At 60.3% G+C, this 84,787-nt stretch carries 77 protein-coding genes, 1 tRNA gene, 1 other RNA gene and 1 pseudogene; 48 read left to right on the top strand and 32 right to left on the bottom strand.

Features of this window, described 5'->3' with window-relative positions; translation table 11 throughout:
* Positions 1-755 (top strand): FAD-binding protein (locus JNB88_RS30265; RefSeq protein ID WP_223217392.1); only part of this gene is annotated, 755 nt, incomplete at its 5' end.
* 31 nt (positions 756-786) lie between these two features.
* Here the strand turns inward: JNB88_RS30265 and JNB88_RS30260 are convergent.
* From JNB88_RS30260 to JNB88_RS30250, 3 genes are all read right to left on the bottom strand, one after another.
* Positions 787-975, bottom strand: coding sequence for a YegP family protein (locus tag JNB88_RS30260; protein WP_007527415.1), 189 nt, complete (start codon positions 973-975; stop codon positions 787-789).
* A gap of 148 nt (positions 976-1,123) precedes the next feature.
* Positions 1,124-1,567, bottom strand: coding sequence for a hypothetical protein (locus JNB88_RS30255; RefSeq protein ID WP_156142632.1), 444 nt, complete (start codon positions 1,565-1,567; stop codon positions 1,124-1,126).
* A gap of 148 nt (positions 1,568-1,715) precedes the next feature.
* The gene (locus JNB88_RS30250) at positions 1,716-3,518 is read right to left on the bottom strand and encodes an ABC transporter transmembrane domain-containing protein (protein WP_220358664.1); all 1,803 of its coding nucleotides are present in this window, start codon (positions 3,516-3,518) and stop codon (positions 1,716-1,718) included.
* A 192-nt stretch (positions 3,519-3,710) separates the two neighbouring features.
* Between JNB88_RS30250 and rpmE the strand changes: the two genes are divergently transcribed.
* Positions 3,711-3,932: a 50S ribosomal protein L31 gene (rpmE, locus tag JNB88_RS30245; protein WP_007527409.1), complete on the top strand. Its 222-nt coding sequence runs from the start codon at positions 3,711-3,713 to the stop codon at positions 3,930-3,932.
* 592 nt (positions 3,933-4,524) lie between these two features.
* On the opposite strand, the pseudogene JNB88_RS30240 reads toward rpmE, so the two are convergent.
* From JNB88_RS30240 to JNB88_RS30225, 4 genes and pseudogenes are all read right to left on the bottom strand, one after another.
* A pseudogene (locus JNB88_RS30240) lies at positions 4,525-6,961 on the bottom strand (arylsulfatase).
* Positions 6,962-7,155: 194 nt separating this feature from the next.
* Positions 7,156-7,671 carry a protease adaptor protein RcdA gene (rcdA, locus tag JNB88_RS30235; protein WP_007802538.1) on the bottom strand — a complete coding sequence of 172 codons (516 nt, stop codon included), beginning with the start codon at positions 7,669-7,671 and terminating at the stop codon, positions 7,156-7,158.
* A gap of 377 nt (positions 7,672-8,048) precedes the next feature.
* On the bottom strand, positions 8,049-8,240 hold the full coding sequence (locus JNB88_RS30230) for a DUF1192 domain-containing protein (RefSeq protein ID WP_220358663.1): 192 nt from the start codon (positions 8,238-8,240) through the stop codon (positions 8,049-8,051).
* A 22-nt stretch (positions 8,241-8,262) separates the two neighbouring features.
* Positions 8,263-9,543 carry an MFS transporter gene (locus tag JNB88_RS30225; protein WP_220358662.1) on the bottom strand — a complete coding sequence of 427 codons (1,281 nt, stop codon included), beginning with the start codon at positions 9,541-9,543 and terminating at the stop codon, positions 8,263-8,265.
* 172 nt (positions 9,544-9,715) lie between these two features.
* Between JNB88_RS30225 and JNB88_RS30220 the strand changes: the two genes are divergently transcribed.
* Entirely contained in the window at positions 9,716-9,880 is a 165-nt protein-coding gene (locus tag JNB88_RS30220) for a hypothetical protein (protein WP_197066723.1), read from the top strand.
* Here JNB88_RS30220 and JNB88_RS30215 read toward each other — a convergent pair.
* From JNB88_RS30215 to tkt, 7 genes are all read right to left on the bottom strand, one after another.
* On the bottom strand, positions 9,877-10,794 hold the full coding sequence (locus JNB88_RS30215; protein WP_220358661.1) for a PhzF family phenazine biosynthesis protein: 918 nt from the start codon (positions 10,792-10,794) through the stop codon (positions 9,877-9,879). The two genes, JNB88_RS30220 and JNB88_RS30215, sit on opposite strands and share 4 nt — an antisense overlap.
* Before the next feature lie 135 nt (positions 10,795-10,929).
* Positions 10,930-11,955, bottom strand: a complete 1,026-nt coding sequence (locus JNB88_RS30210; protein ID WP_037136941.1) for a class I fructose-bisphosphate aldolase — start codon at positions 11,953-11,955, stop codon at positions 10,930-10,932.
* A gap of 223 nt (positions 11,956-12,178) precedes the next feature.
* Positions 12,179-13,381 carry a phosphoglycerate kinase gene (locus JNB88_RS30205; RefSeq protein ID WP_220358660.1) on the bottom strand — a complete coding sequence of 401 codons (1,203 nt, stop codon included), beginning with the start codon at positions 13,379-13,381 and terminating at the stop codon, positions 12,179-12,181.
* Positions 13,382-13,450: 69 nt separating this feature from the next.
* Positions 13,451-15,301, bottom strand: a complete 1,851-nt coding sequence (locus tag JNB88_RS30200) for a potassium/proton antiporter (RefSeq protein ID WP_037136938.1) — start codon at positions 15,299-15,301, stop codon at positions 13,451-13,453.
* A 337-nt stretch (positions 15,302-15,638) separates the two neighbouring features.
* Positions 15,639-15,959, bottom strand: coding sequence for a hypothetical protein (locus JNB88_RS30195; protein WP_220358659.1), 321 nt, complete (start codon positions 15,957-15,959; stop codon positions 15,639-15,641).
* A gap of 189 nt (positions 15,960-16,148) precedes the next feature.
* Positions 16,149-17,159, bottom strand: coding sequence for a type I glyceraldehyde-3-phosphate dehydrogenase (gene gap / locus JNB88_RS30190; protein WP_018858863.1), 1,011 nt, complete (start codon positions 17,157-17,159; stop codon positions 16,149-16,151).
* Positions 17,160-17,220: 61 nt separating this feature from the next.
* Positions 17,221-19,194 carry a transketolase gene (gene tkt, locus JNB88_RS30185; RefSeq protein ID WP_220358658.1) on the bottom strand — a complete coding sequence of 658 codons (1,974 nt, stop codon included), beginning with the start codon at positions 19,192-19,194 and terminating at the stop codon, positions 17,221-17,223.
* A 335-nt stretch (positions 19,195-19,529) separates the two neighbouring features.
* Between tkt and JNB88_RS30180 the strand changes: the two genes are divergently transcribed.
* From JNB88_RS30180 to JNB88_RS30150, 7 genes are all read left to right on the top strand, one after another.
* Positions 19,530-19,805 carry a DUF4164 domain-containing protein gene (locus JNB88_RS30180; protein ID WP_037136935.1) on the top strand — a complete coding sequence of 92 codons (276 nt, stop codon included), beginning with the start codon at positions 19,530-19,532 and terminating at the stop codon, positions 19,803-19,805.
* A 13-nt stretch (positions 19,806-19,818) separates the two neighbouring features.
* On the top strand, positions 19,819-20,196 hold the full coding sequence (locus tag JNB88_RS30175) for a cell division protein ZapA (protein ID WP_037136934.1): 378 nt from the start codon (positions 19,819-19,821) through the stop codon (positions 20,194-20,196).
* Between the two features lie 58 nt (positions 20,197-20,254).
* A non-coding RNA gene (gene ssrS / locus JNB88_RS30170) (6S RNA) lies at positions 20,255-20,413 on the top strand.
* 128 nt (positions 20,414-20,541) lie between these two features.
* Entirely contained in the window at positions 20,542-21,561 is a 1,020-nt protein-coding gene (gene gnd / locus JNB88_RS30165; RefSeq protein WP_220358657.1) for a phosphogluconate dehydrogenase (NAD(+)-dependent, decarboxylating), read from the top strand.
* A gap of 105 nt (positions 21,562-21,666) precedes the next feature.
* On the top strand, positions 21,667-23,802 hold the full coding sequence (locus JNB88_RS30160; protein ID WP_420832231.1) for a mechanosensitive ion channel family protein: 2,136 nt from the start codon (positions 21,667-21,669) through the stop codon (positions 23,800-23,802).
* Positions 23,803-24,027: 225 nt separating this feature from the next.
* Positions 24,028-26,631: a bifunctional lysylphosphatidylglycerol flippase/synthetase MprF gene (gene mprF, locus JNB88_RS30155; RefSeq protein WP_220358655.1), complete on the top strand. Its 2,604-nt coding sequence runs from the start codon at positions 24,028-24,030 to the stop codon at positions 26,629-26,631.
* Positions 26,628-28,010, top strand: coding sequence for a virulence factor family protein (locus JNB88_RS30150; RefSeq protein ID WP_220358654.1), 1,383 nt, complete (start codon positions 26,628-26,630; stop codon positions 28,008-28,010). The genes mprF and JNB88_RS30150 overlap by 4 nt, the downstream gene beginning before the upstream one ends.
* Positions 28,011-28,022: 12 nt before the next feature.
* Here JNB88_RS30150 and JNB88_RS30145 read toward each other — a convergent pair whose 3' ends face one another.
* From JNB88_RS30145 to ruvC, 4 genes are all read right to left on the bottom strand, one after another.
* The gene (locus JNB88_RS30145) at positions 28,023-28,586 is read right to left on the bottom strand and encodes a DinB family protein (RefSeq protein ID WP_220358653.1); all 564 of its coding nucleotides are present in this window, start codon (positions 28,584-28,586) and stop codon (positions 28,023-28,025) included.
* Positions 28,587-28,623: 37 nt separating this feature from the next.
* Entirely contained in the window at positions 28,624-29,664 is a 1,041-nt protein-coding gene (ruvB, locus tag JNB88_RS30140) for a Holliday junction branch migration DNA helicase RuvB (RefSeq protein WP_037136928.1), read from the bottom strand.
* A 79-nt stretch (positions 29,665-29,743) separates the two neighbouring features.
* The gene (ruvA, locus tag JNB88_RS30135; protein WP_220358652.1) at positions 29,744-30,361 is read right to left on the bottom strand and encodes a Holliday junction branch migration protein RuvA; all 618 of its coding nucleotides are present in this window, start codon (positions 30,359-30,361) and stop codon (positions 29,744-29,746) included.
* A gap of 33 nt (positions 30,362-30,394) precedes the next feature.
* Complete coding sequence (gene ruvC / locus JNB88_RS30130; protein ID WP_037136926.1) at positions 30,395-30,907, bottom strand: crossover junction endodeoxyribonuclease RuvC; 513 nt, start codon at positions 30,905-30,907, stop codon at positions 30,395-30,397.
* A gap of 243 nt (positions 30,908-31,150) precedes the next feature.
* Between ruvC and JNB88_RS30125 the strand changes: the two genes are divergently transcribed.
* From JNB88_RS30125 to JNB88_RS30075, 11 genes are all read left to right on the top strand, one after another.
* The gene (locus JNB88_RS30125) at positions 31,151-33,460 is read left to right on the top strand and encodes a methyl-accepting chemotaxis protein (RefSeq protein ID WP_220358651.1); all 2,310 of its coding nucleotides are present in this window, start codon (positions 31,151-31,153) and stop codon (positions 33,458-33,460) included.
* 398 nt (positions 33,461-33,858) lie between these two features.
* Positions 33,859-34,425 (top strand): TadE/TadG family type IV pilus assembly protein, encoded by a 567-nt coding sequence (locus JNB88_RS30120; protein ID WP_223217391.1) that lies wholly within the window; start codon positions 33,859-33,861, stop codon positions 34,423-34,425.
* Positions 34,412-35,014, top strand: coding sequence for a TadE/TadG family type IV pilus assembly protein (locus tag JNB88_RS30115; protein WP_223217390.1), 603 nt, complete (start codon positions 34,412-34,414; stop codon positions 35,012-35,014). Before JNB88_RS30120 ends, JNB88_RS30115 begins: the two co-directional genes overlap by 14 nt.
* A gap of 22 nt (positions 35,015-35,036) precedes the next feature.
* Entirely contained in the window at positions 35,037-36,410 is a 1,374-nt protein-coding gene (locus JNB88_RS30110) for a TadE/TadG family type IV pilus assembly protein (RefSeq protein WP_051977166.1), read from the top strand.
* Positions 36,411-36,570: 160 nt separating this feature from the next.
* Positions 36,571-37,572, top strand: a complete 1,002-nt coding sequence (locus tag JNB88_RS30105) for an LLM class flavin-dependent oxidoreductase (RefSeq protein WP_220358650.1) — start codon at positions 36,571-36,573, stop codon at positions 37,570-37,572.
* Between the two features lie 187 nt (positions 37,573-37,759).
* Positions 37,760-38,146 carry a c-type cytochrome gene (locus JNB88_RS30100; RefSeq protein WP_223217389.1) on the top strand — a complete coding sequence of 129 codons (387 nt, stop codon included), beginning with the start codon at positions 37,760-37,762 and terminating at the stop codon, positions 38,144-38,146.
* A gap of 145 nt (positions 38,147-38,291) precedes the next feature.
* The gene (locus JNB88_RS30095; RefSeq protein ID WP_220358648.1) at positions 38,292-39,101 is read left to right on the top strand and encodes a cytochrome c oxidase subunit II; all 810 of its coding nucleotides are present in this window, start codon (positions 38,292-38,294) and stop codon (positions 39,099-39,101) included.
* A 55-nt stretch (positions 39,102-39,156) separates the two neighbouring features.
* Positions 39,157-40,932 carry a cytochrome c oxidase subunit I gene (ctaD, locus tag JNB88_RS30090; RefSeq protein WP_220358647.1) on the top strand — a complete coding sequence of 592 codons (1,776 nt, stop codon included), beginning with the start codon at positions 39,157-39,159 and terminating at the stop codon, positions 40,930-40,932.
* On the top strand, positions 40,929-41,639 hold the full coding sequence (locus tag JNB88_RS30085) for a cytochrome c oxidase subunit 3 (RefSeq protein WP_220358646.1): 711 nt from the start codon (positions 40,929-40,931) through the stop codon (positions 41,637-41,639). The genes ctaD and JNB88_RS30085 overlap by 4 nt, the downstream gene beginning before the upstream one ends.
* A 10-nt stretch (positions 41,640-41,649) precedes the next feature.
* Positions 41,650-42,375 carry a heme-copper oxidase subunit III family protein gene (locus JNB88_RS30080; protein WP_037136910.1) on the top strand — a complete coding sequence of 242 codons (726 nt, stop codon included), beginning with the start codon at positions 41,650-41,652 and terminating at the stop codon, positions 42,373-42,375.
* 9 nt (positions 42,376-42,384) lie between these two features.
* A complete protein-coding gene (locus tag JNB88_RS30075) occupies positions 42,385-42,720 on the top strand; it encodes a cytochrome C oxidase subunit IV family protein (RefSeq protein WP_037136907.1) in 336 nt (111 codons plus the stop codon).
* Positions 42,721-42,740: 20 nt separating this feature from the next.
* On the opposite strand, the gene JNB88_RS30070 is transcribed toward JNB88_RS30075, so the two are convergent.
* The 3 genes from JNB88_RS30070 to JNB88_RS30060 all read right to left on the bottom strand — a co-directional run bounded on the left by JNB88_RS30070 (position 42,741) and on the right by JNB88_RS30060 (position 44,772).
* Positions 42,741-43,313, bottom strand: a complete 573-nt coding sequence (locus JNB88_RS30070) for an SH3 domain-containing protein (protein ID WP_220358645.1) — start codon at positions 43,311-43,313, stop codon at positions 42,741-42,743.
* Positions 43,314-43,316: 3 nt separating this feature from the next.
* Entirely contained in the window at positions 43,317-43,805 is a 489-nt protein-coding gene (locus JNB88_RS30065) for an invasion associated locus B family protein (protein WP_220358644.1), read from the bottom strand.
* Positions 43,806-44,025: 220 nt separating this feature from the next.
* The gene (locus tag JNB88_RS30060) at positions 44,026-44,772 is read right to left on the bottom strand and encodes a YebC/PmpR family DNA-binding transcriptional regulator (RefSeq protein WP_037136904.1); all 747 of its coding nucleotides are present in this window, start codon (positions 44,770-44,772) and stop codon (positions 44,026-44,028) included.
* A 174-nt stretch (positions 44,773-44,946) separates the two neighbouring features.
* On the opposite strand from JNB88_RS30060, the gene JNB88_RS30055 reads away from it, so the two are divergent.
* Positions 44,947-45,450: a pyridoxamine 5'-phosphate oxidase family protein gene (locus JNB88_RS30055; protein WP_220358643.1), complete on the top strand. Its 504-nt coding sequence runs from the start codon at positions 44,947-44,949 to the stop codon at positions 45,448-45,450.
* Positions 45,451-45,480: 30 nt separating this feature from the next.
* On the opposite strand, the gene JNB88_RS30050 is transcribed toward JNB88_RS30055, so the two are convergent.
* The 7 genes from JNB88_RS30050 to JNB88_RS30020 all read right to left on the bottom strand — a co-directional run bounded on the left by JNB88_RS30050 (position 45,481) and on the right by JNB88_RS30020 (position 51,681).
* Positions 45,481-46,317 (bottom strand): MBL fold metallo-hydrolase, encoded by an 837-nt coding sequence (locus JNB88_RS30050; RefSeq protein WP_220358642.1) that lies wholly within the window; start codon positions 46,315-46,317, stop codon positions 45,481-45,483.
* 119 nt (positions 46,318-46,436) lie between these two features.
* Positions 46,437-47,261, bottom strand: coding sequence for a TIGR00282 family metallophosphoesterase (locus tag JNB88_RS30045; protein ID WP_016557201.1), 825 nt, complete (start codon positions 47,259-47,261; stop codon positions 46,437-46,439).
* Positions 47,262-47,263: 2 nt separating this feature from the next.
* On the bottom strand, positions 47,264-47,851 hold the full coding sequence (locus tag JNB88_RS30040) for a 5-formyltetrahydrofolate cyclo-ligase (protein WP_220358667.1): 588 nt from the start codon (positions 47,849-47,851) through the stop codon (positions 47,264-47,266).
* Between the two features lie 94 nt (positions 47,852-47,945).
* A complete protein-coding gene (locus JNB88_RS30035; protein ID WP_220358641.1) occupies positions 47,946-48,677 on the bottom strand; it encodes a hypothetical protein in 732 nt (243 codons plus the stop codon).
* Between the two features lie 75 nt (positions 48,678-48,752).
* Positions 48,753-49,637: an NAD-dependent epimerase/dehydratase family protein gene (locus JNB88_RS30030; RefSeq protein WP_220358640.1), complete on the bottom strand. Its 885-nt coding sequence runs from the start codon at positions 49,635-49,637 to the stop codon at positions 48,753-48,755.
* Positions 49,634-50,464, bottom strand: a complete 831-nt coding sequence (locus JNB88_RS30025; RefSeq protein ID WP_220358639.1) for a glycosyltransferase — start codon at positions 50,462-50,464, stop codon at positions 49,634-49,636. Before JNB88_RS30025 ends, JNB88_RS30030 begins: the two co-directional genes overlap by 4 nt.
* Positions 50,461-51,681 (bottom strand): NAD-dependent epimerase/dehydratase family protein, encoded by a 1,221-nt coding sequence (locus JNB88_RS30020; RefSeq protein WP_220358638.1) that lies wholly within the window; start codon positions 51,679-51,681, stop codon positions 50,461-50,463. Before JNB88_RS30020 ends, JNB88_RS30025 begins: the two co-directional genes overlap by 4 nt.
* Before the next feature lie 119 nt (positions 51,682-51,800).
* Here JNB88_RS30020 and ybgC point away from each other — a divergent pair, with 119 nt between their 5' ends.
* From ybgC to JNB88_RS29935, 17 genes are all read left to right on the top strand, one after another.
* On the top strand, positions 51,801-52,256 hold the full coding sequence (gene ybgC, locus JNB88_RS30015; protein ID WP_220358637.1) for a tol-pal system-associated acyl-CoA thioesterase: 456 nt from the start codon (positions 51,801-51,803) through the stop codon (positions 52,254-52,256).
* Positions 52,257-52,691: 435 nt separating this feature from the next.
* Positions 52,692-53,411: a protein TolQ gene (gene tolQ / locus JNB88_RS30010; protein WP_037136891.1), complete on the top strand. Its 720-nt coding sequence runs from the start codon at positions 52,692-52,694 to the stop codon at positions 53,409-53,411.
* Positions 53,412-53,434: 23 nt separating this feature from the next.
* Positions 53,435-53,893: a protein TolR gene (gene tolR / locus JNB88_RS30005; RefSeq protein ID WP_037136890.1), complete on the top strand. Its 459-nt coding sequence runs from the start codon at positions 53,435-53,437 to the stop codon at positions 53,891-53,893.
* Positions 53,894-53,901: 8 nt separating this feature from the next.
* Positions 53,902-55,038: a hypothetical protein gene (locus tag JNB88_RS30000; RefSeq protein ID WP_220358636.1), complete on the top strand. Its 1,137-nt coding sequence runs from the start codon at positions 53,902-53,904 to the stop codon at positions 55,036-55,038.
* A gap of 22 nt (positions 55,039-55,060) precedes the next feature.
* A complete protein-coding gene (tolB, locus tag JNB88_RS29995; protein ID WP_037136962.1) occupies positions 55,061-56,371 on the top strand; it encodes a Tol-Pal system beta propeller repeat protein TolB in 1,311 nt (436 codons plus the stop codon).
* Positions 56,372-56,527: 156 nt separating this feature from the next.
* Positions 56,528-57,058, top strand: a complete 531-nt coding sequence (gene pal / locus JNB88_RS29990; protein WP_037136888.1) for a peptidoglycan-associated lipoprotein Pal — start codon at positions 56,528-56,530, stop codon at positions 57,056-57,058.
* Positions 57,059-57,236: 178 nt separating this feature from the next.
* Positions 57,237-58,229 carry a tol-pal system protein YbgF gene (gene ybgF / locus JNB88_RS29985; protein WP_220358635.1) on the top strand — a complete coding sequence of 331 codons (993 nt, stop codon included), beginning with the start codon at positions 57,237-57,239 and terminating at the stop codon, positions 58,227-58,229.
* A 12-nt stretch (positions 58,230-58,241) separates the two neighbouring features.
* Positions 58,242-59,567 (top strand): tRNA lysidine(34) synthetase TilS, encoded by a 1,326-nt coding sequence (gene tilS, locus JNB88_RS29980; RefSeq protein ID WP_220358634.1) that lies wholly within the window; start codon positions 58,242-58,244, stop codon positions 59,565-59,567.
* 98 nt (positions 59,568-59,665) lie between these two features.
* Entirely contained in the window at positions 59,666-61,597 is a 1,932-nt protein-coding gene (ftsH, locus tag JNB88_RS29975; RefSeq protein ID WP_037136883.1) for an ATP-dependent zinc metalloprotease FtsH, read from the top strand.
* 238 nt (positions 61,598-61,835) lie between these two features.
* The gene (gene glmM / locus JNB88_RS29970) at positions 61,836-63,188 is read left to right on the top strand and encodes a phosphoglucosamine mutase (RefSeq protein WP_220358633.1); all 1,353 of its coding nucleotides are present in this window, start codon (positions 61,836-61,838) and stop codon (positions 63,186-63,188) included.
* A gap of 184 nt (positions 63,189-63,372) precedes the next feature.
* Positions 63,373-64,143, top strand: coding sequence for an outer membrane protein (locus JNB88_RS29965; protein WP_220358632.1), 771 nt, complete (start codon positions 63,373-63,375; stop codon positions 64,141-64,143).
* Positions 64,144-64,324: 181 nt separating this feature from the next.
* Positions 64,325-65,122 (top strand): outer membrane protein, encoded by a 798-nt coding sequence (locus JNB88_RS29960; RefSeq protein WP_220358631.1) that lies wholly within the window; start codon positions 64,325-64,327, stop codon positions 65,120-65,122.
* 149 nt (positions 65,123-65,271) lie between these two features.
* On the top strand, positions 65,272-66,450 hold the full coding sequence (locus JNB88_RS29955) for a phosphoserine transaminase (RefSeq protein ID WP_220358630.1): 1,179 nt from the start codon (positions 65,272-65,274) through the stop codon (positions 66,448-66,450).
* A 94-nt stretch (positions 66,451-66,544) separates the two neighbouring features.
* Positions 66,545-68,140: a phosphoglycerate dehydrogenase gene (serA, locus tag JNB88_RS29950; protein WP_220358629.1), complete on the top strand. Its 1,596-nt coding sequence runs from the start codon at positions 66,545-66,547 to the stop codon at positions 68,138-68,140.
* Positions 68,141-68,283: 143 nt separating this feature from the next.
* The gene (locus tag JNB88_RS29945; protein WP_220358628.1) at positions 68,284-68,442 is read left to right on the top strand and encodes an entericidin; all 159 of its coding nucleotides are present in this window, start codon (positions 68,284-68,286) and stop codon (positions 68,440-68,442) included.
* Positions 68,443-68,466: 24 nt separating this feature from the next.
* Positions 68,467-68,751 (top strand): hypothetical protein, encoded by a 285-nt coding sequence (locus JNB88_RS29940; protein WP_220358627.1) that lies wholly within the window; start codon positions 68,467-68,469, stop codon positions 68,749-68,751.
* Between the two features lie 513 nt (positions 68,752-69,264).
* Entirely contained in the window at positions 69,265-70,299 is a 1,035-nt protein-coding gene (locus JNB88_RS29935; RefSeq protein WP_420832232.1) for a transporter substrate-binding domain-containing protein, read from the top strand.
* A 54-nt stretch (positions 70,300-70,353) separates the two neighbouring features.
* Here the strand turns inward: JNB88_RS29935 and JNB88_RS29930 are convergent, their stop codons facing one another.
* Complete coding sequence (locus JNB88_RS29930; RefSeq protein WP_220358626.1) at positions 70,354-72,585, bottom strand: heavy metal translocating P-type ATPase; 2,232 nt, start codon at positions 72,583-72,585, stop codon at positions 70,354-70,356.
* 72 nt (positions 72,586-72,657) lie between these two features.
* Here JNB88_RS29930 and JNB88_RS29925 point away from each other — a divergent pair, with 72 nt between their 5' ends.
* A complete protein-coding gene (locus tag JNB88_RS29925; RefSeq protein ID WP_220358625.1) occupies positions 72,658-73,080 on the top strand; it encodes a MerR family transcriptional regulator in 423 nt (140 codons plus the stop codon).
* 147 nt (positions 73,081-73,227) lie between these two features.
* Entirely contained in the window at positions 73,228-75,318 is a 2,091-nt protein-coding gene (locus JNB88_RS29915) for a putative bifunctional diguanylate cyclase/phosphodiesterase (RefSeq protein WP_220358624.1), read from the top strand.
* Positions 75,319-75,355: 37 nt separating this feature from the next.
* Here the strand turns inward: JNB88_RS29915 and JNB88_RS29910 are convergent, their stop codons facing one another.
* Complete coding sequence (locus JNB88_RS29910) at positions 75,356-75,970, bottom strand: O-methyltransferase (protein WP_220358623.1); 615 nt, start codon at positions 75,968-75,970, stop codon at positions 75,356-75,358.
* A 276-nt stretch (positions 75,971-76,246) separates the two neighbouring features.
* Here JNB88_RS29910 and JNB88_RS29905 point away from each other — a divergent pair, with 276 nt between their 5' ends.
* The 5 genes from JNB88_RS29905 (at position 76,247) to JNB88_RS29885 (ending at position 81,034) form a co-directional block, all read left to right on the top strand.
* Positions 76,247-77,017 (top strand): siderophore-interacting protein, encoded by a 771-nt coding sequence (locus JNB88_RS29905; protein ID WP_220358622.1) that lies wholly within the window; start codon positions 76,247-76,249, stop codon positions 77,015-77,017.
* A 198-nt stretch (positions 77,018-77,215) separates the two neighbouring features.
* Complete coding sequence (locus tag JNB88_RS29900) at positions 77,216-78,031, top strand: chromate resistance protein ChrB domain-containing protein (protein ID WP_220358621.1); 816 nt, start codon at positions 77,216-77,218, stop codon at positions 78,029-78,031.
* Between the two features lies 1 nt (position 78,032).
* Positions 78,033-79,445 carry a chromate efflux transporter gene (chrA, locus tag JNB88_RS29895; protein WP_220358620.1) on the top strand — a complete coding sequence of 471 codons (1,413 nt, stop codon included), beginning with the start codon at positions 78,033-78,035 and terminating at the stop codon, positions 79,443-79,445.
* 203 nt (positions 79,446-79,648) lie between these two features.
* Positions 79,649-80,848 carry a tRNA 2-thiouridine(34) synthase MnmA gene (gene mnmA, locus JNB88_RS29890; protein WP_220358619.1) on the top strand — a complete coding sequence of 400 codons (1,200 nt, stop codon included), beginning with the start codon at positions 79,649-79,651 and terminating at the stop codon, positions 80,846-80,848.
* A gap of 109 nt (positions 80,849-80,957) precedes the next feature.
* Positions 80,958-81,034, top strand: a tRNA-Met gene (locus tag JNB88_RS29885).
* Between the two features lie 136 nt (positions 81,035-81,170).
* Here JNB88_RS29885 and JNB88_RS29880 read toward each other — a convergent pair.
* A complete protein-coding gene (locus JNB88_RS29880) occupies positions 81,171-82,481 on the bottom strand; it encodes a hypothetical protein (protein WP_220358618.1) in 1,311 nt (436 codons plus the stop codon).
* Positions 82,482-82,770: 289 nt separating this feature from the next.
* Between JNB88_RS29880 and JNB88_RS29875 the strand changes: the two genes are divergently transcribed.
* A complete protein-coding gene (locus JNB88_RS29875; protein ID WP_220358617.1) occupies positions 82,771-83,031 on the top strand; it encodes a hypothetical protein in 261 nt (86 codons plus the stop codon).
* 54 nt (positions 83,032-83,085) lie between these two features.
* Here JNB88_RS29875 and JNB88_RS29870 read toward each other — a convergent pair whose 3' ends face one another.
* On the bottom strand, positions 83,086-83,673 hold the full coding sequence (locus tag JNB88_RS29870; protein WP_220358616.1) for a transglutaminase-like cysteine peptidase: 588 nt from the start codon (positions 83,671-83,673) through the stop codon (positions 83,086-83,088).
* Positions 83,674-83,873: 200 nt separating this feature from the next.
* Here JNB88_RS29870 and JNB88_RS29865 point away from each other — a divergent pair.
* Positions 83,874-84,787, top strand: a 914-nt coding sequence (locus tag JNB88_RS29865) for a hypothetical protein (RefSeq protein ID WP_220358615.1), incomplete at its 3' end; no start/stop codon positions are given.

Genomic DNA, 84,787 nt, shown 5'->3' with positions numbered 1-84,787 from the left:
CGCTACCACTCGCTCACGCAACTCAATTGGATGCGGCTTGCCCATGGTGGTCCCCCTTCCATGGCCAAGTGAATCATGATTCACGCATAAACGGAATCCTGAATCACGTAAGCTGCGACACGCATTACAGCTGGTTCATCCTCACAAAGGCAATCATCAAGAAGGAGTTTGCTCTTTCCGGCTCCGAGCAGAACCCTGACATTACGGGCAAGAATCTCAGCCTGCTTCTCAAGCGATTGGGCAAGGAGCCGCCAGGGCCTGTTCAGGCGTTCATGGACAAGGGCGAGGATTTCATCGTTCGCGATACGCTGGAGGCGCTTGTCGATGGCATGAACGGGTTGACGGGCGAAAGACGTGTGGACGCAAGCCGCCTCAGAACACAGATCGAGGCGCGCGACCGGGAGATCGGCAATGCATTTGCGAAGGATGCACAGGTCGTCGCCATCCGCGGGGCTCGTCGCTACCTTGGGGACCGCCTGATGCGGACGGCCAAGCCACATCCGCTGCTCGATCCCAAGGCGGGACCATTGATCGCAATACGGCTGCATGTCCTGACACGAAAGTCGCTCGGTGGTCTGGAGACGGATCTATCCGCCCGAGTTATCGGCCACAATGGAGATCCTGTGCCGGGGCTCTATGCCGCAGGCGAGGTGACCGGCTTTGGTGGTGGAGGAATGCACGGTTACAATGCGCTCGAGGGAACATTTCTCGGCGGCTGCATCTTTTCTGGCAGGGTTGCCGGTCGGGCAGTGTAGAGGCGGCGCCCTTGGCGCCGCCTGACCTGGATCAGGCCTCAGCCTTCGTCGTGTCGACGACTTCTGCGCCGGGAGAATTCTTCTTGATGGATTCGATGGCGCTCAGCGCCGATGCCTTGGCCTTATAGCCTTCGGAACCAAACATGGATTCGCCGTTCGGTGCCTTGAAACGGAAACGGAACTCGCCAGCCTTGTCCTTGTAAACTTCGAACTTATACATCGATTTTTCTCCCGGAATCAGGATGTTGTCCTATTTGCAACCGCAGCCTAAAACAAAAAACGCAACTATTCCATCGGGATATTTGCAGGCTCTGCAACCGGCGCGGTGGACGGGTGCCCAGAGAAGAATACTCCCGCGGCGCCGACTGCTACGGCTTGAAGATCGAGAACACCGATGAGAACTTGTTGATCAGGTACGGCGCGAAAAGCACCAGGCCGGAATAGAAGAAGTTGGCGGCCTTGGTCATGTCGGGGATCTCGTTGACACTTGCGAAACGATAAAGGCAGGCAAGGCCGAAGCCGACATAGAGCATCAGTATCGCAACGGTTCCGACAAGGGCGATGAAGCGGCTGGAACTCGCCTTCATCATCGTGATTGTGATGGGGAGTTGGCCTGCCGCGAGAGGCGCACCTGCGGCATCAATGGGCGTCCCTGCCGCGTCGGTTTTCGTCAACTCGACTTCCTCGGACAACGCGTCGGTGAGTGACCAGTCCCGGGCCTCCCGGAGCGAGCGGTAGCACAGCAGCATCGATATCACGACGGCGATGGCGACGAGCACGATCAACATATCGGCAAAGTTTATCAAACTCACCAGAGCCTCCCTCAAAGCGCGGCGACGCGCGATGCATCCATAAACCGAGTGTAATCTTTGCGTGTATTATGTCAATATGCACGCAAAGATTACACGCCGATGCAACCGTCGGAAAGTCGCGGCATAGAAGGAAGGTGTAGTTTGTCTGTCACTTTACGGCGGCGAGAAAGTCTCCGGCGCCTGTTTCGAACTGCAGCTTGGCGAGTTTGGCGTATATTCCGCCATCCCTGATGAGGGTCTGATGGGTTCCCTCTTCAACAATGCGCCCCTGATCCACGACGAGGATCCGGTCGGCCTTCAGCACAGTCGCAAGACGATGGGCGATGACGAGTGTCGTTCGGCCGGTCATGAGGCCGTCGAGGGCTTTTTGAACAAGGGTTTCGCTTTCGGCGTCCAATGCCGAGGTCGCTTCGTCGAGGAGTAGCACCGGCGCATCCTTCAGGATGGCACGCGCGATGGCAATACGCTGGCGCTGCCCGCCTGAGAGCGTGATGCCGCGTTCGCCGACCTGTGTGTCATATCCCTGGTCCAGCCGGGCAATAAATTCGTCGGCCTGTGCGGCGCTCGCGGCGGCGCGGACCTCTTCGCGGCTTGCCTCGGGACGGCCGAAGGCGATGTTGTCGTGAATGGACGCGGCAAAGATTGTGACATCCTGTGGTACGATCGCGAGGCGCTTGCGCAGTTCGTGAGGATCGGTGCTGCGGGCATCTATGCCGTCGACCTTCACGGCGCCCAGCTGCGGATCATAGAAGCGGAGGAGCAGCGAGAAGACCGTGCTCTTGCCGGCTCCGGAGGGGCCAACGATCGCGACAGTCTCGCCGGGAGCCACATCGAAGCTCAGGCCATGCAGAGCGGATCTTTCCGGTCGCGAGGGGTAGGCAAAATGCACGTCTGAAAACTGGACGCGGCCTTGCGATGGCGCGGGAAGTGCCATTGGTGCGGCAGGCGTCGCGATGGGGGAGACCTCATCTAGCAATTCGGTAAGCCGGTCGGCTGCGCCTGCCGCCTGAGAAAGCTCGCCCCAGACTTCGGACAGTGCGCCGAGCGAGCCGGCGGCGATGACCGAGTAGAGAAGGAACTGACCAAGCGTTCCAGGCGAAAGCGTGCCAGCCAGAACATTGTGCGCCCCCACCCAGAGAACGGCAACGACGCTGCCGAAGATCAGGGTGATGGCAATGCCGGTCAGAAGCGCGCGGGAGCGGATTGCCGCACTGGCGGCTTGGAAAGCAGTCTCGACCGCGGCTCCATAGTGGCCGCCGGCGGCATCCTCGCCGCCGAAGGCCTGAACGGTACGGGTAGCCGCGATCGTTTCATTGGCAAAAGCGGAGGCATCCGCCAGTGTGTCCTGGGCGGCGCGCGACCGCTTTCGCACCGACCGACCGAAGGCGACGAGCGGAAAGACAACAAGGGGAATGGCGCCGAGGGCCAGGCCGGCGAGTTTCGGCGAGGTGACGATCATCATACCCATGGCGCCAAAGCAGAGGATGAGGTTGCGGAGAGCGACGGAAGCGGTCGCGCCGACCGCCGACTTGATCTGCGTCGTGTCCGCTGTCAGGCGCGAGACAATCTCGCCCGACTGGTTGACGTCGAAGAAGGCTGGCGACAGCCGAGTCACGTGACTGAAAACATCGCGGCGCAGGTCGGCGACCACACGCTCGCCAAGTGTGATCACAAAGTAGTAGCGAAGGGCGCTCGCGACGGCGAGCACGATCGCCATGATCATCAGCATCAGGAAATAGCTGTTGATGAAACTGCCGTCGGCCTCAGTGAAGCCGTGGTCGATCATGCGACGGACGGCGAGGGGCAGCGTGAGGGAGGTTACGGCGGCAAGCGCAAGCGAAGCGAGCGCACCGGCGACCATGCCGCGGTAGCGCGCGACATAGGGTGTCAGCCGACCGAGCGGCTTCAGCGATCTCGACTTCTTTTCCCCGGCTTGTCCTGCGTATGCCAATTCGTCTCCGATCCCCTACAACACCGCCGATCCGCGGCTTATGGCTCTTGTTATCCTGCCGGCCTTCATGTATAGGCAGCCCATCCTAATGGGAAGCCGTAGCCTTTGCGTCTGCGGCTTCATTTATTCAATCGGTCCTCTTGTCGCAACGAATATGCGTCAAATTGGACGTTGCATGGCAGGAAGATTGTTATGAAGGCAGATATCCATCCCGACTATCACACGATCAAGGTAGTCATGACCGACGGCACCGAATACGAAACCCGCTCGACCTGGGGTTCTGAAGGCGCAGTCATGAACCTCGAAATCGACTCCAAGTCGCACCCGGCATGGACTGGTGGCAACCAGCAGCTCATGGACCGTGGCGGTCGTGTTTCCAAGTTCAACAAGCGTTTCGGCGGCCTCGGCCTCTAATCGCTCCCACTTGGTGGAATTCGAAAAGCCCCGCTTCGGCGGGGCTTTTTTGTGGAATTGCGTAGCAAACGCCACCAGGCCGATTTCCAACATCCACCAGGGCAGGTTCACGCCAACCGCGGCCGTCACGAGACGCGGCTGACTATCCCTTTGTGACCGGCTGCACCCCATCGATAATTTCGGTCTTTGGCGATGTCGCTAGGTCCAGGTCCATTGCCGCAAGAGCAAGGCCGACAGGACTACGTGCAGGCCTACCGCCGGCCACAAAAGTGGCCCTGCGAACCCGCCTGCTGCACCGAGATAGGCAAGATACAAAGCCACTGCTGTGCTGTATGCCAACATTCCAAGTAGAGGCGAGTTCCGCCAACAGCTAACACCCAAGGCGCATAACGCAATGCCAGCCACGCGAGCCGTGGGGATGGCAGCGCCCGCCAATGGCTCACCAAGCAGCACCTGCCCGACAAAGGACGGCACGACCAACAAGGCAACGCCTGTTGCGAATTCGGCCGCAGCCGCGAGGTCAAGTACCCTGATTGTCACTGCGCGTTGCCTTTCGTCGCCGACGCCTACTGTTCGCACCGCTCAAGCTATCTCAGGGCGTTGTGCTCGCCTCCGGCTTCAATTCGAAAGTCAGCTTGTCGATCTTGCCGGTAAATCTGAACGGCGGGTCGTAGCGATGCTCGACCAGCGCGACGCCGGTGCGGGTGTCGAGGCCGACGTCGAAGGTCTCATCCTCCGGGAAGGTGACGGGGATGCCGTGCTCAATGGAATTCCTGGCCACTTCCTTGCCGTCCACGGACAACACACCGGTGCCGCCCTTGCCGAGACCTGGCCCGTCGGACTTGAAGTCGAAGACGATCCTATGCTTGCCGGCTTCCAGTTCAGGCCCTTCCCATGTGGTGCGCTTGAGATCCAGGAGGTTGTAAAGGAACACCACCTTGCCATGCCCAACGCCGAAATCGCCTTTGCTGAGGAACAGACCGTAGCCACCGAAGCGTCCGCCCTCGGTGACGATCATGCCGTCCCCCGTCCGGAATATCGACGTCAGCGGTGATGGTGTACGACTTGTTCATGATGCTGGGTGCTGCACTTGCGGGCACGCCGCTCAGCTCTCCGGAGTAGGTGAACTCCGTTCGTCCCGCCGTCAGGTTCGGGCGCAGTGTATTCCAGCGGGCAAGCGTCGAGTTGTCGAGCGGCAGAACGTTGTACTTCTTCGCCTCGGCATAGAAGAGGTCCTGCAGTTCCTTCAGCTTGTCGGGCATCTGGGCCGCCAGGTCGGTTGCCTGGGTTGGATCCTCTCCGGTATTGTAGAGTTCCCAATTGTAGCCGGTGATGACATCGGGCGGCGTAGCGGTACTTAACTCCCATGGCAGCGTCGCAGGCGTCGTCGCCGCCACCCAGCCATCGTGGTATATGGCGCGGTTGCCGAGCATCTCGAAATACTGAGTGCCATGCCGGCTCGCCGCGGTCGCATTCGCCTTGTCCCACGCGTAGACCATGCTGACGCCTTCGATCGGGCGCTGCTGGATGCCGTTGATTGTATCGGGCGCGGGAATGCCGGCTGCTTCCAGGATCGTTGGCACGATGTCGATGACGTGGTGGAACTGGCTACGAATGCCACCTTGATCCGTGATATGGCCGGGCCACGACATGACAACGCCTTGCGCGGTACCGCCGAAATGCGAAGGCACCTGCTTCACCCACTTGAACGGCGTGCCCATCGCCCAGGCCCAGGCAGCCGCGTAGTGCGGGAAGGTCCGCTCGGAGCCCCAGAATGGATACCAGAGGAACTGATCCTTGACCGGCACCTGGATGCCATTGAAGGTCGTGAACTCGTTTGGCGTGCCGTTGATCATGCCTTCGGCGCTCGCGCCGTTGTCGCCGCCGATGTAGATGATCAGCGTGTTGTCGCGTTCGCCGAGGTCTTCCACCGCCTGGATGACGCGGCCGATTTCGTGATCGGCATAGGCGAGATAGGCTCCATAGATATCTGCCTGCCGGGTGAAGAGTTTCCTTTCCTCGAAGCTCAGGGAGTCCCATTTCGGCAGCCCGTCCGGCCAAGGCGTCAACTTGGCGTTTTCTGGCATTATGCCGAGCTTCTTCTGGTTGGCGAAGATCGTTTCACGCACCTTGTTCCAGCCCTCGTCGAAGAGGTGCATGTCGCTGATCTTCTTGATCCATTCCGCCGTCGGATGGTGGGGCGCATGCGTGGCGCCAGGCACGTAGTAGACGAACCAGGGCTTGCCGGGTGCGAGCTCCTTCAGCTGCTTCATGTACCCGATCGCCTCGTCGGCCATCGCGGTCTCGAGGTTCCAGGCGGGCTTGCCTTCGAAGGGGTAGATCGGCGTCGTGTTGCGGAACAGGTTCGGCTGCCATTGGCTGGCGTCGCCGCCGACGAAACCGTAGAAATAGTCAAAGCCCATTCCGGTCGGCCACTGGTTGAAGGGGCCTGCCTGGCTCGATTGATAGGAGGGTGTGTTGTGGTTCTTGCCGAACCATGAGGTGGCATAGCCATTTTCCTTCAGGATCGTGCCGATGGTGCCTTTCTCGATTGGAATGATCGAGTCGTATCCGGGATATCCGGTCGCGATCTCACCCACCACGCCGAAGCCGACCGAGTGGTGATTGCGCCCGGTGATCAGGGCCGCCCGCGTCGGCGAACACAGCGAGGTGGAATGGAAATTGGTGAACCTCAGCCCCTCCCTGGCGATGCGATCCATCGCCGGCGTCGGGATGACGCCGCCAAACGTGCTCGGCGCGCCGAAACCCTGGTCGTCCGTCATGATCAGCAAGACGTTTGGTGCGCCTTTCGGCGGCACGACGCGCGGTGCCCACCATGGCCGCGATTGGTCCGCCTTTTCACTGATCAAGCCGCCGAAGCCCGGAGGGGGCGGTGGAAGTTGCTTCCCGGTGATTGTCGTCGTCGCCCCGGGCGCGCCGAGCGTACCTGTCACCTGTTGGGCCAATGCTGACGTATAACCCAGAGCGAAAAACGCCGCACCCACAAGCATGTTCCGGCCAATGGTCATGGCGGACACCCCCCTGCTGCAGATAGACAAGGCCATTATATTGCAAAATACTCATATGTGCGACGTGCAGTCGCCAAAAAGACGGCATTTACCCGAGGGGATACGCACTTTCCGGACATCCGGGGAAGCTTGCGGGCACAACGAAAAACCGGCTGCACGGATGCAGCCGGTTTCACGAATTCCGATTAAGTGCTTCAGTTGTTGCCGAAGGCCGTCTGCAGCAAGCTCAGCTGAGCCTGAACGCTGTTCTGGTTATCGGGCACGATCGGCGCTTCGGCCGGACGATAGATTTCGCGATCGAGCAGGGCAACGCGGTTCTGCAGGCGCAGCGAGCGTTCGATCAGGTCACGGAAGGACTCCGGCAGATCGCCCCAGCCTGGCGCGTTGCGGTCGACGTTAAAGCCGTCGAGACGAACCTTGTTCTTCTCGGCGAGCACCTGATCGCGCGACATCTCGCCATTGTTGACGGCGCGCTGCAGCAGCAGCCAGGACGCCATCTGCATGAGGCGTGTTGTCAGGCGCATCGACTCCGCCGCGTAAAGAACGGACGCCATGCGCGGCAGAACCTTCGAGGCCGCACGGCCTTGACCGTCGAGGTAGGCGGCGGTTTCTTCAACCAGCGACATGCCTTCCGAGTACAGTGCTTTGAACTGCGAGGATGCGGCAGCGCGACCTGCAAAACTGATTGTGTTCAATCCAAGCTCTGACATTTAAATAGTCCCTGTTGCACGCATCTACTTATGGTCAGGTAACGCCAGCCGAAGGGAAAAAGTTTCTTCAGCCGTCCTTTATGCTTTTAAGATGGTAGCTTTAGCCGAATTGCGCAAGGCGTTTCTTAAGAAAGGGTTAACTTCCACAGTTTCATGGAAATGGTCCCCAGCGCAATGAAAAAAGAAGAGCCGCAAAAGCGGCTCTCAAGGTAAAACAGGGAGAAAAATCAGACCAATTCACCGCATGGAAAACTGTCTGAGATCCAGAGAAGATCTGGATGAGTACAGTAATACCTTATAAAGCTTAATGGCCGCTTAAACCTGTGCCGGTTTAGTGCTTCTCGCCGCCGGGATTTGCAGCTTCGGCGAGTAACAAATCAGGAGCGGAAGAGGCTTTCCGCAGCTGATCTTGTGGACGTCTTGCTGGCCGCTTCCGCCTCAAGTCTCGTAATCTCGGCCTTGAGCAGATCTATGCGCGCCTTTAGCTCGTCGACCGAGAGGGTGGAGAGATCGGCCCCGATCTCATGCGCAACTTTCTTCTGCGGCCGGTCGTCGTCGATGAAGCTCATGAGCAATCCTCCCTTGTCAGCCTCAGTTATATTTTAGGGCAGGATCACCGGTTTCGGGAGTCTTGCCGCCCCCGCGGTCGGCAAGCGACATGCTTTCGGGCGTCAGTGTCTGCGAGGTGGCCGTCGGGATGGTGGTAAAGGCATCACGGTCGCCGACAGGAACGGCAGGGCGCATACGGCTGCGAATGATCGCATAGGCGGTGATCAGAACATGGGCCACCGCCGTAACGAGGAAGAGGGCATGCGGGTTGATCATCGCCATAACGGGGCCGCCGATGGTCGGACCAATGATGGTGCCGATGCCGTAGAGCAGCAGCAAGCCGCCGGACACCTTCACGAAGTCCTCCGACGAGGCAAAGTCGTTGGCGTGGGCAACAGCGATCGGATAGAGCGTGTTGGCAACGGCGCCGTAGAGCACAACAAGTCCGATGATGAAAACCGGCGATGACGGATGCAGGACGGCGAGCAGCAGGCCTGCGAAAGCTGCGATGGCCGACATGGCCGCAAGGACATGGCGCCGGTCAATGCGGTCGGAAAGCCGCCCTGCCGGCAACTGCATCAGAGCGCCGGCAAAAATGGTGGCGCTCATCATGATGGCGATGCTGGTATCGGACAGGCCGGAGCCTGCGCCAAAGACAGCGCCGAGCGTTCCGTAGGCGCCGTTGGCGATGCCGACGAGGAGAATGCCGAGGCAGGACACCGGGGAGTTGCGGTAGAGGGCCGGGAGATCGAGCTTCACGGCTTTCAGCGGCTGCGGCGAGGCTGCGGTCGAGAGCGTCGTCGGCAACATCGCGATGCAGTAGAAGATGCCGCAGATCATGAAGAGAACAGGCGTGCGGACATCCTCGAGAGGGATCATCATCTGGCCCGCCACGACGCCGAAGAGCGTGATGGCGATGTAAAGCGAGAAGATCGCGCCTCGGCTCTCGTTCGTGGCGCGCTCGTTCAGCCAACTCTCGATAATCATCGAGGTGCCGGCGGTCGCAAAGCCGGTGACGGCGCGTAACAGCACCCACCAGACCGGATGGATGATGATGCCGCTCACAAGAGCGATGATTGCGATAATCGCAATGAAGCCGGAAAAGGCGCGGACGTGGCCGACGCGGCGCACCAGTTTCGGGGCAACGAGGCAGCCGATGACGAAGCCGGCGGCCCATGACGTCCCAAGCAGGCCGAGGGTCGTGGTCGCGTAGCCTTCCAGATTGCCGCGCACCGGAAGCAGAATACCCTGCAACCCGTTGCCCATGAAGAGAAAGAGCGTCCCGAAGAGAAGCGAGGCGACGGAAAGCAGATTTCTTTTCATATAGCCAGACTCTATGCGTTGAATGTCAAAGGACATATGGCGGCACGCAGTGTCGCCTAGCCTCGAGAAGATTGATTGTGCCCCCAAATGCCTTTACGGCATGAATAAATGCAGTCGTGACGCGAAAAAATGTCCGTCCTGTGACATTCCAAAGAGATGGAAAAATAAAGACATGACGAAGCTGATCGCCCTACTGCTCATTCTGGCGATGGCGATTCAGGTGATCAAACCGCTGGGTGTTCCCGGTTTGCGTCGACGTATGGATTTCTGGAAGATCGCGCTGATCGCTTTTGCGATCTGGGCGTTGGCGCTGGTCGGGCGCGACCTGTTCGTTTAGTACGCGACTTCGCCGCGCATGACCGGCGCGCAGGCGCCCGAGATTGTCACGTCGGAAACGATACCGCCCTTCTTGACAACATCGATACCGATGATGCTGCGGCGTCCCATCTCCACGCCTTGCTCGATGGTCAGCGAGACGTCCATGTCCGTCTCGGGTTCGAGGGAGACGAGATAAGCGCCAAGAGCTGCAGATGCGCTGCCGGTCGCGGGGTCTTCCGTCACGTTGTCGAGCGGCGCAAACATCCGCGCACGGATCGCCCATGGTTTCTCCGGCGAGCGGACGTAAACGAAAAGCGAGAAGTCGTGGTTGCCTTCGGCTGTCGGGCCGGCAGCGTCCTGAAAGTATGCAAGGTTCGGCCGCGCGCGACTGAGCGCCGCGAGATCTGCGAGTTCGGCAACAACGAAGCTCAAACCCACCGATGCGACGACCGGCTGATGCTTGGCTACACGGATCTCCTGCGGTTTGATGGCGATGCAGCGGGCAACGGTCTGCTCGGATATCGCGTTGCCGATGCTCAGAGGCTTCGGCGCACGAATGGATGCCGACAGCACCTCATCTGCTTCACGCTGCAATTTGACTTCCACCAGGCCCGCTTTCTCCTCGAAGCGTAGCTGATCGCCGACCGGCCGACCGAACACCTGTGACTGTTTGCCGAGGACATAGGCCGTTCCGACGTTCGGATGCCCTGCAAACGGGACCTCCATCGTCGGTGTGAAGATGCGGACGTGGGCGGTGTTGGCTGGATCCTCCGGCGGAAGCACGAAGGTAACCTCCGAATAGCCGAACTCGGCCGCGATGTTCTGCATGTCGGTATCGCTCAGCCCACGTGCATCCGTTATCACGGCCAATGGGTTGCCTTCGAAGCGGGTGGAGGTGAAGACATCGACGGTCGTGAAGGCAACGGTTCTCATGACTGCTCCGAACTGGCTGACGTCATGATCTCTACCGACGATCGGTCGGCCGCAGAAGCAAGAAGTTGTCGCCGTCACAATGAAAAAACCGGCCGCGCAGCGACCGGTTTTTTCTCTGCATCCTTGGAATTAGGCTTAAGCCGCCTTCTCCAGATCCTTCTTCCAGCTCCCCTTGGCGGCGAGGCTGTTCATCTCGGCGCGATGGGCAAAGGCACGCTGACCTGCGGCGACGTTTTCCGGCTTGCCACCCCAAGCCTTCAGAGCGGTGTCCTGAAGTGCGCGGCCGTAGGAGAAGGTGACAGCCCACGGCAGGTCATAGCCGGAGTTGATAGCGGAAAGATGCGCAGTCGCTTCTTCGCTGGATTGCCCGCCGGAGAGGAAGGCGATGCCGGGCACGGCTGACGGAACGGTGCGCTTCAGCACCTCGACGGTGCGCTCGGCGACTTCAGCCACCGAAGCCTTGCGGGCGTTCTTGCCGTCGATGACCATGTTCGGCTTGAGGATCATGCCTTCGAGGCTGACGCGGGCATCGGCCAGTTCTTCGAAGACGGTGCGCAGCGTCCATTCCGTCACCTCGGCGCAGCGGTCGATGTTGTGGTCACCCGGCTTGCCGTCCATCAGGCATTCGGGCTCGACGATCGGAACAATGTTCGCCTGCTGGCAAAGCGCTGCATACCGGGCGAGCGCATGGGCGTTGGCCTTCATGGAGCCCCAGGTGGGCAGGGTGGAGGAGATCGCGATGACGCCGCGCCACTTGGCGAAGCGGGCACCCGCTTCGTGATACTTGGCCAGGCGATCCGCGAGACCGTCGAGACCTTCCGTGATGGTTTCGCCGGGATAGGCCGCCATCGGCTTGGCGCCGATATCGACCTTGATGCCCGGAATGCTGTCGGCAGCGCGGATTATGTCGACGAAAGGCGTGCCGTCTGCTGCCTTCTGGTGGAGGGTTTCTTCGTAGAGGATCACGCCGGAAATATATTGACGCATCGCATCGTCCGTGCGGAACAGCATTTCGCGGTAGTCGCGACGGCTCGTTTCCGTCGATTCAAGTCCGATCGTATCGAACCGCTTACCGATCGTGGCTGTCGATTCATCTGCTGCAAGCAGCCCGCGGCCACCAGCTACCATACGCACGGCAATGTCTTCCAAACGTTCGCTCATATCGTTCTCTCCACAGCAAAGAAAAATCGTCAACCGGTGAATATAGGTCGCGGATAACAGAAGTTTATGGGCGGGAAAACGGCAGCAAAATTCTTTGAAACGTTTGAATTTTTTTTAATCGTTTGAAAGTTTGAACTTTTGTACTCGTTGCGAGCAAAAGACCGCGACGCTTGCGCGCCGCGGTCTATCTACATGTAAAATTTGTTGAATTCGGTTGGCCGAATCATTTGTCCTTGTTGAGGACAGCGACGCCGGGAAGGACTTTGCCTTCCATCCACTCAAGGAAGGCGCCGCCAGCCGTCGATACATAGCTGAAATCGTCGGCCACGCCGGCATGGTTCAGCGCCGAGACTGTGTCGCCGCCGCCGGCGACAGACGTAAGCTTGCCAGCCTTGGTGCGCTCGGCGGCGAATTTCGCCGCAGCGACTGTTGCCTTGTCGAAAGGTTCGATCTCGAAGGCGCCGAGCGGGCCGTTCCAGACGAGCGTGTTCGCACGTTCGATCCAGGCCTTGATCGCCTCGACAGACTTCGGGCCAACGTCGAGTACCATCGCGTCGCTGGGGATTGCATCGATCGCCACGGTCTCGTTGGCGGCGTTCGCCTTGAATTCGCGGGCGACGACGCCGTCCTCCGGCAGAATGATGGCGCAACCGGCTGTTGCCGCCTCGATCATGATCTGCTTCGCGGTATCCGCAAGATCATGCTCGCAGAGCGACTTGCCGACATTCGTGCCACGTGCGGCAATGAAGGTGTTTGCCATGCCGCCGCCAATCACCAGCGCATCGACCTTCTTCACCAGGTTCATCAGCAGGTCGATCTTGGTCGAGACCTTGGCGCCGCCGACGATGGCGACGACCGGGCGGGCCGGATTGCCGAGGCCGCTCTCCAGCGCCTCAAGTTCTGCCTGCATGGTGCGACCGGCGTGGGCAGGAAGATGGCGCGCGAGGCCTTCCGTCGAAGCGTGTGCGCGGTGAGCGGCAGAGAAGGCGTCGTTGACATAGATATCGCCGTTCGCGGCCAGCGCCTTGACGAAGTCAGGGTCGTTCTTTTCCTCGCCCTTGTGGAAGCGGGTGTTCTCGAGAAGCAGGATGTCGCCGTTTTTCATCGATGCAACTGCGGTGGCCGCAGCTTCGCCGATGACGTCACTTGCGGTCGAAACAGGGTGGTCAAGCACCTCCTCGACGGACGGGGCGATCAGAGACAGCGAGAGATCCGGTGACGGGCCGTCCTTCGGGCGACCGAAATGCGCGAGCAGGATGACCTTGGCACCCTTCTTCGAGAGTTCCAGGATGGTTGGGGCAACGCGCTCGATGCGGGTGGTGTCGGTCACTTTGCCGTCTTTGACCGGAACATTGAGGTCAACGCGAACGAGGACGCGCTTGCCGGCAATATCGTTGAGGTCGTCGAGGGTCTTGAAGGAAGGCATGGAAAAGTCCGTTCGTTATTGCCCAAAGATGCGGGGACCATAGCAAGGATGACCGCAGACGCAAGCAGGTCATTGCGGGTTTTCATCGCCCTTGCCGGACGTTGCCGCGGCGGCTGCTTCCCGCTTCCTGCGGCCCTTGAGACGGTCGCGGATGCGGTCGATGATATCGTGCAGATTGAGGAAGATCGGCAGGGCTGTAGCGGGCTCGAGAGCCTCCAGCGACATGCCGACGGATGTGATGTGATCCTGGTCGTCGAGGTCGCGGACGATGAGAATGATGGAGCCGAGGCGTACACGGTCGGCATAGTCCGCCTTGCCGCCCAAACGATGCTTCATCAGTTCGGCGATCGTCAGCCCTTTCTCGGATTCATTCAGCAGGCCCGGACCATAGGCGGCGTCGAGATCGGCGGCCGGTCGGGCCGGCGATAGCGCAAAGGCGCCAAAGAAATCGGCATCGTCTTCCTCGACAGGAGCACGGCTGGCAAAGAGCTTGTCGAGAAGCCGCGAATAGGACGGGACGACGAAGAGATAAACGAGGTCGTTCTCGCGCAGCCTGCCGGCATATTGATAGCGCATCGACTTGCCATCGCGGATGACCAATGACGGTGTTGCCCAGCGCGGGATCCGCTCGCCACGCAGTACGGGACTGTCCTTGATCACACGATAGGACAGAAGCTCGTGGTTCGCCGCGCCCGGCAGATCCACCTCCACCTTGTCGACGGCGCCCATCCGTGGCGGAATGATGAGCCCGAGTTTCTTGGCGACCGGCTTGATCGTCCATCCCTGTACGAGAAGCGAGACGAGCACGATGATGAAGGCGCAGTTGAAGTAGACCTGGCCATTTTCCAATCCGCCGAGAATGGGCATGATCGCGAGCAGGATCGAGACGGCTCCGCGAAGGCCGACCCAGGCGACAAAGCCGATCTCCTGCTGTGTGTAGTCATAGGGCAGCAGCGAGAGCCAGATGGCGAGCGGGCGGGCAATGAAGATCAGGAATAGGGCGAGCAGCACGGCAGGAATGGCGATCGCGGGAAACTGCGATGGTGTCGCAAGGAGCCCGAGGACCAAGAACATGATGATCTGGGCAAGCCAGGTCATGCCGTCCTGGAAACGTTTGATCGAAGCATAGCCCTGCAGCTTGCGATTGCCTGCGTAGATGCCGGCGACATAGACGGCGAGGAAGCCGCTGCCTCCGACCGCGCCGGTGGCCGAAAAGACGAGCAGTGCAAGCGCCAACACGAAGATCGGCGTGAGGCCGCGGTCGGTTTCCAGCTTGCTCACGATCAGAACGATCATCATGCCGCCAAGCAGACCGAGGATCACGCCGAGGCCCATCTGCTGCACGAACATGGCCAGCATGCTGATGTCGATGCCGTGGTAGCGCTCGCCGCTGGCGAGAATCTCGACGAGAGCGATGGTCAGGAAGATCGCCATCGGGTCGTTGGTTCCCGATTCTACTTCCAGCGTCGAGCGCACCTTGTCGCGAATGTTGATGCCGCCGATGCGAAGCAGGAAGAAGACGGCGGCGGCGTCGGTCGAGGCAACGATGGAGCCGAGCAGTAGGCCTTCCAGCCAGGTGAAGCTCAGTAGCCACATGGCCGCAACGCCAATGAGTGCCGCCGTCATAAGGACGCCGACCGATGCAAGCGTTATCGAGGGTACGGCGGCAAGCTTGAAGGCTTGCACTGGCGTTCCGAAGCCGGAGTCAAAAAGGATGATTGCCAGCGCAATCGAACCGAGGATGTAGGCTAGGTAGTTGTTGGTGAACTCGATCCCGAGGCCATCCGTTCCTGCAAGCAGGCCGATCGCCAGGAACAAAAGGAGGAGGGGAGCGCCGAAACGGAAGGCTAGCAGGCTTGAAAATGCAGCAAGAAGCACGAGCGTCGTCGATACGAGTACGACGATATAGAACGCTTCCATGCCTGTCCCCTTACCCGCAATCTAACGCAGACCGCCCCCGGTCCCGCAGCCCATTCCCTGTCGCCCTTTCGTGATCATTCCTAGCTCGTATGAGTAAACGGCAAAACACGTCGGAAGGGTAGGCCTTGCGGTCAAACCCAAGCGGTTTTGCGGCTTCATGCTGCTGTCTTGGCCTGTCGGATGGCAAAGCCGGGATGGATGCTCACGAAAGAGCATGAAATCGAGTGTATGAGCAAATCGGGCGATAGCAGGGCAGAAACCCCCGTGTCGCGCTTTTCCTCTCAATCAGCGAATGCTGGTTGAGCCAGTTGACATCGCCCGGGTGCGACGTGCGTGCTCAGGCGTTGTCGTCTTCTTCATCCTCGCCATCGGCGACGTCGGAAATCGGGATCAGAAAGACAACGAACTCATCGTCGATCGTACGTTCCGGATCGTCGTCGAACTCGTAGGCGTGTTCGACCTCACTCGCCTCTTCGCCAGTTGCCTTGCGCAGTGTGAGCGCGGCGATCCCGTCCCAGACCGGCTTGCCCTGCGATTGCAGTACCGTCAGATCCTCGCGGAAATCCTCGGCCTCGAAGAAGTGCTTGGCATCATCGGCATTCTCGGAGCGAAAACTTGCGATTGCTTGTCCGCCGATCTCGATCGTGAAGTAGTCCATCAAATTCTCTTTCGCTTCTGTGCGGTCTGCCGTCCATCGACAGTACGGCTATTGATGACGCGGCACCAGTCTTATCTAGCGAGGTCCCATGACGGCACTTTCTGCCGGCCGCGACGCTAGCCAGCTCGGCGCCAAAGGAAAAGCGGCCCGGTTGCCCGAGCCGCTTTCGAAGATTGTGGCGCGACGCTCTTAGATGAGCTTTGCGAAGGCAACGGCCGTGTCGGACATGCGGCTGGAGAAGCCCCACTCGTTGTCATACCAGGACAGGACGCGCACGAAGTTGCCTTCCATGACCTTGGTCTGGTCGGTGGCGAAGATCGACGAGTGGCTGTCGTGGTTGAAGTCGCGGGAAACCAGCGGCTCGTCGGTGTAGCCGAGGATGCCCTTCAGCTTGCCGTTTGCGGCAGCCTTGATCGCTTCGTTGATTTCGCCGACGGTGGTGGCCTTCTTGGCAACGAACTTGAAGTCGACGACCGAGACGTTCGGGGTCGGAACGCGGATCGACGTACCGTCGAGCTTGCCCTTCAGGTGCGGCAGAACCAGGCCGACGGCCTTGGCGGCGCCCGTCGACGTCGGGATCATGGACAGGGCTGCAGCGCGGGCGCGGTACAGGTCCTTGTGCATGGTGTCGAGGGTCGGCTGGTCGCCGGTGTAGGAGTGGATCGTGGTCATGAAGCCGTGGTCGATGCCGACGGCGTCATCGAGAACCTTCACAACCGGCACGAGGCAGTTCGTCGTGCAGGATGCGTTGGAGATGACCAGATGCTCCTTGGTGAGCTGGTCGTGGTTGACGCCGAAAACGACGGTCAGGTCGGCGCCATCGGCAGGAGCCGAGACGATGACGCGCTTGGCGCCGGCCGTCAGGTGGGCGGCAGCCTTGTCGCGAGCGGTGAAGATGCCGGTGCATTCCATCGCGATGTCGACGCCGAGTTCCTTGTGCGGCAGGGTCGCCGGATCCTTGATCGCGGTCACCTTGATCGGCTTGCCGCCGCCAACGGTGATCGTGTCGCCTTCGACCTTAACCTCGGCCGGGAACTTGCCGTGGATGGAGTCGTAGCGCAGCAGGTGGGCGTTGGTCTCGACCGGGCCGAGATCGTTGATCGCGACGACTTCGATGTCGGTGCGGCCGGATTCGACGATCGCGCGGAGAACATTGCGGCCGATGCGGCCGAAGCCGTTGATGGCAACCTTTACAGTCATGTGCATTCACTCCCTAGAGATGGGGCTTGCGGATTGAGTTGGAGAGCGCTGATGCGCTCTCTTACAGCTTTGCTTCTGCGGCAGCGACCACGGCGTCCGCGGTGATGCCGAAATGCTTGAAGACTTCCTTCGCCGGACCGGAGGCGCCAAAGCCCTTCATGCCGACAAAGGTACCCTCAGGACCGATGAACGCATCCCAGCCTTCGCGAACGGCGGCTTCGACGGCGATCTTGACCGGCGAGTTGCCGATGACGTCCTTGCGGTAGGCATCCGGCTGATCGAAGAACAGCTCCGTGCAGGGAACCGAGACGACACGAACGCTGACGCCCTTGGCCTCCAGCGTTGCGCGAGCCGCCACGGCGAGTTCGACTTCGGAGCCCGAAGCGAAGATCGTCACCTTGGCATCGGCTTTGCCTGCGAGCGTGTAGGCGCCGAGCTCGCAAAGGTTCTTTTCGCTGTACTCGGTACGCACTGGCGTCAGGTTCTGGCGGGTCAGCGCGAGCGCGGACGGGTGGGTCTTCGACTTGACGGCGATCTGCCAGCATTCGGCCGTTTCAGTCGGGTCGGCCGGGCGGAAGACACGCAGGTTCGGGACGGCACGCAGGCCGGCGATCTGTTCGACCGGCTGGTGCGTCGGGCCGTCTTCACCGACGCCGATCGAGTCGTGCGTCAGGACGTGGACAACGCGGATGCCCATGAGGGCGGCCAGGCGGATCGGCGGGCGGCAATAATCCGAGAAGATCAGGAAGCCGCCGCCATAAGGAAGAAGACCGCCATGCAGGGCGATCCCGTTCATGGCCGACGCCATGCCGTGCTCGCGGATGCCCCAGTGCATGTAGCGACCGGCGAAATCCGTCGGCGTGATCGAATGCATCTGGCTGGTCTTGGTGTTGTTCGATGGCGTCAGGTCAGCGGAACCGCCAAGGGTTTCCGGCAGGAAGCCGTTGATGACTTCGAGCGCGTCTTCCGAAGCCTTGCGGGTAGCGATGACAGGCTTGGTTTCGACGAGCTTCTTCTTGTAGGCGCTGATGGCTGCGTCGAAGCCTTCCGGCAGGTCACCGGCAAAGCGACGGCTGAACTCGGCCTTGTGTGTCGACTTAGCCAGGCCGTCTTCCCATGTCTTGACGAGGTCGACAGAGCGGCTGCCGGCTGCACGCCACGCATCGAGAACGTCCGAAGGAACGACGAAGGGCTCGTATTCCCAATTCAGCGCCTTGCGGGTTGCCGCGATTTCTTCAGCGCCGAGCGGGTTGCCGTGAACCTTGTGGGTGCCCTGCTTGTTCGGAGCGCCGAAGCCGATGATCGTCTTGCAGGCGATGAAGGTCGGGCGGTCAGATTTGTGGGCGGCTTCAATCGCGGCGGCAATAGCAGCCTGGTCGTGACCGTCGATCTCGATCGTGTTCCAGTGAACGGCCTTGAAGCGGGCGACCTGGTCAGTCGAGTCCGACAGGGAAACGGCGCCGTCGATGGTGATCGAGTTGTTGTCCCAGAAGAGAACGAGCTTGTTCAGCTTCAGGTGGCCGGCAAGCGCGATCGCCTCATGGCTGATGCCTTCCATCAGGCAGCCGTCGCCGCAGATGGCATAGGTGTAATGGTCCTGGAGCTCGGAGCCGAACTCGTCGCGCAGCTTGCGTTCGGCGATCGCCATGCCGACGGCATTTGCAATGCCCTGGCCGAGCGGGCCGGTCGTCGTTTCGATGCCGGTCGCGTGGCCGTATTCCGGATGGCCGGCGGTCTTCGAACCGAGCTGGCGGAACTGCTTCAGGTCCTCGACTGTCATGTCGGGGTAGCCGGTCAAATAGAGCAGCGAATAGAGCAGCATCGAGCCGTGGCCGGCGGACAGAACGAAGCGGTCGCGGTTCGGCCATTGCGGCTTCTTAGGGTCGAAGCGCAGATATTTTGTAAAGAGAATGGTCGCTACATCGGCCATGCCCATCGGCATGCCGGGGTGTCCGGAATTCGCCTTTTCGACTGCATCCATGGCGAGGAAACGGATCGCATTTGCCATCCGGTCGTTTTGTTCAGGAGAGGTCATGGCTATTCCACGGGTTCCGGGTGTCGGGGGATGGCCTCAAGCCTGTGGAGACCATCAATGAGAGCGGGGTGACACATAGCAGTTGGAACGGCCAAGTCAACAAACGGAAGGCCCTCTGGAGGCGTCTCCAATCGATTTTAGACATATGACCATCAATTTTTACAAAAGTTGAATGCCGCGTGCGGCGGCAGTTGATTTTCGTCATCCACAGGATAGGACGGCAGCGGCCATGCCGCCTTTATTGACGTGCCGTTGGCGAGGTGCGTATCTTTTTGAAAATACTGGATCGGTCTAGGGCGCCGATTCGCGGGTCTTGTGCGGGAACCGGAGAATACATGACGCCTACAGGCAAAATCATGGAAGCAGCACTCAACGAGCTTAGGCAAGCCATCGCTGGTCTCGAGAACGCCGTCGATATGCGTATCGAGCATCAGCGTGAGCAGGGCGAAGTCGAAGGCGAGGTTCGCCGCATTCACGCCGACCGCTCGAAGCTTGCACAGGAACTCGACCAGGCGGAGTTTCGTGCGAACCGCCTCGAGGAAGTCAACCGCGAGGTCTCGCGTCGGCTGGTGACGGCCATGGAGACGATCCGCGCGGTTCTGGACCGATAGAAAGGCGCGACACATGGCGCAGGTAACGGTAACGATCGACGGCAAGGCCTATCGCATGGCCTGCGAGGAAGGTCAGGAGGGACATCTGACGGACCTTGCGACGCGCTTTGACAACTATGTCGGCCATCTCAAGGGCCAGTTCGGTGAAATCGGCGACCTCAGGATTACCGTCATGGCGGGGATCATGGTCATGGACGAGATCTCGGAACTCAGTCGCCGCGTCGCTGATCTCGAATCCGAGTTGGAGACACTGCGCAATACCCGCGACACCGTCCTGACTGCAAATGCGCGGACCGAAGAGAGCCTTGCTGCGGCACTCGGTGAAGTCACGAGCAGAATCCGCGGCATAACCGACAAGCTGAACGGCAGGGCGTCGGCCGAACTCAATTAAATAGGCACGGTCTACCGGGCCCTCTGGCGCACCAAGGAATTCAGCCTTATATATCTGGTGCGATCTGCGCCTCTCGACAGGAACCACAATCCCTGGGGCCATACTCGATCCAAAGGGAGCTGTCCCTGACCAGGCTCGTGGGCCTGGACACACGGTGCCCACCTACGTTTGTAGGCACCCAGGATCGTAAACATCCATCGGTTGCCGTGGATCGCACTTCTCCTTTTACTCTGTTGCGTGCTGTGCTGCTGCTGCAATGCAGATGTGACGCACACTTCACTTGCTTGCAGCAATGCGAATGCTAGTTTCCGGAATTATATCGATTTAATTTCCAGGAGATTTCAGATGCAGCTTGGCATGGTGGGTTTGGGCCGTATGGGCAACTACATGGTCCAGCGATTGATGCGCGATGGCCATGAATGCGTCGTTTACGACGCCAAGCCGGAAAGCGTTGCCGATCTCGTTGGCAAGGGTGCGGTCGGCAGCGCCTCCCTCGAGGAGTTCGTCTCGAAGCTGTCGCGACCGCGCGCCGTCTGGCTGATGCTGCCGGCGGCCATCACCGACAAGGTTATTGCCCAGCTTCTGCCGCTGCTGCATGACGATGACATCATCATCGATGGCGGCAACTCATACTATCACGACGATATCCGGCGTGGGGCGGAGCTCATCACCAAAGGGATCCACTATGTCGATGTCGGCACCAGCGGAGGGGTCTTCGGCCTCGAGCGTGGCTATTGCCTGATGATCGGTGGCGAGAAGGGGATCGTGCAATCGCTGTCCCCGATCTTTGCGTCTCTGGCGCCGGGCCAGGGTGATGTCGCTCCTTCCGCCGGTCGCAGCGCGCGCCCGGAGAGCACGGCCGAGCTGGGCTACCTTCATTGCGGCCCGCACGGCGCCGGACACTTCGTCAAGATGGTTCACAATGGTATCGAGTACGGTCTGATGGCCGCCTATGCTGAAGGGCTGAACATCCTGAAGCATGCGAATGTCGGTGCGGCCACCCATGAGGTGGACGCAGAAACAGCACCTTTGGCGCATCCCGAATACTATCGCTATGACTTCAACCTGCCCGATGTTGCCGAAGTGTGGCGCCGCGGCAGCGTCATCACGTCGTGGCTGCTCGATCTGACTGCCGATGCACTGCACGCCGATCCCGTCCTCGGCAAGTTTGCTGGCCGCGTCTCCGATTCCGGCGAGGGTCGGTGGACGATCATGGCGGCGATAGACGAAAGCGTGCCGACGCCGGTGCTGAGTGCCGCGCTTCATGGCCGCTTTTCATCGCGCGACAATGACGAGTTCGCCAACAAGGTGCTTTCGGCGATGCGCGCTGGCTTCGGCGGTCACGTCGAGAAGCCGAAGGGATAAGGCACTCCACCCGTTACTATTTCCGGCCCGCGCACTCTCATATGCGCGGGCTTTTCTTTTACAAAGCACGATATATTGTTGGGGGATCGTTAGGGGGCAATGTTGATGGTTCTCGCAATTGGTGTGCGTGGTGTATTGCATCTGCTGATATCGGTGATGTTCCTTCTTGGGGTCGCAAGTACGGGCGCCGCCCAGACGGCACCTGCCTCAACTCCTTCTGCGGCAACCACTGCTCAACCGCCTGCTGAAGTGCGTCAGATTCTTGATTTGATGCAGACGCCGCAAGTGAAGGAGTGGATGGCGACGCAAACGCGGGCTCAGCCTCAGCCGACAACCACCCCGGCCGAAACCGGAGAGGTGTCGGCATTGTCCGAACTCGTCGATCATGCACGCCGTCATGTCGAGATGGTCTCCGATGCGGCAATGGCTATTCCCGAAGAGGTGGCGTCCGCCTCCGATATCGTCGAGCGCGAGGTCGCGCCGGCCGGTTGGGTGCTGATAACGACCGAGGTCTTGGTACTGTTTCTAGCCGGAGCGGTGGCTGAGCTGCTGTTTCGCATCGTCGTCCCGAAGCCGCGAGTTCGTCAGAGCGACGACGAGGTGATGACGGTTGCGCACCACGCGACGGCAAATCTCTTCTATCGCATAGTGCCGGCAGTGGTGTTCGCAGCGGCCACGCTGGTGCCCTTGCTTGCCTTCAACTGGCCGCCGATTACGCGGTCCATGGCGATCGCGATCGCAATTGCGCTGATCGTCGCTCGCGTCGCTGTCGCCTTGGGGCGGCTGCTGGTCGCACTTGTGACCCTGCCACGGGCGGATGGCGAGCGCCAGGTGTCGCGGGCTAAGGCCTTGTTCTGGTTTCGCCGCTGTGCCCTCTTCGTCATTTATTTCGCCTTCGGCTGGGCGGCGATCCAGCTCCTGGTCCCGCTTGGCTTTTCGGAAGGCGCCCGCTACTTCGTTGGTTACATCCTCGGCCTTGGATTGCTTGCCATTGCCGTCGAGGCCGTCTGGTCCCGCCCGGTGGAGGAAGGGGAGCATCGCAGCCTCACCCTGTCTTGGGGGCTGACGATCTATTTCGGATTGCTCTGGCTTCTCTGGGTCACGGGCTTCAATCTGTTGCTGTGGATTGGTATCTATGCGGTGCTGCTGCCACGGGCGCTTACGGTTGCCACGCTGGCGGTTCGCTCTCTGCATCAGGCGGAGGCAGGGTTGCTTGCGCAACGCAGGATCGCCACCGTGCTCCTTGATCGCGGCGTTCGGGCGATCATCATCGCCGCCGCAGCGTTCTGGTTTGGCCGTATGCTTGGCCTCGCCGCGGATCGAATGGCAGCCGGGGAGACGATGATCGATCGCATTGCGCGGGGCGCGATCGGTGGGATCGTCATTCTGCTTGCTGCCGACCTGCTCTGGCACCTAGCTCGTGCCTACATCAACGGCAAGCTGGACGAATCCCGTATCGATGGAGCCGCCACGGACGAGGAGAAGGCCAGGCGTGCGCGTCTGCAGACCTTGCTCCCGATCTTTCGCAACATTCTAGCCGTCATCATCGCCGTTATCGCGGTTCTCATGGTGCTGTCCGGTCTTGGAGTCCAGATTGCCCCTCTGATCGCAGGTGCTGGTGTTGTCGGCGTTGCCGTCGGCTTCGGTGCGCAGACCATCGTGAAGGATGTCATCAGCGGCATGTTCTATCTGTGGGACGATGCCTTCCGTGTCGGGGAGTACATCGAGAGTGGCAGCCACAAGGGCGTGGTTGAGGCTTTCAGCCTGCGTTCCGTCAAGCTGCGGCATCATCGGGGGCCGCTGACGACGGTGCCGTTCGGCGAACTCGGGGCGGTCAAGAACCTCAACCGCGACTGGACGATCGACAAGATCACCTTGAACGTGACCTATGACACCGATCTGGTGAAGGCCAAGAAGGTGATCAAGCAGATCGGACAGCAGCTCCTGGACAATCCCGACTACAGTCCGCACATCATCGAGACGCTGAAGATGAAAGGTGTGGAGCAGTTTGGCGAGTTCGCCATCGTTATCCGCCTTGCGATGATGACGAAACCGGGAGAGCAGTTCGTAATCCGGCGCAACGCGCTGGCCATGATCCGCAACGCCTTCAAGGAAAACGGCATCGAGTTTGCCGTTCCGACGGTGCAGGTCTCAGGTGAAGGGCACGAGGCTGAAGCGCGTGCCGCAGCCGCACGCCACACAGCGCAACGTTCCGCCGGCCCGGAGGAGCCTGCCATCTAGGCTTCCCCGGCGGCGGTAGGCGTGAAGCAAGCCTTTGAAACATTACGAAAATGCAATGTCCCGTAGCCATTCGTGCGCCAAATTTGCCCTAATTGGGGATGAAGGAGGCGAGAGTGGCGGGCGGGCTCGGTCAGCGCAGGCTATACGTTGATACAGCTTGCGACTTGCTTGTGTTACGTGTTTCGAACGCATTCCCGCTAAACTGGAATATGACGACGGTAGGAAATGTCGGGGCACGGCAAGTTGGAAGAAATCGAAAACGCCGACGAATCTTCGGTGCGTGGACTGTTCAGTCGCTACCGCGCACTTTTGACCGCATTGGCGACGCTTGCACTCTTCTGCCTTGTCGGCTTCGCGATCGTGAAGTTGACGAACGAAGTGCGCTACGACGACGTGGTGCAGGCGCTGGCCGACACCAAGGTCAGCTCGATCGTGCTGGCGTTGGTCTTTACTGGCCTGAGTTTCCTGGCCCTCGTTTTCTATGATGTGAATGCCATTGAATATGTTGGCCGCAAGCTGCCGTTTCCGCAGGTGGCGCTGACCGCGTTCAGCGCCTATGCGGTCGGAAATACCGCGGGTTTCGGGGCTCTGAGCGGCGGCGCAATTCGCTATCGCGCCTATTCGCGGCTCGGTCTGGCGCCTGAGGAAATCGGTCGGGTCATTGCATTCGTGACGCTATCGTTCGGTCTCGGGCTTGCGGGGGTCGCTGCCATTGCGCTCTTGATCATAGCCGATGAGATCGCGCCGTTGATCAATGTTGGCAGCCTTAGTCTGCGGCTGTTGGCTGGTGCAGTCATCGTCGGACTGGGCATCATGACCATCATCGGCCGTGACGGCCGTGCGATCCACATTGGTCCGGTCGAGGTCAGGCTGCCAGACTCTCGCACGTGGTCGCGACAGTTCCTTGTCACCGCCTTCGACATCGCAGCCTCGGCAACCGTGCTCTATGTCCTGCTGCCACAGGCGGCAATCAGCTGGCCAGTGTTCCTGGCGGTTTATGCGATTGCTGTCGGCCTCGGTGTCTTGAGCCATGTGCCAGCCGGGCTGGGCGTGTTCGAAACGGTTATCATCGCTTCGCTTGGCAGCGCCGTGAACATCGATGCAGTGCTCGGGTCGCTGGTGCTCTACCGCCTGATCTACCATGTGCTGCCGCTGCTGCTTGCCGTCCTCGCCGTGTCGGCAACGGAGCTTCGGCGGTTCGCGGATCACCCGGTGGCATCCGGAGTCCGAAAGATCGGTATCCGGCTGATGCCGCAGTTGCTCTCGGCCTTCTCTCTGATTCTCGGGGTGATGCTGGTCTTCTCAAGCGTGACGCCGACCCCGGACCAGAACCTTGAGTTCCTGGCTAACTACCTGCCGTTGCCGATTGTCGAAGGCGCACATTTTCTGTCGAGCCTGATGGGACTGGCACTCGTCGTTGCGGCGCGTGGGCTCGGCCAGAGGCTAGACGGTGCCTGGTGGGTGTCGATCATGTCCGCTGCGGCAGCATTGGCCTTGTCGCTGCTCAAGGCGATCGCGCTCGTTGAGGCATGTTTTCTTGGCTTCCTTATCTTCGGTCTCTTCGTCAGCCGCCGTCTGTTCCGGCGGCATGCGTCCCTTCTCAACCAGACGCTGACGGCCTCGTGGCTGACCGCCATCGCCGTCATCTGTGTCGGCGCGATTGTCATCCTGCTCTTCGTCTACCGCGACGTCGAGTACAGCCGCGAGCTCTGGTGGCAGTTCGAATTTGCCGACGAGGCCCCGCGTGGTCTGCGCGCCGTGCTCGGTATCTCCATCATTTCCTCGGCAATTGCGATCTTCAGCCTGCTTCGCCCGGTGGCGGTTAAGCCGGAGCCTGCGTCAACGGACGCGTTGCAGCGGGCGGTCGAGATCGTCGAAAGGCAGCGCTATGCCGACGCCAATCTGGTGCGGATGGGCGACAAGAGCATCATGTTCTCCGAGAAGGGCGACGCCTTCATCATGTACGGAAGGCAAGGCCGTTCCTGGATCGCGCTCTTCGACCCGATCGGCGAGCGCAGTGCTATCCCGGAACTCGTCTGGCGTTTCGTGGAGACTGCACGCGCGGCCGGCTGTCGCGCCGTGTTCTACCAGATCTCGCCGGCCCTGCTTTCCCATTGTGCCGATGCAGGGCTGCGCGCGTTCAAGCTGGGTGAGCTTGCTGTCGCCGACCTCAAGACCTTCGAAATGAAAGGCGGCAAGTGGGCCAACCTCAGGCAGACGGCGAGCCGCGCGCAGCGTGACGGCCTTGAGTTCGAGGTGATCGTGCCAGAAAACGTTCCTGGCGTGATGGACGAGCTTGCCGCGGTTTCGAGTGCCTGGCTCGAGGATCACAATGCCAAGGAGAAAGGCTTCTCGCTCGGGGCGTTCGATGCCGACTACATCGTTGCCCAGCCGGTTGGCATCCTGAAGCGGGAAGGCAAGATCGTCGCCTTCGCCAATATCTTGATAACGGCCGCGAAGGACGAGGGAACTATCGATCTGATGCGGTTCTCGCCGGATGCGCCGAAGGGATCGATGGACTTCCTCTTCGTCCAGATCATGGAGTACCTGCGCAGCGAAGGCTTCTCGCATTTCAATCTCGGCATGGCACCGCTTTCGGGCATGTCGAAGCGCGAGGTCGCTCCCGTCTGGGATCGCATCGGCAGCACCGTCTTCGAACACGGAGAGCGGTTCTATAACTTCAAGGGCCTCAGGGCCTTCAAATCAAAGTTTCATCCGCAGTGGCATCCGCGGTATCTTGCGGTTTCGGGTGGAGGCAATCCGATGCTTGCGCTGATGGACGCAACGTTCCTGATCGGCGGCGGATTGCGAGGGGTAGTGAGGAAATGATGAAAAGACACCTTCTTGCAGCCGTCTGCGCCCTGTTACTGTCCGTGCCGGTCGCAATGGCGGCAACCGAGACGACGCAGAGTTTTGAAACCGGGCTCATTCCTTCGCCGCATATCTTCCTGCCGGAAGGCGACGTGAAAGGGGCCGTCGTGCTGATATCGGATGGCGCCGGCTGGGGCGACAACGAGAAGGCGGAGGCCGATCGGCTTGTCGAGCAGGGGGCGGTCGTCATCGGTATCGATTTCGCATCCTACATGGATGCGCTCAGGAATTATGACCTCAGCCAGAATGACGGCTGCATCTACATGGTGTCGGATATCGAGTCGCTGAGCCAGCAGGTGCAGCGCGCGGCCGGTAACAGCGCCTATCATCTACCGATCATCGCCGGCGTCGGTGAGGGTGGAGCCTTGGCACTGGCAATCGCAGCGCAGACACCGGACGCCACCATAGGCGAGACGCTGGTGGTCGATCCGGCCGCGGGCATTCCGCTTACCAAGCAACTCTGCACACCGGCGAAGAAACAAACGGTCGGTGATCGCATGATCTATGGGCTCAGCGACACATCGCTGCCGGACCCGATCATCGCTTCGTTCACGGCGTCCGCAAGCAAAGACGGCCGAGCGCATGTCGAAGAGCTCAAGAAGCAGCACCCCGATATCGACATCCGCGATTCCGAGGGCGATGCGCAGACGACGCTGAGCGACACGCTCTCCGACCTGATCGACGCCTCCGGCAGTGCCGACAACCCGCTGGGGCTGCCCCTCACCATTCTGGATGCCAAGCCAGCCTTCGATACGATGGCGATTATTTATTCCGGAGACGGCGGTTGGCGCGACATTGACAAGGAGGTCGGCGCGGCGTTGCAGAAGCAGGGCGTTCCCGTGGTTGGTGTCGACTCGCTTCACTATTTCTGGTCGGAGCGCCAGCCGCAGCAGACTGCGGACGATCTTGGCAAAATCATCGAGTTTTACCGGAAGCAGTGGAAGGTGAAGCATGTTCTCCTCATCGGCTATTCCTTTGGCGCCGACGTCGTGCCTGCCGCCTTTACGCGATTGAAGCCGGCCGCCAAGGAGACTATTGCCCAGATGTCGCTGCTATCTCTCTCGCACGAGGTGGATTACCAGATCTCCGTCATGGGCTGGCTCGGCCAGAAGACGGAAGGTGCCGGTGGCGACCCGGTTGACGACCTGAAGAAGGTCGATCCAAAGATCGTCCAGTGCATCTACGGAAAGGAAGACGACGACGAGGTCGCATGTCCCGACCTGAAGGACAGCGGCGTCGATGTGATCGCGCTGGCCGGCGACCACCACTTCGATGAGAACTATGAGCTTCTGAGCAAGACGATCATCGACGGGCTGAAGGCCCGACTGCAAGACTGATTGCGTCGCGACCTAACGCATCAAGTATTCTTCACTCCAGCCGAGAGCGGCGATATCGCCGCTCCGGAAGCGGCCGTCGTCGGCGACGATGAATTCGTCGAGTTGCGGCGGTGGCACGCTCGTTCCCGCCAACATGGCGTGAACCTGCCCTCGGTGATGGGTCTGGTGTTGGAAGAGATGGTTCAGGACGTCTTCCATCCGCTCGCGCTGGAGACGCTCCGAACGATGGATTTCGATCGTCGATGCCAGCTTTTCCGGGGTGACGGCCTCGCAAAGCGCAACCAGCCGGCGATCGACCTTGGACTGCTCGGCAGCAAGCGTGGCGATATTGTCGAACGGCTCCTCGATGTTCCAGGCGGCGGGCCCAAGCGTTCCGCCTTCGAGCGCATCGACATAGAACCAGTCGACGGTCAGAATGTGATTGAGCGTTGCCTTGATCGAGGGAAAGAAACTCACCCGAACGCCTTCGAACTCGCCCGGCAGTAGCCGGCCGCAGGCCTCATGCAGTCTGTGGTTCGCGAGCGCATTGTTGTAGGCAAGCTTGCGGGCGGTCCTGGAGGGATCGAACGTCGACATCGGTAACTCCCTCTCCTGGCGGGGCACCCCGCAGGCGTCAGTCGTCTTCCTGAAACAAGCGAAATTGTGCCGCCTCGAGATCCTTGGGCGGCTGCATGCCGAGATGTTTCCAGGCCGTCGCGGTGAGAACGCGGCCGCGCGGGGTGCGCTGGATGAAACCCTGCTGGATCATGTAGGGCTCGATTATATCCTCGATCGCGTCGCGCGGTTCGGAAAGGCCTGCAGCGATGGTTTCGATGCCGACGGGGCCACCGCCGAAATTGACTGCGATCATGTTGAGGTAGCGCTTGTCGAGCTGGTCGAGGCCCATGTTGTCCACCAGCAACCGGGTCAGTGCCTCGTCGGCAATCTCGCGGGTGACCGCTTCGGCTTTGGCCACTTCCGCGAAATCGCGCACGCGGCGGAGCAGGCGACCGGCAATACGCGGCGTGCCGCGGGCTCGCCGAGCGATTTCCCGCGCACCATCGTCGGTCATGGGAAGGTTCATCAGTCGTGCGCCACGGCGAACGATCAGCTCCAATTCGTCAACGGTATAGAAACTCAGGCGCACTGGAATGCCAAAGCGGTCGCGCAGCGGCGTAGTCAGCAGGCCAAGGCGCGTCGTCGCCGCGACGAGGGTGAATTTCGACAGGTCGATCTTGACAGAGCGCGCCGCAGGACCTTCTCCGATGATGAGATCGAGCTGGAAATCCTCCATTGCGGGATAGAGGATTTCCTCGACGGCCGGGCTCAGCCGATGGATTTCGTCGATGAAGAGCACGTCACGCTCTTCGAGGTTGGTCAGAAGTGCGGCGAGATCGCCAGCCTTGGCGATCACCGGGCCGGAGGTCGAGCGGAAGTTGACGCCGAGTTCCTTCGCCATGATTTGCGCGAGCGTAGTCTTGCCGAGCCCGGGTGGGCCAACGAAAAGCACGTGGTCGAGTGCCTCGCCGCGGTTTTTCGCTGCTTCGATGAAGACTTTCAGGTTTGCGCGTGCTTCCGCCTGGCCTGTGAACTCGTCCAGCGATTGCGGCCGCAGCGTCACATCCAGGTCTTCGCCTCGTTTCTCGGCCGATATCAGGCGCGCGGCTTCACTCATGCTGGCATTTCCCAATCTTCAAACGCTCGTGACCAATACACCAAGCGAGCGGCTTTTGGCACCCGCTCGGGCAATCGGATCAGCGAGCCAGTTCCTTCAACCCGAGGCGGATGAGCTTGGCGCTGTCAGCGCCTTCACCGGCGGTCTTCATTGCGGCGGCAACGGCGTTGGCCGCCTGGTCGCGGGAATAGCCGAGGTTCGTCAACGCGGAAACAGCGTCGGCGACAGGTGCGGCGGCGACACCTTCCCCCAGTTCCTGCTTGAGGCCGATCGTGCCCGACGCTTCTCCGGCAAGGGCCGGCGCCTTGTTCTTCAGTTCGGTGACGATACGCACGGCAACCTTGGGACCAACGCCCTGGGCGCGTGCGACTGCAGTGCGATCCTGCAGTGCGATGGCGTTGGCCAGTTCGGCCGGAGGCAGGGTCGACAGCACGGCGAGAGCTACCTTTGCACCGACGCCCTGGACGCTCTGCAGGAGGATGAACCACTCCCTCTCAAGCGCGCTCATGAAGCCGAAGAGTTTCAACTGGTCTTCGCGAACATAGGTCTCGATGAAGAGCACGCAGGCCTCGCCGACCGAGCCGAGGCGGGACAGGGTGCGGGCCGAGCAGAAGGCGACGTAGCAGACGCCGTGGACATCAACGAGCACATAGTCGTCGCCGATTTCTTCGATGGTGCCTTTGAGCTTGCCGATCATGCGTATGGTCCGTTCGGTGGTTTTCAGTGGAGATTAGCCGGCAAGTGCAGCCTGCCGCATACGGTTGCTGCCGCGGTTGTGGGCGTGGCAGATGGCGATCGCCAGCGCGTCGGCGGCATCGTCGCCCTTGAACTCGACCTTCGGCATCAGGATTTTCAGCATCATGTGGATCTGCTTTTTCTCGCCGTGGCCGACGCCGATGACCGCCTTCTTGACGGCGTTCGGCGCGTATTCCGCGACCGGCAATCCGGCGCGAGCAGGGACCAGCATGGCAATGCCGCGGGCCTGGCCGAGTTTCAGTGTCGCAACAGCATCCTTGTTGACGAATGTCTGTTCGACGGCGGCCTCATCCGGCTTGTAGCTATGGACGACGTCGGCGAGGCCGTCGTGCAACTGGCAAAGGCGCGAAGCCAGGTCCATGTCGCCGTCCGATGTTACTGTGCCCGAAGCGACGAAGCGCAAGGAATTGCCGAGCGTCTCGATAATTCCCCAGCCCGTGCGACGTAGGCCGGGATCGACGCCGATGATGCGAATCGTATTTTGCATGCTTCACCCTATTTCACTTGTAAAATAACTGCCATCGATATGTGAACAAAACAAAAACATTCCTTGTTTTTCAGGCTGGCCGTTTACGGCAATTTAAGCTCCGTAGCCGACTTTTGACCGATAAAATGTCAGAGGAGCTCCCTTCGTGCGAAGGCAAGGCTCCCGTGTTTCTGTTTACAGGTTAGCCGGTCGGATGTTCTGGGTCCTGCCGGTAGGAGCCGTTCCGGAAGGGGTTCAGCGTTCATGGTTCAGAGATTTCAATCCCTGTCCTTTAAGGTCATTGCCACATTCATCCTGCTGACCGCATTGTCGATCGCGGTCATCAACGTCCTCGCCTACTTCGCCAGCAGTCGCATTTCCGGCGAGCAGGCGCTCAAAGCCAAAGAGAGCGTCCTCATCTTTCGCGGCGACATGCTGCAGGATCAGCTTGAGCAGCTGGAAAACCAGGCGAACTCGATCGCGCGCATCGAAGCGCTGCAAATGTCGATCACCAGCCTCAAGAGCGGCTGGAAGACCATCGAGAAGACGTCAGGCGATGCACGTGCCGAATTGAAGAAGGTGTTCATCACCAACAATCCGAACCCGGCCGACCAGCGCGAGAAGCTGATGAAGCCGGAGGCACCGAGCGGTTTCTATTATTCCAACCATGAGACGACGCAAAGCGAGGTTGCCCGCGACCTTGAGAACACGGCGTTCAGCGACCTGCTGATTACCGATCTCGATGGCAACGTCCTCTACTCCTACAAGAAGAACGACGAGTTCGCCGAGAACCTGAAGAGCGATGCATGGAAGTCGACCGGTGCCGGTCTGGCTTTCGCCAAGGCGATCGAGAATACCGCGAAGGCGACTGACGATTCCGCACCCACAGGCTTCTCCGGCCTTCGCGTTGACTCAGCAAGCGGCAAGTCGGCAATCTTCTATGCCGTGCCGATCGTCAAGCTTGGTGCCGCAAAGGGCATAATGCTCTTCAAGGTACGCGACGACATCATCACCGGCATTCTTGCCAAAGGCATCGTGGCAGGCAGCACCGCGCAGACGGCGATCATCTCCGATGACGGCTCGGCGATCGGCTTGAATGCCGCCGGACAGCTCGCCACCCTCGATACCGCGCCCTTCACATTCGCGAAGAACGCGCTTTCGGCAAAGGGTATGACGGTCGACGACTTCGATCGTTCCGATGGTCAGGCACGGGCCTATGTCCGCGGTATAGACTACCAGGGCTCGCGCTTCCTCGTCGTGGAAAGTGTGCGCCTCAGCGAGCTCAACGCAGGCTCTCTCGAGATCGCTACTCTCCTGACCATGATCGCGTTTGGTGTCCTTGCCGTCATGGCCGTGGCAACATGGGCGATCACCAAGCTGTTGTTCTCGCCGCTCGCCAAGCTTGCGGGGATCACCCGTGATGTCGCCGACGGCAAGCTGGATGTCGACATCGGCAGCCAGAACCGTGGCGATGAGATCGGCACGATGGCCAAGGCCTTGGCCCGGTTCAAGCAATCACTGGTCGAAAGCCGCGAGCTGGAAGCTGCCAGCAACGAAACGCGGGCTCGTGCGGAGCGTGATCGCCAGCAGCATATGGCGGAGCGCGAGGCGGAAGCACGGACGCTGCAGGAGGTCGTTCAGGCGATCGACGAGGGTCTGAACCATCTTGCCGATGGCGATCTTGCCTATCAGATCGAGACCCGGTTCCCGAGCGAACTTGAGGGCCTTCGCGTGAACTTCAACCAGGCATTGGCCGCGCTCAGCGAAACGATGACGGCGATCGGCGGCAACTCGATGGCGGTGCGTGCGGGCTCCGAGGAAATGCGCACCGGCGCCGACGAGCTTGCCGGTCGCACCGAACGGCAGGCCGCCTCGATCACCGAGACGGCAAACGCGATCGACGCGATCACCCAATCGGTCCGCATTCAGATCGAGCGCGCCGAGCAGGCCGAACGCATTGCACGGGACGCAAAGCGGGAAACGACCGGTTCCAGCCAGATCATGCGCGAAACGATCGCTGCAATGGAAGCGATCCAAACCTCTTCGCGCCAGATCAACTCGATCATTGCGGTGATCGACTCGATTGCCTTCCAGACGAACCTGCTCGCCCTCAACGCCGGTGTCGAAGCGGCGCGTGCAGGCGAGTCCGGAAAGGGTTTCGCTGTCGTTGCGATGGAGGTGCGCGAACTGGCGCAGCGTTCGTCGAGTGCCGCGAAGGAAATCGCGAGCCTGCTGCAGAAGTCCACGCATGAAGTGGAAATGGGCGTATCGCTCGTCGAACGCGCCGGCGATGCGCTGACCGGCATCGGCGGCCACGTCGAAGCGATCAACGGTCAGATCAGCGAGATCATGGAAACAACGCGCGAGGAAGCGGACACGCTGCGGCAGATCAACACGGCAGTCTCCGAGCTGGATGCCATGACACAGCAGAACGCCGCGATGGTCGAGGAAACCACCGCAGCAATCCACCGGCTTGCAACCGAGGCAGTTGAAATGGACCGGCAGCTGGCGAATTTCACGCTGACGCAGGAACATCATGCTGCTGAGGTGTATGAGCTGCGGCGTCGGGCTTGAAGAGCGCCGGTATGTAGGCCAGTCACTCGGTAAGTGGCTATTGAGCCTCGGCAACCAGCATGGCGCGGGTTGCCGAGGCTTCTTTATGACAGGAGCTACTCGGTAGCTTTTTCTAGCGAAACGCCAATTCGCGTGGTCGCTGCCCAAACCGCGGCCCTGCGGCAGGGTTGAGGCCGGCGCGGTTTATGGCGGAAGCAGGGTGCTCGTTGGCGTCACTTTGCTGCACTTAATTCACGCTGCGACCGCATCAACGAATACTCAATCGCCATTCGAGAATGCGCAATCAGGAAATAAATTACTGGTTGCATAGCATTTTATCTATCCTTTTAGGGCCCTGTGAAGTTTCGACCGCTAGAAAATCCGAGAGCGTTAGATCGTTCGAGCGGATGGGGTGTTCGTTGGGGAGTCCGAAATTCAAGCGGTTCCGATTCTCGGAAGACGGCGCTACCGCCGTCGAATTCGCATTGATAGCCCCGGCCCTTATTTTCCTGACCTTCGCCATCGTCGAGTCCGGAATTGCCTTTGCCGCCGACATTCTCCTGAAGAACGCGACTTACGACGCCGCGCGAACCGGCAGAACCGGCTTCGTCTCGGAGGATTCGACGCAAGACGCCACCGTCAAGGCGAAGATCCGGTCGCAGGCGGGTGTCCTGATGGACGTCGACAAGCTCGTCATCACCAGCATGTCCTACAAGGGGTTCGATGTTCTCAAGAAGCCGGAGCCGTTCACCGATAAAAACGGCAACGGCGTCCGGGACGACGGCGAGAATTTCACGGACGTCAACGGCAATGGCGCCTATGACCTGGACCAGGGAGCGAATGGCTACGGCGGTACAGCGCAGGTCGTTCTTTACACGGTGACCTACCCGTGGACCTTCCACACTCCCGTTCTCAAGCAGATTGTTGGCAACAATGGCACCGTCGAGCTGACGGCAACGGCGGTGGTTCAGAATGAGCCCTATTGATTTCGGCGCCCTTCGCAGACGATTGGCCGCGGCAAAAAGTCATGTCCGCCGACTTGCGGCAAACAATGACGGCGTCGCCGGCATCGAGATGGGAATCATCACGCCCGTGCTGCTGCTATTGCTGTGCGGCGGGGGTGAGATAGGCCTTTACGCACGATCGCATTTCCGGGCGTCCCAGATGGCTTCAACGGTCGCCGATGCGATCTCGCGTTATGAGGCAGTCACCTCGGCCGATATCACGTCCATTTTCTCGGTTTCTTCCGAAGTGATGGGAACCGAAGACTTCAAGGAGAACGGCTACGTGATCCTATCATCGGTCTCACGGACCGGCGGTGCGACCCCGAAGGTGGCATGGCAGTGCAAGGGCGGGGGGCATGCGAGCACGAGCAAGATCGGCGTGGTCGCCAAGGACGCAACGCTCCCAGGCGGACTCGTGCTTGACGCGACGGACGATGTGATCGTTGCCGAGGTGTTCTACCAATACACTCCACTCTTCGCCAAGGTTCTGCCCGACCTCGACACACAGCTCTACAAGACAGCAGTTTTCCGCCCACGCCTTGGCAGTCTCACCAGCGCTCCGGGTTGCTAGCACCAATTGGAAGGATGATCACATGACATTGCGATCCACGATCTCCCGCTTCCTCAAGGACCGAGATGGTGCCGTGCTGCCCTTTGTCGGCGTTGTGAGCATAGCTCTCATCGGAGCGACGGGATTCGGCATCGATGCGGCCCGCCTGATGCTGCTCCATTCGAGCTTGCAGCGATCAATCGACGCCGGGGCGCTCTCGACAGTTGCCCGGCTCGACACCAAGACGATTGAGACGCAACTGCGCAAGTTCACGGTTGCAAATTTTGATGAAGGGCAAATCGAAGCGACGCTGGATAGTCTTACCTGGACGATCAGCAGTGACAACAAGACACTGACGGTGAACGCGAGCGCCAGCGCACCCGCTACAGTCATGAAGATCCTCGGCGTTCAAACAATCAGCACCAGTGCTACAAGCGTGATCGAGCGCTCGACGGGCGGGCTCGAACTGGCCCTCGTGCTCGACAATACTGGCTCGATGAAAGGAACTCCGCTCACCAGCCTCAAGACTGCCGCGAACACCCTCGTCGAAATCCTCTACGGCGACAAGGCGGTCGCGGAGAACCTCTATGTCGGCATCGTGCCGTTCTCGCAGACGGTAAACGTGGGCAAGGCGCATACGGGCTGGCTGAAGAGCGGATCGCTCGGGGCGCTCGACTGGGGAACGACGTCGTGGGGTGGCTGTGTCGAGGCACAGAGCGTCGCCGCAGACGACATGTCCGACGCTGTTCCTTCCGACAAGCCGATCAAGCCGTACTATTGGCGGGACGGCACGGACAACAACTGGATCAGCGTCAGCAACGGCACGAAAAACTATGCCAAGGACCTAGGCACAAGCCTAGGGCCCAACAAGAACTGCCCGGCAGAGGTAACGCGCATGACCCCCGAGAAGGCCAAGGTCGTATCGGCCATCGCCGCAATGACCGCTGTCGGAAACACTCACATCAACTTCGGCGCCGTCTGGGGCTGGCGGATGCTGTCTCCAAAGTGGCGCGGGCTGTGGGGCGGCGACATGACGACATACAAGCTTCCGCTGGACTACAACACGAACAACATGAGCAAGGCCGCCGTGATCATGACCGACGGTGAGAACACGATGACAAGTGACGTCTACACGGCTTACGGCTGGTTGGCCGACAAGAAGCTTGGGACGAGCAATCAGTCGTCCGCGCAGGATGAGCTTGACAACCGTCTGAGCAAGGTTTGCACGGCGATGAAGAATGCCGGGGTGATCGTCTACACCATCGCCTTCAACGGCCCGAATCTCAAGACGCAGGACCTGTTGAAGGGCTGCGCCAGCCAGAACGCCTTCTTCTTCAACTCGCCAACGAGCGCTGCATTGCAGTCGGCCTTCAAGGAAATTGGCGACTCGCTGTCCAACCTTCGTGTCAGCAGATAGGCACCTATTGACGCGCTTGGGTGCCGGTAAGGAAAACCCCCACTTGGGGACAAGGCGCTAGAGGCTGGCCCAGATAGGCCCTTTCTTTTCCGGCTCGTTTGGATTGGGCGGAGTCCACACCTACATAGACCTGTCCTTCCAACTACCGACAGGCTTCGCCATGGTTCCCTTCTCCATTCTCGATCTCGCTCCCGTTCCAGAAGGCGGCACGATCCGTCAGTCGCTCGAGAGTTCGGCGCGTATGGCGCAGAGGGCCGAGGAGTTCGGGTACAATCGTTTTTGGCTGGCGGAACATCATGGCATGCCGGGAATTGCCAGCGCGGCGACGGCTGTCGTGATCGGTCATGTCGGCGCGGCTACCAAGCGCATTCGTATCGGCTCGGGCGGCATCATGCTGCCGAACCACTCGCCGCTGGTCATCGCCGAACAATTCGGAACGCTGGAGGCGCTGTTTCCGGGCCGGGTCGATCTTGGACTCGGGCGGGCACCGGGCACCGACATGCGGACGGCACAGGCACTGCGGCGCAATCTCGATGCCGGAGCGCAGAGTTTCCCGAACGATGTGGTCGAGCTACAGCAGCTTCTCGGAGCACCGATCGAGAACCAGGCGATCCTTGCTGTCCCCGGCATGAATTCCAACGTGCCGATCTGGCTGCTTGGTTCCAGCCTCTATAGCGCCCAACTCGCCGCGATGCTTGGGTTGCCCTATGCCTTCGCCTCGCATTTCGCGCCGGATTCGCTGCTTGATGCCATCGACATCTACCGCAGCCGCTTCAAGCCGTCCGCGGTGCTCGACAAGCCCTACGTCATGGTCGGCGTGATGGGCTCTGTCGCCGCGACTGACGAGGAGGCACAGTATCACTTCACCTCGGCCCAGCAGCAGTTCGTCAACCTGCGGCGCAATGTGCGTGGCCAGTTTCCACGCCCGGTCGAGGACATGGAGAGCTTCTGGTCACCGATGGAAAAGATGACCGTCGAGCATACATTGCGCTACGCCGTCGTCGGCTCCCAGAAGACGGCCGAGGCGAAGCTCACGGAATTCCTCGTCGAGACCGAGGCCGACGAAGTCATCATCTCGATGCCGATCCACGACATCGAGGCGAGACTGAGGTCGGTCGAGCTTTTCGCCGGGCTTGGAAGCTTCCTTCGCGCCGCGGCCTAATGCCGCGATAGGCGGGCCACTAGGCCCCATAGCCGTTTGTCCGAATTGACTTAGCGCCGCCGAGTCATAGGTTTGCTTGATCACGCAATGTCGTTCGGCGTTGCGCGATACAAGTGTGATGGACGGCGCACGCCGCAAATCGCGCGCGCGGCCGGTTTCGAGCAACCTTTGGAGGATGAGGCTTGCTATGCGTTACCGTGGTCTTGCTGTTTTGATTTCACTGATCTGTCTTCACACCTCGGCCGCCATCGCCCAGGAAGGCGATGCTGCGGCCGGGGAAACGGTTTTCAAGAAATGCGCCGTCTGTCACGTGGCGGATACCGACAAGAACAAGGTGGGGCCGTCGTTGAACCACCTGTTTGGGCGCACCGCCGGCACGCATCCGGATTTTGCCTATTCGCCAGCGATGAAGGCCGCAGGCACGGCCGGACTGGTCTGGGACGAGAATTCGCTGCGCGATTATCTTCACAACCCGAAGCTGAAGGTTAAGGGCACCAAGATGGTGTTCGTCGGCCTGAAGGACGACGGTGAGATTCTCAACCTGATCGCCTACCTTAAACAATTCTCGCAATGAAATCAGTTTGTTGATGATCGGCTGGCAGTGCAGCGCGGTTGCTTTCGCGCCATTGCCGTCATGTCTTCTTTATGAGATAGTTCTAACGTAAGTGCCGACGGATTGCGGGTAATTTTCGCAGCCAGCAGGGACTTGGGAGGAACGCATGGTTGTCGTGCTGGTTCTCGTTCTGATCGTGGTTGGGTCGGTGGTATTCCATCTGCTCAGCCCGTGGTGGTGGACTCCGATTGCGTCGAACTGGAGTTACATCGACCACACCATTACCATCACGTTCTGGATCACCGGTTTCGTCTTCGTCGCCGTGATCTCCTTCATGGCCTATTGCATCTATCGTTTTCGGCACAAGCCCGGCAACCGTGCGGCCTACGAGCCGGAGAACAAGCGCCTTGAATGGTGGCTTGCGGGGAGTACGGCCCTTGGCGTGGGAGCGATGCTCGCACCTGGCCTCTTTGTGTGGCACCAGTTCGTGACGGTTCCGGCGGATGCAGGCGATATCGAGGTCGTCGGGCAGCAATGGCTGTGGAATTTCCGGTTGCCGGGTGCCGACGGCAAGCTTGGCAGAGCGGACAATCGTGCGGTTTCCCCCGATAACCCACTCGGTGTGATCACGAACGATCCAGCCGGTCTGGACGACATCATCATCGCGGGCGGCGAACTGCATCTGCCGATCGGCAAGCCGGTGCGTGTCCACCTGCGCTCGGTCGATGTCTTGCATGATTTCTATGTTCCCGAGTTCCGGGCAAAGATGGACATGATCCCCGGCTCGGTGACCTATTTCTGGTTTACGCCGACGCGGACCGGCACTTTCGAAGTGTTGTGCGCCGAACTTTGCGGTGTCGGACATGCGCAGATGCGGGGAACGGTCGTTGTCGACGAGGCGGACGCTTATCAGGAGTGGCTGGCCCAGCAACAGACGTTTTCGCAGCTGATGGCAGCGGTTGAACCGGCCGAATAGGCCGGCGTTACGGCCAAGGGAGCGGCCGTGACGGGAGGAGGAAGGAAAGCATGCGATGGTTGATATTCCAACCAGTGCCGACGACGTTATTCCGCCTGCCGAAGTGGCGGATGTCGAACTCTACCATCCCAGGAGCTGGTGGACGAAGTATGTCTTCAGCCAGGATGCCAAGGTCATTGCCATCCAGTATTCCCTGACAGCATTCGCAATCGGCTTTGTGGCACTCGTTCTGTCCTGGCTGATGCGCCTGCAGCTTGGATTTCCTGGCTATTTCTCCTTCATCGACGCCGATCACTACTATCAGTTCATCACCATGCACGGGATGATCATGGTGATCTATCTGCTGACCGCGCTCTTCCTCGGCGGCTTCGGCAACTACCTCATCCCCCTGATGGTCGGCGCGCGCGACATGGTGTTCCCCTATGCGAACATGCTGAGCTACTGGCTCTATCTGCTTGCCGTCATCGTTCTCGTCGCGGGTTTCTTCGCGCCGGGCGGACCGACGGGCGCGGGATGGACGCTCTATCCTCCGCAGGCGTTGACATCGGGTACGCCTGGTGGGCGCGACTGGGGCATCATCCTGATGCTGTCTTCGCTGATCATCTTCATCATCGGCTTTACGATGGGTGGATTGAACTATGTGGTGACTGTCCTGCAGGGGCGGGCGCGTGGCATGACGCTGATGCGGATGCCGCTGACGGTCTGGGGTATTTTCACCGCGACCGTCATGGCGTTGCTCGCTTTTCCGGCGCTTTTCGTTGCCGCCGTCATGATGCTGTTCGACCGACTGCTCGGCACCAGTTTCTTCATGCCTGCCATTGTCGAAATGGGTGAGCAGTTGAAATCCGACGGCGGCAGTCCGATCCTCTTCCAGCACCTCTTCTGGTTCTTCGGCCATCCGGAGGTCTATATCGTTGCGCTCCCGGCATTTGGCATCGTCTCCGATCTTATCAGCACGCATGCGCGCAAGAACATCTTCGGCTACCGCATGATGGTCTGGGCCATCGTGATCATCGGGGCGCTAAGCTTCATCGTCTGGGCGCATCACATGTATGTCAGCGGCATGAACCCGAACTTTGGCTTCTTCTTCGCAACGACGACGCTGATCATAGCCGTGCCGACCGCGATCAAGGTCTACAATTGGGTGCTGACGCTGTGGCGCGGAGACATCCACCTGACGCTCCCCATGTTGTTTGCCATCGGCTTCATCGTGACCTTCGTCAATGGTGGTCTGACGGGGCTCTTCCTCGGCAACGTCGTGGTTGACGTGCCGCTGTCAGATACGATGTTCGTGGTCGCGCACTTCCATATGGTGATGGGTGTCGCTCCCATCATGGTGGTCTTTGGTGCCATCTATCATTGGTACCCGAAGATTACCGGGCGGATGCTCGACGAGGTTCTCGGACGGATCCATTTCTGGGTTACCTTCATCGGCGCCTACGCAATCTTCTTCCCCATGCATTATGTGGGCCTGGTCGGCGTACCGCGCCGCTACTTCGAGCTTGGCGAAACGGTATTCATTCCGCCTTCCGTGCATGACTTGAACATGTTCATTTCGGTCGCGGCGCTGGTTGTCGGGGCGGCGCAACTGGTGTTCCTGTTCAATCTTGTCTGGAGCCTGTTCCACGGTCGCGATGCTGGCGGCAACCCATGGCGCGCGACGACGCTGGAATGGCAGACACCTCAGACGCCGCCCGCTCACGGCAACTGGGGCAAGGACCTTCCCGTCGTCTACCGCTGGGCCTACGACTATAGCGTTCCCGGTGCCGCAGAAGACTTCATACCGCAGAACCAGCCACCGACGGTGGGCTTGGCGAGGGCTCCGGCATGAGCGTCGTTCTCGTTTTTCTCGCAGGTGTCGCCGCTATCGTCATCTGGTGGATGTCAGGACAACGGCTGATGTCGAAGCCATGGATGGAAGTCGGTACGCTCGACGATATCCAGATGCCGGCAAAACAGCCCGCCCCCGCGGCGAAGATTGGCCTAGGCATATTCCTTGCGGTGGTCGGGGCTCTCTTTTCTCTTTTGGCCAGTGCGTATCTTGCGCGGATGAGCGGCGCGGATTGGTGGGCGATCCCCATCCCCCGGCTTCTTTGGGTAAATACAGCGGTGTTAATAGGCAGCTGTGCAGCGCTGCAATGGGCTGTGATTGAAGCGAGGCGCGGCGTCGATGAGGGCGTGCGGCTGGGACTTGACGCGGCGCTGGCGACTGCGGTGCTGTTTCTCGCGGGGCAGATCGTCGCCTGGCTGCAACTCGTTGCGGCGGGGTATGTATTGGCCGCTAATCCGGCAAACAGCTTCTTCTACATGCTGACTGGACTGCATGGTCTCCACATTTTGGGCGGACTGGCGGTCCTCGCCCGGACGCGAGTGAGACTGCTTGCGGGCGGTACCACGCCTTCAGCCCGGCTGCGCCTCGGCATCGAGCTTTGCGCCATCTACTGGCACTTCATGCTCGTCGTGTGGCTGCTCCTCTTCGCGCTCTTCACCGGCTTGGCGAACGACTTCGTCGACCTTTGCCGCCAACTCGTTTCCTAAGGGGTAGACGATGGCTGAACTGACCCGAATGGAAACTGACGATGTAGCGGTACATCCTCCCGGAGGTCTGCGTGGGGTCGCGGCCGATTTTGCCTCGGACCAACGGGCCTTCAAGAACGTGTCCTGGGGAAAGGCCATGATGTGGATCTTTCTCCTCAGCGACACCTTCATCTTTGGCTGTTTCCTGCTTGCCTACATGACCGCGCGAATGTCGACGCCAGTTCCATGGCCCAATCCAAGCGAGGTCTTTGCGCTTCACATCGGTGGCCAGAACGTTCCCCTGATCCTGATCGCGATCATGACTTTTGTTCTTATCAGCAGCAGCGGCACGATGGCGATGGCGGTCAATTTCGGTTATCGCCGCGAGCGAGGGAAGACGGCAGCGCTGATGTTTCTGACCGCGATCCTTGGCGCCACTTTTGTCGGAATGCAGGCCTTCGAATGGACGAAGCTGATCACAGAAGGCGTGCGCCCCTGGGAAAACCCATGGGGTGCGGCACAGTTCGGATCATCCTTCTTCATGATCACCGGATTTCACGGGACCCACGTGACCTTCGGGGTGATCTTCCTGCTGATTATCGCGCGCAAGGTCTTGCGTGGAGACTTCGACACCGGCCGGCGAGGCTTTTTCACCAGCCGCAAGGGCAACTATGAGATCGTCGAAATCATGGGCCTCTATTGGCACTTCGTCGACCTCGTCTGGGTTTTCATTTTCGCGTTCTTCTATTTGTGGTGAGGTTGCATCATGGCACAGGCACAAGCGCATTCCGCCCAGCAGCATCCGATCCGGCTATACCTCGTCGTATGGGGATTCTTGTTCGTCCTCAGCACCCTCTCTTACCTGGTGGACTACTTCGGCATCCAGGGCTATCCACGTTGGACGCTCATCATCATCTTCATGATGCTGAAGGCGGGATTGATCGTTGCCGTCTTCATGCATATGGCCTGGGAAAGGCTGGCACTCGTCTACGCAATACTGCTCCCACCGCTTCTGGTGCTGGTGTTCGTGGCGATGATGGTATCCGAGTCCCACTATACGATCTTTACGAGGCTCACTTTCCTCGGCGGTGCCGGTTCCTGACTGGTGCAATCAGGGAATGGCTACATCACCTTCTCGTTAGGATAGACACCCCACAGGGCAGACTGCCTGATGAAGCCATCGAGATCATGGCCGGTGATCTCGACATGGCACCAGGTTCCGTCGCAGGAGCGAACGGCAAGCCGGACACGGGGCTCAAGCTTTGCAACGGTGCTGGCCGAAGTGCGCGGTGCGGTGCGGACTGGTACCGGCGAGGTGATCCACGGACCAATCAGGGCGGTCCGGTTGCTGGAGAGCAGGGCGCGATGCATCCATCCGGAAACACCATCGCAATCCCGCACCTGACGCCAGTTGTCGTATTCGGCGATGATCTCCAACGGCAGACCTGGCACCCGGTAGATCCATTGCGTTGCGTAATCGAGGGAGGGACCGACACGCATGCGTGCCTCCCTCGATTTCAAGGAAACGAAACGGGGCACGCGAAGCCCCGTTTCGCCCCCCGGCGAGCCGTCGGACCTGATCGACTGCTGCGGGGCTGGATTGGCAAAGGAAGAGTTGGAGTAAATCACACCGAGCAGGCAGCCGGCAGCCAGCACGCCGATCCGACGCGCCGTGCAGTATCGATGAGATGTCATGGCTTAGTTGCAGGATGCCATGCGCTTGAGAGCTGCGGTCACCCCGTTCAAGGAGTAGGTATAGGTGGTCGCCGTACCGCGCTGGGAGACCGCTTCGACGGTCATGTCACTACCGGAGCGCATGGCGCTGATGACGTCGGGCTCGCGAGACTCTTCGAGTACCCAGGCAGACTTGCCTCTGGTGAACATCGCGAACGTCTTGTCGCCGATTGCGACCTTCACCCGCGATCCCGGCTTCAATTCGTAGCCCATGATTGCCTGCGGTTCGTATCCTGCGCCCGGCGCCTGACCGATGACGAAGAAGTTGGTGCCGTGATCGACGCTTGCCGGTTGCTTGGTTGTCGGGACTGTCAGCAAATAGCACACCGTCTCCCCGCCCTTGCTGTAGGAATAGACACCCCAATCCTCGAACTGCTTGACCATTGTCGGCTGCGCATTGGCGGAAAACGTGCCGACGACTGTGAGAGAGAGTAGGAGAGCTGTTCTTTTCATGGCATTTTTCCCCGCCGAGAGTGTGAGAGACGCTGGCCTGGGACAGACCGGCTGGAGCGAACGCGCCGCATTCAAGTCGGAGAGGGTTACCGAGATATTAATGGCGGGCCGGGGATAACGAACGTGTGACCGATCGATCGGTGGATGTGAACAGGCGGGCAAAAACAGCAAAGCCGGCCGAGTTTCCACGGCCGGCTTTGCAGGAAATGCGGGAGATCAATCAGGCCGAAAGCTTGGCCAGAACTTCTTCGTCAACTTCGAAATTCGAGTAGACGTTCTGAACGTCATCGTCGTCTTCGAGGCTGTCAATGAGCTTCAGCAGCGACTGAGCGCGTTCCTCGTCGACAGGCACGTTGTTCTGGGCGCGCCAGACGGCTTTGACGGTTTCCGCTTCGCCGAGTGTGGCTTCGAGGGCTTTGGCGACCTCACTCAGCGATTCAAAGCCGGTCGTGATGTAGTGGCCTTCTTCATCGGTTTCGACGTCGTCGGCACCGGCTTCGATGGCAGCTTCCATCACCTTGTCGGCATCGCCCGCGGCAAGCTTGTAGGTGATCTCGCCGACGTGGTCGAAGGAGAAGGAAACCGAGCCGGTTTCGCCGAGCGCGCCACCGGCCTTCGTAAAGATCGAGCGGACGTTGGAGGCGGTGCGGTTGCGGTTGTCGGTCAGGGCCTCGACGATGATCGCGGTGCCGCCCGGGCCATAACCCTCGTAACGGACTTCATCATAGTTCTCGCCGTCTGCGCCGGCTGCCTTCTTGATGGCGCGGTCGATGTTGTCCTTCGGCATGGACTGAGCCTTGGCGTTCTGGATCGCCAGGCGCAGGCGCGCGTTCATCGAAGGGTCGGGTAGACCGGCCTTGGCGGCAACGGTGATTTCGCGTGCGAGCTTGGAGAACATTTTCGATCGCACGGCATCCTGACGGCCCTTGCGATGCATGATGTTTTTAAACTGTGAATGGCCAGCCATGGCACCCCTGTTCACGTCTTATTGTTAGGAATGGGCCGCCTTATAAGAGCGAAATCGGCCGTATTCAAGGGAAAACGGCTTCGTTCCGCCAGTCGTGTCCGCACCCGGAATGGCGGAACAAAGGCTGGAAGCTGGCGTTTCAAAGCACGGACCCTCGAAAAGGAAGGAAGTGCTATGGCTAGTTTCAACGAGGCGCGGGAACACCCGGCACGCCATCTCTGGGATCAGGTGAACGACATTCATGCGGGAATGCTCGGCGTGGATGGAGCGGACATGCATATGCAGCCGATGGCGCCGAATGCCGACCCGAAGACGAACACGATATGGTTCTACACGAAATCTGATGCTGAGATCGCGCGTGCCATCAAGCCGGGCACAAGAGCGCATTTCTGCGTGGTCGGCAAGGATCACGACTATCACGCATGCCTCGCCGGCAAGATCGAGGTGCGGCCGGATCCGTCAAAGATCGATGAATTTTGGAACTCCGTCGTCGCCGCCTGGTATGAGGACGGCAAGAAGGATCCGAAACTGACAATGCTTGCCATGCACGTCGACGATGCCGAGATCTGGGTTTCGACGGGGAGCAAACTGAAGTTCGGCTGGGAAATCGCCAAGGCCAATCTCGATGACGACAAGATGCCCGACGTCGGCATCCGGCAGCATCTGCAATTTGCCTAGGAATGGCAGACCCGGTGCCAGCCGGGTCTTCTACTGCATGCCGCTGGCGACGAAGATCAATGGCTTCTTCGGTAAGGTCTGCAGGGAAACTGTGATCGTGTTCGTCGGAGCATTGCTGATGTCGAAATCGGGGCCGAACATCGACAGGAAACTTGGCAGCGGCCTTGGCTGATGCATCGGCAGGATAAGGGAGGCGCGCAGGCGCTTGATAACCCGGCTCATGCTGTCTGAGCCCATTGTGAGACCTCCGTCCACCGGAACCATGACCACATCCAGCCTGCCGATCTCGGAATAGTGCGCTTCGGTCAGTTCATAGTGGAGATGGCCGAGATGACCGATGCAGAGGCCGGCCACCTCGAAGATGAAGATCGAGTTCCCATCCTGCTGCTGCGCGCCGAAGCCGCCCCTGATATCGGTCGTGACGTTGCGGATGTAGGTATCGCCGACCACGAGGTTGACCTTGGCCTTTTCGCCCGGCACGTCGCTCCATCCATGAAGTACGTATTTGATGGCGGGGTCGGTCACCAAGCTATAGTGCGAGGAATGGGCGCGGTTCATGGTGACGACCATCGGTACACGTGGCGGCGAATACCAGCCGCTGTAGTCGGTCGCGATGGTTACGCCACCCGGCGTTTCGATAAGGAAAGTGGAATGCCCGATGTAGGTCATTGTCACCGTTCCGTCGGTGGTGCCAGTGACGGCAACGGTTGCTTGACCGGAGAAACTGACGAAGGTCGCTTGCGGCACCGACTGGGCGATTGCCTGGCACTGGCTGACGTTTCGGCGTTCCTCCTGGGTGACGGCTGCTTCCGCGGCAACCAGGACCATCAGGCAGGCGATTGCGAAAACAAGAAAACGCGGCTTCATGCCACTTCCTCCAGCGCTCTCACGGGTAGGCTCGGGAGGATGCGGCAAGGCGCCGCAGCGGTCCAGTTGAAATCTGGAGCCGCTGCTCACTTTTGCGTCATGGCGGGCACCTGCCTACGCTAGCGCCAAAACTCCGGAATGGTCTCGGCAAGGCGAGGACCAAGGCGCAGCGGAGCGATCTTCTCAGCGAGCCCGGTCGCATCCGATATCTCGACGCCGACGCCGCAGATCGTGGCAGGACCGGTAGCCGCTTCCATGCGGCCCTTCGGCATCTTGGAGATGAACCGGTTGAGCGGCTCCTCCTTGTCCATGCCGAGCGAGCTGTCGTAGTCGCCGCACATGCCGGCGTCCGACATATAGGCGGTGCCGCCATTCAGGATCTGGTGGTCGGCCGTCGGCACATGCGTGTGGGTGCCCACGACGAAGCTGGCGCGGCCGTCGACGAAATGGCCGAAGCACTGTTTCTCGCTCGTCGCTTCTGCATGGAAGTCGAAGATGATCGCATCCGCCTGCTCCTTGAGGGGGCAGGCATCCAGGATCGCCTCGGCTGACTTGAAGGGGTCGTCGAGTTCAGGATGCATGAAGACCCGGCCCATGACGTTGGCGACAAGGACGCGTGCGCCGTTGCGGGCATAGAAAAGCCCTGAGCCGCGGCCGGGAGTGCCCTGTGGGTAGTTGGCGGGTCGCAGGAACTGGTCGTGACGTCCGGCAAAGGCGACCGCTTCCTTCTGATCCCAGACGTGGTTGCCTGTCGTGACGACATCGGCGCCGGCGTTGATCGTCTCAAGGAAGATATCCTCGGTGATGCCAAAACCGCCGGCGGCGTTCTCGCCGTTGACCACGACGAAATCGAGCTTCAGGTCGGAAATGAGGCCGGGGAGGCGGTTCCAGACGGCAGTGCGTCCGGTCTTACCCACCATGTCACCCAGAAAAAGCAGTCGCATTGCTATCCAATCCAAGAGGCAAAAAAGCGCAGCCCGCTTTCTGTCAGAAGGGCGTCCAGGCTGACATCGTGCGGCTCGTCGGGCACATGTGCCACTTCCTGGCAGTCGAATGCAATGCCGATCAGCTTGGGATGCAGGCCTTTTTGCCGCAAACGCTCGATGGCACGGTCATAATAGCCGGCGCCGTAGCCGATGCGGTGGCCGCGGTTGTCGAAGGCGGAGAGGGGCACCAGCATGATCTCGGGATCGAGCACGGCGGCATCCGCCGGTGGCCCCGAGGTGCCGAAGCCGGTGTTGACCAACGGTGCGCCACGCACGAGCTCTCGAAACACGATCGTCTGCTTATCAAGGATGGCGGGCACGCACAGGCGTGCGCCACGTGCCTGGAAGCGGGCGAGAAGCGGCCGGATGTCAGCTTCTGAGCGGATAGGCAGGAAACCTGAGACAATAGTGCCGGGTTCGAAGGCAACTGCCTCACCGGCATGCTCGGCCATGGCGAGGCTCATCTCGATGCGAACGTCTTCCGGTATCGCGTCGCGTAGCGCGAGCCGTCCGGCACGCATTTCGGCTTTCAGTTCTTTCAGAGTCATGCGGTCCATCGCTGTTTTCAGCAGACCATAGTGGGCCTGTTGAGCATTTCAACGGGACTATGCGACCTTTGCCGGCCTGTCCGAGCCAGAAATGTCAGATCGTGATGCTGCTCGGTATGGCCGAGTTGCCAGCCTCTCCATCGAGCGGATAGGCCATGCCTGAACCCGATTGGGTGTTTCCGGCGCGCAGGTCGCGCATTGCCTTGTCCATCAGGTGACGAACTTCCTGCAGGATGGACTTGAACTCTTCCATCGTCTTGCGATCCTCGGCTGAGATGCCGGCGGATGCCTGTTTGCCATCTTCAACGATGCTCTGGTAGGCGTTGCGCGCCGGCGTCGCGCCGTCAGGTTCGTCCGCCTCCGCAGTGCTGCTCGTGGTATCTTCCGAGGATATTGTTGTGGCTGAGGTGGTCGCATCGGTTGCGACATCCGTTTCGGGCGCTCCCGTATCGGTGGCCGCAACGGCAGCATTTGCCGCAGACGCGATGTTCGTTGCGCTGGCTGCAACCGCGGAGGCGAATTCCGCCGCCGCGGCGCTGATCTTATGGGCAAGTTCAGCCGCCAGTCGTGCCACGACCTCAGGCGGGTAGCCACCGCTCTTCAGCATCTCCAACTGCTGCTTGGCTTCCTCGAGCTTGCGCGCCGCGCGGCTCTTGGCCGCTTCGGCCGATGTCGTCATGTTTTCGCGCAGGCTTTCCAGTGCCTTCGCCGAATTCTGAAGTATCTTCAGGCGCACGCTGCCGGTGCTGTCGGTCGACGTGTTGAGGTTATCGGCCGAATAGACGTTGCGCAGGATGTTGAGCGCGGATGCGGAACTGGCTTGCATACTATCCTCCGGATTGCACTGTCCGTGGAAGTCTGCAACTTCAGGCTTGCGTGGGCCTGTGCCGATTGCCCGGCGCTATTTGCCTGTGGCTAGCGCGTGCATCGTTTCCTCGAACAAAGGCATCCCGCCTGGCGACCAACCGAGCGCGCGAATTTTTGCAGTATCCATTGGAGTGAGCACCGATTTGTCGGCAGCCAGCGGCAGCCTGTTCACACAGTCGCGTTCCCAGCGGATGGGCTCCAGGATATCCCAGCTATCCAGGGCGATGTCCGAGACGTTGAAGGTCTCCCCCGAGATGCGTGCTGGTTCGGCCTCGAGCATCAGCCGCACGGCCTTGCCGACATCCTGCCCGTGGACTTCGGTTCCCGCTCGTGAGGGCAGGGGGCGGCCTGCGAGGTAGTCTTCGATCAGCTTATCCCACTTGTTGGGGCGAAGGTTGCCGTAAACCCCCGTCAGTCGCAGGCTCGCTGTCACAAAACCCGGCGCTGCAAGATGCGCCAGGCTGCGCTCCGCATCCAGTTTGACCTGACCGTAGAGGGTCTCGGGTTTGGCGGGCATTCCCTCCGTCAGCATGGTTCCCGGCGTGTGCTCGCCATAGGCGGCGCGGCTGGAAATGAAGACGCAGCGCCGCGTGCCTGCACGCTTGGCCGCTTCGAAGAGCCGGACGCTGCCGTCGAGGTTGAAGCGTCTGAAGGTCGCGGGATCATCGCCTTCACCGCCGCGGTATTTTCCCGGCAGATGGTGGAAGGCGCAGTGCACGAAGAAATAGGCGTCGTCGAAGGCTTCGATATGGTCGCGCGCCGGATCGAGCGAGAGCGGGGCGAATTCGACGGGGCGCGAAAAGAAGCGCGGCAGAGGTGCGTGGCGGCCGCCGATGATCACAGTATATCCGGCGGCGAGCAGTTCCTCGACGATATAGCGTCCGACGAGACCTGTTCCCCCCGATACCAGTACCTTCATGCTGCCTCTTCCGGATTGGCCATTGCCGAGATATCCGGCAGATCATCGCCGGCATAGAATGCGTGCCACAGGTCGATCAGCGGCCGGAGTTTCTCGGCCTTGGGGTGATTCGTCTCCCACGGTTTCTCGTACTGGTAGTGCAGGACAGAAATGCTTCGCCAGTCCCAAAGCTTGGGCATGGTGAACCATACGTACTGGAGCATGTTGAAATAGACCGGCAGTCCGTGCCAATCCGGGAAAAAAGCCTGCAGAAATGTCTGATCTGTCCGCTTCCAGAACATGTCAGGCTGGTCCAGTCGCTCCAACATCCGCCCGAACATATCACCGGATGGGCGAGCGACGAACACGCCTGAGTTCATTCGATGGAAGTCGGCCAGGGTCTCGTAGACATTCGGGGCGGCGGAGAACTCCGGATAGAGGAAGAGCTTGTCGATATTGCGCAGCACGATCGCATCCGCGTCGATGAAGACGCAGCTGCTGTACTCGGTCAGCTCCCATAGGCGCAGCTTGCAGAAATTATCGAGCGGCGAGTGAAACGCCGGCTTACGTCCCTTCGTGAAGGGGGCGCTGGCGTGCAGGTTGGATCGAGCGTGGCGCTCGTTGAATTCAGCCGACAGCGGCAGATGATCGACCTGCACGAGCCGGCAGCCGAATTGCAGGAGCGGGGACAGGTGGCCCTGATCGGCGCCCGCCGTATGGAGGACGACGATGTCGGCGGAAGTGCCGGTGCGGCGCAATGATGTCGCGAGTGCCTTTGCGCCCATCGCGTAGTCGTTGTTGGTGACAAGAGTGACGTAGGCGTGCCGCAGCGGCGGGGGCTCTCTCATGAAACCGATTTTAGCCTCGTGCCTTCCGGATCGTAGTTGATCGTCGCGGCAATGTCTTTCGTCCAGGCGGAAACCGCGGGGACGCGCGACCGATCGACACGATAGGCGAATTTCTTCGCGACGTCGACGATTTCGCTGAGAAGCCCTGCCTGCAGGGTGATCGGCTCGAGGCCGAGGTTGCGGAACTTCTCGTTCCTGACGATCAGTTCGTTCTCCTGCGCCTCCTTGCGCGGGTTCGGTAGCCACGCAATCTCGGCGCCGCTTATTCTGGCGATCATCTCCGCCAGATCGCGTACCCGATGCGTTTCCGTCATCTGGTTGAAGATCTCGACGCGGGCGCCGCGGGCAGGTGGGTTTTTCAATGCCAGTTCGATGCAGCGCACGGAATCCTGAATATGGATGAAGGCGCGGGTCTGGCCGCCGGTGCCGTGAACGGTCAGCGGATATCCGATCGCGGCCTGGATGAGGAAGCGGTTCAGCACGGTGCCGTAGTCGCCGTCATAGTCGAAGCGATTGATGAGCTGCGGGTGGCGGCGCGTCTGCTCCGTGTGCGTGCCCCAGACGATGCCTTGGTGCAGGTCGGTGATGCGCAGGCCATCGTTCTTGGCGTAGAATTGGAAAAGCAGCTGATCCAGGCACTTTGTCATGTGGTAGATCGAGCCGGGATTGGAAGGATAGAGGATTTCCTGGCTGACAGTCTCGCCGTTCGCCGTCTCGATGCTGACGGGCAGATAGCCCTCCGGGATCGCCGCCCCGACCGTCGAATAGCCGTAGACGCCCATCGTGCCGAGGTGGATCAGATGCGAGTCGAGCTGGAGTTCGACAAGTGCGTTCAGGAGGTTATGAGTGGCGTTGACGTTGTTGTTGACCGTATAGTTCTTGTGGCGATCGCTCTTCATGGAGTAGGGGGCGGCACGCTGCTCGGCAAAATGGACGATCGCATCCGGGCGGTTTTCCGCCAGCCACTTCTTCAGCAGCTCATAGTCCTTGGCGAGATCGATGAGGTTGAAGTGAATGCGCCGGCCGGTTTCGGCGTGCCAGATGCGGGTGCGTTCCTGGATCGAGTCCATCGGCGTCAGCGATTGCACACCCAGTTCGGTGTCGATCCACCGCCGCGATAGATTGTCGAGGATATGGATGTCGTGCCCCGCGTCAGAGAGATGCAATGATGTCGGCCAGCCGATAAATCCGTCCCCGCCCATCACTGCAATCTTCATCGTGTCGTCTCCTGCTTGAATGTCTCTGTCGAAAATTACTTAGGAAGCGTGACAATTGTTCAATGCTTGCAAGGCCGAAAGTCTTCCGCCAAAGAGGGCGCGTGACTTTGGAGAAAATTATGGCGGACAACGGTTTTTCGATTTCGGGCGAACTCACGGAAACGGGTCACCGACTCCTGCAGCGCGTCTACTATGAGGACACCGACTTCTCCGGCCTTGTCTATCACGCGCGCTACCTGCATTTCCTCGAGCGCGGCCGCACCGACTATCTGCGGTGCCTCGGCGTCGAGCAGCGGGAACTCATCAATGCGGACGAGGAGGGGCTTGTCTTCGTTGTCCACCGGATGGAGATCGACTTCAAGCAACCGGCGCGGATGGATGATATCCTGACCGTGCTGACCCACACGGAGAAAGCCGGCGGGGCCAAGATGGTGCTCACGCAGGAAATCCGGCGCGGGGAAACGCTGCTGATCGCGGCAAAGGTCATCATTGCTGTCATCAACGCGAAAGCACGGCCGCGCCGATTGCCGGAAACGCTTGCGGAAAAGTTCCTCGAAGGCAGCAAGCCATTGTGAGGAATGTTGCCGCTCGGCTGTGGGGCATTCGCCGCGGCAATTCGACCCGCTCACAGCGCAAGGCCCGCAAAGACGCCGATTCCGCGCTTGCATAAACATGAGTTTTGTGTGAAGGAATTTCCGCGCTGCAAGATGAGCGCTGTTTTGGTCATCGACTCAAGATCTGACCAAGTAATCCAAGGATACATCTTTCGCCGATAGTTTCGCTGTCATCATCCGGCGCTAACGAACTGTTAACCATAATAGTGTCTTACTCGGATTGTCAGAGTTTGTGCGGTGCACGCCTTCCTTTGACCAAAATTGACGGCAAGGAAGGCGATAAGAGCTTGGAAGCTTGACCAGGGCTTTGGGCGGCGGCCGCCAGACACTTCTTGCGAGATCACTTTGTGCCGCCCGGTCAAGTGCCGGGCGTTTGGATTCGGGGATTTTGGATCAATGGAACAAGTAGGATTGGCAGCGGCTCACACGGACGTCAGTCTCTGGTCGCTTTTCATGCAGGCAGGTCTGGTCGTCAAGCTGGTCATGCTCGGGCTTATCGCAGCCTCTGTCTGGACCTGGGCGATCGTCATCGACAAGTATCTGGCATTTGGCCGTGCGCGCCGCCAGTTCGACAAGTTCGAGCAGGTCTTCTGGTCGGGCCAGTCGTTGGAAGAGCTTTACCGCACGCTGTCGGAACGCAACAATACGGGCCTCGCCTCGATCTTCGTCGCCGCCATGCGCGAATGGAAGAAGTCGTTCGAACGCGGCGCACGCTCGCCGATCGGCCTGCAGATGCGTATCGACCGTGCCATGGACGTCACGCTCTCTCGTGAATCCGAATATCTCTCCGCCCGCCTCGGGTCGCTCGCGACCATCGGTTCGGCCGGTCCGTTCATCGGTCTCTTCGGTACCGTCGTCGGTATCATGACCTCGTTCCAGGCGATCGCCGGTTCGAAGTCGACCAACCTCGCGGTCGTTGCCCCCGGTATCGCCGAAGCGCTGCTGGCTACCGCTATCGGCCTTGTCGCCGCTATCCCGGCCGTTATCGCCTACAACAAGTTCACTGCAGACGCCGGCAAGCTTTCTGCCCGCATGGAAGGGTTCGCGGACGAATTCTCGGCCATCCTTTCGCGCCAGATTGATGAAAAGCTGCAGCCGCGTCAGGCCGCGCAGTAACCGACGGAAACGGAGTCAACGATATGGGTATGGGTGCTCCAAGCGGTGGCGGAGGCGGCGGTGGAAGCCGTCGTCGTCGCGGTGGCCACAGAGGCGGTGCAATCTCCGAAATCAACGTGACGCCGCTCGTCGACGTTATGCTCGTGCTTCTGATCATCTTCATGGTCGCAGCACCGATGATGACCGTCGGCGTGCCGGTGGACCTGCCGGAAACGCAGGCCAAGGCGCTGAATTCCGAAACACAGCCGATCACGATCTCCGTCAAGAACAGCGGTGAAGTATTCCTTCAGGAAACCCCGATTCCGCCGGAGGAGATTGCCGCCAAGCTCGAGGCGATCGCGACCACCGGCTACAATGAGCGCATCTTCGTCCGCGGCGATTCGACCGCGCCTTACGGCGTGATCGCCGACGTTATGGCGCGCATCCAGGGTGCGGGCTTCAAGAACATCGGCCTCGTGACGCAAGAGAAGAAGGACCAATAGCGAACGCTATGAAGGCCAGTATCGTCACATCTGCTGTGCTGCACTGTGCACTGCTCGCCTGGGCTCTGGTTTCGATCGGCAGCCCGGAGCAGTTCAAGGTCGAGGATTTCGAGGCGATGCCCGTCGACCTCGTGCCTGTCGAAGAAATGACGCAGATGCAGCAGGGCGACAAGACGGCCAAGCCGAGTGAAAAGCCGGCGCCGAAGCCGACCTCCAAGCCGACAAATGTCGAAAACGCCGAGAACATGGGCGAGAACAAGGTCGACCTCAAGACGCCGCCGGTCCCGAACGCCAAGCCCAGCAACAACGAGAGCGCCGCTGCCCCGAAGGCGGTCGAAAAGCCTCTTCCGCAGAATGATCCCGTCCCCAATGAGGTGAAGGACATCATGAAGGAGGAGACGGACGTCGAGCCGAAGCAGGTCGCGTCCATTACGCCGCCGAAGCCCGAAATCACCCCGCCGACCCCAACCCCACCGAAGCCGGAGGAAACGCCGCAGGAACAGCCGGAGCCACCGAAGCCGGACGCTGAGGCGCTGCCGGACAAGGTCCCGACTCCAGTTGTGAAGCCGCAGCCGAAGCCGCCGGAACAGAAGCCTGCCGAAAAGCCCCCGGAGAAGAAGACCGAGGACCAGGCGAAGGCGGACGAAAAGCCGACGGACAAGAAGAAGGCGGACAAGAAGCAGGAGAAGGCCAAATCCGCCTCCTCCAAGCAGAGCGACTTCAATGCCGACGACATTGCGGCGCTGCTGAACAAGCAGGACCCGTCGCCCGGTGGCGCCAAGAACTCGACCCAGGTTGCTTCGCTCGGTGCCAAGAAGGCCACCGGCGGCTCCAAGCTTTCAATGAGCGAGATGGACGCCTTGCGTAGCGCGATTGCCGGCAACTGGTCGGTTATTCCCGGGATGGAAGGTGCCAGCGACGTTCGCATCAAGGTTCACATGAAGCTTGACCCGGATGGCAACATCATCGGCTCGCCTGAGGTCGAAGCGGTTGGCGGTACCAACGAGGCGACGCGCATGGCGTTGGCGAGCGGAGCGAAGCGCGCCGTCATGAAGTCGTCGCCCTTCACGAACCTTCCGAAAGACAAATATGACGCCTGGGGCGAAGTCATCGTCAATTTCGACCCCAGCGATCTAGCCCTTTAAAATGCTGAAAGGCTTGTCCTCAATGACCAAGTGTTCCCTCATTCGCGCCCTGATGGTCGCCGTCGGCATGATAACCACTGCGGTTGTCGCCACGCCCGCAAACGCGCTTGTCGAAATCAATATCAACAAGGGGAACGTCGAGCCGCTGCCGATCGCGATCACGGATTTCCTGCAGGGCGACATGGGCGCTCAGGTTTCGCAGGTGATTGCCGCCGATCTTCAGCGCTCCGGCCTCTTCGCACCGATCAACAAGAACGCTTTCATCGAGAAGATTTCCAACCCGGATGCTGCTCCGCGCTTCGAGGACTGGAAGGTCATCAACGCCCAGGCGCTCGTGACTGGTCGCGTGACACAGGAAAGCGACGGTCGGCTTCGCGCCGAGTTCCGTCTGTGGGATACGTTTGCCGGCACGCAGATGACCGGCCAGCAGTTCTACACGCAGCCTGAAAACTGGCGCCGTGTGGCCCACATCATCGCTGATGCGATCTACAAGCAGATCACCGGCGAGGAAGGCTATTTCGATACCCGCGTCGTCTTCGTTTCCGAATCCGGTACGAAGCAGGAGCGCAAGCGCCAGCTCGCCATCATGGACCAGGACGGCTACAACGTCCGCATGCTGACGAACGGCAGCGACCTCGTTCTGACGCCGCGCTTCTCGCCGAACCGTCAGGAAGTCACCTACATGTCCTTCGCCAACCAGCAGCCGCGGGTCTACCTGCTGCAGCTCGAGACGGGACAGCGCGAAGTCGTCGGCAACTTCCCGGGCATGACCTTCTCGCCACGCTTCTCGCCGGATGGTCAGAAGGTGGTCATGAGCCTTCAGCAGGAAGGCAATGCCAACATCTACACGATGGACCTGCGTTCGCGCACCACGACGCGCCTGACCTCGACGGCCGCGATCGATACGTCGCCGTCCTACTCGCCGGACGGCGGGCGGATCGTGTTCGAAAGCGACCGCGGCGGCAAGCAGCAGATCTACGTCATGAACGCGGATGGCTCCGGCCAGACCCGTATCTCCTTCGGCGACGGCAACTACTCCACGCCGGTCTGGTCTCCGCGTGGCGATCTCATCGCGTTTACCAAGCAGTCGGGTGGGAAGTTCTCGATCGGCGTCATGAAGCCGGATGGTTCGGGCGAGCGCATCCTGACGACGGGCTTCCACAACGAAGGTCCGACCTGGGCGCCGAATGGCCGCGTTATCATGTTCTTCCGCCAGGCCGCTGGTGCCGGTGGTCCGCAGCTCTACTCGATCGACCTGACAGGTTACAACGAGCAGCTGATCAAGACGCCGAACTACGCTTCAGACCCGGCCTGGTCGCCGCTTCTCGAGTAGTAATGCCTGTGGATGTGCCTTTTTGTCGCCGCAAAGATCCCGGATTGGGGCGACTGAGGGACAAATCAACCATTTGTTAACCATAATTCTTGAATGCCGATTAACCCAACGAGGTTACAGTCCGGCAACCTTAATCAAATCGCAAGGAGACCGGCCATGAGCCGAATTCACACCCCGGCAATGAGCCGCATGCAGAATTTCGCCCGTAACCCCGTCATGATCGCGCTTGTCGCCGGTCTTGCTCTGGCCGGTTGCGCCAACAAGAAGAACATGGCCAACAGCGCCGGCGACCTCGGCCTTGGCGCCGGTGCCGCGACCCCGGGTTCGGCTCAGGACTTCACGGTCAATGTCGGCGACCGCATCTTCTTCGACACCGACTCGACGTCGATCCGTGCTGACGCTGCCCAGACGCTCGACCGTCAGGCCCAGTGGCTGTCCCGTTACCCGAAATATGCGATCACCGTCGAAGGCCATGCCGACGAACGTGGCACGCGCGAATACAACCTTGCTCTCGGCGCTCGCCGTGCTGCCGCCACCAAGGACTACCTCGCTTCGCGTGGCGTTCCGGCACAGCGCATGAAGACGATCTCCTACGGCAAGGAACGCCCGGTTGCCGTCTGCGACGATATTTCCTGCTGGTCGCAGAACCGCCGCGCCGTCACCGTTCTCGGTGGCGCTGGCATGTAAGTGCCCCTCCGGCAAGCAAATGCCGGGAAATATTACAATTTAGAAAGGCGGCTCCATTGCGGGCCGCCTTTTCTTTTTGAACACACTTTGGCCGGTTTCCGTTGCTTTTTGAAAGCAATTGTAAAAATCTCCCGTTCGTGCAGATGGCGCGAAGAATCACAGGGACAGGACAAACCATATGAAGAAACTTGTCGTGGCGGGCATGCTGTGCCTCGCGGCCGCGGCTGGCGCGGGCCAATCGGCGAACGCGACCTCGCTTTTCGGTTGGCAGATCGGCGGCAGGGCTGCGGATCGGCAGCAGCAGGCACCGATTGTAAACGTGCAGGCCGGCGGCGCCGAAGTTCGCGTCCAGCAGCTGGAAGAGCAGCTGCGTCAGCTGAACGGCCGCATCGAGGAGATGAGCTTCCAGCTCCTGCAGATGCAGGAAACGATCCGCAAGGCGCAGGAAGACAACGAATTCCGGTTCCAGGAACTGGAGAAGGGCGGCGGTAGCAGCGCCGGCGGCAGCTCCAAGACGATGAAGAAGAGCGAGGCCGATGTGCCTCCTCCGGCTCGGGGCGGTGATGACGTCGCCCGCATCATCGAGACACCGCAGGGAGCCGAAACGGCTCCCTCGACCGATGTGCCCGCGAATGATGGTCTCGGCCAGCCGCCCAAGCAGCTTGGTTCGATGCAGTTCGACCAAAACGGCAATCCAGTCGGTGGTTCGGTCAACGAGGATGCTACGGTTGGATCCGGCCCAGTTCCGGGCGTGGATTCCGGTCGTTCGTCGCAGACTGCCTCGCTCGGCAGCGAGGCCGACCAGTACAAGGCGGCCTATGGCCATGTCCTTTCTGGCGACTATTCGACGGCGGAAGAGGAGTTCACGCAGTACATTGCTCAGTATCCGAGCAGTGCACGCGCAGCCGATGCCAATTTCTGGCTTGGCGAAGCGCTTTACTCACAGGGCAAGTTTAACCAGGCCGCGAAGACGTTCCTGGATGCGCATAAGAAGTATGGCAGCTCGGAGAAGGCGCCTGAGATGCTGCTGAAGCTCGGCATGTCGCTCGCTGCGCTCGACAATACGGAAACCGCTTGCGCCACGCTGCGAGAGGTCCCGAAGCGTTATCCGAAGGCCTCGCGTGCCGTGATAACCAAGGTTGCCAGCGAGCAAAAGCGTCTCGCCTGCTAAGGCCCTCCGGTTTTGTGCCCGGACGGCCCCCTTCCGCTTGAGACGGCAGCGCGCCGTTTCCTTGCCTCGCTGAGCGGCCCCTCGCGCATCCTTGTCGCGATTTCGGGTGGAAGCGATTCAACAGGCCTGCTTTTGGCCCTCGCCGAAGCCCTGAAGGCCATGCCCAATTCTCAACTCTCACTTTGCGCCGCGACCGTCGACCACGCGTTGCGCCCAGAATCCGCCGACGAGGCGCGCCAGGTCGCAGCCCTCTGCAACTCTCTCGATATTCCGCACCTGACCAAGGTTTGGGAAAATCACAAGCCGAAGACAGGCATCATGGCGGCGGCGCGCGAGGCGCGATACGCCCTGCTTGCCGATGCGGCAGACGGCCTGAATGCTGACATTGTCGTGACCGCGCACACAGCGGATGATCAGCGCGAGACGCTTGCCATGCGTATGCGGCGTTCGGAACGCCCAAGCACCGGCATAGCCGACCTCGTTCTGTTCGATCGACGCATGTGGGTCGCCCGACCGCTACTTGGCTGCGGACGCGAGATGATCCGTGATTTTCTTCGGGAGCGGCAGGTTTCGTGGGTTGATGATCCGAGCAATGACGATCCGAAGTACGAGCGCGTCCGCACGCGCCAGCGCTTGGCCGAAGAAGCGGACGCGGCGCTCGTAGCGAACGAGGCGAGCGATCTGCGTGCGAGCAGTGGCTTGCTGGCGGCACGGTGGTTGGATCAGTATTTCGTTCTTCACTCTCCGATGATCGGTCAGCTGGTTCCGAGCGGGCTGGCCGCCGACAGGTCTATCCTGGGCTATGCCATTGCGCGCCTTGCTGCGGTATTTGGAGGGCAGCCGTTTGCCCTTGGTCGCAAGCATATGGACGATGTGCTTGCTCTGATCGAGAAAGGTGCCTTGGGACGGATGACGGCGGGGAGGGTGGTTTTCGACCTTCGGCGCGACGGTCTCTTTCTGGTGCGCGAAGACCGGGGCATCCTGCCGTTGACGCTCGCGCCGGGCGCAAGCGGTGTCTGGGATGGCCGGTTGGCGGTAGAAAATGCCGCTCGGGCGAAGATCTGCATCGTCGCGGGCGTGGCGGAAGCGCCGGCCGGTCAATTGCCTCGAGGTGTCGTCAGAAGGGCCTGGTCGGTGTCACCACGTATAGTCGATGCGGAAGGGAAAGGAGTTCCAGGCGAGGTTGCCGGGAAAGTCAGGGTCACGCCCTATTTTTCGCCCTTCGACCGTTTTTTGACACGATTTGATTTCATGTTCGCGCAGAGCCTTGCGGCTGCCTTTGGAACACGCCCCTATCCAAAACCGCCTTTAGGTCTTATTGACGGAAAATCTATCTAACGGTCCAGTTTGCCTTGGCATTCGCCTGAGGCAATCCTATGTTAGAGGCCAAATAAGACGGTTGCCATGAGGCAGCTGTTCCAGTGCTGGGGAGTTCGATGAACCCTAACTTACGTAATTTCGCCTTGTGGGCAATCATAGCTCTGCTTCTGATTGCTCTGTTCAGCATGTTCCAGACGTCGCCGGCGCAGACCAGCTCCCGCGAAATCCCATACTCGCAGTTCCTGCGGGAAGTGGATGCGGGCCGCGTCAAGGAAGTCGTCGTCACGGGCAACCGCGTTTCCGGTAGCTATGTTGAAAATGGCACCACCTTCCAGACCTATACGCCTGTCGTCGACGACAGCCTGCTTGATCGCCTTCAGCAGAAGAATGTCCTCGTTTCGGCACGTCCGGAAACCGATGGTTCGTCCGGCTTTCTGAGCTATATCGGAACGCTGTTGCCGATGCTGCTAATCCTTGGTGTCTGGCTGTTCTTCATGCGGCAGATGCAGGGCGGCTCGCGCGGCGCGATGGGCTTCGGCAAATCCAAGGCCAAGCTGCTCACCGAAGCGCATGGCCGCGTCACGTTTGACGACGTCGCCGGCGTTGACGAAGCCAAGCAGGACCTCGAGGAAATCGTCGAATTCCTGCGTGATCCGCAGAAGTTCCAACGCCTCGGCGGCAAGATCCCGCGCGGCGTGCTGCTGGTCGGCCCTCCCGGTACCGGTAAGACGCTGCTCGCCCGTTCTGTCGCTGGCGAAGCGAACGTTCCGTTCTTCACGATCTCTGGTTCGGACTTCGTTGAAATGTTCGTTGGTGTCGGCGCATCTCGTGTGCGTGACATGTTCGAACAGGCCAAGAAGAATGCGCCCTGCATCATCTTTATCGACGAAATCGACGCCGTCGGCCGCCATCGTGGCGCGGGTCTCGGCGGTGGTAACGACGAACGCGAACAGACGTTGAACCAGTTGCTGGTCGAGATGGACGGCTTCGAGGCCAACGAAGGCATCATCCTGATCGCTGCGACCAACCGCCCCGACGTTCTCGATCCGGCGCTCCTGCGTCCGGGCCGTTTCGACCGCCAGGTCGTCGTCCCGAACCCCGATATCGTCGGCCGCGAGCGTATCCTGAAGGTTCATGCACGCAACGTTCCGCTGGCACCAAATGTCGATCTCAAGGTTCTGGCTCGCGGTACGCCCGGCTTCTCCGGTGCTGATCTGATGAACCTTGTCAACGAAGCTGCCCTGATGGCTGCGCGCCGTAACAAGCGCGTCGTCACGATGCAGGAATTCGAAGACGCCAAGGACAAGATCATGATGGGCGCCGAGCGCCGCTCTTCGGCGATGACCGAGGCGGAAAAGAAGCTCACGGCTTATCACGAAGCCGGTCACGCGATCACCGCGCTCAACGTCGCGGTCGCCGATCCGCTACACAAGGCAACCATCATCCCCCGCGGCCGCGCGCTCGGCATGGTCATGCAGCTTCCCGAGGGCGACCGCTACTCGATGAGCTACAAGTGGATGGTCTCGCGCCTCTGCATCATGATGGGCGGTCGTGTCGCCGAAGAGCTGACCTTCGGCAAGGAGAACATCACCTCCGGCGCCTCCTCGGATATCGAGCAGGCAACCAAGCTTGCCCGTGCCATGGTCACACAGTGGGGCTTCTCAGACGAGCTCGGCCAGGTGGCCTATGGTGAGAACCAGCAGGAGGTCTTCCTCGGCCACTCTGTTTCGCAGTCGAAGAACGTCTCCGAAGCAACGGCCCAGAAGATCGACAATGAAGTGCGTCGCCTGATCGATGAGGCCTACACCCAGGCCCGTGACATCCTGACGGACAAGCACGATGACTTCGTGGCGCTTGCCGAAGGGCTGCTCGAATACGAGACGCTGACCGGCGAGGAAATCAAGGCGCTGATTCGTGGAGAGAAGCCTTCGCGCGATCTCGGCGACGACGCACCGCCCAGCCGCGGCTCGGCCGTGCCGAAGACCGGTACGCGACCGGCTGCCAAGGGTGACGAGCCAGAAACCGGCTTGGAGCCACAGCCACATTGATTTCCCTTGAGGAATGACCGAAAGGCCGGGGTCCATTGCGGACGCCGGCCTTTTGCGTCGGTAACGCGATGTAATGAGTTTTCTTGCTAATTTACGTGATGGTTACAGCGATTTATGTCATGCCGGTGACATCGGGAGGCCTCAATCGGGGCTTTTGTAGCGACATTCCGCCTGTGGCGGCGTGATTTTGCAAGTAATAATGCGCAGCCTCAAGGCGCGCCAAGGCACAGGGGTGCATATGAAAAGACGCTATTTCGGCACGGATGGTATTCGCGGTCAATCCAACGTGTTCCCGATGACTCCGGATCTCGCAATGAGGGTCGGCATTGCAGTTGGAACAATCTTTCGTCGAGGTAACCATCGTCACCGTGTCGTCATAGGCAAGGACACACGTCTTTCGGGCTACATGTTGGAAAACGCGATGGTTGCGGGTTTCACTGCTGCAGGTGTCGATGCATTCGTCCTCGGACCTATCCCGACGCCCGCCGTGGCGATGCTGACACGTTCGTTGCGCGCCGACATCGGTGTCATGATCTCGGCCTCCCACAATCCCTACCAGGATAACGGCATCAAGCTTTTCGGACCGGATGGCTACAAACTGTCCGACGACCTGGAATCGCAGATCGAGGATCTGCTGGAAAAGGATCTCTCCACGCAGCTTGCCAAGGCAGATAATATCGGTCGTGCCAAGCGCGTGGATGGCGTTCACGACCGCTATATCGAACATGCGAAGCGCACGCTGCCGCGCGATGTGACATTGCAGGGTCTGAGGATCGCGATCGACTGCGCCAATGGTGCCGCCTACAAGGTGGCTCCTGCCGTGCTCTGGGAACTCGGCGCTGACGTCGTGACCATCGGCAACGAACCTAATGGCACGAACATCAACCTCAACTGCGGCTCCACCAGCCCGGTCGCATTGCAGAAGAAGGTCGATGAAGTGCGCGCCGATATTGGCATTGCGCTCGATGGTGACGCCGATCGTGTCATCATTGTCGATGAGAACGGTGCGGTTGTCGATGGCGACCAGCTGATGGCTGTCATTGCAGAAAGCTATGCGGAAAGCCAGCAGCTTCGCGGTGGCGGCATCGTGGCGACGGTGATGTCTAATCTCGGATTGGAGCGCTTCCTGGAAGATAAGGGCCTCGGTCTCGTGCGTACGATGGTCGGCGACCGCTATGTCGTCGAGCATATGCGCCAGAACAACTACAATGTCGGCGGCGAACAGTCCGGCCACATCGTGTTGTCTGACTACGGCACAACGGGCGACGGTCTGGTCGCTGCCCTGCAGATCCTTGCCGCGGTCAAGAGGACCGGCAAGACGGTGAGCGAAATTTGCCGTCGCTTTGAACCCGTGCCGCAGCTGCTGCGCAATGTCCGGATCTCCGGCGGCAAGCCGTTGGAAGATCTTCGCGTGCAGAAGGCGATCGCCGATGCGGAAGCCGAGCTTGCCAAGAGCGGCCGCCTGGTCATTCGTCCGTCCGGCACCGAGCCGCTGATCCGCGTCATGGCCGAGGGCGACGACCGGGCCCAGATCGAGCGCATTGTCAATGATCTGACTGGTGTGATAGGCAGAGTGCGTGACGCCGCGTGAAAGCGGCGGCCGTGAATGGCGGGTCGATGCCGATTCGACCCCGCCATGCGCTTTTGCGCAAGGTCATGATGAATATCCTGTAAATTTAATCGGACATTAACTCTGATTTGTAAGACTTCGGGACGAGTAAGAGCCGGATGCGGTCGACTGACATGCGGACTCTTTGTGTTTCTGGAGAATTAATATGAAGAGATTTTTGATTGCCGCTGCTGCGGTGCTGGCGGGAACTGCCCCCGTTCTCGCGGCCGATCTTTATGTCGACCCCGCGCCGGCGCCCGTGCCGGTCTTTGGCGGATGGTACTTGCGCGGCGAATTGGGCATGAGCAACCAGCGCCTTGGTGGGCTGCAGCAAGAGTTGTTTGACGACGTGGAGCTCCATCCATTTTTGGACGATGGCGGCTTCAACAGCGCCCCGATAGGTGGCCTGGGTGTAGGCTACCAATTCAACCAGTGGCTACGCGCCGATGCGATCGTCCAGTATCGCGGCAAGGCAGATTTCTCCGCGCTCGATCGTTATGGGCATATCGATGGATCCGGGACGACTGTTTGGGATGGCACGAATGATTACGACGGCGCCAAGTCCGAATGGTTGTTGATGGCCAACGCCTATGTCGATTTGGGCACCTGGTACGGCATCACGCCATACGTAGGAGCGGGTGTCGGTACCTCACGCAACACCATCTCCGGTTTCCGTGACATCAATGTTCCGACGCAGGGCGTCGCCTATGCCGACAGCGACTCCACATGGAACTTTGCCTGGGCGCTCCATGCGGGCCTCGGCTATCAAGTGACAGACCGTCTCACTGTCGACTTCGGCTATACCTACCTTGATCTAGGCGATGCCAAGACCGGCCGGATCCACTCCTATGACAACACGGTGGACACTGGGCCGATGCATTTCAACAACATCACATCGCACGACTTCAAACTCGCCTTGCGCTATTCACTGCAATAGCCACGGCGATCTTTCTTGCACAAGTTCTGACTTGAAAGGCTGCCTTCACGGCGGCCTTTTTGCATCCGCCCGGACACTTATCGTGGTTAATAACTATGGTTAACCACGCGTTAGCATCTCGCTGAAATAATGTCCGCGTAGTCAGTCATGCGGGCGTCGTCCTGCCCGCCGGGAATTTCCAATGAAATCGTCCAAAGCGATCCTCGCCACCGTAGCAAGCCTTGTGCTGCTCGGCAGTCCGGTGGCGGCGGAGGACCTCATCACCGACGTACCCGAGGTCAGCATTGCGGGCGACTCAACGACCTCCGGATGGTATCTCCGGGGAGATCTCGGCTATGCGCCGTGGACTGGCAACGAAGATCCGACATTTCGCGCCGGTGGCGCTGGTGCCGACGAGTTCGACCCGGCGCGCTTTTCTCATCCGTTTTCCGGTGGCGTCGGAATAGGCTATCAGTTCAGCGATATCTGGCGTGCCGACTTAACGACAGACTTCTTCAAGAGCGATTTCACCGGTACGGCGCGGCTCGATCTGCCTTGTGCGCCTTCCGCGCCCGTCGGAACCGGTTGCGCCTACGCCACGCGCGCCGATGTCCGAGCGTATGGGATCATGACGAACGGCTATGCTGACCTCGCAACCGTTGCCGGCTTCACCCCCTATGTCGGCGCCGGCGTGGGGATAACAAATGTCAGATGGGGGAGCGTGACATCCCAGCCGGAGTGCGTCGACGGCACTTCGACATGCGCTGGAGCCGCCTTCGCCCAGCAAGGTTTCAATGGAGAAAACAGCTGGCGCTTCACCTATGCCCTGATGGTTGGCGTCAGCTACGACGTCAGCGATAACGTCAAGGTCGATCTTGGCTATCGCTTTTCCGACATCGCCGGCGGCAGCATGTTTTCAGGTTCCTCCGAGGCAAGGGGGCGCGATCACGGGGTGACCCGGCACGAGTTCCGCATCGGCATGCGCATTGCTACCTGGTAGGTCGCTCGATCCGCGACGCAATGACGCGCGCACGCCAAAAATCTCTCTCATTGCGACGCCCACTGCTTGACTTCGAACCCATCGCCCTATAACCACGGCGGCGGGACACTCCTCCCCAACGAGGAGCTATCTATCTGGAAGGATAGCACATGGCGAAGACCGCAAAGCCGGACGTACGTCCGAACAACACCCATTTTTCTTCTGGCCCTTGCTCGAAGCGCCCCGGTTGGACGCTCGAAGCCCTTTCCGACGCGGCTCTTGGCCGTTCGCACCGCGCGAAGATCGGCAAGACGAAGCTGAAGCAGGCCATCGACCTTACTCGTGAAATTCTGGAAGTGCCGGCGGACTACCGCATCGGTATCGTTCCTGCCTCGGATACCGGCGCCGTCGAAATGGCGCTCTGGTCGCTGCTCGGCGAGCGCGGCGTCGACATGGTTGCTTGGGAGAGCTTCGGCGCCGGTTGGGTTACCGATGTCGTCAAGCAGCTCAAGCTCAAGGACGTGCGGAAGATCGAAGCTGGCTACGGCGAGCTGCCCGATCTCTCGACCATCGATTTCGACCGCGACGTCGTCTTTACCTGGAACGGCACGACCTCCGGCGTCCGCGTTCCGAACGCTGATTTTATTCCGGCCGATCGCAAGGGTCTGACGATCTGCGATGCGACGTCTGCGGCATTCGCGCAGAACCTCGACTTTGCCAAGCTCGATGTCGTCACCTTCTCCTGGCAGAAGGTTCTCGGCGGCGAGGGCGCTCATGGCGTCATCATCCTGTCGCCGCGCGCCGTCGAGCGTCTGCTCACTTACGCACCGGCATGGCCTTTGCCAAAGATCTTCCGCCTGACATCGGGCGGTAAGCTGATCGAAGGCATCTTCAGCGGCGAAACGATCAACACGCCCTCCATGCTCTGCGTCGAAGACTATATCGATGCGCTGCTTTGGTCGAAGGATGTCGGTGCACTGAAGGGCCTGATGGCGCGTGCCGATGCAAATGCCAAGGTCATCGCGGACTTCGTAGCCGCCAACGACTGGATCGCCAATCTGGCGCTAAAGCCGGAGACGGCATCCAATACGTCCGTCTGCCTGAAGATCGTCGACAAGGATGTTCTGGCGCTCGACGCCGACGGCCAGGCGAACTTCGCCAAGGGCATCGTAAGCCTGCTCGACAAGGAAGGTGTCGCCTACGACATCGGCCACTACCGCGACGCACCATCCGGTCTTCGCATCTGGGCGGGTGCCACCATCGAAACTGCCGACATGCAGAAGCTGATGCCGTGGCTATCCTGGGCTTTCGAGACCCAGAAGGCGACGCTTGCCCAGGCTGCCGCCTGAGCTGCCTGATCTGATTGCATCCGGCTCCGCCTGATGGGCGGAGCCTCGCATCCCTGATTTCATCCATTGCTGAACTTTTTGAAGGAAGCCCCCAATGGCACCTCGCGTTCTCGTATCCGACGAACTGTCGGAAACCGCCGTCCAGATTTTCCGTGATCGTGGCGTCGAAGTCGACTTTCAGCCGCAGCTCGGCAAGGACAAGGACAAGCTCGCCGAAATCATCGGCAACTATGACGGTCTCGCCATCCGTTCCGCCACAAAGGCTACGGAAAAGCTGATCGCGGCTGCGACCAACCTCAAGGTCATCGGCCGCGCTGGCATCGGCGTCGACAATGTCGATATCCCGGCTGCGTCGAAGCGCGGTATCATCGTGATGAACACGCCGTTCGGCAACTCGATCACGACGGCCGAGCACGCCATCGCGCTGATGTTTGCCGTTGCCCGCCAGCTGCCTGCCGCCGATTCGTCGACGCAGGCGGGCAAGTGGGAAAAGTCGAAGTTCATGGGCGTCGAAATCACCGGCAAGGTGCTCGGCGTGATCGGCGCCGGCAATATCGGCGGCATCGTCTGCAAGAAGGCGATCGGGCTCGGCATGCATGTTCTCGCCTACGACCCCTTCCTGTCGGCCGAACGCGCCCAGGAAATGGGCGTGACCAAGGTTGAGCTCGATGAGCTGCTCGCCAAGGCTGATTTCATCACCCTGCACGTTCCGATGACCGACAAGACCCGTGGCATCCTCGGCAAGGAAAACCTCGCCAAGACAAAGCCTGGTGTTCGTATCATCAACTGCGCCCGTGGTGGTCTGGTCGATGAGGCAGCGCTTGCCGAAGCCATCAAGTCCGGCCACGTCGCTGGCGCCGGCTTCGACGTCTTCGAAGTCGAGCCCGCAAAGGAAAGCCCGCTTTTCGGCCTACCGAACGTCGTCTGCACGCCGCATCTCGGCGCATCGACCACGGAAGCGCAGGAAAATGTCGCTCTGCAGGTTGCCGAGCAGATGTCGGACTACCTCGTCAAGGGTGCCGTCTCCAACGCCATCAACATGCCGTCGATCACTGCTGAGGAAGCACCGATCCTGAAGCCGTTCATCCGGCTTGCCGATGTTCTCGGCGCCTTCGTCGGCCAGGTCACGGAAGAGCCGATCAAGGAAATCGAAATCCTCTATGATGGCGCGACGGCCGCGATGAATACGCGCGCCTTGACGAGCGCGCTGCTTGCCGGTCTGATCCGAACTCAGGTTGCCGACGTCAACATGGTTTCGGCGCCCGTCATGATCAAGGAAAAGGGTATCGTCCTCTCCGAGGTCAAGCGGGACAAGACGGGTGTCTTCGACGGCTACATCAAGCTGACTGTCAAGACGGACTCGATGACACGCTCGATCGCCGGCACGGTGTTCTCGGACGGCAAGCCGCGCTTCATCCAGATCAAGGGTATCAACCTCGATGCCGACGTCGGTTCGCATATGGTCTACATCACCAATACCGACGTGCCCGGCATGATCGGTTTCATCGGTACCACGCTGGGCTCTGCCGGCGTCAACATCGCGAACTTCCAGCTTGGCCGTGACAAGCAGGGCGGAGACGCGATCGCGCTGCTCTATGTCGATGGTCCAATCGGTGACGACGTGCTTGCGAAGCTCACGGCGAACGCGGCGATCCGCCAGGCAAAGCACTTGGTTTTCGCAGTCGACTAATTGGATGCTGCTCCCAAGGCAATGAGAAAGCCCGGCGTGGGAACCTGTGCCGGGTTTTCTCGTTTTGTCTTTTATTCTACGCGGATGCCTCTAGGGGGACATTCCCTTCGAAGGCCACGTTCGGGACGAATTCGCGAGCTTGCATGACAAGAGTTACTGTCTCTTTCGCCATCGCACTCGCAACCATTGTCGGGCTCTCGTCCTGCGCCAACACTGCAAACGGCCTTGCCAAGGATGGCCGCGAAGCAAGCAATGCGCTCGATGCGAGTACGCATCGGATCCTCACGGCCGGCGCGAACTAAGTCGAACCGGCCGCCCCATGCTTCATGAGAAAGCCTGCGAGCAAGCAGGCTTTCAATTACTGCGGGTTCGCCGGCGCGGGAGCCGCAGGTGTGGCCGGTTCGGTCGTGGGCGGCGTGGCCGCTGGCGGTGTTGTCGCCGGTGCGGGGGCCGCAGGAGTGGCCGGTTCGGTCGCGGGTGGCGTGGCCGCTGCTGGCGGTGTTGTCGCCGGCGCGGTCGACGCAGGTGGCGGCGATGCAGGTTCGGAGGCGGTCGGAGCCGGCGCGCTCGGGGCGGTGGCCGTTGAATCGCTTCGCGATGTTGGCCAGTAGGTGGCTGCTAGAGCGACGATAACGACAATGACTGCCAAAACAATCCATAGCGTCTTGCTCTTCGACGCAGAGGGATTGACCGGGGGTGGTCTGTTGAAATCATTCGTCATGTTAGTCCTCCTCTCAACGTTAACTCTCAGGCGCGCAAAATGTTCCCATCGCGTGCAAATTTCCGCGAGTGAACCGGCAGGCGAAAATTTTGAGGCACGGGTGCAGCCACGAAGTCGATTGCGTGGTGCGGCTCCGGCGGCGGTTTTACCGTAACGTACTTCCAATTTACGCTCTTCCGTGGCTCGCTTCGCGCCATCTCCTCGTCCGTCCCCGGATATGAAAATCCTGATGACGGATCTGAAGCTGTGATTGAGTGGGCGCCCTCTGATGGTGCATACGGGCATGGTGGCAATCTGCCTCGCTCCAGTGTCTGCATTGCTGCACGGCGCGCTCCGCCGTGGCGGCCATTTCTGCGCGATTGTTGCGCTTGTCGCGGTCGTCGGCGGCGATGCCTTCGCGCAGATGGTGGAACAGGAGGGCAGGCCGAATTTTCCGCGGCGTGAACTCGTCATCGGAACCAAGGAAGCACCGCCGTTCGCGATGAAGGATGAACTGGGCCAGTGGAGCGGTATCTCCATCGAGCTTTGGCGGGAGGTGGCGCGGAAGCTAGGGCTTCAGTTTCGCCTTGCGGAAGCGCCCAACGTGCAGGAGCTGATCGATGCCACGGCTCGCGGGGACTACGATGTTTCCGTCGCCGCAATCACGATCACCGCGGAGCGCGAACGCAGCGTCGATTTCAGCCAGCCTTTCTACGATACCGGCTTGGGTATTGCAGTGTCGGCCAATAGCGTGTCGGTGTGGCGAGAGATTATCCGGACAATGGTTTCGGCAGGCTTCCTGCAGGCAGCGGGGGCGTTGATCGGCATCTCCCTGCTCGTCGGCGCATTGGTGTGGCTCTTCGAACGGCGCCACAACGACGATTTCGGCGGCACGGCTGCACGTGGATTGGGGGCGAGCATCTGGTGGTCGGCAGAGGCGATGACCCAAGCCAGCACCGGTCACCGCGGACCCATAACCATTGCGGGCAGGGCGCTTGCAATTATCTGGATGGTGGTATCGATCATCACCATCGCGGTTTTCACGGCAAGCGTTACGTCAGCCTTGACCACGAGGCAGATGCGCGGCCTGGTCAACGGTGTGGACGATTTGCAGAGCGTACGCGTCGGAACGCTCGCCAACTCGGCCACCGGCGGTTTCCTGGATGGCGAGCGCATCAAGCATCGCACGTTTGCTCAGGTCGTCGACGGATTGAAGGCACTCGAGGCGGGGTCGATCGATGCTTTCGTCTATGACAAACCGCTTCTCGCCTGGACGGTGGAGCAGCGGTTCTCCAGCACCATCCAAGTTCTCGACGTCGATTTCGAGCCACAGAGCTATGGGCTCGCCATGCCGCTCGGGAGACCGTACCGGAAGGCGATCGATGTGGCCCTCCTTGAGGCGGTTCACGATCAAAACTGGAAGCGAACACTGTTCCGGTATCTTGGGGAGAAGCAGTAGCGACACGAACAAAACTCCCGAGTGACCTTACGGTCGCGTGGGTGACGCGTTAATCTAGGTCGCCGGCTTGAGCAGCCTCAGCGCGTTGATGGTAACGAGCACCGTGGCGCCAGTATCGGCCAGGATTGCCGGCCAGAGACCGGTGATACCCACTATCGTCGTCACCAGGAAGACGGCCTTGAGCCCGAGCGCGATGGTGATGTTTTCGACAATGTTGCGCATGGTGCGCTTGGAAAGCGCGATCATCGCGGCCACGTCGCTGACGCGACCATGCAGGATCGCGGCATCGGCGGTTTCGAGTGCAACGTCAGTGCCTCCGCCCATGGCGATGCCCACATCGGCCGTTGCGAGGGCTGGAGCATCGTTGATCCCGTCTCCGACCTTGGCGACGATCAGGCCATCGCGCTTCAATTCACTGACGATGCGCTGCTTGTCCTCCGGCATCAGCTCGGCATGCACCTCAATGCCGAGCTGCCTGCCGATTGCCTCTGCGGTGCGACGATTGTCGCCGGTGAGCATGATGGTCTTGACGCCTGCCTCCGTGAGCTTTTCAAGGCCAGTCTTGGCGTCGTCGCGCGGTTCGTCGCGCATCGCGATAGCTCCCGCCAGCGTGTCGCCGACGACAAGCACGGATACGGTCTTTCCATCGTCGTTGAGCGCGGCGATGCGGTGTCTCTGTTCCGCCGAGAGAGGAATACGCTCATCGGCCGCCTTTGGAGATCCAAAGAAGATCGGTTGTCCTTCGACAGTCCCGATAATGCCCTTTCCGCCGATAGCCTTCGCATCGATCACGGTGGGGAGCGTGACGCCCGCAGCCGCTGCCCTTGCCAGAATCGCCAGTGCGAGCGGATGACTGGAGCCGGTTTCGAGGGCGGCCGCATACTGGAGAACTTCAGCCTCATCCTGCCCGAAAGCGATCACATCGGTTACCTGCGGTTTGCCCTCTGTCAGCGTTCCCGTCTTGTCGAAGGCTACGGCGGTGACCTTGCCAAGCGTTTCAAGAACCGCGCCACCCTTGAGAAGCAGGCCGCGGCGAGCGCCTGACGAGAGTGAAGCCGCGATTGCCGCCGGCGTCGAGATCACCAGTGCACAGGGGCAACCGATCAGCAAGATGGCGAGGCCCTTGTAGATCCATTCGTCCCAGGCACCACCTGCGAGGAGCGGCGGCAAGATCGCGACGAGAGCAGCGACCGCGACAACGCCGGGAGTGTAGTAGCGCGAGAAGCGATCGATGAAGCGCTCGGTCGGCGCTTTGGATTCCTGTGCCTCTTCCACCAATCGCACGACGCGGGCAATCGTATTGTCGGCGGCGGCAGCGGTGACTTTCACGCGAAGAGCGGCATCGCCGTTGACTGTGCCGGCAAAAACCGTCTCGCCTTCGCCCTTACGCACAGGCGTGCTCTCGCCGGTTACCGGGGCCTCGTCGATCGTGCTGTCGCCGGAAAGGATCGTGCCATCAGCGGCAATGCGGTCACCGGGGCGAACCAGAATGATCGAGCCGACGGCGAGGTCCTCGGCCGGCACTTCCCGGGTTTTGCCGTTTTCTTCGAGGAAGGCCCGTTTCGGAACCAGTGTTGTCAGCGATTGGATGCTCTCGCGCGCTTTGCCGGCGGCGACGCCTTCCAACAACTCGCCGACCAGGAACAGGAAGACCACTGTCGCTGCTTCTTCCCCGGCATTGATGATGACCGCGCCGACCGCCGCAATCGTCATCAGCATCTCGATCGAAAAAGGGGTGCCGGCGAAGGCTGCAACGACCGCGCGCCGTGCAATGGGGACAAGCCCGATCAGCATCGCGACGACAAACGCGTAGGGGGCAATGGAGGGTATGAGGTGGCCAACGGCATAGGCGACAACAAGTGCTGCCCCGGAAAGGATTGTCAGACGGCCCTTCTTGCTTTGCCACCAAGGCCCAGCCATCGGCGCATGATCATGCCCGTGGAGGCCCTCGAGCGCGTCCGTGGCCTGTTCTTGCCGAGCACGATCATGTCCTTCGTGATCATGCTTTGCATGGTCGTGGTCATGGTGTCCACAGCAAGCGGATGGTGCGTCCACCTGAGATCTTCCAGCCAGCTGCGCAACGGAATAACCAAGGCTTGTCACCCGTTTTTCAATGGCAACGAGGTCGCTGGTACCATCGTGGCGTACAGTCATGGTTCCAGCCGTCACGGATACCGCAACGTCCTCGACGCCGGGCATACGCCGCACGGCGGTATCGATCTTGGCTGCGCAGCCGGCGCAGTCCATGCCGCCAACCCTGTAACGCTTCTCGATCAATTCACCCATGTTCCGCTTCCTTGTCAGACAGAAGCATCTCTCCTACATCCTCTAGTGACTAGAGGTGCAAGAGGAAAAATAATGAAAAAGATCACGATCGGCGAGGCCTCCCGACAAAGCGGCGTGAAGGTGCCGACAATCCGGTACTATGAGAGCATCGGCCTCCTCCCGCAACTAAACCGTAGCGAAGGTAACCAGCGCTCTTACGAGGCGGCGGATCTGCGCAGGCTTGCGTTCATCCGCCATGCCCGCGAACTCGGGTTCGAAGTGGAAGCGATCCGCACGCTGCTCATTCTGCAGGACGACCCGCATCAGCCATGCGCTTCCGCGGATGCGATCGCCAAGGCCCGTCTTGTCGAAGTTGAGCAGAGAATTCGCAGCCTGACGGCGCTGAAGGCGGAGCTGGAGCTAATGGTGGAGGGCTGCGGTCACGGTCGCGTCGATCAGTGCCGCGTTATCGAGGTGCTTGCGGATCACGGCCAGTGCAGCCACGCTCAGCACTGAGGAGCGAAATAAAGCGGGGAAGTACACTCACATGCACAATCCGCAGGCGTTCCGCCTAAAGATTGTGCGAACTATGATTCTGATTTTATTTAGCTTTTTCGCCTACAACTTATCGATCCGCCGCCATTTACTTCATGTGATTTCATCATGACCGGTCTTCAGAAAGCATTTATTCCGATCGACGCACCGAACGATGATTTTCAGTCGTTGTTTGCGACCCACCCGTCACCGATGTGGGTTTACGATCCCGGCAGCCTTCGCTTTTTGATCGTCAACAATGCTGCTCTCGATCTGTATGGCTTTTCGCGTCAGGACTATGCGGGCATGACGGTCCTCGACATCAGGCCGGAACACGAGCGCAAGCGAATGCTCGATGCGGTGCAGGCGCGCACTGACATGGAACGTGCTGAGCGCTGGACACACTTGAAGGCGAACGGAGAAACCCTGGAAGTGCTCACCTATGGGCGAGCTGTCCGTTTCGACGGAAGGGATGCGATTCTCGCGATCGTTCAGGATCGAACCGAGGTAAACGCGGCGCAGAGACAGGTAACCGATACCCGCTCCATGCTCGACAGTATCGTCGACAATCTGCCTGTCGGCGTATTCGTGAAAGACATGGAAGAGGATGGGCGCTACATCCTCTTCAACGAGGCCTGCGGAACGATTGTCGGCTACGACCCCAACGAGATCATCGGCCAGAGTGATTTTGTCATTTTCAGCGACAAGCAAACGGCGATCTTTCGCGAGCAGGACGCCAGGGCTCTGGCGGCAGGCGCAACCATCAGCTTCGAAGAGACGATGCAGCGCACCGACGGCTCAGCGCGGATCCTGCGCACCCTCAAGCGTGCGTTGCCCGCAGCCGATGCGGGCACGCCGCGCTACGTGCTCGGCATCACCCAGGATGTCACGGAGGAGCGTTCGGTCGAGGCTCGGCTCGCTTACATGGCGATGCACGACGCGCTGACCGGTCTGCCGAACCGGGCATACTTTGCCGATCACATCCAGCAGGAGGCGCGGATCGCCACCGCGAGGAATCCGCTTGCGCTGCTCTATCTTGATGTCGACCATTTCAAGCACATCAATGACAGCAAGGGCCATGCAGCCGGCGATGCGCTGCTCTGCCAGGTCGCAGGGCGCCTCACGCAGTTGGTGGCGGAAGGCGATCTCGTTGCGCGCCTCGGCGGCGATGAATTCGCGCTTCTTCTTCGCGTCAATCAACATGAGAGCATCGAACGCTTTGCCGAACGGCTGCTGAGGGCGTTATCAGTTCCCTTCGAGCTTGAGGGTGTCCGCGAGCACGTTACCTGCAGCATCGGTATTGCGCTGGCGCCCGAGCATGCCGAGGATGACGACGTTCTGATGCGGAACGCAGACCTTGCGCTTTATGCTGCGAAGGAGAGCGGACGCTCGACCTACCGTTTCTATCTGCCGGAAATGCGGCTTGAAGCCGAGCGACGTTACATGCTGACGGCCGAGTTGCACGAGGCGCTGCAGAAGGGACAGTTCGAACTTCACTACCAGCCGATAGTGCAACTTGATGACGACGGTCTGGCGGGCTTCGAGGCGCTGATCCGATGGCGCCATCCCCAGCGGGGGCTGGTCCCGCCGATGGAATTCATACCGCTCGCCGAGGAAACCGGGCTCATTGTTCATATCGGTGAGTGGGTACTGTTCGAAGCCTGCCGCGCAGCGGCGGCTTGGCCCGATCATCTGAGGATTGCTGTCAATCTCTCGGTCTGTCAGTTCCGGCATAACAGCCTGCTCGCGACAGTCGTTGCAGCGCTCGATGAAACCGGCCTTCGCCCCGAGCGTCTGGAGATCGAGATCACCGAGTCTGTCTTCCTTGCCGACGTCGAACAAAGCCTGCCGCTGCTGCGGGCTCTGAAGGAACTCGGCATCCGCATCGCTATTGACGATTTCGGCACCGGTTATTCCTCCTTCAGCTATCTCCGCGCTTTTGCCTTCGACAAGATCAAGCTCGACCGCAGCTTCGTCGCCGGTATCGAAACGGATCCGGGTAACCTTGCTATCGTCAGGGCGGTGGTCGGGATCGGCTCCGGCTTCAATGCAACGACACTTGCGGAAGGCATCGAGACCGAAGAGCAATTGCAGAAGCTGCGTGCCGAGGGATTCAGGGAAGTTCAAGGTTTTCTGCTTGGCAAGCCGATGATGCTGGCCGACGCGGAGGCACTAATCGAAGGCGGCGGTTCCCGACTGGTCGCCGGAGCCGGTCGCTAACCATCGCGTCGGCCGCATGGTCGCCCCAAGCTCGGCTTCACGCATTGAAACGGCTGACTTCGATGCCGCTGCCCACGGGCAGCAGAACGCTGGTAATTCCAGGTTTGGCGCGGATTGCCGTGCCGTACTGCTTTACGTTCTCATCACCGGGCCGCAGCATGTTGTCGGCGACGACGATCGCGCCATCATTGAGCCTGGGATAAAAGGCCTCCAGGCAGGGCAGGTACAAGTCCTTCCAGAGGTCCACCAGCACGAAGTCGACGGTCTCTGTCAGCTGGCCGATCATCTGAACCGCGTCGCCGATCCGGAAATCGATCCAATCGGCGAGGCCCGCTTTGGCCGCCATCTCCTTTGCATATGCCGCCTTGTATTCGTGCAGTTCCATGGTGATCAGTTTCCCGCCCGTGGCGCGGGCGGCTTCCGCCAGCCAGATGCCGGAATAGCCGAAGGATGTGCCGAGCTCGAGAATGACGGGCTTCTTGAGGCTTCTGGCAAGAATGTTGATGAACTGCCCGGTTTCCTTGCCTACGGCCCGCAAACGCCGGTCCTGTCCACCGTCGCGGCCCCCAGGAGAGAGCTCTCGCGGTCTTTTTTGTTCCTCGTGGATCATGACGTGGTAGGTTTCAAGTACGTCCCGGATCCTGCTGTCCATTGTCACTACCTCCACGACCGCGTTGTTTTCCGCGCAGCTTTGCCCGGCGGGCGGCGCCCAGAAAAGTTAAACTTTGGCAACAATCGGTATTTGCAGCCGGCCTGCCGTTGCACTCCCTGGGGATGTCGGCTAGAGCAGCTTCGTCAATGGTCGGGAGTGCCCCGGCCACGTAAGCGTTAACGTCACTCAACGCGTATGATCGAACGGCTCTGCGGCTTCGATCTGCGCGACTGTGTCCTGCGGATCGAGCTTAAAAGCGAGCCCATGAAGGATACAATGGACAACACTCAACACCCCGCTCACAACCTCCCAGCCCCTCAGATCGAGCGGGTTCGCCACGAATTGCGTCGCCGATCCCTGACGGTTGCCGATGTTACGGATATTACTCCGGGCATGCGCCGTGTCGTGCTGACAGGTGACGATCTTGCCGATTTCGTCAGTCTGGCGCCCGACGATCATGTGAAGATTTTCGTCTCCATACCTGAAGGCGAGGAGCGTCGCGATTATACGCCGCGGCGTTATGACAACGATGCCCGAACATTGACGATCGACTTTGCCTTGCATGAGGCCGGTCCGGTGACACAATGGGCCCTCGATGCAACTCCGGGCGCTACGCTCGCTATCGGCGGACCGCGAGGTTCGGCCGTGGTCTCCACGAGCGTGAAGCGGTGGCTGCTGATCGGTGATGAGACCGCTCTGCCGGCTATGGGGCGTAGGATCGAAGAAAGCGATGCAGCCACGGTGATTACCGCGATTGCGGCAGTCGCTGATCCGTCGGAGAGGCAGACCTTCGATACCAAGGCGGAGCTGAATCTGCATTGGGCCGAGCGGCCACTTGCGGACGCGACGGATGCCACATCGCTGCTCGAGGTTTTGCGCGACGTCCAAATCCAGCCTGGAACCTTCGTGTGGGTTGCTGCGGAAGCTTCGGTTGCGCGTGCCGTGCGAGAGTATCTGGTGACCGAACGAGGCTATCCGCTACCCTGGATCAAAGCCTCCGGCTACTGGGTGAAGGGTAAGGCCGACACTACGGAGAAGTTCGAGTAGGACTCGTTGTGGAACCAGTCGAGCCTGTTGCCCGAACGCCTCGCTGGTTCCTCCCTCCGCAACGCCGGTAACGATGGCGGGAATCTATTGACATCCCATACCCGGCGTGGATCATACACCCATGGGGTCGCGATCACCCCACGAGGCGTCAGCCAAAGAGTCGCGTCCAACAAACCCGATAGAACGGAGGGACGCGCGATGCCGTCATTTACCGAAATCTCGACCGATAAACTGAGTCGCCTCATCGGCACGCCGGGTGCGCCGGCCTTGATCGATGTGCGCAATGAAGAGGATTTTTCCGAGGATCCTCGCCTCATTCCCGGGTCGGTTCGCAAACCGTTCAAGGATGTGGACCGATGGGGCGCCGAGGTTCACGGCCCGGCTGTGATCATCTGCCACCACGGCGCGAAGCTTAGCCACGGCGTCGCGGCGCATCTTCGTTTCATGGGCGTGCAGGCCGAAACGCTCGAGGGCGGTTTTGTGGCATGGACCAAGGCAGGCGGGATAGCCGTACCGGAGGACAAGCTGCCGCCTCGCGATGTAAAAGGCCGAACGGTGTGGGTGACCCGTGCTCGCCCCAAGATCGACCGCATCGCCTGTCCCTGGTTGATCCGCCGTTTCGTGGATCCGTCCGCGGTCTTTCTGTTCGTTCCGGCGTCGGAAGTCTTGATGGTGGGAGACCGTTTCGGGGCAGTGCCCTTCGACATCGAGGATGTCTTCTGGAGCCACCGCGGCGAGCGCTGTTCCTTCGATATCATGGTAGAGGAGTTTGGCCTTCAGTCCCCGCCGCTCCTCCGGCTCGCAACAATCGTCCGGGCGGCGGACACCGCCAGACTGGACCTCGTTCCCGAGGCGGCCGGACTGCTGGCAGCGTCGCTCGGGCTTTCGCGTATGTTCGCCGATGACCTCGAACAGCTGGAGGCCGGTATGACGCTCTACGATGCCTTCTATCGCTGGTGCCGGGATGCAACCGAGGAAACTCACAATTGGCCTTCCGTGAAGAAGGGAGGCTGAGATGACCAACGTCGTTGCTGATGCGCCCAGTAAGGACACGGTGGGTGCAGCGAGCCACAGTGTTCCCTTCAGCGAAGCCCTGCGCGTCTGGGTACGCGTGGCCGCACTGAGCTTCGGGGGGCCGGCCGGGCAGATTGCCGTCATGCACAGGATCGTCGTCGACGAGAAGAAGTGGATCGGGGAGCACCGCTTTCTGCACGCTCTCAATTACTGCATGCTGTTGCCGGGTCCCGAGGCGCAGCAGCTCGCCATCTACATCGGCTGGTTGATGCACAGGACCGTTGGCGGGCTCGTCGCCGGCCTCTTGTTCGTGTTGCCCGGGTTTCTCTCCATACTTGCCCTTAGTTATGTCTATGTGGCGTTTGGAAACGTGGATGCCATCGAGGGCATGTTCTTCGGCCTGAAGGCCGCTGTCCTCGCTGTCGTTGTCCAGGCGGTCATCAGGATCGGGGGAAGGGCACTCCGCAACCCGGCCATGGTCGCCATCGCCGTTGCTGCGTTCGTCGGGATCTTTGTTCTCCACGTCCCGTTCCCGCTCATCATTCTGGCAGCGGCGATCATCGGTTTTGTGGGTTCGAAATCCGGGTCGAAGCTTTTCGAAGGAGGCACCGGCCACAAAGCCGCCGCTGGTCGCGTCCTTGCCGACGCCGACTCCGCGCTCGGCGAGGAAACGCCCGCGCATGCCCGGCCAAACCTAATGTGGTCGCTGAAGATGTCGGCCTGCTTGCTGGCGCTCTGGCTCGGGCCGCTTCTGCTGCTCTATGCTTTCCGTGGCGCAGATGATGTCTTCACGCAGATCGGGGTCTTTTTCAGCAAGATGGCCGTCGTCACCTTCGGCGGGGCCTATGCAGTCCTCGCCTATGTCGCGCAGGAAGCCGTCCAACATTACGGCTGGCTGCGGCCGACGGAGATGCTGGACGGGCTCGGCATGGCGGAGACGACACCGGGGCCGCTGATCATGGTCCTCCAGTTTGTCGGTTTCATGGGAGCCTATCGCGATCCGGGCACCCTCGATCCGATGGTGGCGGCCACGTTGGCGGCGATCCTGACGACCTGGGTGACGTTCGTACCGTGCTTTCTCTGGATTTTCCTCGGCGCGCCGTTCATCGAAAAGCTCAGGGGAAACGTGGCACTCGCGAGCGCGATGTCGGCCATCACAGCGGCCGTGGTCGGTGTCATACTAAACCTCGCCATCTGGTTCGGCTTGCACTTCCTGTTCACCGAAGCGCGGGTTCATCGGCTCGGCCCGTTGTGGATCGAACTGCCGGTCTGGTCGTCGTTGGCGCTGCCGTCGCTCATTCTCAGCGTCGCTGCCGCGGTTGCGATCTTCCGATTGAGGCTGTCGGTCATCCCCACATTGCTCGGGTGTGCGGCGGCGGGCATGGCTTGGAAGCTGTTGACCGCGGCGATCTAGGTGTGGGCCCCCAGGAGCCGGACACCGCCGAATGAAGCGAAATGGCTCTCAGGCAGCGGCGGATTCTCCACCTCTTGCGCCCGCAGCCAATCCTTTCTATATCCTCGCCAACGAAAGTCTGGCGGCCGATCCCGCGCGGACCACATGAAATCCGCCGGATATGATGGGCGGATGATGACAAGCTTAAGAATTGGCAGCCACCCGTGAACACACTGGATTTTGACAAGAAGCCGGAAGATACCCGCGTTGTCGTCGCCATGTCCGGCGGCGTCGATAGCTCCGTGGTGGCAGGTATTCTAAAGCGCCAGGGCTACGACGTGCTCGGCATCACGCTGCAGCTCTACGATCATGGCGCGGCCGTGCATCGTGCCGGCTCCTGCTGTGCCGGACAGGATATCGACGATGCCCGTCGTGTCTGCGAGACGCTCGGCATTCCGCACTACGTTCTCGATTACGAGAAGCGGTTCCGTGACACGGTGATCAACCCGTTCATGGAAAGCTATGTGGCCGGCGAAACACCGATCCCCTGCGTCTCGTGCAACCAGACGGTCAAGTTCGCGGATCTCCTGGCGACCGCCAAGGAGCTCGGTGCCGACGCGCTGGCAACCGGCCACTACATCCGCTCGCGGCCCAATCCGGCGCCCGGCGATGCCGGTCGCCGCGCCCTTTATCGTCCTGCTGATGCCGATCGTGACCAGAGCTACTTCCTGTTTGCGACGACGCAGGAGCAGATCGATTATCTGCGTTTCCCGCTCGGCGGCCTGCCGAAGGCCGAGACCCGCAAGCTTGCCGAAGAGATGGGCCTTGTCGTCGCCAAGAAGGCGGACAGCCAGGACATCTGTTTCGTGCCGCAGGGCAAATACTCCGACATTATCAACAAGCTGAAGCCGAACGCGGCGCTCGCGGGCGAGATCGTCCACCTTGATGGTCGTGTGCTTGGCCAGCACGAGGGAATCCTGCACTACACTATCGGACAGCGTCGCGGCATTGGCATCGCCACCGGCGAGCCACTCTATGTCGTCTACCTCGATGCCCGATCCCGGCGGGTGATCGTCGGGCCCAAGGAGGCACTCGAAACGCATCGCGTTTACCTGCGCGATGTCAACTGGCTCGGGGACGAGCCTCTTGTTGATGCGGCCTCCGGCGAGGGCTTTGCGTGTTTTGCCAAGGTTCGCTCGACGCGCGCGCCGACGCCTGCTGTCCTGCATGCCGACGCAACAGGCATCTATGTCGATCTCGCAATCGGCGAAGCGGGCGTGGCACCCGGCCAGGCCTGTGCACTCTATTCGGCACCTGGCGACGATGCCCGCGTCTACGGCGGCGGTTTCATCGAACGGTCCGAGCGGGAACCCGCCGCGGAGGCCTCGTTGAAGGCGCTGCTTGCGAGCCCGGTGGCTGCCTGAAAAAGCCTGTGGTATTTTCTCGATCATGCGCTTGACACAAAGCCGAAGCGCACCTTATAAGCCGCTCATCCCACGGGCCGCCGCATCGCGAATGGCACCGTTGACCAGTGGCGGAGTAGCTCAGTAGGTCAGAGCAGAGGAATCATAATCCTTGTGTCGGGGGTTCAAATCCCTCCTCCGCTACCAGTCAAATGACGCATTTTTCTTTCTGGAACTTCGAGCTTTCTCCCGCGGGTGACGCAGGTTTGCAGGAGCATTCGCCGAGCCTGTGACTTGGCTCTCCTCCATTGAACTTCCCGCAGCGCACTCTCAGCAGGTCACCTCAGGAGGCGGACGGGGCTAGACGTCGGCATGTTGACGACGTCGTGGCGCGGCTACGACGAATGGCGCTGATGGCTATCAGCGCGATCAGGCCGAGCAGCGGCAGGATCCTATGGTGATAACGGTCCGGCGGTCCCGAGATGATCGCAAACAAGAGATCGTTTCCGAGGCTAAGCATAAGCAGCAGAATGATCCAGATCCGCTCATCGCGTGTCAGCCACTGCCAACCTCGTAGAGTAGCGATGGCGGTCAAGAGATACAGCGCGTAGCGCAGAACCGTGCAGAGACCGCGAACCGCCTCGTTCTGCCAAAGGCCCTGCGGCTGTGCGGACTGGTAGAAGCCGTCGGGCATGGGTTCGGTCAGAACCGGAATGAAATCAAGTGTCGTATCGGGCACATAGAGGCTCAGAAAGTCGCCGGCCACAACGCTCGCGGTCTCCATCGGCTTGTAGGTCAGACCGTCCATGATGATCGGGCGGGCATGCTGCTGTTCGAAGTGGCTCAGCTGGAAACCCTGCGGAAATTGACGGGCAATATCCCAGAAGAAATCGCGGCGACCGGCATTGGCAGGATCCGTCTGCAGCCGGACGACATAATCGGCCGCCGCGCACAGCGTGGTGTCTCCCGACCGCTCACACTGGCGGGTCAGAAGCTCAGGGTGAATCGAGAAGAGTCGGGAGGCGAGGAACGTCTGCCCAAGCCGTGGGACGTCCGGGAAATACTTGTGTTCCAGGGCAGTGTTGACAACCAGCAGCGTTGCGATGGCCAGTGCCGGCATGGCGAGCACCCGCAGATTGCGAAATGCTACGGCGGCGAGCAACGAGAATGGCAGGATGAGCAGCAATCCGCTGGCATGGCCAGACAGAAGGATACCCGACACCATGGCCAGGAACGGGCTCCTCCAGCGGACAGCGACGATCAGCAGGGCGATGGCCGAGAAGAACCAGACATCCACGAGGACGGCGCTGGCATAGAGCGGCTGCAGACTCAAAAGCGCCACAGGTAGTGCAAGCACGAATGGGGCCGACGGTGAGAAACCACGGCATAAAAGCAGCCAAGCGGTTGCTGTCAGCGTCGCGTTGAAAAGTGGAAGCGCCCAGTAGCCGAACAGCCGGTAGGGCCATGCGATCAGAACGGCGGCGGTGTTCGATCGGATCCAGCCAACGCCTTCGCCGGAGTAGGCGATTGAATCGTCCATCACCAACGGAAAGCCGTTGATCAGTGCTGGCGTCAGCAACAACAGCAACAGCAACAGCCACACGCAGGCCTGTCGCCACAAAGTGGTTGAGCGGGCTGTTTGCTGCAAATCCATGCGTTCCAGGTTGGTTTCGTGCACTCGCCGGCGCAGTACCCCGAATCGGAGACTTGCCGCGAGTGATATTGAAGACCGCAAAATCGGTGTTGAAAAGAGCCGGGCTACCAGATCTAAGCAAAACGTGCAGGATCGGCTTCAGGTCGGTGTTTGGAAATAATTTCCACATATTGCAGGCAGCGGTGACCTCGGCTTCGGGCCTTTGTCCGTCGTTGCTGGCTATGCATGATGGCAGGTGTCCCATCACCAGCTTAAGATTGCTCGACAGAATCACGGATCGGATTTGAGAATGGCAAAGAAACCCAAACTGGAACATTCCGAGCTCGCAGGCGAGTTTACAGATGATGGCGTGACGGTACTCGTCGACATCTTCCGACCGGCCGGCACGAACGGTGACTGGAAGATGGAGGTCGTGACCCAGCACGAGGACCTGATCGAATGGGAGCAGCCTTTTGCGACCGATCGCGAGGCGTTTGATGAATTTCTGGCGACTGTGGCGCGCGAAGGGATCAGGACGTTCTTGGAAGAGGAGGACCCTTCCGTCCACTAGGCACTCGGTGAAGGGTTCAAGTCTCTCCCGCTCTGGGCGATACTGCTTGGCTTACTATGTTCCAGAAAATTGGCCTGCCCTCGGGCCGGCCAGGGTTACTCGCCACGCGCTCCTGTTATTGAAATTTTGACTTGCCAGGAAAGTATATCCTGTGCTCCCCCATGGTTTTACTTTGGTTGCCAGATTGTCGAGCACGTAGTCGCCCGACTTCAGTCGTACCAGCAGGACGACATGGTTGTTGCCTCTGTGGTCAATGGCCACCGAAAGTGCCAGCTTGTTGGATGCAAGGCCGGCGCCGAGCAGCGTTTTCAGCTTCAGCAAGGCATAGTCTTCACAGTCGCCCTTGTTGTTAATGGGGAGCGACCAGTAGTCGGATTTTCCCGAGGTTTGTACGTCCGTCGCTGGCGTGACGCCAGCGTTGACCTGCCTGTTCACCTTTTGAAGCAAAGACATAGCCTCCTCGTCGCTCATCTCGCGACCGCTGCTGTTATCGCACAGCCATGAAAAGCGCGCACATGCCGACGGAAAGCCGATCGGCGCTCCGATCGAGCGTGACGCGCGAAGAGGGGAACCTGCATAGCTCTCACCCAAAGACAGTGTGAAAACAAGTGTGAACGCTGCGAAAGCTGCAAAGGCTCGCATCGATAGCATCCCTTCGGCTGAGTGCTGGACGGTCAATTATACACTTTATGTTGATTTATTTAATTAGAATTTTATATTTTAAAGATTAACTACATACTAACGGCCTAGGGCTGACTTACGAGTAGTATTCTTTTTTTTACTTTATTAGCAATGTATAAATCTCATCGTTAACGATCTGTTAACTGTGGGAGTGAGTAACTATGCGTAAAGACTTGCTGACGATTTCTGCCGGCTTCGCTTTTCTTCTTGCCGGAACCAGCCTTGCAACTGCACAGAGCCAGAGGCTCAATTGTCAGGTGGTGCGGCCAGGTACGATCGAGGAGCGATTGTGCGGGCCGGTAGCATCCATCAATCTCAATCCTTTTGCCGACCCCGATCACCATCGCGACCGAGTGTCGGGAGGCAGGCGGACCGCAACGAACTCCTCCGAGAGCCGAAATGGTGGTGGTTCTGGCGCAGTCAACAGCGGTGTCGGCAGTGGCGGCAGCAATGGAAGCGGCGGTCGTAGCGGAAGCGCCGGCACGGGCGAGGGCTCTGGTGGCTCCGGGGGCAGCGAAGGCGGCAGTGGAAATGGCGGCGTCGGGGAAGGCAGTGGCGGAAATGGTGGCGGTGGCCATCAAGGAGGGGGACGCCATCATCATGGTTCCAAGGACCACGGGTCGCGCGGAAATCACCATGGCTCGAAGGGAGATGGTCCGCGTGGTGACGGTCCAAGGGATCACCACGGCTCGAAGGGCGATGGCCCGCGTGGTGACGGCCCAAGGGATCACCATGGCTCGAAGGGCGATGGCCCGCGTGGTGACGGTCCAAGGGATCACCACGGCTCGAAGGGCGATGGCCCGCGTGGTGACGGTCCAAGGGATCACCACGGCTCGAAGGGCGATGGCCCGCGTGGTGACAGTCCAAGGGATCACCATGGCTCGAAGGGCGATGGTCCGCGCGGCGACGGTCCAAGAAGCCAGCACGCCTCGAACGGTGACGGTCCGCGCGGTGGTGGCGGCCAGGGTGGTGGCGGCCAAGGCGGCGGTGGCCAGGGCGGCGGCGGCCAAGACGGCGGCGGCCAGGGCGGCGGCGGCCAAGGTGGTGGCGGCCAGGGCCGCGGTGCCGAAGCCTG

Source organism: Rhizobium cauense (assembly GCF_019511525.1).
In the GTDB taxonomy this organism is placed as follows: domain Bacteria; phylum Pseudomonadota; class Alphaproteobacteria; order Rhizobiales; family Rhizobiaceae; genus Rhizobium; species Rhizobium cauense.
The sequence above is the reverse complement of the archived record's forward strand: the minus strand, read 5'-3'. Positions and strand labels throughout refer to the sequence as shown.

Coding starts and splice junctions, on each gene's coding strand:
- JNB88_RS30215 (WP_220358661.1), bottom strand. CDS start 10,794: ATGAGAACCGTTGCCTTCACGACCGTCGATGTCTTCACCTCCACCCGC.
- JNB88_RS30085 (WP_220358646.1), top strand. CDS start 40,929: ATGAGCGTCGTTCTCGTTTTTCTCGCAGGTGTCGCCGCTATCGTCATC.
- rcdA (WP_007802538.1), bottom strand. CDS start 7,671: ATGTCAGAGCTTGGATTGAACACAATCAGTTTTGCAGGTCGCGCTGCC.
- JNB88_RS30205 (WP_220358660.1), bottom strand. CDS start 13,381: ATGCCTTCCTTCAAGACCCTCGACGACCTCAACGATATTGCCGGCAAG.
- JNB88_RS29910 (WP_220358623.1), bottom strand. CDS start 75,970: ATGGACAGCAGGATCCGGGACGTACTTGAAACCTACCACGTCATGATC.
- JNB88_RS30035 (WP_220358641.1), bottom strand. CDS start 48,677: ATGCAAGCCAGTTCCGCATCCGCGCTCAACATCCTGCGCAACGTCTAT.
- JNB88_RS29945 (WP_220358628.1), top strand. CDS start 68,284: ATGACAAGAGTTACTGTCTCTTTCGCCATCGCACTCGCAACCATTGTC.
- JNB88_RS30020 (WP_220358638.1), bottom strand. CDS start 51,681: ATGAAGATTGCAGTGATGGGCGGGGACGGATTTATCGGCTGGCCGACA.
- ybgC (WP_220358637.1), top strand. CDS start 51,801: ATGGCGGACAACGGTTTTTCGATTTCGGGCGAACTCACGGAAACGGGT.
- JNB88_RS30070 (WP_220358645.1), bottom strand. CDS start 43,313: ATGACATCTCATCGATACTGCACGGCGCGTCGGATCGGCGTGCTGGCT.
- JNB88_RS30045 (WP_016557201.1), bottom strand. CDS start 47,261: ATGCGACTGCTTTTTCTGGGTGACATGGTGGGTAAGACCGGACGCACT.
- gnd (WP_220358657.1), top strand. CDS start 20,542: ATGCAGCTTGGCATGGTGGGTTTGGGCCGTATGGGCAACTACATGGTC.
- JNB88_RS29925 (WP_220358625.1), top strand. CDS start 72,658: ATGAAAAAGATCACGATCGGCGAGGCCTCCCGACAAAGCGGCGTGAAG.
- JNB88_RS30075 (WP_037136907.1), top strand. CDS start 42,385: ATGGCACAGGCACAAGCGCATTCCGCCCAGCAGCATCCGATCCGGCTA.
- JNB88_RS29875 (WP_220358617.1), top strand. CDS start 82,771: ATGGCAAAGAAACCCAAACTGGAACATTCCGAGCTCGCAGGCGAGTTT.
- JNB88_RS30145 (WP_220358653.1), bottom strand. CDS start 28,586: ATGTCGACGTTCGATCCCTCCAGGACCGCCCGCAAGCTTGCCTACAAC.
- tkt (WP_220358658.1), bottom strand. CDS start 19,194: ATGACCTCTCCTGAACAAAACGACCGGATGGCAAATGCGATCCGTTTC.
- ruvB (WP_037136928.1), bottom strand. CDS start 29,664: ATGAGTGAAGCCGCGCGCCTGATATCGGCCGAGAAACGAGGCGAAGAC.
- JNB88_RS30050 (WP_220358642.1), bottom strand. CDS start 46,317: ATGAAGCCGCGTTTTCTTGTTTTCGCAATCGCCTGCCTGATGGTCCTG.
- tolR (WP_037136890.1), top strand. CDS start 53,435: ATGGGTATGGGTGCTCCAAGCGGTGGCGGAGGCGGCGGTGGAAGCCGT.
- JNB88_RS29965 (WP_220358632.1), top strand. CDS start 63,373: ATGAAGAGATTTTTGATTGCCGCTGCTGCGGTGCTGGCGGGAACTGCC.
- JNB88_RS30200 (WP_037136938.1), bottom strand. CDS start 15,301: ATGGAAGCGTTCTATATCGTCGTACTCGTATCGACGACGCTCGTGCTT.
- JNB88_RS30195 (WP_220358659.1), bottom strand. CDS start 15,959: ATGGACTACTTCACGATCGAGATCGGCGGACAAGCAATCGCAAGTTTT.
- JNB88_RS30160 (WP_420832231.1), top strand. CDS start 21,667: ATGGTTCTCGCAATTGGTGTGCGTGGTGTATTGCATCTGCTGATATCG.
- JNB88_RS30065 (WP_220358644.1), bottom strand. CDS start 43,805: ATGAAAAGAACAGCTCTCCTACTCTCTCTCACAGTCGTCGGCACGTTT.
- JNB88_RS29900 (WP_220358621.1), top strand. CDS start 77,216: ATGCCGTCATTTACCGAAATCTCGACCGATAAACTGAGTCGCCTCATC.
- ybgF (WP_220358635.1), top strand. CDS start 57,237: ATGAAGAAACTTGTCGTGGCGGGCATGCTGTGCCTCGCGGCCGCGGCT.
- tolB (WP_037136962.1), top strand. CDS start 55,061: ATGACCAAGTGTTCCCTCATTCGCGCCCTGATGGTCGCCGTCGGCATG.
- JNB88_RS30095 (WP_220358648.1), top strand. CDS start 38,292: ATGGTTGTCGTGCTGGTTCTCGTTCTGATCGTGGTTGGGTCGGTGGTA.
- JNB88_RS29915 (WP_220358624.1), top strand. CDS start 73,228: ATGACCGGTCTTCAGAAAGCATTTATTCCGATCGACGCACCGAACGAT.
- JNB88_RS30225 (WP_220358662.1), bottom strand. CDS start 9,543: ATGAAAAGAAATCTGCTTTCCGTCGCCTCGCTTCTCTTCGGGACGCTC.
- tolQ (WP_037136891.1), top strand. CDS start 52,692: ATGGAACAAGTAGGATTGGCAGCGGCTCACACGGACGTCAGTCTCTGG.
- mprF (WP_220358655.1), top strand. CDS start 24,028: ATGTCGGGGCACGGCAAGTTGGAAGAAATCGAAAACGCCGACGAATCT.
- ctaD (WP_220358647.1), top strand. CDS start 39,157: ATGGTTGATATTCCAACCAGTGCCGACGACGTTATTCCGCCTGCCGAA.
- pal (WP_037136888.1), top strand. CDS start 56,528: ATGAGCCGAATTCACACCCCGGCAATGAGCCGCATGCAGAATTTCGCC.
- JNB88_RS30100 (WP_223217389.1), top strand. CDS start 37,760: ATGCGTTACCGTGGTCTTGCTGTTTTGATTTCACTGATCTGTCTTCAC.
- JNB88_RS30115 (WP_223217390.1), top strand. CDS start 34,412: ATGAGCCCTATTGATTTCGGCGCCCTTCGCAGACGATTGGCCGCGGCA.
- JNB88_RS30210 (WP_037136941.1), bottom strand. CDS start 11,955: ATGAGCGAACGTTTGGAAGACATTGCCGTGCGTATGGTAGCTGGTGGC.
- JNB88_RS29960 (WP_220358631.1), top strand. CDS start 64,325: ATGAAATCGTCCAAAGCGATCCTCGCCACCGTAGCAAGCCTTGTGCTG.
- gap (WP_018858863.1), bottom strand. CDS start 17,159: ATGACTGTAAAGGTTGCCATCAACGGCTTCGGCCGCATCGGCCGCAAT.
- JNB88_RS30150 (WP_220358654.1), top strand. CDS start 26,628: ATGATGAAAAGACACCTTCTTGCAGCCGTCTGCGCCCTGTTACTGTCC.
- JNB88_RS30105 (WP_220358650.1), top strand. CDS start 36,571: ATGGTTCCCTTCTCCATTCTCGATCTCGCTCCCGTTCCAGAAGGCGGC.
- JNB88_RS30040 (WP_220358667.1), bottom strand. CDS start 47,851: ATGACTCTGAAAGAACTGAAAGCCGAAATGCGTGCCGGACGGCTCGCG.
- JNB88_RS29880 (WP_220358618.1), bottom strand. CDS start 82,481: ATGGATTTGCAGCAAACAGCCCGCTCAACCACTTTGTGGCGACAGGCC.
- ruvC (WP_037136926.1), bottom strand. CDS start 30,907: ATGCAAAATACGATTCGCATCATCGGCGTCGATCCCGGCCTACGTCGC.
- JNB88_RS29905 (WP_220358622.1), top strand. CDS start 76,247: ATGGACAACACTCAACACCCCGCTCACAACCTCCCAGCCCCTCAGATC.
- JNB88_RS29930 (WP_220358626.1), bottom strand. CDS start 72,585: ATGGGTGAATTGATCGAGAAGCGTTACAGGGTTGGCGGCATGGACTGC.
- JNB88_RS29935 (WP_420832232.1), top strand. CDS start 69,265: ATGGTGGAACAGGAGGGCAGGCCGAATTTTCCGCGGCGTGAACTCGTC.
- JNB88_RS29940 (WP_220358627.1), top strand. CDS start 68,467: ATGAGAAAGCCTGCGAGCAAGCAGGCTTTCAATTACTGCGGGTTCGCC.
- JNB88_RS30260 (WP_007527415.1), bottom strand. CDS start 975: ATGTATAAGTTCGAAGTTTACAAGGACAAGGCTGGCGAGTTCCGTTTC.
- JNB88_RS30080 (WP_037136910.1), top strand. CDS start 41,650: ATGGCTGAACTGACCCGAATGGAAACTGACGATGTAGCGGTACATCCT.
- JNB88_RS30030 (WP_220358640.1), bottom strand. CDS start 49,637: ATGAAGGTACTGGTATCGGGGGGAACAGGTCTCGTCGGACGCTATATC.
- chrA (WP_220358620.1), top strand. CDS start 78,033: ATGACCAACGTCGTTGCTGATGCGCCCAGTAAGGACACGGTGGGTGCA.
- JNB88_RS30230 (WP_220358663.1), bottom strand. CDS start 8,240: ATGAGCTTCATCGACGACGACCGGCCGCAGAAGAAAGTTGCGCATGAG.
- ftsH (WP_037136883.1), top strand. CDS start 59,666: ATGAACCCTAACTTACGTAATTTCGCCTTGTGGGCAATCATAGCTCTG.
- JNB88_RS29955 (WP_220358630.1), top strand. CDS start 65,272: ATGGCGAAGACCGCAAAGCCGGACGTACGTCCGAACAACACCCATTTT.
- JNB88_RS30220 (WP_197066723.1), top strand. CDS start 9,716: ATGACGAAGCTGATCGCCCTACTGCTCATTCTGGCGATGGCGATTCAG.
- JNB88_RS29870 (WP_220358616.1), bottom strand. CDS start 83,673: ATGCGAGCCTTTGCAGCTTTCGCAGCGTTCACACTTGTTTTCACACTG.
- JNB88_RS30175 (WP_037136934.1), top strand. CDS start 19,819: ATGGCGCAGGTAACGGTAACGATCGACGGCAAGGCCTATCGCATGGCC.
- JNB88_RS30060 (WP_037136904.1), bottom strand. CDS start 44,772: ATGGCTGGCCATTCACAGTTTAAAAACATCATGCATCGCAAGGGCCGT.
- JNB88_RS30055 (WP_220358643.1), top strand. CDS start 44,947: ATGGCTAGTTTCAACGAGGCGCGGGAACACCCGGCACGCCATCTCTGG.
- glmM (WP_220358633.1), top strand. CDS start 61,836: ATGAAAAGACGCTATTTCGGCACGGATGGTATTCGCGGTCAATCCAAC.
- rpmE (WP_007527409.1), top strand. CDS start 3,711: ATGAAGGCAGATATCCATCCCGACTATCACACGATCAAGGTAGTCATG.
- JNB88_RS30025 (WP_220358639.1), bottom strand. CDS start 50,464: ATGAGAGAGCCCCCGCCGCTGCGGCACGCCTACGTCACTCTTGTCACC.
- JNB88_RS30180 (WP_037136935.1), top strand. CDS start 19,530: ATGACGCCTACAGGCAAAATCATGGAAGCAGCACTCAACGAGCTTAGG.
- JNB88_RS30125 (WP_220358651.1), top strand. CDS start 31,151: ATGGTTCAGAGATTTCAATCCCTGTCCTTTAAGGTCATTGCCACATTC.
- ruvA (WP_220358652.1), bottom strand. CDS start 30,361: ATGATCGGCAAGCTCAAAGGCACCATCGAAGAAATCGGCGACGACTAT.
- serA (WP_220358629.1), top strand. CDS start 66,545: ATGGCACCTCGCGTTCTCGTATCCGACGAACTGTCGGAAACCGCCGTC.
- JNB88_RS30110 (WP_051977166.1), top strand. CDS start 35,037: ATGACATTGCGATCCACGATCTCCCGCTTCCTCAAGGACCGAGATGGT.
- JNB88_RS30000 (WP_220358636.1), top strand. CDS start 53,902: ATGAAGGCCAGTATCGTCACATCTGCTGTGCTGCACTGTGCACTGCTC.